Source organism: Cupriavidus sp. CP313, assembly GCF_054072015.1.
Map to the genome: position 1 here is coordinate 56845 of NZ_JBSVZB010000023.1, position 99040 is coordinate 155884.

Consider the following 99040-nt stretch of genomic DNA (forward strand, 5'->3'; position numbering starts at 1 on the left):
CTGCGCTGACGATGCGGTCGAGCATGCGGTCAGTGAACGGCGCGGTGGCCAGCACATAGCCCATCGCCAGGATCACCGCCATCTGCGTGGTGAATGCCAGCAGGTTCCAGAACCCCTTGCCCCAGCTGGCGATCACGGCCGGCGCTGCCTGCCCTTGCACCGTCACCGCCAGCGCCATCGTCAGCAAGGTCAGGCCGATGGCAAATACAAAGGGATCCGGCAGGTACCGGCGCATGAGTTCGGTGAAGAACCCGGCGATCTTGCTCATAGTTTCCTTGTCTCCAGTGTCAGCCAAAGTTACGCCATTAGAACTACAGTTCTATATGCGAACTTCGCAAATATGCGTGGCTATGCTAATGGCCGGTCGACCGGTAGGTCAAGGAAATGGGGAAGCGCGATTACCGTCGTTTCGCGCAACAATTATGGAGTTTGCCGCCTGGCATTTTCAGCGCAGCCGCCCTGCAATGCGGCCGATCGGCAGGATCAATAGCGCATCTGCACATCGTCGACCTTGCCCGTACGCGCGTTGTACAGGCAGGCATAGTGGAAGCCGATCGCCGACGAACTGTCGTCAGGCTCGAACACGCCTTCACCATTGACCGAGGTCTGCGCATTGGGGCGCAGGTAGTACTGCTCGCGGTCGGCCATCAGCATCACGCTGCCGGGCTGCGGGTAGCGGCGCTTGAGGGCTTCCGCCACGGCCGGCTCGCAGGCAGTGGACGCGGCCCTGGATGCGGCTTGTGGATCGACGGTGATGCGGGTAGTGGCCGGGGGCACAGGGCGCGGTGCCATCTGCGGCGGCGTTTCGCAGGCGGCCAGCAGGCACACCAGCGGCAGGCACAGGCAAGAAGCTCGGATCACGCGGACCTCCTCCGAAGAGGGCGCCGGCAACGGCACCCCAAAAAGTGAAGCGGAGCTATCAGGTTACTGCCTCTGGCCGGAAAAGCCAAAGCCGGCGCGCCCCGGCAGCCCGGCAATCCCCGCCGATAGCGAATCTTTGAACGCGGCTAAACTATGGCTCGCGGCAGCGCCCCGGGTTCCGGCCAGGTGCGCGCCGCCAGCACAACCATGATGCCGACACAATGACAACCACAGAGACAAGCGGCAACCGCACTGCCACCCCTGCCCCCCTGCTGCGCACCGCCGCCAGCCTGCTCGTCGTGCGCGATGCGCCGGCCGGCATGGAAGTGCTGCTGGTACGCCGCGTCGAACGCGCCAACGACCGCAGCAGCGGCGCCTACGTTTTCCCCGGCGGCACGCTCGACGCGCAGGACAAGGCCCTGCACGCGCATGCCCACGGCCTGGACGACGCTCTTGCCAGCGAACGCCTGGGCCTGCCGGCCAGCGGCCTGGACTTCTACCTGGCCGCCTTGCGCGAATGCTATGAAGAGGCCGGCCTGCTGTTTGCCTGCGACCGCGACGGGCGCCTGCAGTCGCCGCACCAGCTCGACGCCGCCGGGAAGGCGCTGCTGCGCGAAGCAGTGCAGCGCGGCGGCCCCGGCCTGGCCCACGCTTGCGAGCAACTGGGCCTGCGCCTGGCGGCCGACCGGCTCGCCTATCACAGCTACTGGCTGACGCCGCCCGGCCTGCCCAAGCGTTTCGATACGCGCTTCTTTGTCGCCATCGCCCCCGAAGGCCAGGTGGCCGTGCCCGACGGCACCGAGATCGTGGAGCACCGCTGGATCCGCCCCGGCGAAGCCGCCGATCCCGCCAACGGCCTGCCGCTGCTGCACGTCACGCGCCGCACGCTGAGCTCGATCGCACAGTTTGAGAGCGCCGCGGCCTGCTTCGCCTATTTCTCGCAGCTGCGCGGCATTGCCTGCATCATGCCGCGGCTGGCCACCGGCGCGGCCGGCGTGCGCCCGGTGATGCCCAACGAGCCGTGCTACGCCGAGATCGGCCGCATCGATCCCGACGGCAACACGCACGGCCGTTATGAACTGGCACCGGGCGTGCCGGTACGGCTGTCCGAGCGCGTCTGGCGCGTGACCGCCAACAACGGCAGCGTGATGACGGGCCCGGGCACCAACACCTACCTGGTAGGCGGCGGCGCGCGCAATGAATGGGCCGTGATCGATCCGGGCCCGGACGACGGCGAGCACGTGCGCGCCATCCTTGCTGCCGCGCCCGGTCCGATCCGCTGGATCCTCGCCACGCATACCCACCTGGACCATTCGCCCGCGGCCGCCGTGCTGCAGGCCGCCACCGGCGCCACGGTGCTCGGGCGTGCCGCGCCAGCCGGCCAGTGGCAGGACGCCAGCTTCGAACCACAGCGCGAACTGGACCACGGCGAGCGCCTTGCCATCACTGAGGACTGCACCCTGCGCGTGTGCCACACGCCGGGCCACGCCTCGAACCACCTCTGCTACCTGCTGGAAGAAGAAAAGACACTCTTCACCGGCGACCACGTGATGCAGGGTTCGACCGTCGTCATCGGCCCGCCCGATGGCGATATGCGCGCCTACCTGGACTCGCTCGCAGCGCTGCAGGACGAGGACCTCGACTGGCTGGCGCCGGGGCATGGCTTCCTGATCGCGCGCCCGCAGGACGCCATCCGCATCCTGGTCCGGCACCGGCTGCAGCGCGAGGCCAAGGTCGCTGCCGCGCTGCGCGAACTGGGCCCGGCACCGATCAGCGAGCTGGTCCTGCGCGTCTACGACGATGTGCCGCCGCGCATGCATCCGGTCGCGCAGCGATCGCTGCTGGCGCACCTGCTCAAGCTGCGCGATGACGGCAAGGCGCAGGAAGCGGACGGCATCTGGTCGGAAGCCACGGCGTAGCGCCGGCGCGGGCATCGGGGCCAGTTGAAGTTTTTTGGCGGGGGGCTTGCGCAAACCAGAAATTGCGCTACAATGGCGCCTCTCGTGTGCGGCTGTAGCTCAGTTGGATAGAGTACTTGGCTACGAACCAAGGGGTCGTGGGTTCGAATCCTGCCAGCCGCGCCACCTATGCAGAAAGAAAAAGGGCTTCCGTTTCCGGAAGCCCTTTTTTCATTGCGGCGCTCGCATTTGGCGCCACCCTCCCTGTACCACCCTACCACCGATAGCGCGCCCCGACCGTTCCGCCCGGGTTGCGCCCCGCCCTCACCTTGAACCACAGCTTCATGCCGGTCGACGTATTGCCATGCGCGCCGATGTTGAAGGAGAACAGCCCGCGCAGCAGGTCGGCATCGATCTTGGTGCCGTTGATGTTGATGACCTGCTTGCGGCTGTCCTGCCACCAGTCTGCTTCGACGAAGGGATAGATGCCGGCCAGCCGCGTCGGCTGCGCGCCGTACAGGCGCACGCCGATACCGGCGGCGCTGGCATCGCCGGGCATGGCTTGCATCGGCATGCCGGAGACGGGAGACATGCCGGGCTGGTAGGCCAGCTGCAAGCGCGGCTGGATGGTCAGCCCGCCTGCGCGCGGCACCACGGCATCGACGGCCAGCGCCATGGTGCGCACGTGACTGTCGACAAAACCGCCTGCGGTGGTGATGTCGTCCAGGTGCAGCGACACCCGGCGCGGGCGCTCGGCCATGGCGGCGGTTTCACGGTCCACCGCGGCAAGGCCGGGAGCATCGTCATCGGGCCCGGGGCCCATGGCAAGCGTTAACGCGGATGGGGACGACGGCGACAGCGCGGCATACTCGACGGTGACGGGCTCGGCGGGCGTGGCGGACCAGGCAGGAGAAACGGTATCGGCAACCAGCAGATCAGGCACGTCGGCCATGGCGGGCTGCCCGGGTTGCGCCTGCAGCGGCTGGTCCCAGCCGGAGACGCCATGACTTTCCGGAACGGCGTCATCTGCATGGGCCAGTGCACACATCAGCATGGCCAGGATGACGCTGTACTGCAGGTGATGCAGGACCATGCCGGGGTGCGCGGCACATGCGTGCCACCCGGGGCAAGTCCCCGCCTCCCTCTCTCTCGATGACAAGACCGTAGTCATGGCAACCACCTTCGGACGTTATATGTGCCTGCCCGATGAGCTTGAGCATAGGTCAAATGCCCTGCCAGCGTTAGCCGGGAATGTTCGGCCGCGCGCGCGCCGTGCGGCGCTGTCGGTGAGCAAATTTGGCCGGGCCGCAGCGCCTTTTCGTCAATAATGGCGGCAATGACAAATCTTGCAGACATGGCCCGGCATGCTGCTGCCGGGAGCAAACCTTATGGCCTTGTGGCGACGTGCGCGCCGGCGTGAGTCCGAACCCGGGGGCATGGCGCCGCCGGCCGGACGCAGCCGCAGCCTGAAGCGCAAGCTGGCGATCGCCACCGCGGTCGGCGGGCTCTGTACCCTGGTGCTCGCCGCGCTGGTGATGGCCCGCTCGTATGGCGACTTCACCTCGGCGCGGCAGAACCTGTACGACATCTCGGCGTACCGCGAGCTGCTGGAGGCCGCCAACGTGCTGTCCGCGGAACGCGGACCGGCCAACAGCGTGCTGGGAGAGCCACCCTCGCCCCACACCCCCGCGCGTGAACGCCTGCAAGCCTTCCGCGCCCACAGCGACGCCGCGCTGGCGCGCCTGGCCGCGCCGCCACCGGCACCCTTCGGCCTGCACCACCACCACCTGCCGCCGCTGATGGTCGAGCGCGTGCGCGAACGCCTGGCGCGGGCGCGGGCCGAGATCGACGAACTCGCCGGGCGCCCGCGCCAGGACCGCGACATGGACGAGATCCGCCATGCCATCGAAAGCATGTTTGAGGTCGTGGACGCGCTGCAGCCGGCCATCGCCTGGCAGGTGCGCGAACTCTCCGCCTGCGACGACGGCCTGGCGGCGCCGGCGCTGACCGGCAGGATGCTGGGCGACCTGCGCGAGTATGGCGGGCGCATCGCCTCGCAGATCATGGCGCCCGTGGCGGCGCGCCAGCCGATGCCGGTGCAGAGCCTGGTGGATGCCACGCGCTCGCGCGGCCGGCTGCTGGAGCTATGGCAGCTGGCGGGGCCGGCGTACAACATGTTCGGCGCCGTGCCCGCGCTGGAGCAGGCATACGCCGACGCCGGCCATCAGTTCTTCGGCCAGGGCCTGGCCATGATCGACAGCCTGGTTGCGCAGGGCCGCGTGTCGGGCCATTACTCGATGACGCCGACGGAGCTGACCAACCGCTATGTGCGCACGCTGGAGCCGCTGGAGCGGCTGCGCAGCGTATTCCTGGACGAGGTGGTCGCGCATTTCACCGCAACGCGCGCACAGGCGCTGCGCGAGCTGACGGCCGCGTGCGGCACGTCGGCGCTGATCCTTGCCGTGCTGGGCTACGTGCTGGTGTTCACGCAGCGCTCGGTGTTCCTGCCGCTGCTGCGCGCCGGCGACGAAGTGATCGGCCTGGCCGAGGCGCGCGGCCACCCGCACTACGCTGCGCCAGCGGCGTCCACCAGGCCGGCGGCGGAGATGCGGCGCCTGTTCGATGCCATCGAGATCCTGCGCCGCAAGCTGCGCGAGCGCGCCTCGCTGACCGCGCAACTGGAACACCAGGCGCGTACCGACAGCCTGACCGGGCTGCTGAACCGGCGCGCGCTGGAGTTGGTGGCCGCGCAGTACGCGGCACACGACAGCGCCAGCCTGGTGCTGATCGACGTGGACCGCTTCAAGCAGATCAACGACCGCCATGGCCATGCCGCCGGCGACCAGGTGCTGCGCGACCTCGCTGCGATGATGCGCGCGCTGGTGCCGCCCGAAGGCGTGCTGGCACGCTTCGGCGGCGAGGAGTTCGCGCTGCTGCTGCCGCACGGCAGGCCGGGTGAGGCCGCCGCGCTGGCCGAAGCCCTGCGCGCGGAAGTCGCGTCCCGCCCGGTCTACCTGTCGGGCAGCACCCAGCTGCGCGTCCCTGCCAGCTTCGGCGTGGCCATCGGGCGCGGCGGCGAGCGTCACTGGCAGCGGCTATTCGGCGCGGCCGACGCGGCCATGTACCGCGCCAAGGCCGAAGGGCGCAATTGCGTGCGCGAGGCACAGCGCGAGGAAGGGGTGGCAACCGGCTGAACCAGGCCGGCCCCGGAACCAGCACCGAAACGATGGACGAAAAAAAACCCGCATCGCTGCGGGTTTATTCAAGATAACCGAGGCTGGTGCCTCGGTATCGAATGGCGGTGCCCGGAAAGAACTCGGTCGTTCAGGCCGGGCTGAAATGAAGAAAGGCTCGCTTGCGCGAGCCTTTCCGAATATTGGTGCCCAGAAGAGGACTCGAACCTCCACAGTGTTGCCACCGCTAGGACCTGAACCTAGTGCGTCTACCAATTCCGCCATCTGGGCTTCGTTTCGCTGCATTGCTGCTGCGATGCGAAGAAAGAAATTATGCCGAGCACAACAAGGACTGTCAACACCCTGACGCAAAAAATTTGTGCGCCCTATTGCCCGCCGCCGCGCCGCAGAAAGTCCACCTGCGCCGGCCGGCCAGGCAGGTCCAGCGCGGCCATCGCCGGGGGCATGCTGGCGATGGTCTTGCCGGCACGCAGCACCCGCAGCCGCGTGGCGCGCAGGCGGATCGCCTCCACCGGGTCGCGCGCCTGCAGCAGCACCAGGTCGGCGCGGCAGCCAGGCGCCACGCCGTAGCCGTCCAGCCCCAGGATCTGCGCGGGCGTGGCGGTCACCGCGGCGAAGCAGGCGCGCATGGCCTCCTGCCCGGTCATCTGCGCGACATGCAGCCCCATGTGCGCCACTTCCAGCATGTCGCCGGAGCCCAGGCTGTACCACGGATCCATCACGCAATCGTGGCCGAACGCCACCGGCACGCCGGCAGCCAGCAACTCCGGCACACGCGTCATGCCGCGGCGCCGGGGATAGGTATCGTGCCGCCCCTGCAGCGTGATGTTGATCAGCGGATTGGCGATCGCCGCCACGCCGGCCTCGCGCATCAGCGGGATCAGCTTGGACACGTAGTAGTTGTCCATCGAATGCATCGAGGTCAGGTGCGAGCCCGCCACCCTGCCCTGCAGGCCGAGCCGCACGGACTCGCTGGCCAGCGTCTCGATATGGCGCGACAGCGGGTCGTCGCTCTCGTCGCAATGCATGTCGACGCGCAGGCCGCGGTCCGCCGCCAGCTCGCACAGCAGCCGGACCGATTCGGCGCCCTGCGCCATGGTGCGCTCGAAATGCGGGATGCCGCCGACCACGTCGACGCCCATGTCCAGCGCGCGCTTCAGGTTGCCCAGCGCGCCGGGCGCGCGCAGCACCCCGTCCTGCGGGAACGCCACCAGCTGCAGGTCCAGGTAGGGACGCACGCGCTCGCGCACGTGCAGCAGCGCCTCCACCGCCAGCAGCCGTGGATCGCACACGTCCACATGCGAGCGGATCGCCAGCATCCCGCGCGCCACCGCCCAGTCGCAATAGGCCAGTGCGCGCTCGACCAGCGCTTCCTGCGTCAGCATCGGCTTGAGCTCGCCCCACAGCGCAATGCCTTCGAGCAGCGTGCCCGACTGGTTCACGCGCGGCAGCCCGTACGACAGCGTGGCGTCCATATGGAAGTGCGCATCGACGAACGGCGGCGTCACCAGCTGGCCGGCCGCATCGATCTCCTCGGCGGCGCGCGCGGCCAGTGCCGGCTCAACCGCGGCGATGCGGCCTGCGGCAATGCCGATATCGATGTCGGTGCGCCCGTCGGGCAGGTTGCAGTGCCGCAGGATCAGGTCGAGCATGGGGGTCTCTCAGGCAGGAGGCACGGCGATGTTCTCACGGCACCGGCGCCGGCGCCACGGTGCGCGGCTCCGGTCGTCATGCGCGCCGGTCGGGCGCCGCGGGCTCGGGGTCGAGGCCGCAGCCGCGCAGCAACAGCGCCACCAGGTGCTCGGTGGCCTGCGCATAGTCCTGCTGCTCCAGCTGGCTGACGCCGAGCACCGCGCATACCTGCGACTCGAAATCCGCATAGGTCTGCGTGGCCGCCCAGATCGTGAAGAACAGGTGCTGCGGATCGACCGGCGCCATCTGGCCGCGATCGATCCACTGCTGCACCACCGCGGCCTTGCGCGACACCAGTTCGCGCAGCACCTGCCGCAGGACCTCGCCGATCTCATGCGCGCCGTGCAGCAGTTCGTTGGCAAATACGCGCGATGCATCCGGATGACTGGCCGACAGCCGCATCTTGGCGCGGATGTATTGTTCCAGCGCCACCTGCGGCGGCAGCTCGGCGCGGATGATGTCGGTCTCCGACAGCCACAGCTGCAGCGTATGCGCCAGCACGGCGCGGTACAGCGCCTGCTTGGTGCGGAAGTAGTAATGCAGGTTGGACTTGGGCACGCCGGCGCGCACCGCGATCTCGGCCATGGTGGCGCCGGCAAAGCCCGCGCGCGCAAAGACATGCTCGGCCGCGTGCAGGATCATGGCCTGGTTCTCCTGCCGGATGCGCCCGCCCGGGGCATCGCACGCGGGCAGCGGGCGCCGCGCCGCGGCGCTGGCGTGCGTGTCCATCAGCGCGTGCCGTAGAGGCGGTCGCCAGCGTCGCCCAGCCCGGGCACGATATAGCCGTGCTCGTTGAGCGTGTCGTCGATGGCCGCGGTGACGATGCCGACCTCAGGGTGCGCCGCGCGCAGCGCGCGCAGCCCGGGGCGCGAGGCGATCAGGCACACGTATTTCATGGTGGTGACGCCGGCCTCTTTCAGGCGGTTCAGCGCGGCGATGGCCGAGTTGCCGGTGGCCAGCATCGGGTCCACCACGATCACCATGCGCTCGTGGATGTCTTCCGGCATCTTGAAGTAGTACTCGATCGGCTCCAGTGTCTCGGGGTCGCGGTACAGGCCGATATGCCCGACGCGCGCCGCCGGCAGCAGCTCCAGCATGCCGTCGATAAAGCCGTTGCCCGCGCGCAGGATCGACACCAGGCACAGCTTCTTGCCGGACAGCACCCGCGACTGCATCGGCGCGATCGGCGTGCGGATGGCGATGGTCTCCATGGCCAGGTCGCGCGTGGCTTCGTAGGTCAGCAACTGGCTGATTTCGCGCACCAGCCGGCGAAAGTTGTCGGTGGTGGTCTCCTCGCTGCGCGCCAGGGTGACCTTGTGCTGCACCAGCGGGTGGTTGACGACCAGCACGCCGGGCAGGCCGGCAGCATCGGCATCGAGTGGGTCAACAGCGGGAACAGCGGACATGTCGTTCATGGTGACGCTCCTGATGCCACGTTTCACATGCAATGCCTGCCAGCAACGTCGGCCGCCTGGCGGCCGACGTGCTCAGAACACGGTGCCGTCGCTGATGATGGCGAACGGCGGCGCGCCACCCGGGCGCCGCTTGGCGGCAATGCGGCGCCCCGCCGCCCAGGTGCCGCCTTCCAGCACGCGCGCCAGCGGGAAATTTTCTTCCTGCAAGCCAAGCGCCTGGCGCACGCCGTCGGCCACCAGGTCCAGGCCGGTCACCGTCAGCGCGCGCCATTCGACGATCACGGGCTCATCCACCGCATGCGGCACGGCGGCAAAGCCGGGGTCGCGCGGCACCATCAGCTCGAAGTCGTAGAGCAGGCCGCCGTTGCGGTATTCGGGCAGGCCCGTCAGCGCATCCAGCCCGGTCACGGTCAGGCCGGCGTCTTCCAGCGGCTCCAGCAGCGAATAGGTCAGCCATTGCGTGAGCTTGTGGAACGGCACCAGCCCGCCCGGCGCGGCCGGATGCCGCCAGCAGTCGCCCAGCGACACGCCTTCGACAATGATCCGCCCCGGCCATACCGGCCCCAGGCCGACCAGCAGCGTGCGCAGCAGGAAGCTGGCGTCGAGCTGCCCGTTGACCGCATGTGCCTTCAGGTAGTCGTACAGATTGCCCAGCCGCGCCGGCCGGCCGAACAGCGCCGGGGTCGCCTCCATCACCTCGCCGAGGCGGCGCAGCAGCCCGGCGCGGCCTTCCAGCCCCACCAGCGGGTTGTGCTGCGCGACCTGGAAGGCGTGGGCGATGCTGTCGGCATCGATGCGCTGCAGCCGCTCGGCGTCCGCGCGCAGCGGATCGCCCGGCGCGGCCGAGAAGCCGCCGCGCGCGAACAGGACGAAGCTGGCCACGCCAAGCCCTTCCGAGCGCGTCAGCACCAGGTCGCTGGCCGGATCGCGGTAACGCCAGTCAGGGCCGGCGCCGGCATCCAGCAGTACGCTTGGAATCACCAGGTCGATGCCGATGCGGGCGCGCTCCTCGCGGTGCTCGGGCCCGCTCAGCGCGGCACGCTCGCACAGCACCTGCCAGCGGTCCGCGCGCTGGTCGACGCCGCCGCTTTCAAAATGGCGCCAGCGGCTGTGGTACGGCACCTGCAGGTCCGGATAGCGCTGGCGGATGGTGCTGGCGACATAGTCGGCAATGGCATGCACGCGGTCCGGATGCCAGGTGAAAAGTTCGGACGCGCCGCTGGCCACGTGTTCGGTGACCGCCGCGCAATGCGTGCGCACCGCCTCGGCACACAGCAGCGCCGAAGCGGGGTGCCCTTCCGGCACCGGGCTCAGCCAGCCGGCACCCGGCCGCATCTCGTTACCTGTGCCCTGGCGGTCCATGCCGGGCTTGCCATCCTCGGGAAACATCGTCATTCGTTCAACCCCCTGCCCTTTGCCAGGGCCAGTTCGTTCGCATCCGGCGGCGTGTAGTGCGTAAAGTAGCCGGCGGCCACCTTGGCATCGATCTCGACACGGGCATCGGCGGGGATCAGGGCCTCGGGGATGGCCACCTGCTCGACCACCTCGATGCCCTGCGCCACCAGCGCGCCATGCTTCATGTTGCTCATCGACGCCCAGCGGTCGATGCGGCGGATGCCCAGCCAGTGGAACACATCCGGCATCAGCTCCTGGAAACGCATGTCCTGCACGCCTGCCACGCATTCGGTGCGGGCAAAGTAAGTCTCGGCGCGGTCGCCGCCCACCTGCCGCTTGCGGGCGTTGTAGACCAGGAACTTGGTCACCTCGCCCAGCGCGCGGCCCTCCTTGCGGTTGTAGACCACCAGCCCGACACCGCCCTGCTGCGCCATCTCGATGCACACCTCGATGCCATGTGCCAGATATGGCCGGCAGGTACAGATGTCTGACCCGAACACATCCGATCCGTTGCATTCATCGTGCACGCGGCACGCCACACGGGTCTCGGGCTTGCCCAGCTGGCTGACGTCGCCGAAGAAGTACAGCGTCATGCCGCCGATGGGCGGCAGGAACACCTTCAGGTCCGGCCGCGTCACCAGTTCCGGGAACATGCCGCCGGTCTGCTCGAACAGGCTGCGGCGCAGCACGCTTTCCTTGATGCCGAAACGGGCCGCCAGCCCGGGCAGGTACCAGACCGGGTCGACCGCCGCCTTGGTCACGCGCACGTCGCCATTGGCATGGAGGATGTCGCCATCGGGCTTGAGCCGGCCGGCCGCGATGGCCGAAAGCAGCTCCGGCATGTTGATATGCGCGCGGGTGACGGCAATGGTCGGGCGGATATCCACGCCGGCCGCGATGCGGTCGGCAAACACGGTGGAGACCAGGTGGCCCCAGGGATCCAGCGAAACTATTTTCTCCGGGTCGCCCCACTGCGGATGCGGGCCGATGGCCTCCGCCGGCGCGGTATCGGTCAGGTCGGTGCGATGGTCGCGCTGCAATGCGCCCGCGGCAACCGCCAGGGCCCGGTAGATGGCGTAGGCGCCAGCGTGAGTGCCGATCACATTGCGCTGCGCCGGATTCGCCAGGCTGGCGATGACCGGCCCGCGCTCGGCCGCCGTGGGGGCGCCCCAGTGGATAGGCTCGGCCGGCTTGTCGCGGCGTGCGTGCGAGGTGAGGACGATATGGTCGGACATGGCACCCTCGGTTCCCGATGGAATCCTGACCAAATGGTCAGGTTTACGATTCCATACTAGGCAACCTTCATGCCATCACCCAATGCCCGTTTACGCGAGTGTTGCTGCAATGTGTATGGCACCGAACCCAAGTCCGCGCGGGCGGCATGCACGCATGGCGTGCCGGCGGCGTGACATGGCGGGTGCACACGCACCAACAGGAAGCGGCCCACGGCCATGCTGGTGCGCCGCCGCCCGGGGCAGGCCGCACCACCGCTGCGCGGCAGTGCCTGCAAGCGTTACACGCTCGGCCGGCTGGCCGGGTCGCGGCCGTTGCCCAGCAGCGCACGCAGCGCCGCCAACGGCTGGGCGCTTTCGATGTAGCGATAGAACAGCGCGCCGGCCACATTGCTGAGTGCCCACGCGGCAACCATGCCGAGCGCGTTCAGCACCGGCTGGCCCGGCGCCAGGTTCGACACCAGCGCGTTGACCAGCAGGCAAACCGGAAAGTGAACCAGGAACACCGAATAGGAAATGCGCCCGAAGAAGCCGACCACGCGCGCCCGCGGCCAGCGCTCCAGCCAGCCGCCGCGGCGCGCCACCGCCAGCAGCAGCGCAGTGGCGAGCGCCACCGCGATGCGCAGCCGGAAATCCACCGCCAGCGCCGCCAGCGCCACCGCGCCGATGACCAGCAGCGGCAACACCGGGCGGCCGGGGTTGGAAGCCCAGTAGGCCAGCGCCCCCATGCCATAGGCGCCGAAGAAGTACACGGCCCAGATATCCCACGCGGCATCGCGGTTGAACCAGAACAGCGACGCCACCGCCACCAGTGCCACGATGCCGATGCTGGCCCCGGCACCCGCCGGCGCTTTCCCGCGCGCCACGGCGCGCGCGGCCCACAGCGTGCCTAGCAGCAGCGCAAACAGCTGCAGGTCGATGGCGACGTACCAGACCCCGGCAGAGAGCGCATCGACATCGAGCACGTTATGCAGCAGCGTCACGTGCGCCAGGAACTGCAGCAGGCCGGGCGGCGCGGGGATCGAGTCGTGCACCATCCATTGGCGCGCCAGGGCGGCACCGGCAATGCTGAGCAGCAGCGCCGCCGCAAAGGGCAGCACCAGCTTCTGGTAGCGCCGCCACAGCACCAGCAGCGGATGCTGGCTGATCTCCAGCCGGCCATGCGGCGCCAGGCTGCGCGCGGCGAGGAAACCGCTGACCACCAGGAAGACCTGCACGGCGATTCGCGCGTAGTCGTACAGCCAGTCCACCAGCCCCGGGGCCAGCCGATACGCGGTATCGGACATCGGGCCATAGAAGGCCAGGTGATGGAGCACGATCAACTGGGCGCTGACCGCTTTCAGGGCGTCGATGCACGGCAGGCGCGACGGACGGGGGCTCATTGTTATAGGAATGTTTCAATTGCCACGGAAGGCGCGATTCTACCTGCTTGCACCGACTCTAATATGGCGCATACGCCACTACCTATGGATTCGTTACACACTGCCCCCGCTTGTTGCGAGTTTGCACGCACATGGCTTCATGTCTTAACTAGCAGCGCCTCTAAAGATCTCCCCCGCCAGGTCGCCACTACATTTGACCAGCCTCCCGCGCCGGCCCTTATGCGCCGGTAGCCTAAGCTAGAGGCAGGATTGCCACCTGGGGCCCGCTTATGCAACACCGCACGCTCTTCCCCCGCACCGGTCACGCCTTCCGTTGCGGCTTAGCTGAGTGCTCCCTCATCGCCCTTCTGGCCGCGGCCTTGGCGGGATGCGAGGGAGTCCCGCGGGATACCGCAGCAACACCGCCACCGCCCCGTCAGCCGATTACGTCCAGCGACGACGTGTACCCCGCCCCGACCACGGTGCGCGACACGCGACCTGCGGCGCGCACTCCGTAGGCGGCATTTGCCGGCCGCGCCCCAGCAACCGCGGCCTGATTAGCCGGCCGAGCGCTGCAAGCGCATCGATACCGAAAAGCTGTCTGCGGGATGCACCGTGACCGAGACTTCAAACGTCTCGCCCGCCGCATCCATATAGCGGCGCACGATCTTCAGCGCGGCAGCGCCAGGCTCCAGCCTGAGCGCGTCAGCGACGCGCCGGTCGCCGACGGCAACCGCGCGCACATCCTGGTAGATCTCGGCGATCTGTCGGTCATAGCGTGACTCGATCAGCGCGCTGACCAGCGTGTCGGGCGACTCCCGCACCATGTCGCCGATCTCCGCATAGGCAGGGTCCACGTAGACATCGGTCCACGCCATCGGTGTGCCGTCCTTACCGCCATCCATGCGCAGGCTGGAGATGCGCAGCCAACGCGCACCGGGCGCGCAGCCGATTTCCGCCGCGACGGCGGCAGGCGCGGCGACCTCCTCGACCGACTGCACCACGCGCAGGTGCTCCGCACCGAACTGCACCAGGTCATCCACCGACGCCAGCGACGGCCGGAACACCGGCCGCGGCCTGGCCGATTCCACCCGCGTGCCCACGTTCTTGCGCCGCGACACCAGTCCCAGCTGCTGCAACTCCTGCAGCACCGCACGGATGGTGTAGCGGCTGGCCTGGTACTGCCCGCACAGCTCGAATTCGGTGGGCAGCAGCGATCCGACCGCGTAGCGGCCGGTGGTGATCCCCTCGATAAGTTGCCTGCTGATCTCTGCTGGATTGGATTTGTTCATGACCGCCTGCCGCGTCACAACCATTGGACGCGGGTTAACCCTCATTTGCTAAATATGTTCGAACATATTTAATGCTGAATATGTTCGAACATATTACCGGACTGCCCCTTTCCCCTCAAGGTAGCACCATGACCCTGTTCTCTGCCCCCACCGCCAGCACCGTCGTTGATTCCATCCTGTTCCGCGATGCCTTCGGCACCGCCAAGATGCGCCAGATTTTCTCCGATGTGGCGCTGATCCAGCGCTATATCGACGTCGAGGTCGGGCTCGCCAGGGCCGAGGCCAGGGTCGGCGTGATCCCGGCGGAAGCAGCCGAGGTCATCGCCCGCGAATCGCGCCTGCAGCGCATCGACTTCGACCACATGCGCGAGGAGACCGACATTGTCGGCTATCCGATCCTGCCGCTGGTGCACCAGCTGGTGGCGATGTGCGGCGAGGCCGGGCGCTACGTGCACTGGGGCGCCACCACGCAAGACATCATGGACACCGCGGTCGCGCTGCAGGTGCGCGACGCGCTCGACAGCATCGACGCCGATATTCGCGAACTGCGCGGCATCCTGGCCGACCTGGCAGTGAAGCATCGCGACACCCCGATGGCGGGCCGCACCCACCTGCAGCAGGCGCTGCCGGTCACCTTCGGCTACAAGGTGGCGATCTGGCTGGCCATGTTCGACCGCCACCAGCAGCGCCTGGCAGAACTGCGCCCGCGCGTGGCCGTGGTTGAATTCGCCGGCGCCGCCGGCACGCTGGCGTCGCTGGGCGGACAAGGCGACAACAAGGGCTTCGCCGTGCAGGAGGCACTGGCTGAAGAACTGGGACTGGGCGTTCCCGCCACCACCTGGCACGTGGCGCGCGACGGCTTTGCCGAGGCAGTGAACCTGCTCGCACTGATCACCGGCTCGCTCGGCAAGATCGCGCTCGACATCATGATCATGGCGTCGACCGAGTTCGCCGAGGTCTACGAGCCCTTCGTCAAGGGCCGTGGCGCCAGCAGCACCATGCCGCAGAAGCGCAACCCGATCTCCAGCGAGCTGATGCTGGCGGCCTCCAAGGCGGTGCGCCAGCACGCCGGCCTGATGGTCGACGCGATGGTGCAGGACTTCGAGCGCGCCACCGGCCCCTGGCATGCGGAATGGATCGCCATCCCCGAGAGCTTCATCCTGAGCGCCGGCGCGCTGCACCAGGCCAAGTTCGCGCTCGGCGGCCTGGTCGTCGATGAAGCCCGCATGAAGCACAACCTGGGCATCTCCAACGGCCTGATCGTGGCCGAGGCCGTGATGATGGGCATGGCGCCGCATATCGGCCGCCAGCAGGCGCACGACGTGGTCTACGACGCCTGCCGCACCGTCAACGAACACGGCGGCACGCTGGCCGACGCGCTCGCCGCGCTGCCAGAGGTCACCCAACACTTTGACCGCGCCGCCATCGACCGCATGACCGACCCGGTCAACTACCTCGGCCTCGCGCCGCAGATGGTCGACCGCGCCATCGCCTTGTCCAAGCAATCCGCAGCCTGAAACCGCAGACCAGTCGCCCGGCATGCCGCTGAACAAGGCGCAGGCGATCTGCCATCACAAGTACACCGACACAGGAGACAAACCCCATGAACCCCATCAGCAAGCTGGCCGCGTGCGCGGCACTGGCCATCGCCACGGCGGCGGCCGCTACCCCAGCGTTCGCCCAGGCCTGGCCGACCAAGCCGATCACCTGGATCGTCCCGTTCGCCGCCGGCGGCCCGACCGACGCGCTGGCGCGCACCATTGCCGAGCGCGTCTCGCGCGAGGTCGGCCAGTCGATCATCATCGAGAACTCGCCGGGCGCCGGCGGCACCGTCGGCGCAGCCAAGGCGGCGCGCGCGCCGGCTGACGGCTACACCATGCTGGTGGGGCACATGGGCTACATGGGCGCGGCCCCCGCGCTGTACAAGAAGCTGCCCTACGATCCGGTCAAGGATTTTGCGCCGGTGTTCCGCTTCCCGGATACGCCGATGGTGCTGATGGTGCGCAAGGACCATCCCGCCAAGGACGTGCGCGCGCTGGTCGAGTACGGCAAGAAAAACCCGGGCAAGCTCAATATCAGCAACGCCGGCATGGGCTCCACCTCGCACCTGGTGGCAGCGCTGTTCGCCGCGTCGGCGGGTATGCAGGTGTCGCTGGTGCCGTACAAGGGCGCCGGCCCCGCGCTGATCGACGTGATCGGCGGGCAGGTGGATGGCATGTTCGACCAGACCAATACCGCGCTGCCGCAGATCACCGAGTCCAAGGTGCGGCCGCTGGCGGTGACCTCGGCCACCCGCGTGGCGCAGCTCAAGGATGTGCCCACGCTGGCGGAGTCGGGGCTGCCCGGCTTTGAAGCCAGCACGTGGTATGGCATCTACGCGCCCAAGGGCACGCCGCAGGCCGTGGTCGACAAGATGCAGCAGGCCTACCTGAAGGTGATGAGCGACAAGGCCTTCACCGGCAAGATGACCGCCCAGGCAATCCAGATGCTGCCGCCTGAGCAATACACCGCCGCGGCGCTGGGCAAGCACACCCAGTCCGAGATCACCCGCTGGAAGACCGTGGCGGCCAAGGCCAACATCTCGCTGGACTGAGCACCATGTCCGGATTGCGCGTAGAACACGACGCCTTCGGGCCGGTCGACATCCCCGCCGACCGCTACTGGGGCGCCCAGACGCAGCGCGCACTGGGGATCTTCGAGGTCGGGGAAGAGCGCTTCCCCGCCTGCCTGGTCCACGCCTTCGGCGCGCACAAGATGGCGGCGGCCGGGGCCAACCTGCGCTGCGGCGTGCTGGACGCCACCATCGCCGAGGCGATCATCGCCGCCGCGGCCGAGTTGCGCAGCGGCCAGTTCGACAGCCATTTTCCGCTGACCATCTGGCAGACCGGCTCGGGCACGCAGACCAATATGAACGCCAACGAGGTCATCGCCAACCGCGCCAACGAGCGGCTGGGCCAGGCCCTGGGCACGCGCGCGCCGGTGCACCCGAACGACCACGTCAACGCGTCGCAGTCTTCCAACGACAGTTTCCCGACCGTCATGCACATGACCGCCGCGCTGGAACTGGAAGACCGCCTGCTGCCCGCGCTGGCGCTGCTGCGCGACACCCTGCGCGAGCGCGCCCATGCCTTTGCCGACGTGCTCAAGATCGCGCGCACGCACCTGATGGATGCCGTGCCCATGACCATGGGCCAGGCCTTCGACGGCTTCACCGCCCAGGTCGATCACGCCATCGAGCGCGTGCGCGACGCCCTGCCCCGCATGCTGTTGCTGCCGCAGGGCGGCACCGCGGCCGGCACCGGCCTGAACGCGCCGGCGGGCTTCGCCCAGGCGTTTTGCGCGGAAGCCAGCCAGCTGACGGGCCTCGCCTTCCGCCCCAACCCGTGCAAGGTCGAGGGCATGGCCGCGCACGATGCACTGGTCGAGCTGTCCGGCGTGCTCAACGTGATCGCCGTCTCCTTCACCAAGATCGCCAACGACCTGCGCTGGCTCGGCTCGGGCCCGCGCTGCGGGCTCGGCGAGATGCTGATCCCCGACGACGGCCTGACCTCGTCGATCATGCCCGGCAAGCGCAACCCGACCATCGCCGAGGTGATGGTGCAGGCCGCCATGCAGGTAGCCGGCAATCACGTCACGGTGACGATGGCCGGCGCCTCCGGCAGCTTTGAACTGAACGTGGCCAAGCCGGTGCTGATCTACAACGTGCTGCAGTCGGTGCGCGTGCTGGCCGACAGTGCGCGGGTGTTTGCGCAACGGCTGGTGCAGGGGCTGGTCCCCAACCATGATCAGCTGGCACGCAACCTGGACAGTCCGCTGCTTGCGGTGACCGCGCTCAACCCGGTGCTGGGCTACGACCGTGCGGCGCAGATCACGACGCTTGCCGTTGCGAAGGGAATTTCGCCGCGGGAAGCGGCGATTGCGCTGGGATTGCTGAGCGGCGAGGAGTTTGACCGGCTCGTGAACCCGATGCGTCTGGCGAAGGGGAACCCATAGGCATCAACCGCTGCGGCGATACTCACGGTCGCGAAATTGCTGATCACTTAGCCGTCTGCTTTCGGCCATCAAGCGCGCAGACTGCGCGCCTTGACCTGGTTGTCCTCGAACACGTCGTCCAGGGTGTTGATCGGGTCGCACGGTACGCCGGCGGCCTCCAGGTCGCTGATCCACTGGACGCGGGTGCGCGGGCGTACCACCTCGGCCAGGATCGGCACCAGCACGTCGCGGTTGGCCACGCGCTGCGGGTTGGTGGCGAAGCGCGGGTCGTCGGCCAACTCGGGCTTGCCGCCATCGGTGACGAACTTGCGGAACTGCCCGACGTTGCCCACCGCCACGATGATCCAGCCGTCAGTGGCTTGGCGCCATTGTCGTGTCCGCCCCGTGCCGGGAATGGAACGATTTGAGACTCGAGGCGGAGGTCGTGCCGCGGCTGCTGCCGCAGGGGCCGCTGTTCTAAGGTCTGTTCACATTTTCACGAAGCGTCCAAACGCACTGGCAAGGCCAGATAGCTAACGGCAGGCTTGTCGTATCGAGTGGCAACGCGCCGCGGCCTGACAACTCCTCATCGAGGTGGTTTGCTGCTTTGCAGATCCGCTATTGCCAAACGGAGAGTCAACGACGCATGATCGCCGCGATCGAATCGACGCGGGTTCTGTCACAGGCCAATGCGATGCCGTCTGCAAACACCGGCTGCGCCAGCCGTGTCAGCACATCACCCGGAGGCGCCTCTACCACCAGCCTGGCGCCATTGGCGCGGGCCAGCAGCATGGCTTCATGCCAGCGCACCGGCGTCGCCATGTTCTGCGCGAGATCCTCAGCGATCTTGCGTGGATCGCGCAGTTCGCGCGCCTTGCTCGCACTGAAGTAGCGCAGCGTAGGCGCCGACATCGCCACCCCCTGCATGGCTTCGCCCAGGGAGCGCGCGGCGTCAGCCAGCAGCGGACAGTGCGACGGGACGTGGATGGCGACCGGTCTGGCGGCCTGCGCGCCAGCCGCTAGCGCCAGTGTCGACACTTCCGCCAGCGCCGACAGCTTGCCCGCGATCACAATCTGCGTGGGGGCGTTGAAATTGGCCAGGTACACCGGTTGCTGCGGCGTGCAGACCTGCGCAACCAGCGGTTCGAGCCGGTTCCGGTCCAGGCCGAGGATCGCCGTCATGCCATAGCCATGGGGAAAGGCCTGCGCCATCAACTCCCCGCGCAAGCGCACTAGTCGCAACGCATCGGCAAAGGCCAGCACACCTGCGGTCACCGCCGCCGCATAGGCGCCGATGGAGAGGCCGGCCACCGCGTCGGCGCGGGCGTCATGCGCGGCCAGGCAGCGCGCCATGGCCACGCCTGCCGTCAGCAGGCAAAGCTGGGTCCATACCGTGGACTGCAGGCGTGTCGGCGTATCCATCTCCGCCGCCGGCACCTGCAGCACGTCTTGCGCCTCGGCCAGCACCGCTGCCACCGCGGCATGCGCCGGCAGGTCCTTCAGCATGCCGGGCCGCTGTGTGCCTTGGCCGGGGAAGGTAAGCAGGACATTCATGCCGTGGGTTGCCAGGGATCGTCGCACAGCCGCGGGCCGTGATCCGTCTTCAGCAGCACCTTGCCGCCGCTGCGCAGGCGTTCCAGCAGTGAAAAGCCGCCAAACGGCGTCGCGACCTGTATGTCGAGCCTGGCCGGCGCGGCGCGCTGCAGCTCGGCCAGCAGGTCCAGATGCGGGGCCGGGAGGGGTTGGACGGCCTGCACGACGAGGTCAAGGTCGCTGTCGGCACGCAGCACGCTGTGCAGACAGGCGAGCGAGAAGCCGGCGCTGCCCGTCACGCCCCACCGGATACCGGCGGCGTCGAGCCAGTCGGCTATGCCCTCGAGCGCGAGGATTGCTGGCAAGGTCGCCAGCTCCGGCCGCCGCCGCCATGAACGCTGCGCGGCCAGGTCCATCGGCGTGACGATCTTGCGGATCGCCGCGGGCGTGATCCAGGTGCCGAAGCGTTCCGCGCGCGTACCGCCGCGCAAGCCGACGGGGACTGCGCCAGGCCGGCGGCCGTCGCGCCGCACGACCAGCGGGATCTCGCGCAGCGCTGGCAGGCAGACCCATTCCGGCAAGGCGTCGCGGCCCAGGTCGCTTGCCGGATCGCCCAGCCAGACCAGGTCGTGTGGCGCGGGCGTCGCAGTGTTCAGGCTTGCCATTGCCGCGACAGGCAGTCACGCACCGCAGCCGACGCCTTGCGGTTTGCGCCCGCCAGCCGGCCGGACAGTCCGTGCGTCGGGTCGCGTCGTATCTCCGCCAGCGCGCAGAGGATGGTGTCGCGCGCCAGGTGCACATCGGCCGGCACCGGGGCGCTGGCCGACTCGACGTCGATCAGCCGCCACAGGATGCCCAGCGTGGCGAAGTTTTCGATGTCGTAGGCCATCGGCGGAACCGTCGACGCCAGCGCTTCGAGGTCCTCGACTGTGCGCATGGTGACCCTGGCGGCGGCCTCCTTGCCCATCGCATGCACCAGCACGCCCTCGTCATTGAGCGCGATGATGCGGTTGGCCTGGTAGCCGTGCGCGAGGAAGGCTCCCGACATGGCGCGCCCGACGATCAGCGCCACCACCGGATGGCCGGCCAGGCGCGCCGCGGCATAGGCAGCGACAGCGCCGGCCAGCGCCTGGTGGATGCCGAGCGCTTCTTCGCGCCGGCCGTACGCCTGGCTGGGGGTATCGACGATCGCCACGATGGCGCGCTTGACCGGCAATTCGCGGTCCGCTTCGATCGCTTCGCGCACCGCGCGCGCCAGCGACCAGCCTTCGAGCAGACCGGCCTCGCCATTACGTGCCCGCGGGAAGCGGCTGTCGGCGTCAGGCACCAGCGCGATCCAGCGAACCGCGGTCCCCGCCAGTTCGCCGTCGGCAACAAGCACTGAGTCCGGCAGACCCAGCTGGATCTGCGCCGCGGGCGCCAGTGCCTGCAGCCAGCGTTCACCACGGCTGGATTCGCGCGCGGTAGCGGTTTGGGTTGGTGAGTTCATGCGTCGGTCCCCCGTTGCAACAGCGCCTGCACATCGGCCGGCGTGGGCTGCGCACTGGCGTCGTACGCCTGCAGCGCGGCCAGGTATTGGGCGTATTGTTCACTGCGATGGCTTCCCGCAACCGGGCCGCGCACCAGTTCGGCGACCTGCCTGCGCATTGCACTGCAGTCGTCAGCGACATACGCTTCAGCGAAGCCGGTGGCAACGCGCTGCGTGCCGCCGGTGAAGCTCCAGATAAGGGGCCGGTCACGCGAGTCGTACTCGGCGATGCCCGCCTCCTGCTCGATCACGGCCGGGCCGTTCAGGCCAAGGCGCCCTTCCTGCGTCATCACCAGCGCGGTACACAGGCCCGCGGCAATCGACATGCCGCCGAAGCAGCCCACCTGCCCCGCGATCACGCCGACTACCGGCTGGTAGCGGCGCAGGTCGACGATGGCCGCATGGATCTCGGCAATCGCAGCCAGGCCGAGATTGGCTTCCTGCAGGCGCACGCCGCCGGTTTCCAGCAGCAGCACTGCGCGCGTCGGTTCACCGCGGCGGTTGTCCTCGGCGGCCAGCTCCAGTGCACCGGCAATCTTGGCGCCGCCGACTTCGCCCATGCTGCCGCCCTGGAAGGCGCCTTCGATGGCCAGCACCACCACCGGCATCCCGTCGATGCGCCCCTTGGCGACCACCACGCCGTCATCGCTCTGCGGCACCACACCCTGCGGCGGCAGCCACGGCGACTGCAGGCCGTCGAACGGGCCCGCCAATTCACGGAAGCTGCCCGGGTCCAGCAACGCACGCGCGCGCTCGCGTGCCCCCAGTTCGATAAAGCTGTTGCGCGCCAGCAGTTCCGCCGTGTTCATGCGCCCTCTCCTGGTTGCGGGTCACCCAGCGCCTCGAAGGCCTCCGCCAGGCGCATGCCCACCACGCCCGGCGTGGCGCCGAAATCGTGGATGCGGATCTGCATCGACGCGCGCGGCTCGGCGGCAAAGACGCGCGAGAGCTGCGCATCCCAGACACGGCCATAGCCATTGACCGAGGTGGTGACCTCAACCGTGGTCACGCCGCCACTGCCGGGCTCGACCAGCACCTCGAGGTCGCCCGACCCCACCACGCCCACCAGCACGCGCGCCTTGGCAGGCTGCCCCGCCGGAAATTCAAATCGCAGTTGTTCCATCAAAGTCCCCTGAATTGTTGCCCATCGAGCCCTGCGACAGCCGGTCGAGGAAGATCGTCGCGGCCAGCAAGTCCGCCGCGCCGCCCGGCGAGGCGCGCTGCGCCAGCATGCCGGCGTCCAGGCTGCGCAGGTGCCGCCGTCCCGCCACCGTGCCCACGCCACCGGCGGCGAGCACCGCCTTTGCGCCGGTCTGCATGTAGTCCAGGCCCTTGCGCCCCGACCTCGCCAGCACGCAGGTATCGTCCAGCTCGCTCATCAGCGCCAGCAGCGCATTGAGGCGTGCCGTGGATTCGGTGTCGCCGCGCGCGCGGCTGCGTTGCAGTGCCGGCAGCGCCAACCGCATCACGTGAGGGAAACCTGCCCGTGCCTGCGCCCGCGCACCGCCAACCCCGTACGCCAGGCAGGCGAGTTCGCCCTTGTTGCCGGTGACCGCGGGCCGGTGCCGATCCGCCAGCGTGGCGATGGCGCCGGCCGTGGCGCTGATCGCGGCGGCACTGGCGGGATGCCCGGCGGCGCCGACCTGTCCCGCGGCGCCGACCAGCAAGCCGATGCACCAGATCGCGCCGCGATGCGTATTGACACCGCCGGTGGCGGCCAGCATCACCGCCTCGGCCTCGCGACCGAGCGCGCCCAGTTGCTCGCGCAGCCCATACCCGACGCGCGGCGCCTGCAGGCCGGCATCGGCCATCGCCGCGAACGACGGGCCCAGCGACTGCGCCGAGCGCAGCATCAGCGGCAATGTCAGGTCGGCATGTGCGCCGCTGCCACGGCTGTCGACCAGGCCAGGCTTGGGCGACAGGCGTGCTTCTTCCACGATCGCGCTGACCGCAAGGCCAGCGAGTGCCTGGGCGCGGGGAGCGGCCGCCGGCTGGTGCCGGTGCTGCGCCGGCGTGTGCAGGATCCTTGCTGCTGCGCTCGCCATTACCAGCTCCGGAAGCGGGCCGGCGGCGCGTACAGCCCACCGGACCAGTCCACCAGTTCGGCCATGCTCTTGGCCGCCAGCAGGCTGCGCGTGGCCTGGCTGCGCTGCACACCCAGGTCTTCAGGCAGCGCGATCAGGCCGTCGCTTCGCATCCGGCGCGTGGTGGCAGGATCATGCTTCATGCCGATCGGCGTGACACCGGCCACCGCGGCAATCATCCGGCGCCGCTCTTCCAGCGATTGCGCCTTGTACAGGTAGGCGATGCCTTCCTCGGTCAGCACGTGCGTGACGTCGTCGCCGTAGATCATCACCGGCGCCAGCGGCATGCCGCTTTCGCGCGCGACGTCGACCGCGTCCATCGACTCCACGAAGGTGGGCTTGCCGCCCGCCTGGAAGGTCTCGACCATCTGCACCACCAGCTTGCGCCCGCGCGCGAGCGGGTCGTCGGTCTCGATCAGGTCCAGCCACGCCGGCGTCGGATGGCGGCGCCCGCCCGGGTTGTGGCCCATGTTGGGTGCGCCGCCAAAGCCGGAAAGCCGCCCGCGCGTCACCGTGGACGAATGGCCGTCGCCGTCGATCTGCAGGGTCGATCCGATGAACAAGTCCACCGCGTACTGGCCGGCAAGCTGGCAGAACGCGCGGTTCGAACGCATCGAACCATCCGCACCGGTAAAGAAGACATCCGGCCGCGCGGCGACATAGCCCTCCATGCCCAGTTCGCTGCCAAAGCTGTGCACGCTCTCGACCCAGCCGGTCTCGATGGCGGGGATCAGCGTCGGATGCGGGTTGAGGGTCCAATACTTGCAGATCTTGCCCTTCAGACCCAGCGACTCGCCGTAGGTGGGCAGGATCAGCTCGATCGCCGCGGTGTTGAAGCCGATGCCATGGTTGAGCGACTGCACCTGGTGGCGCTCGTAGATGCCGCGGATCGCCATCATTGCCATCAGCACGTGGACCGGCTTGATCAGGCGGGGGTCGCGGGTAAAGAGTGGCTCGCAGAAGAATGGCTTGTCGGCCTGCACCACGTAGTCGATCCAGGAGCCGGGCACGTCGACACGCGGCAGGCCGGTGGGGTCGTCGACGATCTCGTTGACTTGCGCAATGACCAGGCCGTCGCGGAAGGCCGCCGCCTCCACCAGTGCCGGCGTGTCCTCGGTGCTGGGGCCGGTGTAGAGGTTGCCCTCGCGGTCGGCCTTGTAGCCGGCGATCAGCACGACGTTGGGGACCAGGTCCACATACAGCCGCGCATAAAGCTCGATATAGGTGTGGATCGCGCCCACTTCGAGCTGGCCGTCCTCCAGGAACTGCGAGATGCGGATGCTCTGCGCGCCGGCGTACGAGAAATCCAGCTTGCGCGCGATGCCGCGCTCGAACAGGTCCAGGTGTTCCACCCGGCTGACGCTCGGGATGATCATGTGGAGTGCATTCACACGAGCCGGATCGACCTGTGCCAGCGAGCGCGACAGAAAGTCGGCCTGCTTCTGGTTGTTGCCCTCCAGCACCACGCGGTCGCCCGGAAGCAGCACTGCCTCCAGGAAGGGCACGATATCGCTGGTCGGCACCAGCTTGCCCTGGGCAATGGCGGCGGCGTTCTGCTTGCGGCGCGCCTTGGCTTCCCTGCGGGTGTTCCATTGGCGGCCTGTGCTGGTGGTGGTCATCGCATCTCCGGGCTGACGTCTGTCTGATGTGCCCACCTTAAACAGGCGGCGCTCACCGAACAATCACGTTGGGCGGAGAACCATTACGCTGGCCGGAAGCAAGGCCTGAAGCGCGGCCGAACGCAGCCTCGGCGTCCTATTGCTCCGCGTCGCGCATGGCCATGCGGCACACCGCGGCCAGCGCCAGCAGGTTGGGATCGCGCTCGCGGCGGCGCAGGAAGCTCAGGCCGATGGTCTGCTTGATGTCGTATTCGCCGGCCAGTGGCACGAACGCCACGTTGCGCGAATACACCCCTTTCACCCGCCCTGGCAAAAGCGTGTAGCCGATGCCACCGCCCACCAGGTTCATCAATGAAAAGATATCGCCGACTTTCATCACCACGTTTGGCGTGAATTGGGCAATACGGAAGGCCTCGACAAAGCCGTGATAGGTGACAAAGCCCTCGCTCAGCGCCACGAACGGCTCGTCGCGGCAGGCTCGCAGGTCGACCGCCGGCATCGAGGCGTAGGGCGAGTCGGCAGGCGCCGCAAAGAAGATATCGTCCTCGAACAGCGGGATCGACTCGATCTCCGGATCGGGCTCGGGCACGGCCATCAACGTGGCATCGATCGAGCCCTGCTTGAGTTTGTGCAGAAGGTCCGCATTGGAGCCCAGCACCAGTTCAGTCTGCATTTCCGGGCGCCGCAGCTTCAACCCGATCACGATCTTGGGCACGGTCTGGACCGTCAGCGAGTAGAGCGAGCCGATCTTGAGCTGGTCGGCCGAATAGCCGGCGGCCTCGCGCGTGGCGCGGATGCCGTCGGCCATGGCCTTGAGCACTTCCCTTGCCGTATCCGCCAGCACATAGGCGGCGTCAGTCGGGATCAGGTTGCGGCCCTCATGCCGGAACAGCGCACAACTCGTACCCTCCTCCAGCGAATGCAGGGCACGGTGCACGCTGACCGTGCTGGTGTCGAGGATCTCGGCCGCCTTCGCCAGGTTGCCGGATTCCATGAACGCCAGCAGGGCTTCGAGTTTGCGGAAGGTGATCTCTTCGCCAATGCGGATTCTCATGGTTCTGGGAGCTGGAGTGATGTCCAATTCCTATCTTAGCTTCGTGGCGGCGGCTTCGCTCGGCTATCTGGCTTGGCCGAGTTGCTCCAGGATCGTCGGGTTCTCAAGCGTCGAGGTGTCCTGCGTGATCTCTTCCCCCTTGGCCAGCGACCGCAGCAGGCGCCGCATGATCTTGCCCGAGCGCGTCTTGGGCAGGTTGTCGCCAAAGCGGATGTCCCTGGGCTTGGCAATCGGGCCGATCTCCTTGCCGACCCAGTTGCGCAATTCCGTCGCGATCCTGACGGCCTCTTCGCCAGTCGGACGCGAACGCTTCAGCACGACGAAGGCGCAGATGGCCTCGCCGGTCATGTCGTCGGGGCGGCCCACCACGGCGGCTTCGGCCACCAGCGGGTTGGACACCAGCGCCGACTCGATCTCCATCGTGCCCATGCGGTGGCCAGACACGTTCAGCACGTCGTCGATGCGGCCCATGATGGTGAAGTAGCCGGTGTCCTTGTCGCGGATCGAGCCGTCGCCGGCCAGGTAGAGCTTGCCGCCGAGCTCATCGGGGAAGTAGCTCTTCCTGAAGCGCTCCGGATCGCCCCAGATGGTGCGGATCATGGCCGGCCACGGGCGCTTGACCACCAGGATGCCGCCGTTGCCGTTGGGCACGTCATGGCCGGTCTCGTCGACGATGGCCGCCATGATGCCCGGCAGCGGCAGCGTGCACGAACCCGGCACCAGCGGCGTCGCGCCCGGCAGCGGCGTGATCATGTGGCCGCCGGTCTCGGTCTGCCAGAAGGTGTCGACGATCGGGCAGCGCTCGTTGCCGATGTTCTTGTAGTACCACATCCACGCTTCCGGATTGATCGGCTCGCCCACGGTGCCGAGCAGGCGCAGGCTGGACAGGTCGTACTGCTTCGGGTGGATCTTCTCGTCGGCCTCGGCGGCCTTGATCAGCGAGCGGATCGCGGTCGGCGCGGTGTAGAAGATGCTGACCTTGTGGCGCGCGATCATGTCCCAGAAGCGGCCGGCGTGCGGGTAGGTCGGCACGCCTTCGAACACCACCTGGGTGGCGCCGGCGGCCAGCGGACCGTAGGCGATATAGGTGTGGCCAGTGACCCAGCCGATATCGGCAGTACACCAGAACAGGTCATCGGGCTTGATGTCGAAGCTCCACTTCATCGTCATCAGCGCCCACAGCAGGTAGCCGCCGGTGCTGTGCTGCACGCCCTTGGGCTTGCCGGTGGAGCCGGAGGTGTAGAGCACGAACAGCGGATGCTCGGCGCTCACCGGCTCGGCCTCGCAGGTATCCGGCCGGCCGGCGCAGACATCGTCCATCCAGCGGTCGCGGCCTTCGGTCCAGGCAACCTTGCCGCCGGTGCGGCGGTAGACGATCACGCTCTTGACGGCCTCGCAGCCGCCCAGCGCCAGCGCATCGTCGGCAATCGCCTTCAGCGGCAGGGCCTTGCCGCCGCGCATCTGCTCGTCGGCAGTAATCAGCGCCACCGCGCCCACGTCCACCAGCCGCTCCTGCAGCGACTTGGCCGAGAAGCCGCCGAACACGACCGAGTGCGTGGCGCCCAGGCGTGCGCAGGCCTGCATTGCGACCACGCCCTCGACCGACATCGGCATATAGATCACCACGCGGTCGCCCTTCCTGATGCCCAACGCCTTCAGGCCGTTGGCAAGGCGGCACACCTTGCCGTGCAGCTCGCGGTAGGTGACGCGCGTCACGGTGCCATCGTCGGCCTCGAACACGATCGCGACCTTGTCGGCATTGCCGTTCTGCAGGTTGCGGTCCAGACAGTTGTACGACGCGTTGAGCTCGCCGTCCTCGAACCACTTGTAGAACGGCGCGTTGCTCTCGTCCAGCACCTTGGTGAAGGGCTTGTTCCAGTGCAGCAGCTCGCGCGCATGGCGGGCCCAGAAGCCTGCGTAGTCGCGCTCGGCTTCGTCGCACAGGGCGCGGTAGGCCTCCATGCTGGGGATGGCGGCCGGCCTGGCCGGGGATGGCACATGCACAATGGCCTGCGGCGCCTGCATGGTGGATTCGAGCAATTTCATAGTTTCGAGTCTGGTGTAGGCGATGGAAGGAACTCAGAGCACAACAAAGATAAACCACAGCACGACCGGCGCAATCACGGTCACCAGCGCGCCATAGACCATCAGCTTGCGGAAGAAGGCCTGTCGGTCCACGCCCTGTGCGTTGGCCAGTACCAGCGCACCGTTGGTCGAAAACGGGCTCACATCCACGATCGTCGAAGACACCGCCATCGCCGCGATAAAGCCGATCGCGCTGACGTCGGAGCCTTGCTGCAGGAACGGCACGGCTAGCGGAATCAGCGAGCCGAGCACCGCGGTCGACGACGCAAACGCCGACACCACCGCGCCCACGAAGCACAGCAGCAGCGCCGCCATCAGCGGCGAGGTCAGGTGGGCCACGCTGTGGCCGACGAAATCGATCGTGCCCATCTTGTCCATCACGCCCACGTAGGTGCTGACGCCGACGATCAGCATGATCTCGGGCCACGATACCTGGCTCAGCGCGCGCTTCTGCAGCTCCGGCGCCATCAGCGTGAGCAGAAGCGCGATGGTCAGCGAAACGAAGCCGATATCGAGCTTGAAGTAAAGCGTCAGGACGGCCAGAGCCGCCAGGCCGGCCACGGTCAGGTACTGGTAGAGTCCGGCCGGCGTCTCGGCGGTGCTGGCGCCATTGCCCTCGAGCATCGATCCGCGGTCGCGTGCCATCGTCTTCCGCTCTTCCATGCCGGCCTCGGCCTCGGCATCGCCATAGATCTGCGCGCCCTGTGCCGGCACGGTGTGTGCGCCGAAGGGATGGCCCATGGCCAGCACACCGTCAGCGGCCGCCTGCGGCGCTGCCACCGCTGGCGCCGATTGCCGCATCAGGCGCAGGCCGCCGAATGCGACGAACAGTCCCGCGGCCACGGCAAGGTTGACACCCAGGCTGGCAAAGGCCGTCGCCATCTCGTTCAGCGGCAGGCCTGCCTTCTGCACGATCTTGTTGGTGATGCCGCCATAGATGCTGATCGGCGAGAAGCCGCCGCCCTGCGCACCGTGGATCACCATCAGGCCCATCAGCAGCGGGTTGATGCCGTAGCGCGCGGCGAACCCCAGCGCGATCGGCGCTATGATTGCGACCGCTGCCGGGCTGACCGCGCCGACCGAGGTCAGCACCGCCGCGATCATGAACATGATCCACGGGATAGCCGCGATCCGGCCGCCCACGGCGCGTACCGCAAGCCTCACCAGCCAGTCGATGGTGCCATTGTTCTGCGCCACTGCGAACAGGTATGTGATGCCGACCAGCGTCAGGAACAGGTCGGCGGGGAATCCGGCCAGGATTGACTTGGCCGGCATGGCGGCAACCAGCGTGCCGACCAGGAATGCGCCGACAAAGGCCAGCGCGCCCATGTTGATGGGCAGGACCGTGGCGATGACGAACATCAGCCCCAGGACAGAGATGGAAATCAGGTGTTGCGACATAGCGGCTCCGTCGCGGAAGGCGCGCCGGGGCGCCCATCGCTTGGTAGGAATGACGTGGGATTGGTTTTCGGCTGGAACTGCCGAAGGTGATGCGCCGCTACGGCAAGGTGTGGAAGGGGTAGGCCGTCACATGCGTCTCCTTGGTGGATATGGCCTCGCTTGAATACTTCAAGTCGGCGCCATTTTTGAGTCTTGCTTTTGAGCCAAGAATAAGGTGGCGGACAATGAGCATCAATTAAGGTGCGGGGGCAATCCTTACGGAGACCGGAATAGCATTGGGAGGGCGAGACTGATCGCAAGAGACGAGTGGCGAGACGGTCGCACGACCTTTGTGCCCGGCAACCAGGCTTGACGCGGGTCTATTTGACGCCCCTCCTTTATGCCACGCATGGGTCCTGCACCACCGTTCCGGCCGAGCGCGGCCAGTGCCAGACCATCGACCTGACCGACAAGATCGCGCAGATCGATTTTCGCGCGGGCCTTCGGGCGACGGTTCCATCCTGCTGCGTGCCAATCCGATGGCGGTGGTGCCGAAGGGCGTCGGGCACAAGCCCTGTGCAAACGCAGAGGTGAAGCTGCTGCTGGTCGAGCCGCGAGGTGTGGTGAACACGGGCGACGACGCCGCGAATTTGCTCGATGACGCTTGCAAACTCATTCGCGCGGGCCTCTTCAATCTGGGCTTCCGACGCCTGCTTCTGCACAATCAGTTGCTGATCAAACGTAAAATCAAGGATGGCTCACGTTACCCGCCGGCGATCAACGCGACATGAAGGACGGAGTTTTGTCAGACTGGTGGTGAATAGTGGGCCTCCCGTGAGTCGAACACGGCACCAACGGATTATGAGTCCGCTGCTCTAACCAGGCATGAGCTAGAGGCCCAATTGGAAGGGGGTAAAGCCGTCAGCAAAAAGTTCGTCGGCCTCAGCTTTTCTCAGCAGTACCCCCATCTTGCATCATTCGGCTGGTTGGCGACATCGCGTTACCAGCCGAGGCAAGGATCACGCCGACGCTTCAGGCGACGCTACAGCCGGAACCACTTTCTTCGCCGAAGCCTGTTTCTTCGTCACAGATTTCACTGCGACCGCCTTCGGGCCTGCTTTCGCGGCGACCTTGCCCTTAGTACCGGGGGCGGCCTTTTTCGCGACTGCTTTCGTTACGGCAGCTTTATTGCCCGTGGCCTTCTTGGCGCCTGCAGCCTTGGCCTTCTTCGCCAAGAGTTTGTCCTTTGCGGCTTGCTTTTCAAAGCGGGCCGCGGCCTTTGCGGCTTCCACGGCCTGGGCAACCTCGCGCTTAGCCGCTTCAATTGCCTTCTTCGTGTCGGCGCGCAGCTTCAGCAAGCGCTTCTTCGCTGCCTGTGCCTCGCGGGCAAGCACGCTGGCCTTTTTCGTTGGCACGGCCACCTTCTTTGCGGCAGGTTTGCCCTTGGCAGTTGCACTTACCCGTGTCGTTTTAGTTGCTGCGACCATGTTTGGTTATTCATAGTTGTGAGTGAAGCGCGGAGTATAACCGCACGAGTGGCATTACATAATAGAGATCAGTTTCTTCTTTATGTTGCGTCCAAGCGCGATCAGTCGGCGGCCGAGATGCTGCCCCCTCTTCCGCAGCGCTTTCTCATTGGTATGTGGTACGTTCGCCAACTCAATCAGAGAAGCTCAGAGTGCTACGATTCCTCGCCGCTTCCCTCCTCATTGCACTGGCCACCCCAACCTATGTGACAAAATGCCGGAACGGCAAGAGCATCCTGTATACGCAAGATCGATGCTGCCCATCGGGGTACACCGACATCACGACGGCAGCGGGCGGAACATTCGATCATCGGGAAAAGCGCCCAAGTCATGCAACAGGAGAATGAATTCCTTCAGCGCCGCGCCGCCGAGAGCAGCCAATATCAGGTGCAGGTCGCCCATGCTCAGGTCGCAGAAGCACAGATGCGGGCAAGCAACGCAGCGCCATGTTCATCGCTGGCGAGCCAGGCGCGATCACTCGAATCCGCCATGCGACAACCGAACGGCCCGCAATGGCTCGACAACTTGCAGCAGCAACCTCGCAGCGTCCGCGATCTCCAATGCCGAAACAGATCCTAATCGTGTAGGACTGAAGCCGTGGCGACGCGAGGAAATGTCACAAATATTCCGTCGGGCAGAACAGATGTCCGGAAGGAAACGAAACGGGGGGCGCGCGATAAATGGCGCCGTTATCGCGCCTTATCGCCGAGTCCCGGAAATGCCGGCCTCACGTTTATCCCGGCCCCCGCGCGCTGCGGCTAACTGTTGCTTGCCAGAGATGGCGGAAGCGCACCGGCGGTAGCCGGCTGTGGAATCCACCGGTCGATGCAACACACAAAAGGCCGTGTGAGCGGGAGTGTTGCAAATGAAACAAAGACGGCGGATCTACTACACGGAAAGCCAGAAGGCGTTGATGTAGGAGCGCTGGCGAAAAGGTGAAACGCTTCATCAGATTGCCCGGCTGTTCGATCGGAACCACTCGTCGGTACAGGGGATTCTTGCGGAAACAGGCGGAATACAGCCAACACAACGACACCGCTCCAGGCTGGCGTTGACGCTTGCCGAGCCAGCACGTTGTGCGCACCGGCCTTGGTATCACCGATCAGCGCGCGCCAGCTGTCCACCAGCGACAGCAGGTGCCGCTTGACCTCGCTGAACTCGTCGCGGCCGCGCACCACCCTGTGCAGGCCGAGGTCGCCGGCATTGATGCGCTCGACGATTCCGGCCACCTCGCGCACGTCCTTGCGCATGCCGCGGCTGAAACCGATGAACAGGTAGAACGCGATCGCCGCCGTGACCAGTCCCACACCTGCGAGCAGCGCAAACTGCCGCTTCTGCGCAGCGATGCGCTGTGTCAGCATTGCGCCGGCGATGCCGGAGAATTCCTTGTTGGTCGCCAGCACGCCGTTGATCGCCGCGGTCGCCTCATCGAAATACGCCTTGGCCTCGATGTCGATGCCGCTCGATCCTAGCATCCGCACCTTCAGCGTGCGGTGGAAGTTGTCCATCGCGGCCAGGTTAGCCAGCGCCGCATCTACCTGCGACTGGTAGGCAGGCGCGCTGTGGCGTACGCGTGCAATGTCGCGCCGCACCGCTTCCAGCCCGTCGCGGATCTGCTCGGCCAGCGCGCCAAGGTCGGCCTGCTGCGCCGCGTCGGCATAGCCGCCCTGCGCAATGATGCCGGCGCCACGGCCGCGAGCCAGCGCGCTCTGCTCGGCCAGCCTGGGCATTGGGCCTACCAACAGGCTGATCAGGTAGTACGAGGCGGCTTCGCCGTCCAGCGCCAGTTCGGAGCGGTCGGCCACGTCGCCGATGTAAAGCTGCGTCTGCCGGACCAGCGCGCTGTGCCGCTCGAACAGCGGCCCGGCTGGGGAGTTCAGGCGCAGCTCGCGGATCTGTTGCCAGGCCGTCTCCAGCTTGCGCGCTCCGGCATCGAGGTCGAAGGCGGGGTTTTCCACGGTGGTCTGGATCAACTGCGCCAGGTTGGCGGCAGCCTTGTTGTCCGCGCCATCGAAGGTCGGGCGGAACCTCGCATTGCCCGCCAGCACCGCATTGACGGCGCCGCGACGCACCTGGGTCTCGCGCATGAAGTCGAGCGCGTGCCCGACGATGGCAAGGCCGCGCATTTCACTATCGGAGACACGGATCGAATGCGCGGAAGCGCTCAGCACGACATACATCGCGCCACATAGCGGCACCAGGAACAGCACCGCGATCAGCGTGAGCTTCTAGTTGATTTTCAGGCGCGCCGCCATCAGGCGCTCGGCGGGGCGAAAACGGAGGTCGTGGGGTCGATGACCGGGGCTTGGATTCCCCTCCTATCGACCGTGTTCCCGAGGGCTAAAGGGTGTTCGGCAAAGTCTTTGATGACGCTCAAACGGGGTGCACAAAATGCCCTCGGTTAGGGCGAGATGCACGGATCTGGAGCGAGAAGCCGGCGCATTTCCGCCCCCTGCGCGCTTCAGTCCGCGCGCGGATGTGCGAGGAAAAACCGCAGCATTTCCGCACTGGCGTCGGGCCCCTTCGGATCGGTGTAGGTGCCGCGGCGGCTGCCGCCCGACCACGCATGTCCGGCACCGTGGATCACCCAGTACTCGGCATCGATGGCGGCAGCCGTCGTCATCCTGTGCCGCGTGTAGTCGTGGCCCGAGCGCACGGTCTCGCGTTGCTTGTCCGTGCGCGCCTCGCCTTGCTTGAAAGGTGCCACCAGCCGGCTGCCATTGGACGGGTGCACGGTCTTGTCGGCATCGCCGTGGAACACGATCATCGGTCGGCTCGGCGCCATCAGCGGCGCGCTTCCGGCCCTTGATCTGCCGATGCCCTTGCCGCCCCGCATCGCGCCCAGCGCGGACGGCAGGTCGTGCGCGCAGCCCGCGGGCAAGCCCGAATGGATACCCGCCGCCGCGAACAGTCCGGGATAGCGCTGGATCAGCACTGCCGCCATCGCGCCGCCGGCGGAGAGGCCGGCCACGTAGACGCGCCGGGTTTCGATGCCGTGGCTGGCGATGACCTCGCGCGTCATGCCGGCGATCAGCGAGGGCTCGCCCCGCTCGGCTTGCTGGTCACCCGGCCGGAACCAGTTCCAGCACTTCGATGCGTTGGCGTCGGCGGGCTGGATCGGATACAGCACGACAAAGCCCAGCCTGTCGGCGAGCTCGTTCATGCGGGTGCCGGCGGCAAAGTCGTCGGCGTCCTGCGTGCATCCATGCAGCATCACGACCAGTGGCATCGGCTCGCTGTGCCTGCCGGCCGGTATGTAGAGCTTGTACGAGCGGGTGCCCACGTGGTTTGCGAAGGTCCGTTGGCTGAAGTGTCCGGCCTGCGCGGTATCACGGGCGGGCGGGGATTGTGGAGCAGGCGCGCGCGCCGCTGCGCTGTCCGGGCCCGCGGCATCGGTGCCGCGGGCATGCACCGCGGCGGCATCGGCGGGTTCACCGGCGACACCGCCGGTCCGGGCCGCAGCCGTGTCGTGCGTCAGCAGGCGTTCAACCACCTGTGCAGGCATCGGCGCCGCCGTAGCGGCTCTCACTTCCATGGACGAGTGCTGGCGCAGCGCCCGCTGGATGGCCGCGGTGGCCTCCATCGGACCTGCGGTCTGCAGCAACTGCATGGCCTCATACATCGAGGCGAGGAACGCGTCATTCATTTTCATGCTCGTTTCCAGGCAACCCTGGCGACCCAGGGGGCGGCGAAATTGCCGCGAACTACCGTATGCGCCCGGCCAGCGCAGCCTTGACTGCGGCCGGCGCGTGAAAGGCGCCCAGCACCACGATGGATTCGATGGTCGCCAGCGCAAGCTCCGGACTGACATCCGACGCAATGCTGGCCAGGCCCAGCACATGGATATCGAGTCTTTCATTGGCCGCGCGCGCAGCTTCCAGGTCCTTCTTCGTGAAGTGCTGCAGCCCGAGTACCAACGCCCGACGGCTTACCGTTTCCTGGATGACCACCGCATGCGCGGCAAGCTGGTTCCGGATGGCGGTCCGGATCAGGTCTGAGCGGTTCGAGTAAAAGCCCTCTTCGACCATCAGGTCGATCTGCCCGAGGTCTACCGGTCCGAGGTTGATGGTGATTTTTTCCGTATCACCCGCCTTCGGTTTGTTCGTCAGTTGTGCGGCATCGGTTTTGTGAGGGGTCATTTCGTCGTTAAGCGTTGGGCAAGCGATGGAAGGAGCGCCAAATCATCCATGGACCATCTTACAGCCATCCATATACCATCCATATGGATGGTCAATTAATAGGTGAAGGACGGAGCAGGCGCAAGGCGAAAGTCAGGATGTGTCCCAGAGTCATCATGCGGTGCGGTCCGAAGGGCACAAGCCGGTTGCTATCCGGCAACGCCGGACGGCGTGGCGTCGGATCGCATCATCTGAGGGAGAGGGGCGGATGACGAAGGGGCACCGTATCGCGGCGCAACCACGCATGCCCCGTCAGAGCTGCGATCCGATCAGCGTAGCCATCCGGTCGCGCAGCGTTTCGGTCCATGGGCGATTGGCCCTCTGTGCGTACGTGACCGGGCGGGACAGCGTCATGTCACCCTTACTGCGACAGAGCCGGCGGCGCTTCGACCGGCTGCTTCATTTGCCCCGGGGCCGTGCCTCAAGTCAAAGATTGAGGCGCTGGAAGTACCCGGTCAGTTCAAGGTAACCCCGTCCGACCGCCTTGCCTCCCCGCAACGCGGTAACCGCGCCCTCCCAGTAAACTGCGCCGGTGCTTGCGCGGCTGTCGACTTCCTGATCATCCATCAGCGGTGCCAGTTCGAGCGTGAGATCGCCTGCCTTCAACCGCATGGCAACCGGATAGCTGGTGCCGCTATGAGGCGAGCGCCAACGGCGCACCGGCATGAAGTTGACCTTTTCGGGAGCCAGTACCTGCACGTGACCATCGCCGCCGCGCAGCGTGCCGCCTCCCCAGAACTTGCGCCCCGCCTTGTCCCGAATCTGGAAGGCCATCAACGCGCCGCCGTCATCCAGGTTGAGGCCGAGCCAGTCCCAGCCGACGGCCTTGTCGGCCAGCAAGGTCGACGACCATTCGTGATCCAGCCAGGCGGTGCCGTGCACGGTTTCCTGCTGGCTGCCCCGCTTCAAGGTGCCGCTTACCTTGAGCCCCGGCTGGCTGTAGTAATAGCTCGCCTGGGCCGCCAGAGGGCCCTTGCGGCTGTAACCCCGTTCGCCCTGTAGCAGCAACTGCTGGGTTGGCTCCATCGTCAGATCGAGCGTGAAATCCCGCGCGGGAATTCTGGCTCGGTAGCGCCCCGTCATTTCTCGGCGCAGCGACCAGTTGTCGATGTACACATCGGTATCGGCAGTATCGGCAAACGCCAGGCCAAAGCCGCTGCGCACTGCGCGCTGGTCGTGTTGGAGCTTGCCGGCTACAGGATCGCTCAGTGCGACATTGGCGAACAGCAGTTGCAGCGGCGCGAAGCGGCTTGGGTTGGCCTGGTCGAACTGCGGGCGCGAGCGGAAGAACGTAACCTGGAAGCCGAGCGGCGCTCCTGCCTGCGTCTGCAGCCAGCCGGTGGCATACCACCATTCGGTGCGATAGTCGGGGTGCGCGCCGTGGTCGCGCGGGAAGGCCAGGGGTCGGCCTGCGTCGACTGGCGGATAAGCGGGCGCTGCGCCCAGCACCGCGCCCGCCGCGCCGGAGCCCGGCAACAACAGCAGGAATGAGCGCCTCTTCACCAATCCTCCTGCACCGCGCGCACGACGCTTCGCGACATCGCCTGCCGCCCGCTCGCCAGCGCAGCCAGCGAGGCCGCTGCCACCACCGCGCTCGCCACCTGGGCGAGGAATGCCCAAGGCATATGCAAACTCATGGTCCAGTGGAACGACTGCGGGTTGACAACGTGAACCAGGATCACGGCGATGACCCATCCCAGCGCAAGACCGGCTACCATGCCAAGCAGAGCGAGTAACGCGCCCTCCAGCGCCAGCATCGCGCCGATCTGCCAACGCATGAAGCCGAGATGCCGCAGCATGCCGAATTCGCGCGCGCGCGCCAGGGCCTGCGCGCTGAAACTGGCGCCGATGCCGAACAGGCCGATCACGACCGCTATGCCCTCCAGCAGGTAGGTCACTGCGAAGCTCCGGTCGAAGATTCTCAAGGTGATGGTGCGAATCTCGTCAGGCTCGGCGAAGGTAATGTGTTCACCGCCGTCGACGCGCTGGCGCAGCCTCTCCTTGACCTGCGCCGGGCCGGTGCCCTGCTCCAGCCACAGGGCGACGTCAGTGACACGCCGCTCATCCGTGAGCCGCCGATAATCGTCCTGGCTGATCACCACCGTCCCATACTGGCGTGCGTAATCGCGCCACACGCCGCCCACCAGGAAGGCGACGGGCCGGCCCTGCAGCGGCAGCGTGATACGTTGCCCCGGGCGGAAGCCATAGAGGTCGACCATTGCCTCGCTGACCCATACCGCCGGCGGATCTCCCGGCTGCGCCGCGACGGGCGCAGCCGTCAGCGGCAACCGTGCGCCCGGATTGCGCGGATCGATCGGCCTGGCAATGACCGTTACGGGGGGACGCTCGGGATCAAGCAGGATCTGGCTCGAACGCAGAAACTCGGCACGCGCAACGCCACGGACGCTGGCAATGGCCGCCTGGTCGTCAAGCGAGAAATACGCGCTATCGCCGCTTGACGAAGCACGCAAATAGAGGTCGGCCGGCAGGACATTGTGCAGCCAATCGTCCACCGAGATGCGGAAACTTGACACCATGATCGCCATCGCGGCCATCAGGCTGAAGCTGGCGACAATGCCGGCCAGGGCGATGGCCGCGCGGCCCGGTGCGCCGGCGAGTTGGGTCAGGGCAAGCTGCGGCACAGCCTGTCGCGAAGAGGGCAGCAAGCCGAACACAAGATGCGCCAGCCGTGGCATCAGCAGGATGGCGCCCACCAACAGCAGGGCGATCGCCGCATAACCGAAGACCGGCAGATCCGCCACCGGCCGCAGTGGCGTCAGCCCAAGCCCGGCTGCCATCGCAGCGAGCCCGGTCCACGGCGAGCGTAGCCGCTTGAGCGGTGTCTCCTCATCGCCCGCCTTGAGCGCCTGCGCCGGCCGCGCGCGGGCGGCCTCCCATGCCGGTGCGAGACTGCCGAGCACCGCCGCCGACAGGCCGAGCGCGAAGAAGATCAGCGCTGCCGGCGCGTCGAAGCGGACCTTGGGCTTTACACCTTCAAAGTAGCCACCGCCCAGATCGCCGCCCGCATACCCGAGCACCGTGGCGGCGAGGACGAAGCCAAGCGCCAGGCCGAGCATCGCGCCGAGCGCGCCTTGAGCCGCGCCTTCGGCCAGCAGCAGCCGCAGCAGACCACCGCGTGTCACCCCCAGGGCGCGCAACAGTGCAAGCTGCGAGCGCCGCCGCAGCACCGAAACAGCCTGCATCGTGAACACCAGGAAGGCGCCTGTGAACAACGCCACCAGCGCAAGCACGTTCAGGTTCACCCGATAGGCGCGCGACAGGTTGGAAGTTCGGCGCACGTTGTCCTGCGGCGAACCCGCCACCACCCCTGGCGGCAGCAGCGCGGCCAGCGCTTGCGCAAAGTTGTCGGTGTCCACTCCCGGCCTGAGCTTGACGTCGATCCGCTGCAGCAGGCCAAGCCGGTCGAGGCGCCACTGCGCCGCACCGATATCCATCACGCCCAGGCGCAGGCCCTCGCCCGCCGCCGGCAGCGTACCGGCAATACGCAGCGTAAGCGCGGTGAGCCCGACTTGCACGGTGAGCGGGTCCCCGGGCTTGAGATCGAGCCAGCTCAGCGCCGCCGGCGAAAGGAACACGGCGTCGGGATCGAGAACGTCTAGCTTGCCCGCGCGCTCCTCGGCAGGCCGCCCGATCAGATTGGGTGTCACAGGCGCCGCCCGGAACACATCGATGCCAAACAGCGTCAGCGCACCGGTGCGCCCCGGCACCCGCGCATTGACTTCCACCACAGGGCTGGCCGCCGCCACCTCCGGCAGGCCCGCGATGCGCGGATAAAGCGATTCGTCGAAGCCCATGCGCGGCCCGCGGATCTCCAGATCGGCATTCCCCATCAAGGAGCGCACCGCCTGGGAAAATTCCGCCAACGCAGCGTGGTTGACCAGATGCACGCCATAGCCCATTGCCACACCGATGGCCACGGCAAGGATGCCGATGATGGCGCGTACGGGATGGGCGCGCAATTCGCCCAGGAGTAGCGCAAGGCCGAGTGAGCGCGGCGTTCGCATGGCTTAGGCGGCCGCGCTCATCGGCGGCTGGGGCCCCAGCGGCGTCAATCCGCCTGGCGTCAATTGCAAGACGCGATCCGCCGTCGCCGCAGCCAGAGCCGAGTGCGTGACGATAATCGCGGCCGTGCCGTTGGCGTTGACCAGTTCGCGCAGCAGGCTCAGCACCCGCGCAGCCGTCTCGTGATCAAGGTTGCCGGTCGGCTCATCTGCCAGCAGCAGCATCGGCCGGTGTACCAGGGCACGCGCAATCGCCACCCGCTGCAACTCCCCGCCGGAAAGCTCGCGCGGCAGACTGTCCTCGCGCCCCTCAAGCCCAACCGCGGCGAGCATCTCGGCAACGCGCGCCGACGCCTTTTCCCGCTCGACGCCGTTCAACAGCAGAGGCAGCGCCACGTTCTGCGCGGCGCTCAAATTCGGCAGAACATGGAAGGCCTGGAACACGAACCCCAGCTTTCGCCGCCTCAGCAAGGTTGCGGCATCGTCGTTCAGCTTGCCCAGATCCTGTCCGTCGAACTGGATGCGGCCACTGTCGGGCCGATCCAGGCCGGCGATCAGGTGGAGCAGCGTTGACTTGCCCACGCCAGATTCACCCATGACGGCGACATATTCGCCGGCGTTCAGCGCAAGACTGACTCCGCGGAGAACCGTGCGCGGTCGGGCGCCGTTATATGTCTTGGAGACGTCTGTAAGGGTCAGCACAATGTCGTCAACCTCGCGTGGCGCGCCTCTCCGTCAAACCTGTGACGGGAGAGCGGGCACAAGCCATTCTGCCACCGTTGAAGTGCACGGACTTGTCGAAGAAGGCCGCTAGAAGTCGGACGATTCCCACTGGGAACGGTGCAGCCACTTTGCCATTTCCTGGCGCTGGTTCGCGTCGCAGCCGATCGGGGGGATTTCGACTGACGCAGTGGTAGGCCCGTTCAATTGCCAGTGCGGCGCAAACCCTGCCGCCATTGATATGGCGAGAAGCAAGCCTGGCGCTTTCATACCTGGCTTCGCCCCCTTCTCTATATAGATAGCCAGTCCGTGCGTGTTGCCCTCCGCCCGCCAACCCCTATTGGCGGGCTTCACGCCCCCTGAGCCCCAGGCGGTCTTGCGCTGGCCTGGCCGGTGGGCTGGGGAGGGCTCATGTAGGAGTAATGACGGGCTACGCCGTCTCGGCCTCCCGCTCGCGGGCGGTGCTGGCGATGACGGTGCAAGTCTGGTCAATGGGGCGAGGGACCGGCTTCGCCGCGGCCTCAGCCGGCTCGGCCTGCTCCAAGGATGTGGCCGTCACCGGGCTGGTTGTTTTTGGAGACGGACGCAGCCACGCCATCAACGCCGCCCAGCGCTCGTTGAGGCGAGAGCGAAGCGATAAGGTCGTCGGGGTATGCCGTTGCTGGGCCGCTTCCTCTCGCGGGCGATCCAGATCACGAATCCGGTAGCACATTGGATACCTCCTTTCGGAAGGCGGAGACGAACGCTCGTCCCCACAAGCATCGCTGCATTCCGGCGGGGGCGATCACTTCCAGTATGGAATGTGCACGCGCTGAGCGCCACCCGAACTGGCTGTTTCACCTACCGGGGCACCCGGAGCAGCCATGCCACAGAGCGCGGTGCTACGGGATACTGGCCGCTCCTGCCTGCTGGCCACTGCCCTCGCCTACCTGGCGCGGGCCTCCCAGCAGCTGGCCTGCGAGCGCCGCTTCGGCTTCGGCCCACTCGGCCCGGCACTGCGCCGCGGCGCGCCTGGCACGCAACTCCTCCAGCGCGGCGCGCAGCGCGGTCAATTCCGCCTCCAGTCGGGGGGCATCGCTTCCGTCCGCAACTGCGCCTTGGCAATCCAGTGCGCGCCCTTGCGCCAGCCTCTCTGCACATTTAGGGGTGATCGTACCTTTCGTGCAAAAGCTGGCGGTGATCAACTGGAGAGCCGCTTGGGAAAACGAGTTCACGCGCGTCTCGCGCGCGGGTCGGCTTTGGCGTGTTCGATCGCCGTAAGTGTTTCTGAGTCCAGCACTGCCTGGGCGTCGGACGAAATGGCAAACAGTTTGCCGTCGATGTCATGGACGTGTAACTGCTCATGCGTGACAGCATCCGTCACCAGCGCGCGGCCGGTCAGGCGCAGGGCGGCTTGGAGATGTGATTGTCCCGAGACGATCCGGTAAAAACGTCCTTCTGATTGTCTCACCACCGCGTCAGTGGGGATCTCGCTGAGCTCGGTAGTGCCGAATCCGGGAAGCGACATTTCCTCGATGCGATTCTTGATGCAGGCGACCATCACGGCCGCGCCGGGGCGCTCGGATGCCGCAAGCCGTTCATATTGACCGAGGAGGATGTTGGCCTTCTCGATTGAGGGCGTCGTATAGATAAAGGACTGGATGGCGGTCGGCGGGCGAGTCAACCGGGTCGCCATGATTGCGAATGCCCAGTCCCTTTTGAAATTGCAGTGTGGGCAAACCCAGCCGTATTTGGTGGCAATCAGGATGCCAGGGGCGCCACCGTCGACTCCGTGGCGATGATCGGCGCTGTTCCTGCAGATGAATGCGCGCAGAACCGGGCCGCCGAGGCCGACCTGGTTCTCGTTGAGCTTCTGGATCTGATCGTCGGTGAACGGTGCGCGAATGTAACTCATGGCATTTGAGACGTGTAGCTTCCGCGTGGCGTGGCTATCGCCGCGCAGCCGGCACCCGGGGCGCTCGGGAGTCTGTCCGGCGGCTAACAGAAACGCTGGGCGCCAAAACACGCTGCGGCCTCCTTCCAGTTTATGCCCGGGAGAAGGTCTATGTTTCTTTGGCCGGGCCCGAACCCATTGTGTGCTGCTCGACCTCAATCCATTCCCAGGAATGGCCGGAATTGCGGTCTCGCGAACTGGCGCCGGGTGAGATCCAGGCTGGAAATACACCCGCTGCGCCTATGGATGGCTCAGGGAATGAACCCGGCAGCTTCATCAACCGTGCTTCAGGTCACCGCCGGAACCACAACATCGAGAGCCCGCACGCCACCCCCAGCAGCAGGACCGCTGCTGCCGAGAACAATGCACTGATCTCGGTTTCCTTGCGCTCGAGCGCGAAGCGGGCGCTGAGCTGGCGATACACCTGGCTCAGGTCCGCAGCCGAGCCTGCCTGGAAGTACTCGCCGTCCGTAATCGCCGCTATCGCCCGCAAAGCGGGTTCATCGAGCTGCATGTAGTAAGACAGGCTCGACTCTGCCGCGGCTCCGCCCTGCGGCGTACCGAAGCCCACCGTATAGACGCGCACGCCGCGCTGGGCGGCCATGCGCGCGGCGTCCAGCGGGTCCGGGCCGGTGGTGCGGCGGCCATCGCTGAGCAGGATCACCGCACCGTGCCGATACGAGCCGGGCTGCGCCGCCGGCCGTTCCTGTTCACGCTTGCGGACGGCGTCCGCCGCGGCGGCCTCTGTCAGCGATCTGCCGCCGGGCCCGGGTGCGAGCGACTCGCCGCTGAAAAGGATCGCTTCCAGGTCGATGCCATCGTCGGGGAACAACACTGCCAGCGCCTGGATCAGCCCGCTGCCGGTCGCCGTGCCGTGCTGCAGCTGGAAGCGATCGATTGCGTCGAGCATGTCCTGCCGGTTGTCGGTGGGGGGCAGCACCACGGTCGCCGTGGCGGCAAAAGAGACCATGCCCAGGCGCACGCTGGCCGGCAGCCCGACGATGAGATCCCGGGCAGCCTGCTTGGATGCGCCGATCCGGGTGGGTGCAACGTCGGTCGCCGCCATGCTGCGGGACGTGTCCATGGCCAGTACCAGGGTGATGGTGTCGGACGGCAGCGTGATCGTCGCAGTAGGACGGGCGCAAGCCAGCAGGGCCACGCCCAGCGCGAGCAGGAAGAGCAGCGGCGGGATGTGACGCCGCAGTCGCTGGCCGGGACCCAGGGCGGCGCGCGGCAGCGCAAGGCTGGCATACAACAGCGCGATTTTCTTGCGCCGCGCAATCAGGTACAGGTAAGCGGCTGCCAGCAGGGGCAGCGCGAGCAGCAGCCAGAGCATTTGCGGCCAGAGAAACTGCATGCACCTGCTCCTTGGCGCGTGGGTAAGACGATGGTACTGTATTTTTCACGGCGGGACGGGACCTCGGGGGCGGCAATGAAACGGGTAACGATCTACGGATGGGTCTCGGCAGCGGTGGCGCTGGTTCTCGCGGCCGTCGTGGGCTCTGCCTGGCTGTTGCAGCCGACGCCGCGCGTCCTCAAGCAAGCCGACATCGACTCGGCCGTGCTGCACACGCTGGAAACCAAGCGTCTGCCTTCGCGCACAGCCAGGGCGGCAGAGGCGGTTCGCGAGTCGGTGGTGGAAGTTCGCAGCTATGCGCCAGCGGAAAAGGCGGCGGACAAGCCGACGAAAGCGGCATCCGCCCCCCACGCCAAGCGTGATCCCCCTGCCGCACGCCCCAAAGCACTTCCCGAATCGCCCCCGCCATCCCCGCCGCCCTCGCGCGATGAACTCGCAAAAGGCGACCCACCGGGCGGCAAGGGCGAGTCCGGCGGCAAGCGCACAGCCCGCCACATCGGTTCGGGCGTGGTCGTGACCGAAAGCGGCATCATTCTCACCAGCTACCACGTCGTCGCCGACGCCCTGCGCCTGGAGGTCAGGTTCCACGACGGCCACACGGCCGAGGCCTCGGTGGTGCAGGCGTTCCCGGAGAAAGACCTCGCCGTGATCCGGCCCAGTTCCATCCCCGACGACCTGCCGCCGGCGACGCTCGGTTCCAGCCGGAACCTCGCGCCCGGCACCGAAGTCGTCGCGGTCGGCTTTCCGTTCGGCATCGGCCCGTCGGTGTCTGCCGGCGTGGTGTCGGGGCTCGACCGCAGGTTCGTTTTGCCAGACGGCAAGCGGGACCTGGACAAGCTCATCCAGTTCGACGCCGCGGCCAATCCGGGCAACTCGGGCGGGCCGCTGGTGAATCTGGATGGCGAGGTGGTAGGGATCGTCACCGCCATCCTCAACCCCAACCAGAGCGGCACTTTCCTCGGCATCGGCTTTGCTGTCACGATCGAAAGTGCCGGCGTTGCCATCGGATCCTCTCCTTTCTAGACGCGGGAGCCTTTGATGAACGACCAAGCCAGGGGCGCTGGGGACAGCGCCGACTTGATGGAACGCCTGCTGTATGAGGTGAAGCGCGTGGTGGTGGGGCAGGACCACTTCCTCGAACGGGTGCTGGTGGCGATCCTTGCGGGTGGCCACCTGCTGGTGGAAGGCGTGCCGGGCCTGGCCAAGACGCTGACCGTCAAGACGCTGGCCAGGACCATGAGCGGCTCGTTCAAGCGCATCCAGTTCACGCCTGACCTGCTGCCGGCCGACCTGATCGGCACGCGCATGTATAACCAGGGCACGGGCGAGTTCTCCACCGTGCGGGGCCCGGTCTTTGCCAACCTGCTGCTGGCCGACGAGATCAACCGCGCGCCGGCCAAGGTGCAGAGCGCCTTGCTGGAAGTCATGCAGGAAAAGCAGGTCACCATCGCCGGCGAGTCCCATCTGGTGCCCACGCCCTTCCTCGTCATGGCCACGCAGAACCCGATAGAAACGGAAGGCACCTACCCCTTGCCTGAGGCGCAGGTCGACCGTTTCATGATGAAGGTCCTGGTGGGCTATCCCAGCGAAGAGGAGGAGGCCGTCATCGTCAACCGTGTCACCGGCCCCCGCATCAGCGTGAGCCCCATCGCCACGCCCGAGCGCCTGGCAAGCCTGCAGGAGGAATGCGGCAGGATCTATGTGGATCCGAGCCTGGTCCAGTATGCAGTGCGCGTGGTGGCTGCCACCCGCAAGCCGGGAAGCTACGGGCTGGAAGGCCTGGATCGATACATAGCGTTCGGTGCCAGCCCCCGCGCCACCATCGGCCTGATCGAAGGCGCGCGCGCCCTGGCGTTCCTGCGCGGCCGGCACTATGCGCTGCCCGAAGACGTGGTCGACCTTGTGCCGGATGTCTTGCGCCACCGCCTGGTGCTCTCGTACGAGGCCATGTCCGACGGCGTGACTGCCGACCAGCTCGTCACCCGCATCCTGCAGGCGCTGCCGGTCCCGGAGCGCCCATTGGAATCCCATGTTCGGGCGCCTGCGCGATAGGCGCCGGAGCGGCCCGGAAGCCGCACCCGGTAGCGCACCCGCCGGCACGGCGCTGGCCAGCGTCGACGCAAGGCAGACCGAGGCCTTGCTGCGCCGCCTGGAATGGACCGTGGTGCGCCGCCTCGATGGCCTGCTGCAGGGCGACTACCGCACGCTGTTCCGCGGCTTTGGGCTGGATCTTGCCGACCTGCGCGAATACCGCCCCGGCGACGACGTGCGGCACATTGACTGGAACGTGACGGCGCGGCTGCAGACGCCGCACGTGCGTGAGTACCAGGAAGACCGGGAGGTCTCCGTCTGGTTCCTGCTGGACCTGAGCGGATCGGTCGGTTTCGGTTCCGGCAGCGTGAGCAAGCGCGACCTGCTGAGCGACTTCACCACCGTCATGGCGCTGCTGCTGACGCGCTATGGCAACCGGGTCGGCGCCCTGCTCTACGGCGGGGCCACAGACGCGGGCGCGTCGGTGGTGCCGGCGCGCTCGGGGCGCCGGCATCTGCTGCACCTGCTCGACCGCATGCATGCCACACCCGCCGCGTTGCCGGGCGACACCCGCTTGCGCGACCTGCTGGAGCGCGCACGGGCGGTCGCGAAACAACGATCGGTGCTGTTCGTGGTCTCCGACTTCATCAGCGCCCCGGGCTGGCAGGCATCGCTCGGAATGCTGGCCCGGCGCCATGAGGTCGTCGCCGTGCGGCTGGTCGACCCGCTGGAGATGGCCTTGCCCGACCTGGGCCTGGTCGTGCTGCAGGATGCCGAAACCGCGGAGCAGATGTTCGTCGACACGCACGACCCGGCCTTCCGCAAACGCTTCGCCGCCGCCGCCCAGGCGCGCGAGGCCGAGTTGCGCCTGGCCTTCACCCAGGCTGGCGTGGCGTGCCTGACGCTGTCGACCTACGCCCGCCTGGACTTGGCCCTGCTGCACTTCACCCGCCGGCGCCGCCACCGTCAAGGGGCCGCTGCGGTAGCAAAGCAGGAGAACGGGCCAAAGGGGGCAGCATGACCGATGCCATAAGCCGCCTACCCGTCTTCAGCTTCCTGTGGCCAGGCATGCTGTGGTTGCTCGCGCTCATCCTCGTGCTGTCCGCTGGCTACGTATGGCTCGATGGGCGCCGGCGCCACGCGACGGTGCACTATCCCACCCTCAAAACCGTCGGCGTTGCCATCAAGAGCGGCGCGACCTGGCGCCGCCACGTGTCGCCCATGCTGCTCCTGCTGGCCCTGGCCGCGCTGACCTTCGCCATCGCCCGACCCCAGGCGGTGATGCTGCTGCCCTCGCGCATCGAGACCGTGGTCCTGGTCATCGATCTGTCCGGCAGCATGCGCGCGCAAGATATCCAGCCCAGCCGCATCCGCGCCGCCCAGCAAGCGGCCAAGGTTCTGCTCGACGCACTGCCTGCGGGCGTCAGGGTGGGAGTAGTCGCGATGGCCGGCACCGCCGCCGTGGCACAGGCGCCCAGCCGCAGCAAGGATGCCGCGGCCACGGCGATCGACCGCCTCAAGCCGCAAGGCGGCACCGCGCTGGGCAATGGCCTGCTCATCGCGCTGACGACGCTGCTGCCGCAGACGGCTGGTGACGCCGAGCGCCTCATGAACGGCGACACCACGCCGCCGCAAAAGCCGGACGCATCCCGCAGCGGCGAAGCTGTGACGCCCGGCTCTTATCCCTCCGGGGCGATCGTCCTGTTTTCCGACGGTGAAAGCAACACCGGCCCGGCCGCGACGCAGGCGGCGCAGCTTGCCGCCGCGCACGGCGTGCGCGTTTATACCGTCGGGGTTGGCACGACCGAGGGTGTGGTGCTCTCGGTCGATGGCTGGTCGGCGCGCGTCAGGCTGGATGAGAAGGTATTGAAGGAAGTCGCCAATGCGACAGGCGCAGAGTATTTCCCGCTTGAGGATGCCGCGCAACTGAAGAGGGTGTACCGGGCGCTCAATATGCGGCTGGCGTTTGACAAGCGCGAACAGGTTGAAATTACTGCGTTCTTCGCCGCGCTGGGGGCGTTGCTGGCCACGTGTGCGGGGCTGCTGTCGTTGTGGTGGTTCGGGCGCGTGATGTAGGCAGGGACTGGCTCTGGCAGAGGAAACCCAGGTGTCCCTTTGCCGCAGCTGTGCCCTACACTCAAAACCACACAGCAACCGACCCCAGCCCTTCAACCTGGGCGCTGGCCCGCGTTCCCGCCGAGGCATCAGCCAGGCCGCCACAGGCCACCCGCTTCAGTTGACCGACGATGAAGACGACCTCTGGGCAGTCCAGGCGCGACGCGCAAATGTCCTGCTGGGATCGCCTCCATTCTCGGCGCCCATCGTTTCCGTGACCGGACGGATGGCTCGGATGACAACTATCAGTCCAACCGCGTTTGTCGACTTCAAGCGTTGGATGGCATCGACCGCGGATCGCGATCCGCTCAAGGTTTCCCGCGACAGACTACAGGCATCGATCGTCGAAGAACTCGCCAATCGCTTCCAGCTCGGTGTTTAGCGAAGCGGCCCGTCTGCTCGATGGGCCCTCGCCACGAACTCGGAAATTCAGGACTCCAGACACCGCGCACGCGGCAGCACCTCGTCAGCATTCACAGCGTCTTCGGCAATATGCCGATTTTGCATGCGGCTGTGCATCGCCTCACACCGCATCATCATCGTAGCTGCGGGTTCCTGGTCAGCGCCGGCAAAGCCATCATCTGCGGCGATCTGCAGATAGACTTGCCGCGAGACAACGGCGATGATCACAATGATGGCGCCGACGCCGAACGCTCGAACGGCAATAAAGAGGTACTGCGCCATGGCGAAATTACTGTATAAGCAGGAGGTGATTGGCAGTGAGCCTACACGAGGCTGTCTCGCCACGGTGTCACGCTTTTGCAGGATTGACACAATCCGTTTCGCCGCGGCGGCGAGGTCGTGCGTTACGTGACACCGCATGGCGGTGCTGAAAAGATGTCCCGGAAATCGATCGAAGCCTTACCGAGCGGCCACTACTGGGCCGTGCCCCACGCGCCCTTCCCGCTGGACGGCGGCAACGGCCATGATGAGGTGTTTCCCGGCGCCCATTGCATCAGCGACGGCAAGTGGGTCACCTTCTACAAGGACGGCGAAGAAGTCTGGGCGTGCAATGCACTGTATGCAGCCGCCCATTTCGATTTTGTCCCCATTCCCGCCAACCGCTCGGCGACAGTTGACTGAGGGGCGGCCGGCCCCACACCAGCCCTGGGTCACCTGTCCCTGCCCACAACGAAATCCCAATAGCTTTTTCGGAGATCGGGCGTTATGTTCAATACAACGCGTCACCCGAAGCCGATCGTTTCTCCAACCGAGAAACCCACCACCATCGGCCGCCGCTCACAACGGCCCGGGAAGTGCCTTCAGGCCGACCCAGATCACGCCGATGACGACATTGACCGGCACACTAAGCACGCTGGGCACATAGAAGAGCGCTGACAAACCAGGCGCGCACAGCATCAGTTCGACCACGGCACCCAAGGCATAGAAGAACAGTCCGCACCAGAGCCAGCGCCGCATATAGGTCAGCAGCCAGTGCGCGTGTGCCTGGTTGAAACGCCAGGCGACGGAGCGTTCGACGGGACCGCCCCGGCTCGCGTCCCTGAACAGCCAGCCGAAGAAGAAGTAACGGTACATCAGGGTGCGAAAGGCAAGCTCTTGCATGATGACTGCTCCATCTGCGTCAGCCTGTAGATCGCCTGGCCCACCTCCGAACGGTGCAGGTCCCTGCTGTGCGAGAAGCCTCACCCAGGGCGCTGCACCGGCAGGCACTACACCGGCTCGACCAGTACCAGCGTATCAAGAAATCGCAGCGTCCGAAGTCAATGGCCCCTGCCCGCCCGCAACACCACATCGCACGCACGCCCCGCGGTCCGGCTTTCCCGCTAGATCGCCGACTTCCTTACGGCACCGGTGGCAAAGAACTGCTGCAGGTTCTCGAACACCAGTTCCGCCATCGCCTGGCGACGCTGACAGTCGTGGGCACCCGGCTCATCTCGCTGCGCATGGGATGGCAGCTGCCGCGCTAGCGGTCCATACCGCTAGCACGGCTTTCAGCAGCGCATGCCGGTCAATGCCCTTCCTCGATATTGAGGATTTTCCCCAAGCCCAGAAAATAGTTCGCAAAGGCAAGCACGCTAGCCGTCACGGCAATATAGACGACTGACAGTGCGGCCAGCGTCGGATCGGCAAATTCCCGGACATAGTTGTACATGGAAACGGGCAGTGTCTGCGTGTCTTGCGTTGTGACGAAAAGCGATGCGGTGAATTCACTGAACGACATGATCGCCGCAAACAACCAGCCGCCAAACAGCCCCGGCGCGAGCAGCGGAATCGTAATCGTGAAAAGCACCTTCAGCGGCGACGCACCGAGGCTTGCTGCCGCCTGTTCCAGCCTTGCGTCCAGGTTTTCCATGGAAACATAGACGCTCTTCAGCACGAACGGCAGCACCAGCATCACGTGACACAGGATGACGACGCCATATGAGCGGTGTATGGAGGCCTGTGACACCAGGATGAGCAGGCCCAGCCCCAGCGTGAAGTGCGGCACCACGAGCGGAGAATGCAGGATGGCCAGCAGCGTCTGCTTGCCGGGGAATTCCAGCCGTTTGACGGCAATCGACAGGCAGGTCCCGATCACCAGCGCAATGAACGAGGACCATCCGGTGATGACGAGGCTGGCGCGGAATCCATCCCGAAAATCCGGATAACTGAAGACGCGTGCAAACCATGTCAGCGAATAGGATTCAGGTGGGAAAGTGATGATCGCCTTTTCGTTGAAGGCGGCGATCGTCACCACCACGACCGGCAGCAGCACGAATGCAAGCAGGATGGCGACGAGCAGCGGGCCCGCGACACGCAGCGGCAAAGGCAAAGCGCTTTTGATTCTCATTTTAGTGTCCTCCAACGGCTTTCAGTCGCTTGGTGAACAGCCCCAGGGAAAAGAGCGCTGCGGCCGTCAGCAGCAAGCCCATGACACTCAGGCTGGCCGCCAGCGGGAAGTTCATGGAAGCGAAGCCAAGCTGGTACACCAGCGTCGAAACCGTCGGCACGCGGCCTCCGCCAATCATCTGAGGTGTCGCAAAGGCGCTGAAGGTCCAGGCGAACGCAGTTGTGATGCCAGCCAGAATACCCGGCATCGAAAGCGGAAGCGTGACCGTGAGGAAGGTCCTGACCGGGCCGGCACCCAGGCTCTGGGCGGCTTTTTCGTAGTCCCGGTCGATATGCGAAATTGCCGTGGCAAGCATCAGGACCACGACGGGAATCGTCACGTGCACCAGCGCGACCAGCACGCCCAGGTGTGTGAACATGAGTTCCAGTGGCCAGTCGATCAGGCCGAGCTTTCGCAGCGCGCCATTGATGAAGCCATTGCTGCCCAGGACGGCGATCCAGGAGTAGGTCCGGACGATTTCCCCCAGAAACAGGGGCGTGATGGATACGACGAGGATAAAGGACTTGAGCGCCCGGCTCCTGACGCGCACCAGGGCATAGGCCAGCGGGTACGCAACAAGCAGCGAAAACACGGTCGTCTCCACGCTCAGCCACAAGGTGTTGGAGAACGCGTCGAGATAAATCGACTTGGTCAAGTCGCTGAAGTTGGCGAACGTGAATCCGCCGACATCCAGGGAGCCGGGCACATACGCCCGGAAGCTGAACTGCAGGACCGCAATCAACGATACCGCGATGCACAGCGCGACAAGTACTGCTGGGGAGACCAACCAGGCTCGTGGATCGGGGCGCATTCTTAAACCTTATTCCAGATGCTCAATCGGCGAGGGAGGATCGGCGCGGTGCATGGCCGCGGCGACCCTCCCTCCATACTCTTACTATCGGGTTCAGTTCATGACGTTTTCAGTGAACCACTTCCGCCATTCCGCAGTCTTCTCGGCGCGCAGCTTGTGGTCCACGAGGATGGCCTTTTCCCACTGCTCCTTCGTCGTGAACACGCCGGGCAGCTTGGCGTCTTCAGGCGAAACCTTGGCGTCGTCGATGACGGGGCTCGCCTTCTTCAAGGCCACGATCTTCGACTGGACGTCCGGGGACAAGGCGATGTTCATGAACTTGTAAGCCAGATCGGTCTTGGTGGAGCCCTTCGTGATGGCCATGGTATCGATGCCGAGCACAGCGCCTTCCTTCGGCGTGGCCAACTTGACGGGCACACCCTGGCTAATCATGTGATAGGCGTTGATCGACAGGATGACCTGCACGGGCGTTTCGCCGGTGGCGATCAACTGCTGCGCATTGGCGTCATTCGTATAGAACGCCTTGAAGTTGGGCTTGAGCGCCTTGAGCTTGTCCTGGCCCTTTTCCCAGCTTTGCGCATCGCCACCCGACAGCATGGCCGATACCGCGACCACATGGCTCGGATCGAAGTCAGGCACGCCAATCTTGCCTTTCAGGGCCGGGCTCCACAGGTCGTTCCAGCTCTCGAACTTGACGCTGGGCGGCACCAGGTCGGCGCGATAACCGATGGTATAGACATAGGCCCAGCTGCCGATGTGATACGGGCTGATCTTGGCGCGATCGACCAGATGCTTGTAATTCGGAATCTTGCTCGTATCCAGCTTTTCAAAGAGATTGCCGTTGGCGTAGAGCCAGCCGACGTGGGAAGTCGTGAAGGTAACGTCGCTCTCGGGCTTGGAGGCAAGCTTCGCCTTGTTCAGGCGGTCGATGGTGCCGCCCGTGATGTACTTGACCGGCACGCCGGTTTGCCGCGTGAATTCCTTGCCGATGCTTTCATCGATGAGGTCGCGGAAACTGCCGCCCCAGGTGCTCACCACCAAGGCTTCCTGGGCCCATGCCGCCGTACTGCCAAGCGTGGCGGACAGCGCGCAAAGTGCCAAAAGCTTGCGAATCGTCATTTACTAACCCCCAATCGAAAAGATAAACATCTGATAGAACTGGAAATACGCTGGAACGTGCCACCGAGAAATGCAATCACAAGCAGCGACGCGTTGCTGACGCAACGACGTTGACGCAATGACTTCGAATTACGGAGCCTATGATGTGAAAGTCGTACCAGGCGGCCAAGTCGGCTTTTTCGTAGGGGTGCCTCACATTTCCCAATGGGGTTGTGGATTGTTCCGCCGTCTGGAACAGGTTAGCGGCCGTGTGAGGTTCGGTGGTATTCGGAAATTCCTAAACGGCCGGCAGGAAAATACAAATTGCGCGGCCAGCGGCTGCGCATGACCATGCAGTCGGGTGCATCGCCCCCAACCTCCCGCCACCTGCTGAATCGATCTGAATCGACCATGAAGCATACCCGCATCCGCACCTTCAACACCAAAGTCACCTACCCTGAACAGAATCTGGACAACGACCTTTGCCAAGCCGTTGTCGCGCGAGGCAGTACCGTTTTTCTGCGAGGGCAGATCGGCCAGAACCTCGATACCTCGGAGAGCGTGTGCATCGGGGACGTCGCCGGACAGGCGGAGCAGGCCATGGCCAACATCGCGATGCTGCTCAAGGAAGCCGGCGGCGAGCTCGAGGACATCTGCAAGATCACGATCTACATCATCGACCCGCGCTACCGCGAGGCGGTCTATCGCGTCGTGGGCCGCTGGCTGAAGGGTGTCTTCCCGGTCTCGACCGGCATCGTCGTATCGGCTCTGGCCCGCCCCGAGTGGCTGGTAGAGATCGACGCCACCGCTGTCATCCCCGACTGAGCTGCCATGACCTTTTCCATCATTGCACGGTGCCCCGCCACCGGCCAGTTCGGCGCCGCCGTGGCGTCCTCGTCACCGGCGGTTGCCTCGCGCTGCATCCGCGGCCGCAAAGGGGTCGGCGCAGCCGCGAGCCAGAATATTACCGACCCGGATCTGGGGCCCCTCGCCCTGGATCTGATGGCCAGCGGCCTGACGCCGGAACGTGCCCTCGCAGAGCTGCAGAAGCGCCCCCATATCGAGTATCGCCAGCTCATGGCCATCGACGCGCACAACCCGCCAGTGGTTTTCACGGGTGCCAAGGCGCTGGGCACCCTGGCAAGCGTGGTCGGCACCCATGCCGCATGCGCGGGCAACATGCTGGCGACGCGTGACGTGCCCCAGGCCATGCTGTCGGCCTTCGAGCAAACCGAAGGCGCGCTCGCGGAACGGCTGATGCAGGCCATGCTCGCCGGCCAGGCCGCCGGCGGCGAGGAAGGTCCGGTGCACTCGGCAGGCCTGTTGGTGTACGACGCGCAAAACTGGCCTGTCGTGGATCTGCGCCTGGACTGGGTAGAAAGCGATCCGGTCGAGGCCCTCTATGCCGCCTGGCAGATTTACGCGCCGCAGCTGAAGGACTATGTCAAGCGGGCGCTCGATCCCCGTGCGGCGCCCAGCTTCGGCGTTCCCGGAAACCTGTGACCTGGCCGACGCATCGAATGACAGCGGGCAGCGCAGGTCAGGCGGCCGGCACTCGAAAAGGCAAACCTTCTCCAGTACACTGGACCGTTCCCCTTTTCCCGATCTCGACATGCTCAATCGCATTTCCCTGCGCCAGATGGAGTATTTCGTCGCAACGGCGAAGCATGGCAGCATCGCCGCTGCGTCGACGCAAATCCATATCTCCTCTCCCTCGATCTCCGCAGCGATCGCCCATATCGAGGCCGAACTGGGCGTGCAGCTGTTCGTGCGCCATTCTTCCAAGGGCATTGGCCTGACCACCATCGGCAAGCTGGTCCTGCATCACTGCGAAGATATGCTCGGACGGTCGTCCCGACTCTATGAAATCGCCTCCGATTCGAGCGACGTCATTCAGGGCACCTTGCGGGTGGGAAGCTTCCAGTCGCTCACGGCCATGATTGCGCCCGAGGTCATCTTCGGCTTTTCGCGCGCCTTCAATAAAATCGAGCTGCAGATGGTCGAAGGCGATCAGGAAGTCTTGATGAACAAGCTCCATGCGCTCGAGATCGACGTGGCGATCACCTACGACCTGCATCTTGAGGACGACATCCAGTTCGAGAGCCTGGCGACGATGCCGCCCTATGTCCTGGTGAGCGAGGTCCATCCGCTGGCGCAGCAGAAAGTCGTCTCCTTCGAAGAGCTGGCGCCCGAACCCTACGTCCTGCTCGATATGCCGATGAGCCGGGACTATTTCACCTCCCTGTTTGAAAAGGCTGGCGTGACGCCGAACATCGCGGCGCGTTCGCAGTCCACGGAAGCAGTCCGGTCCATGGTCGCCAACGGAATTGGCTACGCGCTCTTCAATGTGCGCCCCAAATCCAATCAGTCGCTCGACGGAAAACGCATGGTACGGGTCCGCCTTGCCGGTACCCATCGGCCCATGCTGCTCGGCCTGGCGACTTACAAGCCGATGAAACAGTCAAGATTGACGAAAATCTTCATGGAACGCTGTCGCGCTTATATCTCCGACCAATACATCCCCGGAATGAGCGCTCCAAGTTTCTTCGATCCCCATTTAGCAGCGCCCTGAAACGGCGCCCTGAAGCGCCAACTTCCTCGGTCATGCCATATTCGGCAATGCCCCATCAAAATGGGCCAGAGATGGAAAATCAAACCTCCTCCGCAAGCGTCTCGCTCCTGGAGACGCTCATTTCTTTCGCATCGGTTTCCCTGACGCCAAACATCGCGCTCATCCACAAAGTCCAGGACATCCTGGCGGAAGCCGGCATCGAATCGATGCTCGCGCCCGACCCGCAAGACCCCAGCCGATCCAATCTGTTTGCGACGGTCGGTCCGGCGGGCGTTCCGGGCGTCCTGCTCTCCGGCCATACCGATGTGGTGCCGGTGGAAGGCCAGCCCTGGACTTCGCCCCCTTTTGAGGCAACGCACCGGGATAGCCGCATCTACGGACGCGGCACAGCCGACATGAAAGGCTTCGTGGCCTGCGCCGTCACCGCCATGGTGGCAGCCGCTCGGCAGCCGCTCCAGCGCCCCTTGCAGCTAGCGCTGTCCTTCGATGAGGAAATCGGCTGCGTGGGCGTGCGCCACCTGCTGCGCCGCCTGGAGAACAGCCTCCCCGCACCCTACCTGTGCATTGTCGGCGAGCCGACCCTGATGCGGATCGGCACCGGTCACAAGGGCAAGGCTGCCTACCGGGCAGTCTGCTGCGGCCAGGCCGGCCACTCAGGCCTGGCGCCCAGGTTCTTCAACGCCATCCACATGGCCAGCGACCTCGTCGCATCCCTGCGGGACGTGCAGCGTGAACTGGCGGAAAGCGGCCCGCGCGAGGAGGGCTACGGCGTGCCCTACAGCACGGTCCACGCCGGCGTCATCCACGGCGGCCGCGCCTTGAACATCGTGCCCAGCGAATGCGAAGTCAGCTTCGAGATTCGCAACGTCTCGGAAGATAAACCCGAGGCGATCCTGAAGCGCGTCCTGGAACGCCTGGCCGAGCGCGTCAAAAATGAGGCGCTGGATCCTGCGGCGCCCTTACCAGACATCCAGATGACGAACAGCTATCCCAGCCTGAACACCCGCGAGGATTCGCCCGCTGTCGGTCTGCTCGCCTCGCTGCTCCCCCCGGGCACCCCATGCGCCAAGGTGGACTATGGCAGCGAGGGTGGATTGTTCCAGCAGAGCTGGAACGAAACGCCAGTGCTGATCTGCGGGCCTGGTAGCATTGAAGTCGCACACAAGGCGGACGAGTATGTGGAGCTGGCGCAGATCGAAGCCTGCGACCGCATGCTGGCCGGCCTCGTCGAATTTCTTTGTGAATGAGTCCTGGCGTCCGGGCCAAGCTTCGGCCCGGACGCCAGAATCTTTTTGAAAGCGTCTCTTACTTCGTCAGCAGGATGCTGCGGTCGACCGACTGGATATCCGTCTTGCCGCAAAACGCCATGGAGAGATCGAGCTCGTTCTGAATGATGTTCAAGGCCGTGGTCACGCCTTGCTCGCCGAGGGCGCCCAGGCCATACATCATGGCGCGACCGATATACGTGCCACGCGCCCCGAGCGCGATGGCCTTGAGCACATCCTGGCCCGAGCGGATGCCGCCATCCATATGGACTTCCACCCGATCCCCGACGGCTTCCACGATGCGCGGCAATGTGGAGATCGATGACGCAGCGCCGTCCAGCTGGCGCCCGCCATGGTTCGACACGATGATGGCATCGGCGCCGCTTGCCACCGCCAGCCGCGCATCCTCGGGGTCCTGGATGCCCTTGACGATCAGCTTCCCATCCCACCGCTTCTTGATCCATTCGATATCCTGCCAGGACAGACGCGGATCGAACTGCTCCTGAGTCCACTCCACCAGCGACCCGATATTGTCGACGCCCTTGGCATGCCCGACGATATTGCCGAACTGACGGTGTTTGGTACCCAGCATGCCCATGCACCAGCGCGGCTTGCTCGCCATGTTCACAAGGTTGCGCAGGGTCGGCTTGGGCGGCGTGGACAGACCGTTTTTCTTGTCCTTGTGCCGCTGGCCGAAGACCTGCAGGTCCATCGTGACCACGAGCGCCGAACAATTGGCATTCCTGGCACGGTCGATCAGGCTTTCGACAAACGTCCGGTCGCGCAGCACATACAGCTGGAACCAGAACGGATGGCGCCCGGTCGCTTCCGCCACCGCCTCGATCGAGCAGATGCTCATGGTGGACAAGGTGAATGGGATGCCGTGCTGCTTCGCCGCGCGCGCGGCCAGAATTTCTCCATCGGCGTGCTGCATGCCGGTCAACCCGGTGGGCGCGATCGCCACCGGCATGCTGACCGGCTGGCCCACCATGGTGCTGGCGGTGCTGCGCTCGGTAATGTCGACCGCCACGCGCTGGCGGAATTCGATACGCTGAAAATCCGCCTCGTTGGCACGGTAGGTATATTCGGTCCACGAACCGCCGTCGACATAGTCATAGAACATGCGCGGCACGCGCTTTCTCGCCAGGCTGCGCAGGTCTTCAATGCACGTCATCTCGGCCATGGGAACTCCCTTGAAAAAAACAAAAAGCTGCCGGATCACCCGATCCGGCAGCTCGTCCGTGCAACCTCGTTACCAATGACAGGTCACCGTGCAGCCTCAAGAACAGGCTCAAGACCGCTCATACGTCATGTAGCCGTTCTGGAGCACGATATGGTCAGCGATGTATTTCGCATCGTGCCAGACGCCATAGATGAAGGAAGACGCCCGGTTGACCAGATTTGGCAGGCCCAGGAAATAGATACCGCCTTCTGCGGAGATGCCGCGCTTGTGGAACGGATCGCCCTTCTCATCGAAGGCATTCTTCACGTTCAGCCAGTTGAAATCAAACTTGAAACCGGTCGCCCAGAGAATCGTGGTGATGCCGGCTTCAGCCAGGTCGAGGCTGAGGATCGGGTTCTTGAGGCACTCCGGGTCCGACAGCAGCTCCCAGGCGTCAGGTTCCGGCGGAAACGGCAGGCCATTCTCTTCAATATAGGCATCCGCTTCGCGCAGCACGTCGAAGTAGGCGCGGTCGCCTTCGGCGATGTTCTCGGGCAGGCCTGGCTCGAACGTCATGACGCCATCCTTGTAGGATTGGGTCAGGCCGACCAGGTTGATGCCCGCGTGCGCCAGGCGCCGGAAATCGACGGTCTTGCCGCCTTCATAGCCGCTCACGGCGAAAGCGACGTGCGCCTTCTTGGGCCGGATCCTCACTTCATCCCACAGGCCGAGGGCGCCCAGCCACCAGCAGTAGTCACGGCCACGGTACGCGCGCGGCGGGCGGTAATGCTCGCCGACCGAGAGATAAACCGTCTTGCCGGCCTGGCGCAGCTCTTCGGCGATCTGCGAGCCGGAAGCGCCCGCGCCCACCACGAGCACCGCGCCTTCCGCCAATTGGCCCGGATTCTTGTAGGTCGAGGAATGCAGCTGCTGGATTCTTTCGCTCTCAGGCACGATCTTCGGATAGGCCGGCGTCTGGAACGGGCCGGTTGCGGCAACGACGTTGTCTGCCTCGATGATGCCATCGGAAGTCGTCACCCTGAAGCCGGGACGCCCTTGATGCCGTTCCACCTGCTTGACTTCCACGCCGGTACGGACCGGCGCCTTCAGCATGGCGGCGTAGCTCTCGAAATACTGGGCCATGCGCTCTTTCGGCGGAAAGGTCTCCGGCGAAATGCCCTCGAATTTCATCCCGGGAAAACGGTCATGCCAGGCCGGTCCATTCGCGACCAGAGAATCCCAACGTTCCGAGCGCCAGCGCTCTGCGATTCGGCTGCGTTCCAGCACGACATGCTGCACACCCATGTGCGCGAGATGCTCACTCATCGCGATGCCCGCCTGGCCAGCACCGACCACCACGGTGTTGATTTTTTCCACTGACATTTGAATTTCCTAAGAATAATCGCCCCGGTCAGTCGCCCCGGCACGGAAGCTTCGACAGCAAGGCGTACTGGCGCCCTGGAGACATCGCTCATCGACGGTGGCCAGTTTGATGAAGCCCACATCGTTTGAAAATCACGTTTTTCAAACTCAGGACTTAGGAAAAAGTAAAGCGCCGGCCGAAGGGTGCCGCTCCGCCCCCCGCACCCGCGCACCACAAGGCGTTCCGGGCCATCGCATCCGCGCCGCCTGCGCCTGAAAACAGGCATTTCGTTTTTTCCGAGGGACCGCATCAGTTTCGGCAAAGTCCCGATTCTGGCTGTTTGACTTATCCTGCTTGCCAGTACCAGCTCGGCCTCGATGTCATTGGGCCCAAGCCTGGAGCACGGCATACTCCTCAATCTCCGTACAACCATGAACGTAGCCAACTCCGAGCCTGCCGCACAGCAACACCACGCACAGCCCGATACCGCAGTCAGCCTGGAACGGGTGGTCAAGAAGTATCACGACCACACCGTGCTGCACGAGCTCTCGCTGAAGATACGACGCGGGGAATTCCTCACCCTGCTGGGCCCGTCCGGCTGCGGCAAGACGACGCTCCTCAACCTCATCGCCGGCTTTGCGGAAGCCGACACCGGCGAGATTTTCATCGATGGTCAGCCGGTGACCTGCGAGCCGCCGCACAAGCGGCAGATCGGCATCGTCTTCCAGAACTACGCGCTCTTTCCCCACATGACCGTCGAGCGCAATATCGGCTATGGCCTGCGCATGCGGGGCGTGGGCAAGGATGAAATCGCACAGCGCGTGAAGCAGGTGATGGACCTGGTGAAGCTCGACGGCCTCGGGCACCGCAAGCCCCGCGAACTCTCGGGGGGCCAGCAGCAGCGCGTGGCGCTGGCGCGGGCGCTGGTGATCCAGCCCAAGGTACTGCTGCTGGACGAGCCTTTCTCGGCCCTGGACAAGAACCTGCGCGGCTCCATGCAGGTCGAGATCCGGGAAATCCAGCGCCGCCTGGGCCTGACCACAGTATTCGTCACCCACGACCAGGGCGAGGCGCTGGCCATGTCCGACCGGATCGCGGTGATGTCGAACGGCATCATTCGGCAGATCGCGTCGCCGGCCGATCTGTATCAGAACCCGCAAGACCCGTTCGTGGCGTCCTTCCTGGGCGACGTGAACATTCTGCCGGCGCATTATCACGGCCAGACGGCAACGGATGTGCAACTGCGCCTGGGCTCGGGGCTCATCAGCTTCCCGCATGCCCGCCTGGCCGACGCATCGCATGACGGGGAAAGACTGGACGTGTACGTGCGCCCGGAGCACATCAAGCTAGAGAATCTGCATTCCGAATCGGTGTTGAGCGGCACGGTGATCAATCACGTCTACCAGGGCGATCACATCAATACGTTCATCGACGTGGACATTCCGATGACGGCCCGTCAGGTGGTCACGGTGCGCAGTGCGGGCCTGAGCGCCATGCAGCAATGGCCCATCGGCTCGGTCGCGGGACTTGCGCTGCCCGATGAGGGCGTCAGCATTTTCAGTCCGCAGAAGCGGACGTAAGAACAGATGCAAGATCGCAACGCGAAGGCATAACACAACGCGTCAGACAACGCCGCCTGAGAGAACACACCGATGACCAGTCTCCCCCGCTCCATGCAAGCCATCATCGCCCGTGAACCCGGCGACGCCAGTGTGTTAACGCTGGCCGAGCGCCCCATGCCCGAGCCCGGTGCTGGCGAAGTCCTGCTGCGCGTGCTCGCCGCCGGCGTCAACCGGCCCGACATCATGCAGCGTCAAGGTATCGCAAAGCCCGCGCCCGGCATCACCGACGTGCTCGGCCTGGAAGTCTGCGGCGAAGTGGTCGCCTGCGGTCCCGGTGTGGACAGCCAGCTGATGGGTCAGCGGCTGATGAGCCTGGTGCCCGGCGGCGGCTATGCGCCGTGGTGTACGGCGCCGGTCGATCAGTCCTTCATCGTGCCCGGCACTCTTTCCGATGCCGAGGCAGCCGCCTTGCCCGAGGGGCTGTTCACCGTGTGGCACAACCTGTTCGAGCTGGGCCGCCTGGCCATGGGCGAAACCGTCCTGATCCACGGTGCAGCCGGCGGCATCGGCACGCTCACGATCCGCATGGCGCATGCCGCCGGCGCAACCGTCATCGTCACGGACAACGACGAAAGCCGTTTTCCAGAACTGCGCGCCATGGGCGCCGATGCGACGATCTGCTGGCCCACCACCGATTTCACCAAGGCCTGCCTGGAGTACACCGAGGGGCGCGGGGTCGACGTGGTAATCGATATCGTCGGCGGCGACTATGTCCGTCGCAATCTTGCCGCCATGGCCTTCGGCGGCCGCCATGTCAGCCTGTCCTTCATGCAGGGTTCGGCGGTCAATGTCGAACTGCTGACGCTGATGCAGCGCCAGGTGAGCCTGCACTCGTCCACCATGCGCCCCCAGAGCCATTACGAAAAGACCCGGATGGCCCAGAGCATTGCCCGCCATGTCATCCCGCTGCTGAAAAACGGACGGGTCAAGCCGCGCATCCACGCCACCTTCCCGCTCGCGGAGGCGGTCGCGTCCCACCAGATGCTGGAAAGCGGCAAGGTCTTCGGCAAACTGGTCCTGATCCCCAATAAAGCATGCTGAAACTTCTTTTCGCTCCGACCTCGCCATTTGTGCGCAAGGTCATGGTCTGCGCACACCTGACGGGGCAGGCCGAATACATCGAGCTGCTGGACAGCGCCGCCCATCCGGTGCGGCGCGACCCGCGCATCGCGGCCCACAACCCGCTCGCCAAAGTCCCGACGCTGATCCTGGAAAATGGCCAGGCCATCTATGACAGCCGGGTGATTTGCGAGTACCTGGCCAGCCGGGCAGACGCCGCGGACATCTTTCCCGCCTCCGGCCCCGCGCGGTGGATGGCCCTGACCCGCCAGGCGCTCGGCGATGGCCTGCTCGACGCCGCGCTGCTCGCGCGCTACGAACGGACGGCGCGCCCCGAGGAGGTCCAGTGGCCCACGTGGCGCGAAGCGCTGCTGACGAAAGTCAGCGCCTGCCTCGAGTCAATCGACGCCATCGCACCGGACCTGGTGGAAGAACAGCCCACCATCGGTGAAATTACCATCGGCTGCGCGCTGGGGTATCTGGACTTCCGGTTTCCCGAATTCGATTGGCGCGCCCAATACGGCAACGCGGCACGCTGGAATGAGGCTTTCCAAAGCCTGCCCGCCATGCAGGCCACTCGCCCCCACGAAGGTTGAGATACAGAGGTTAGAACATGAGCGAAAAGATCACCATCTGGTTCCTGAACGGACCCAACGCCAATCTTTATGGCCTGGACGCCAACAAGACGTACGGCAGCGACAGCTTTCCGGTGCTGCATTCACGATGCGAGCAAAAGGCCGCGTCCCTGAATGCCGACCTGCGCTTTTTGCAGTCGAACTACGAGGGACAGCTGGTCGACTGGATCCAGGAAGCGCGCGGCGTGGCGGACGGCATCATCATCAATGCGGCCGGCCTGACCTACTCGTCGATTCCGATCCTCGATGCCTTGCTGTCTTTCCCCGGCAAGATCATCGAAACCCATATGAGCAACATCTGGAAGCGCGAGCCGTTCCGCCACCACTCCTACATCTCCAAGGTGGCGGATGGCGTGATCGCCGGGCTGGGCGGCGACGGCTACGAATTTGCCATCGAGGCCGTCACGCGGCTGGTGCAGAAAGGCAGAGCAGCGGTCTGATTTCCCATGCGCACGCGGAACGGGAGCAAGATGTACTCTCGCTGCCGTCCTTGCCATTTTTCTCAATGCAGTTGCCAAGATGCCAATTTCTGAAGATACCCCCTCGGGCGCGCTGGCCTTCTACAGCGCATTCGACGATTTCGACACGTGGAAGCGCGCGCTCCAGGCCCAGCTCCCGAATCTGAAGGTCATTCACTCCAGCGAAATCACCCGGCCGGCCGACATTCACTACGCGCTCGCCTGGAAACCGCCGGAGAATTTTTTTGCCGGGATGACGAACCTGCGCCTGATCGTCAATCTGGGGGCGGGGGTTGATTCACTGGTTCAGCGGCAGGATCTTCCCCAAGGCATTCCGATCACACGACTCACGGACCCGCAGATGGCGCGCATGATGGCGGGGTACGTGCTGTTCTCTGTGCTGCGGCACGCCCGGGACATCCCGTACTTCGAGCAGGCGCAGCGGCGGGGTGAGTGGGCCTACCGTCATCCCCGTTCTCCGGAAGACACCCGCGTGGCGGTTCTGGGGCTCGGTCAGCTGGGCGCGAAAGCGGCCCACGAACTGCAGCGCCAGGGGCTCAAGGTGATCGGCTGGTCGCGCAGCCCGGCGCAGATCGAAGGCGTGGAATGCTTTGCCGGACCGGAAACGCTCGACACCGTGCTCGGACAGGCGGACATTGTCGTCGTGATGCTGCCGCTCACGCCGCAGACGGCGGGCATCCTGGATCGGGCGCGACTCGAGCGGCTGCCGCGAGGCGCGGCCTTCATCAACGTTGCGCGGGGCGCACTGGTCGATCAGGCGGCGCTTACGGACCTGCTCCAAAGCGGCCACATCGGCGGGGCAACCCTGGACGTTTTCGAGCGCGAACCTTTGCCTGCCGGGGATCCGCTGTGGAGCATGCCCAATGTGCTGATCACACCCCACCTGGCTTCGGTGGCGATTCCGTCATCAGCGGCAAGACAGATTGCGGAAAATGTTATTCGTGTTTCCGCCGGCGAGTCGCCGGACAACATCATCGATCCAGCACGCGGCTATTGAGGTATGGACTACGTCCGGCGCAATGCGCCAGACGCGTGGAACGGGCGAGAGACGCGACCAAAATGAAGCGAAGCGGTTCTGGCTGGGGACCACCCCAGGAAGCGTACGCCGGCAGGCCTTCCGCGGGCACGATCAAACCTTGCCGACAGGGCGTTCAGTTCCGGGCTGCTTGTGCTGGAGATTGTGCTGATGTTGAACACGCGCAACTTGATACGCTCACCAAGACGGGCAATGCCGCGCTCGATGGCGGCAGGCGAAAGCTGCAGTTTCGGGACGACAGGCGGCGGGGCGGCTGGACGACGGGCCAACCTGGGAAGTATCGGCCACCTTCGACAACGTCGACGGAAAGCCGACTGTCATAGAGATGCGGCACAAGTAATTCGCGGGGTGACGTGCAACCGCTGCGGAGAACGGTAGTGCACCGCTCCCCCGCTCAGTGCGGCAGACTGAGGTAATACCGCCCAAGCTCCGTCAGTGCCCCATCGGCGGCCAGCAGGCTGGTGAAATGGACGTCATGGCTCCACCGGCCCGTGAACCACGCGTATCGGAATACGTCAGCGCGCTGCTCGCACGTCGCCACCATCTCCTGCATCTGCCGCTTCTGCTTGTCCAGCGTGTCGATCTGCGCGCCGTCGTTGCCTGCGTGCCAGTTGGCAAACTCCGTTACCCAGAACGGCTTGCCGTACTTGGCCAGGCGGTCAAGCTGGCCGCCGAGGCCATAGTCGTACCAGTGGAAGGCGAGGTAGTCGATGCGTGGGTCGCGGCCGCCATTGGCGGCCCGATACGCAGCGTAGAACGCGTCCAGCCACGCTACCGGGTCTTCAGAGCCTGGCATCGTTCCCCATGTGATCGCGGGGCCGACAAGCTTCACGCCGGTGCGGGCGGCGATGCTCTCGTAGCGGGGCCATGCGGCGGCGGCGGCGGCCGGCGAGAGGTTGGCCTGGTCGAGCAGGTTCGGCTCATTCATCAGCAGCAGGTACCGGATACCCGGACGGGCAAGCAGGTAAGCCTCGACGGCGACGGCGTCGAAGTTGTCGTTCCAGAGCATGGGGATATGGTCCATGCCATAGGCGGACTTGGCGTCGGCAGGCGCCGCGGCGTTCGGTTGCGCGGCCCAGTTGTACCACCACGAGACGCCGGGCGCCAAAGCGGCAAAGTCGGCCGCGCTGGCGAGATCGTAGGCGATGCCTCGCTTGGCGCTCTTGCCGGTGACCGGTGTCGACGCAGGGGGCGTGGTGGGCGCCATGACCGGCGGCGTGCCTCCATTGCCGTCGTTGCCATTCTTCGTGGTGTTGTCTTCCCCGCCACCGCCGCACGCGGCGAGTGCAAAGGCCATCATCACTGCCAGCAGGCAGTGGCCAATACGTTTGCGCACGCTCATTTGGAATTCAGGAATGGGATCGGTCTGCGAGACCGGCCGTCACGCTTGTGCAAGCCTGCCCGCTCCGGAGAGCGGGCAGGCACCCGGGATTACAGCGACTGCAGGAACGCCGCGATGGCGTTGCGGTCGGCCTTGGGAAGCGCTTCAAAGCGCGTCCGGCTGTCCGTGGCCTCGCCACCGTGCCAGAGGATCGCTTCCACCAGGTTGCGCGCGCGGCCGTCGTGGAGCAGGCGCACGTTCTGGTCGCCACCCTGGACGAAACGCAGCGAGCCGACGCCCCACAGCGGAGCGGTACGCCATTGGCTCGGATAGGCGCGCCCCTCGCTCAGGGAGTCGGCCAGGCCCGGGCCCATGTCGTGCAGCAGCAGGTCGCTGTACGGATGGATGGTCTGTTCGCGCAGTTCGGCAAATGGGTGCGTGTTGCCGGTTTTCATGGTCGGGGTGTGGCAGGCCACGCACCGGACTTGCGCGAACAGCTCGCTGCCGCGCGCGATCTGCGCGGGATTCACGTCATGCTCCGGCGACACCCGCACGCCATCCGGGAAGCCGCTGCGCAGGCTGCGCTGGGCCGGCACGCCGATTAGCGACAGGTAGTGCGACAGGCGCTGCAGCTCGGTTTCATTGACCGCGCTGGGCACGGTCGAGCCGCGGCAATCCGGTGCGCCACGCTGGCAACCCCGGTCCGGGAAGACCGGAGAGGTCACGCCCATGTCCTTCATCAGCGCGTCCGCGACCTGTTGCCGGATGCTGCCCTTCGACGCCTTCCAGCCGAAGCGGCCAAGGTGGGTCTTGCCGGTCTCCGGATCGACGATCCAGTTCGGGATGCCCTTGATGCCGTCGCCATTGGCATCGTTCGGATCGGCCAGCGCCAGGATGGTGGGCTCGGCAACGGCCTCGAGCAGGCCCATGCCGATCACCTGCGGCGCCTGGCGTGTCGAGAAGCGCGCCGGCACCGGTCCCTTGAATGCATAGACCGGCTTGACCAGCTCGACCTTCTCGCCATCGGGCAAGGTGCGCACCCTGGTCTCGTACGACTGCACGGTCACGTCATAGGCAGGCGCAGCGGGATCCTGCGCGTTCTGCTGCACGTTGTGGCCGTAGACCGGATCGGCCTTGCCGTCGGCCGTGGCGGTCAGGAACGAGAGCGTGTCGAGCTTGGCGCCGATGCCCGCGACCGCGCTGCGGCCGTTGTTGGTATGGCACTCGATACAGCGCGGCTGGTTGTAGCGCGGGCCGAGCTGGCCGATGTGCGCGGTGAATTTCGGGTTGTCGACATCGTGTTCCGAGTGCGTGCCATCCAGGAACGAGGTGTGGAACAGGCGCCGGCCTTCAACAAAGCGCTGGGTGTTGGCGATGCCGATGTTGTTCGCCATCTGCTGGAACACCCGCATCGGTTCTTCCGAATAGTTGTACGAGATGCTCGCCTGGCCGCCCAGCAGCGTCTCGTCAGGCAGGACCTCGGAGTCCAGGTTCGGGACGATGCCGTACCACGGCCGCATGCCCACGCCCACGACGTAGAGCTGCTCGAACGAGTAGTAGCGGCTGCCGCCGCCATCGACCACCGGATCGCGCTTGAGCCTGGGTGCCGGCGCCAGCTCGACCCTGTCGCCGATCTTCAGTGGGCTGTGCGGGTCGGTACGCCAGTTGGAATCGACCACCATCATGCAATCCTCGCGCGGCTGCCCCTCGCGGCAGATCGGCAGGCCGCCTTCCTTCGGGTTGTTGAACCCGAAGTTCAGCGCCCAGCCGTAGTCGCGCACGTTGGGATCGAGGACATTGCGGAACAGGCTGAAGGTGGTGCCGTCGAAGATGCCCTGGTTCACGCGCAGGTAAATCTCGATGCGCTGGCGCCCGGCCGGCACATGGTCGCGGATCTCGAGGCCGAAGGTACGGTTCTGGAAGTAGAAGGTAGGGAAGGTCAGGTAGCGGCCCGGCCCCGCATCGGGGGCGTCCCACGGCTCGCCGCGTTCGCGCGCGTGCCGCTCGGTCGGGCGCGAGCCCATCAGGGTGACCAGCGTGCCGTCAGGTTCGCGGTACTGGATCTGCTCCATCAGCGGCGTATCGGCCGCGAACAAGGGCGTATAGCCAAGCGGCTCCTGCACGGCAGGGGGTGGCGGTGCCGAAGCACTGTCGCCGCCACCGCCACCGCAGGCGGTGGCCAGCAGGATTGCCGCCAGCATCGAGACCGACGCGCGCACGGCGCGGGATGCCGCGCTGCCCGGCGCGCGGCATTGAGCAAGGAACTTCATGATTGACCCCTCTTTTTCTTTTGTGAAACGCATGATCGATGTACGACTCTTATGCGGGCGCGCGAGCGTCGAGCGCCGCGGCCGTCGAGGATGATGATTGACATCTAAATGGATGTCAATCATCATCCTCGCGCGCGACGCAATCGTGCGAGATCAATGAGGCATGCGCATGACACGCGCCGGGGATCTTAGTGAGAGAGGCGCCGACGGAATGCTGAAGCGCAACCGCGGCCTTTCGGGGACTGGTTCAGTCGTCCGTGGCGGACGTCGAATCGAACTGCGCGAGCAGGAAATCCTGTACCGTGGCCAGTATCTTTCCCGACAGCGTCGGGTCATCCACCGCCCGCGCCAGGCCAAGCGCGCCAATCATGGCGCTCAGGGCGACGATCGCTCCGGCATCGTGGCCAGCATCGTCAGCCGCGTCCAGCAGCCCGCCGATCGTTCCCAGGCTCTTGCGCACCTGCTCGGTATATAGCGCGCGCGCGCCCTCGTGGGCGCGGCCCATGTCGTTGACCACCGCCGCAACGGCGCAGCCGGTGCCCGGAGAGTCGCGGTGCCTCTTGCTCAGGTACGCCGACACCATCGCCTGGAAGGTGGCTCGCCTGGCCGAGCGTGCCTGGGTGCTTGCGAAAGCAGAGACAAGGGCTTCGGCGACCAACTCGTCGCGGGATTCGAAATGCTTGTAAAAGCCCCCGTGCGTCAGGCCAACCTCCTTCATAAGGTTGGCGATGCTCAGCCCTTCCAGGCCAAGCTCGCACAAGCGTTGCGCGGCAACCTCCACGATGCGCTCATGCGTCTGCTGCTTCTGCGATTGCGAATGCCCCATTCCTCTTGCGTCATTTGATGGTTAGCGGCCGAGGTGGCCGGTGCCGGCTGATGATAGCACCCGTTCACCCCTGAATTTCTGCCAGTTTTCGCGGGATGGGCGCAGCTCGCACGGGGTCAGGCCTGCATGCGATGCAACGCGCACAGCTTGTTGCCATCCGGATCGCGCATGTAGGTGAGATACAACGCCCCCGGCCGGGGTGTCGGCCGACCGGCAGGCAAAGCCGACGGTGCCACCGTTGGCATGGGTGGCCGGCCTCCCTCAGTAGCACATGACCGCCGCGCTGGAGCTGGAAGACCGCCTGCTGCCCGCGCTGGCGCTGCTGCGCGACACCCTGCGCGAGCGCGCCCATGCCTTTGCCGACGTGCTCAAGATCGCGCGCACGCACCTGATGGATGCCGTGCCCATGACCATGGGCCAGGCCTTCGACGGCTTCACCGCCCAGGTCGATCACGCCATCGAGCGCGTGCGTGACGCCCTGCCCCGCATGCTGTTGCTGCCGCAGGGCGGCACCGCGGCCGGCACCGGCCTGTTGCGGTGACCGCGCTCAACCCGGTGCTGGGCTACGACCGTGCGGCGCAGATCACGACGCTTGCCGTTGCACAGGGAATTTCGCCGCGGGAAGCAGCGATTGCGCTGGGATTGCTGAGCGGTGAGGAACTTGACCGGCTGATGAACCCGATGCGTCTGGCGAAGGGGAACCCATAGGCGTCAACCGCTGCGGCGATACTCACGGTCGCGAAATTGCTGATCACTTAGTCGTCTGCTTTCGGCCAGGAGCCGTCATTCACCGCTATGCTCGCTGGCCCCGCAGCCGGAACGCCGGGTGCGCCAGGGGCTCCTTGCTTTGTGGCCGGTGTGCGCCGTAAAGCGCAAGCGGCTCTTCACGCGTGCGGCCAAAAAGAGACAGCCCTGCACGTCCGGTCGGCTATCATGCGAATCCTCTCCGAAGTAGCTCCCTATGATTTCCGTCCGTAATGTCACGCTGCGTCGCGGCGTCAATGTCGTACTCGACCGCGCGTCCGTCACCTTCAACCCCGGCGAAAAGATTGGTCTTGTCGGCCGCAATGGCGCCGGCAAGTCGTCCTTCTTCGGCCTTCTCAACGGGACGCTGCACGAAGACAGTGGCGAGTTCTCGATTCCCGCTGCCTGGAAGATGGGCCAGGTCGCGCAGGAGATGCCGGAGACCGAGCAGAGCGCGACCGACTTCGTAGTCGAGGGTGACACCGTGCTGTTGGCCGCGCAGGTCGAAGTAGCCGCCGCCGAGGCCAGCGACGACGGCATGCGCATGGCGCACGCCTACATGGCCCTGCACGACGCCGGTGCACACGATGCCCCCGCACGTGCTCAAGCGCTGATCCTGGGCCTTGGCTTCAGTGCTGCGCAGCTCAGCCAGCCGGTCAACAGCTTCTCCGGCGGCTGGCGCATGCGACTGCAACTGGCGCGCGCGCTCATGTGCCCATCCGACCTGCTGCTGCTCGACGAGCCGACCAATCACCTCGACCTCGACGCGCTGGTCTGGCTGGAAGCCTGGCTCAAGCGCTATCAAGGAACCCTGGTAGTGATCAGCCACGACCGCGAATTCCTCGACGCGGTGACGCAGGTGACGATGCACGTCGACAACGCCAAGCTCGTGCGTTATGGCGGCAACTACAGCAAGTTCGAAGACATGCGCGCTGAGCAGCTCGTATTGCAGCAGGCCGCGATGGCCAAGCAGGCGGACAAGATCGCCCACCTGCAGAAATTCATCGACCGTTTCAAGGCCAAGGCCTCGAAGGCGAAGCAGGCGCAGAGCCGGGTCAAGGCGCTCGAACGCATGGAGAAGATCGCACCGGTGCTTGCCGACGCAGAGTTCAACTTCGAGTTCAAGGAGCCGCTCAACGTCCCGAATCCGCTGTTGTCGATGCTGGACGCGAGCTTCGGCTACCCGGCACCGACCGGCGCACTGCCGGGCACGCCGCCCACGGTCATCGTGCGGGGCATCAACCGTTCCGTGCTGGCCGGGCAGCGCATCGGCATTCTCGGTGCCAACGGCCAAGGCAAGTCCACGCTGGTGAAGACGGTGGCGCACGCGCTGGCGCCGATTGCCGGCGAAATCAGCGAAGGCAAAGGGCTGAATATCGGCTACTTCGCACAGCAGGAACTCGACGTGCTGCGCCCGCTCGACACGCCGATGGAACACATGATCCGCCTTGCCAAGGACACGCCGGCGCACATGCGCGCCCCCGGCCAGAGTGGCACCGAACAATCGCTTCGCACCTTCCTCGGCACCTTCAACTTCAGTGGCGACATGGTCCATCAGGCGGTTAGCACGATGAGCGGCGGCGAAAAGGCGCGGCTCGTGTTGTGCATGATCGTGTGGCAGCGCCCCAACCTGCTGCTGCTCGACGAGCCTACCAACCACCTCGACCTGGCCACACGCGAAGCGCTAGGCATGGCGCTCAACGAATTCGAAGGCACAGTGATGCTGGTCAGTCACGACCGGGCCCTGCTGCGCGCCGTATGTGACGAGTTCTGGCTGGTCACCAAGGGCGGCGTCGAGCCCTTCGACGGGGATCTGGACGATTACCAGCAGTTCCTGCGCGACGAAGCCCGTCGCATGCGCGAGCAGCCTGCCGCAGAGGAGAAGGTCATCGCCTGAAATGCTGGGACAATGGGCAGGCGTGACCTTCACAGGATTCAGCGTGAAGGTCGCCATTGAGCGCCTCGAGACTGATTCGAACTCCGGCGTCGAGATCGATCAAGAGGGTTCGCTGTCCGAATCCAATAAAGAACTTCTGCGGGGCGCGGTGCGGGAATCGCCCGTTGCCAAGACCTTGTTCAAGCAGGTACGAAAGAATAGCCAGTCCAGTCCGGGAGTTTCACGCATGAAGACTTCCCCGCGAGATGAGTGCACGTGGCATCGGTGGCGGCCTCGAGCATCGTGTCGAAGGACACAGCCCCGCGCAGAATGATGCGCTGGTCAAACACAAGGAGAGGCGCGCTGCGCGCAGCGTAGGCCAGTGCCGCTTCCTGGTCCGCCCGTAATGCCGCCTCGGCACAAGCCATCATCTGATCGTTTGCGACGACACTCCGCTTGACCCCCACGCTTTTCCCGATGCGCATCAGGACATCCGCCTCATCGATGGAAAGCCCTTCGAGCCAATAGGCGCGCATCACGGCCCGGTGAAATTCTGTTGCGCGACAGCCTGACCATCACCTTTGACAACAAGCAACTAGTGTGGCGCTTCAGCCTCGTGGCGCTGAACCGCTCGCGTGCGGTGTCGCCGGCGGGCTTGGCCGAGGAGATGACCGCCGCGGAGGGCGTGGTCCGCTTCAGCATCATCCCCGTGCGCAATTGAGCGGGCCTTCGTGCCCCTTGTCCGAGTTTGACCCGGTTGTTTCCACATTACGCAGCACTTCTCGGTCAGCGCATTGACCGGAAAGCGGCACGCACCTCGGCGCTGAAGAGCTCCGCGTTGCCCGCAGGGCAACGATCTCGTGCAAAGATTGCTGTTCCTCGAACGAATTTTCCAGCCAACAATCCCCCTCACAACCGATTCTCGTATCTACGCGAGAAGGTCTAAGAAAGTGGAGGACGACATGCAAGACCGAGGACTACCCCCCGTCAAACGCTGGATGGCGCTTAGTGCCGCCATCCTGGGAATTACGCTGACCAGCGCGCCGGCGTCCGCCGCCGACGCGTTTCCCACCAAGCCGATATCGATGCTGGTCGCATTCCCGCCGGGGGGCCCCGCTGATGTTCTGGCGCGGGCCATGCAGCCGGCGATGGCCAAGGCGCTCGGCCAGCCCGTGGTCATCGAGAATCTGCCCGGCGCCGGCGGCGCGCTGGCAGTGCAGCGGCTGCTGAGCCGTCCGGCCGATGGCTACACGCTGATCATGGGCTCGCCCAACGAGGCCATCCTGACGCCGCTGGCGCTCGCCAGCGCCAAGTACAAGTCGGAGGAGCTGGCCCTGCTGGCGCCGGTCTCGAACCACCCGCTCGTCGTGATGACGCGCAGCGACCTGCCGTACAACTCGCTCGAACAGATCATCGCGGCCAGCAAGTCGGCAGGCAGCAAGAGCCTGACCTTCGGCAATCCGGGCTACGGGACCATGTACCACATCGTCGCCGAATACATGGCTCAGCTGACCGGCGCCAAGATGCTGCAGGTGCCGTACAAGGGCGCCACGCCGATGCTGGCAGACCTGACCGGTCGCCAGATCGACATGACGATACTGCCAAACCTCGGTGCCTCCACGCAGCTGCTCGAAACGCACAAGATCAAGGCGGTCGCAGTGCTGGACACGCAGCGCATGCGAACGCTGCCCGATGTGCCTGCCATCTCCGAAACCAGCGTCGCGCGCAAGTCCGAGTTCGTTTATTCGATCTGGCTGGGCGTCATGAGCAGGGCCGGCATCCCGGCGGAGCGTGCCCGCGTATTGATGGACGCCTCGCAGCAAGCGCTGCGGTCGCCCGAACTGATCAAGGCGCTTGAGCTCTCCGGCGTGCAGCCGATGAAGCCGCAGACGCTCGAGGCCTCCGCGAAGTTCTATGTCGACGAGACCGAGAAGTTCAGGAAGATGGCCGCCTCGATCAAGCTGACGCCGCAATAATTCCACCCGTCACGGCCGTTCCCATGGCGGCGCCGGCGCTGGCGTCGCTGGCCCCGCCTCGTTCCAGCATCCCGTTCCAAGGAGGTCTTCCTTGAATATCCTAGTTGCCGGTTTCCAGCACGAAACCAATACGTTCGCCCCAACCATGGCCACCTACGAGAGCTTCGTCCGTGGCGAGGACTTTCCCGCCATGGTGCGCGGCGAGGCGATCTACGACCTGCTGGACGTGAACCTGCCGATCAGCGGCTTCATCCACCACGTTCGCGAGCACGGTCACACCGTCACGCCGGTGATCTGGGCGGCTGCCGGTGCCTCGGCCCACGTCACGACCGATGCCTACGAGCGCATCGCCGGCGAGATCGTGGAGGCGGTAAGGACGGCCTCGTACGACACGATCTATCTCGACCTGCATGGCGCCATGGTGGCCCAGCACCTCGACGACGGCGAGGGCGAGTTGCTGGCGCGCATCCGTGCCGTGGCCGGCCCGGACATGAAGATCGTGGTCTCGCTGGATCTGCATGCCAACGTCACCGAACGGATGCTCGCGCTGGCGGATGGGGTGGTGGCGTATCGCACCTATCCGCACGTGGACATGGCCGCCACCGGCAAACGAGCAGCCGAGATGCTGCTGGAGTTGTGCAGGCGGGAGACGCGCGCGCACCTGGTGGCACGACGCGTGCCGTTCCTGATACCAGTCAACAGCATGTCCACGATGATGCAGCCCGCTCAAGGCATCTACGGCCTGCTCGAAGAACTGGAGCGGCAAGGCGTGCTGTCGCTGTCGTTCACACCGGGCTTTCCCGCGGCCGACTTCGCCGAGTGCGGTCCCGTGGTTTGGGGGTACGGCTTCGACAAGGCCCGCGTCGAGCGGGCCGTCGACGCACTGTTCGCGCGCATCTGCGAACCCGAGAGCCAGTGGGCCGTGCAGTTCGAGGAGCCGGATGCAGCGGTGCAGCGTGCCATGCGGATCGCGCAAAAGGCCACGCGGCCAGTGATCCTCGCGGACACGCAGGACAACCCGGGCGTCGGCGGCGATGGCAACACCATGGGCATGCTGCGTGCGCTTCTCAAGGCCGGCGCGCAGGACGCCGCGATCGGGATCATCTGCGATCCCGCCGCGGCCGCGGCCGCGCACCAGGCTGGTGTTGGCGCGAGGATCGATATTGCGCTTGGCGGCTGCCCACAGGTGAGCGAGGATGCCCCGCTGCGGGCGACCTTCGAGGTGGAGGCGCTGTCCGAAGGCAAGTTCGTCTACGGCGGACCGATGATGCACGGCAAGGCTGCCAACATGGGACCCATGGCGCGACTGCGGCTCGACGGCGTGCTCGTTGCCGTTAGCTCGACCAAGGCACAACTGCTCGACCGCAACATGTACCGCGCGGTCGGCATCGATCCGGCGGGGATGAAGATTCTCGTGAACAAGAGCTCGGTGCATTTCCGCGCCGACTTCGCCGCGATCGCGGAAGACATTTTCGTGGTGCGTGCGCCCGGTCCGTTCATCGCCGATCCGGCGGACCTGCCATGGCAGCATCTCAAGCCCGGCATGCGCCTGAAACCGAACGGTCCGGCGTTCGCGCCGGCGCCGCGAATCTACGACAAGCTTACGCAGCTCGGCATCGAACTGCCCAAGGCTTCGGGCCCGGCGGCGGCCTATGTGCCGAGCGTGCGGTCCGGCAAGCTGATCCACGTGTCCGGCCATCTCTCTCGCGTCGATGGCCAGGTTCGGATGGGCCGCTTTGGCGACGACCTGCGCACCGCCGACGGTGTCGCGGCGGCCCGCCTGGTTGCCATCGACTTGCTCGCGACGCTGCACGCCGCCACCGGCGACCTCGATTCGATCGTGCGGATCGTCAAGCTCACCAGCCTCGTCCATTCGACAGCGGACTTCACCGAGCAGCACCTCGTGACCAATGGCGCCAGCGAACTGCTCGCCGAGGTGTTTGGCACGCGCGGCCAGCACGCGCGCAGCGCGTTCGGCGTGCCGCAGTTGCCGCTCGGCGCCTGCCTGGAAATCGAACTGATCGTCGAGGTCGCCTGATTCCATGCGCGGCCTGAAAGGCGCCAGCAACGCATGTTCACCGGCACGACTGCCAGGTCGCCGGAAGCAAACTCGGGAGTGGCCGAATCCGGGGGCGCCTCACAGCAACAGCGTTTTAGCGCCCATATCGAGGAATCGCTTGATAAGAACGTGATCGTTCCACATCGGTCGAACGATGGCCGATGTCGGGCGATCCGGCTCGGCAGCCACCGCCTGGAGCGAAGCATCGCGGGGGCAAGGCCGAGGGAAACTCCATCACCGAAGATATTGGTTCCAGCCGGGTCACGGCCAACTTGGCGGACACGCTCATCGACGATACCGTGCGGATTGGCGACCAGACCTGTGTCAACATGGTCAGTGCGTGCTCGACCAGTTGCTCGCGGACGGGAGAGACCTCTTGATGCGGCCTGCCTGCTCAGACCGGCAGAGCCTGCGCAACTAGGGTAATGAGCGAACCGCTTACCAGGCAAAGCCCAACCCATCCGGTCAGGATCAGGGCACTGTCACGCAAACTCATGATGAACTCCAGGAAGCGGGCGAAGCGCAGCATCTGCGGCTCCCCCCGTTTTTTGTCAGCGGGCGCCGGCAACCAGGCCGGCCGGTACTCAGGCCCGGGCGCCGTCGGTGTACGGGTCGAAGCTGCGGGCCGGTTCAGCCGAGACACCGCTGCGGTCCAGGCCAGCCACCGTGCGGGCACCGTCGGTGTAGGGGTCGAACTTGCCGACGCGCGCGCCATCGGTGTACGGGTCGAAGCTGCGCGCCGGTGCAGCCGAGACACCGCTGCGGTCCAGGCCGGCCACGGTGCGGGCACCATCGGTGTACGGGTCAGTCTTGCCAACGCGGGCGCCTTCGCTGAAGGGGTCGAACTTGCCGATGCGGGCACCGTCGGTGAAGGCATCGGCCTTGCCCGCGCGAAATTCGTAGCCGTACTTGTCGGCGGGCACCGTGCCGGCCTGGGCGGCACCGCCCACGAAGGCGGCGGCAAGGGTGGCGGCGGTGATCAGGGTCTTGGCGAACTTGGTCATGATGAGCTCCTAATTTGGCGATGTTTCGGGATCGCTTGGATCGGTATCATTGGCTGCTGGCAAGTCGCTCTTGGTGCCGCTATCTACTGGTAGATAGATAACCGGGCCCAAAAAAAAGACCGCCTCCGGTATTGCAATGGCCCCGCTGCCTGTCGGCTTCCTGCTTCGTTTGCCGGTAGAGCAGCGGATCCACATGTCAGATACTATCTACTACTAGATAGATAGTCAAGGGAATTCTTTCCTATCGGCCCGATAGCTCCCCGGTCGGGATTCACGGCAACTCCGGCGCAAATTGCTCACCCTTCAAAAGGTTCACCGTCTTGACGGTATAGGGCAAGTTCAGTTCCTCGAGCGCGACGCTGATCTTGCGTCCGTTTGGCGTATTCCAGGTGTGCAGCAGGATACTCATGAGATGCAATCCTTTAGATCGGGAGCGCCGACTGGCACGCTCCGCGCCGCTGTTAATCAGATAGCCAGATTAGTGGGATTCCGGCTTCGAGCACCCAACGCTCGCCCCTGGCTAATTCGCGGTACCTGAGCGGGCAGGCGCATGCGATGCAACCGGCATCTCCGCGCTGATCCGGTGCACGGCAATGCCCTCTATCGCATCCAGTGGCTCGCGCCAAGGGGCACGCTCGAGCGCGCATCGCGTGTCCTTGTACCCCGCCATCCAGCGGCGCTCGATCCCGCAAGTGGAGAAGTCGATATCGCGGTTAATGTCGTTGCCGTCGAGTTGCGGCGCGTCAAGCTCGACCACCTGCATGGTCGTCCCGCACCCCCAGCCGAGCAATTCCTGCACGGCGGCCTGCTCGCGTTCGCTGTCTGGAATGTGCTTGCCCAGCTCGCGGATGACATGCCGCAGGCGGTGGATTTGACGCTGCCGCTCCAGATGGCTTTCCGCCCGGCTGGAGTATTGGATATCCCGCAGCCGGCTCATCACCTGCCAGATGGAGCCGGGCTCCGGGCCGCTGGCAGGCCAGAGCTGCACGGCGAAGATTAGCGAACTGCGGCGCGGGCGGTCATCGAGAACCGCTTCGAGGGGGGTGTTCGAATAAATGCCGCCGTCCCAGTACGGCTCGCCCTCGACCTGCACGGAGGGGAAGCCCGGCGGAAATGCCGCCGAGGCCATCACGTGATCGACGTTCAGCGGCGCGTCACGGTTCGTGAAATAACGCATGCGGCCGCTGCGTACACTGACCGTTCCAACCGTCAGCCGTGTCTGCCTGTCGTTCATATAGTCGAAGTCGACCAGCCTGGACAAGGTCGCGCGCAGCGGCAAGGTGGAGTAGAACGCCGCCCTGGCGAGGCCTACGTTGGCACGCATGCCAAGCCACCAGGCGTCGGGAGCGGGCGTGAAAAAAGACGGAATACCGCGGGTTGTGACCGCCAGCACCCGCATCCAGTCCTCGAATTCCCGGAAGCTGCCGCCCCCCGCGCCTGCACCACGATAGGCAACGTCGTCCCAGAACTGCTTGAGCCGGGACAGGCGCCGCCCTGGCGGATTGCCGGCGATGATGGCCCCGTTGATCGCCCCGATTGAGGTACCGATCACCCACTCTGGCTCGAGACCGGCCTCGTGCAGGGCCTGATAGACGCCCACCTGGTAGGCGCCAAGCGCGCCGCCTCCTTGCAGTACCAGAACGACCTGCCCCGGTAGCTCCCCGGACGGGGCTTCAGCTTGCGCTGGCCGACTGCCTGGTGCTCTTGCCTTCTCGCCCATTGTTCCCTCCCTGCTTATAGGGACGCCAACTGTTCGCCAGTATCGCGCTACTTGTCATGTCCGGCAATCGCCGCTTTGACCGGACGTAGCGCGAACGCGGTCCCACCGCGTGACAAGGAACAGTGAGCGCAGCCTGGCAGCACGGGAATGCTGCTGGCCAGGCGGCCGGCATGTCTGGCGGGAATCATTCAGCCAGCGGCTCGCGGCTGAATGCTTCGAACTCGCGGGCGAGGCTCTGCGCCGCCTGCCTGACCAGCGCGGCGCCTTTTTCCGGCGTCGCCAGTCCCGGGTCTGAGCCGATGCGGCCGTCGGGATAGCGCGCGCGGAAGTCCAGCGCTTCGCGGATCGGGCCTGAGGGGGCGATCTTCGGCGCATAGTCCGCATATTTCACGGCATCGGGAAAGGCCCACTGGGTGATCGCGATCTCGGACGGCGTGGCGTGCGAGCCATGGCCCGTCGGGAACTGGTCGCGCGCCAGCTCGCCGACGCCCTCCAGGTCCCACCAGTTGCAGAGCTTCAGTGCGAATCCCGCGCGGCGCCTGCCGAAGCTGGCCTCGGCATAGAGCTCGGAGAACGCGGCATCAATCGACGCCACATTGCCGCCGTGGCCGTTCAGGAACAGGATCCTCTCGAATCCGTGCACCGCCAGCGAACGAACCCAGTCCCCGATCGCCGCGATAAAGGTCGACGGACGCAGCGAGATGGTGCCCGGAAAGCCGAGGTGATGCTGGGCCATGCCGATATTGAACGTCGGCGCCACCAGGATGTCTGCACCCTTCTCCGCTTCATGCGCAATGATCTCCGGACACAGCCAGTCGGTACCCAGCAGCCCGGTCGGACCATGCTGCTCGTTCGAGCCGATCGGGACCACGATGGTGCGGTTGCGCGCCAGGTATTGCTCGACCTCCCCCCAGGTTGAAAGATGTAATCGCATAGGTACTCCTGTCTTGGTCCGTGCGCCGGACGTGATGGATGGCGTTGTGTCCCGCGGCGCGGGATCACCGTTTCGCGGGAAGCTTGTTGGCGAGGATGATCATGGCGGCCAGCAGCGGCAGGCAGGCCATCAGCAGCACGCCGAGATGGAGGTTGCCGGTTGCCGTCTTGGCCCAGCCGATGATCGCGGGGCCCCAGAAGCCGCCCGACAGCCCGATGGTATTGATCAGCGCGATCCCGCCGGCCGCCGCCGGGCCCTTGATGTATTCGGCAGGCATGGCCCAGAACACCGTGTAGGCCATCCAGAGCCCCATGGTGGCGAGGGTGAGCAGCACCAGCGACACGATCAGGTTGCCATCCGCCAGGATCGATGCGGCCAGCAGCGCGCCGGCAGCCAGCGCCGGTATCGCGCTGTGATAGCGCCGTTCGCCCGAGCGATCGGACTTGCGGCCCATGTAGTACATGCCAAATGCGGCAGCGACATAGGGCACCGCCGAATACCAGCCCAGCTGCACCGTATCGTCCACGCCCTGCGCCTTGATCATGGTCGGCAGCCAGAAGCTGATGGCGTAGATGGTCGCAATGATGCAGAAGTACGCGAGGGCGAGCACATAGACCCTCACATCCTTCGCCACGGCCATGAAGGAATGCTTGTGCGCGGCAGCGGATCCGAGTTCGGCTTCAAGCAGCCGCCGCTCCTGCTCGCTGAGCCACGCAGCTTGCGCCGGGCGATCCGGCACCAGCCGCAGCGCGAGCATGCCGAGCACGATGCACGGCAGGCCCTCGACGAGAAACATCCACTGCCATCCGGCAAGGCCGGCATTGCCGGCGAGCGCGGTCATCAGCCACGCCGAGACGGGGCCACCGACAATGCCGCCGATCGGGCCCGCCAGAAAGACGATGGCAATGGCGCGCGCCATGCGCTGCGGGCCATACCAGCACGACAAGTAGTAGATCATGCCAGGCGCGAAACCAGCCTCGAAGATGCCGAGCAGGAAGCGCATGGCATAGAACATCGGCACATTTTGCACAAACATCATGCAGGCGGACGTGATGCCCCACAGCACAAGGATGCGGCTGAACGTCTTGCGTGCCCCCACCCGCGGCAGCAGCAGGTTACTCGGCAGCTCGAACAGCACATAGCCCAGGAAGAAGATGCCGGCACCGACGCCATATGCTGCATCGGAAAAGCCCAGGTCGCTTTGCATCTGCAGCTTGGCAAAGCCGATGTTGACCCGGTCCAGGTAGGCGAACAGGTAACAGACCAGCAGGAAGGGCAGCAAGCGCCAGTTGATCTTGCTGTAGAGCGCGGAGGCGTCGTCGACGGTGCTCGAGGTTGGGATAGCTAGCATATGCCTGTCTCCGGGTGGTTACGTACCGATGGCCTTTTTATGGTGCTGATATTGGCAGCGGCAGGGATGCCGGCAAAGAGCAACTAAGTCCACGGTCCGTTCCCTTTTGGGCAACACCGCTGCCGGGGGCAACGCGAACGCCCATCCCGCGGTCTTGCTGGGCACCGCGCTGCACGTGCCGGGCAAGGGAAACCGGGTTCAGGTATCGTTATCGCTCGGCCAACAACGCGTTGAGCAGGCGGTTCGACATGCGAGAGATCAATCAGCAGCGGCTGCGGTATTTCCGTGAAGTGCTGGCGCACGGGACCATCCGCGGGGCTGCCGACAGCCTCAACACTTCGCCGTCGGTAATCACCCGGCAGATCCGGTTGCTCGAGGAAGAGCTCGGCGCGACGCTGTTCGAGCGCGAACCGCGGGGTCTGAAGCCGACCGCGGCGGCCACGCACTTGCTCGAATTCTGGCGGGGCTATCGTTCGCACCAGGAGAAGCTCGAGGACCAGTTGCACTCGCTGAAGGGACTGCAGCAAGGCGAGGTCCGGCTGGTGCTGAGCGAGGGCTACGTGGACCTCCTGGTCAACGAAGTCCTGGCGCAATTCTGCGCGCGCTACCCCAGGCTGGATATCCGCATGGACATCCTGGCAGTGGATGGCGTGCTCGAGGAAGTCGCGGAAAGCCGTGCGCATATCGGCCTGGCCTACAACCCGCCACCGCATCCGCGCATCGAGTACCGTGCGAGCGCCCCGCAGCCGGTGGTGCTGCTGGTCCGCCCCGGCCACCCGCTGGCCCTGCGCGGCGGCGCGGCCAGCATCCAGGACCTGCTGGCCTATCCGCTCGCGATGATGCCGGCATCGTTCGGTGTCGGGCATGCATTAAGCATGGTCGAGTTCGCCGAGAACATCTCGATCCGCGCAACGCTGGTCAGCAACTCGCTGACGGCGCTGAAGCAGTTCGTTGCCTACGACCATTACATGACGCTGATCGGTGAGTTCGCTGCCTATCGCGAGATCGCGGCGGGAACGCTTGCCGTAGTTCCGATCGATCACCCCTTGTTCCTGGGCACCCAGGCCAGGCTGCTAGTGAAGGCCGGCAGGCCGTTGCCGGCGGCCGCTCTCGAACTGCTGGACCACATCACCCTGCACATGTCGATGTTCGCGCGCCACGACGCCGGCGGGGATGGCCGGTAGCCCTGCCATCCAAACCGCCGCCGCAAGATCATTGGGGCTCGCCGCATTTCACTTGTTCCGCCGCATTCACAGTGCGTGGCGGCTTGCCGGCCCCCGGGGATCGATTCGCGCTGCCTCAGTAGTCGGCCAGGCGTTTGCCGTCGAAGCACGGTTCCAGTTGGCCGGAGCACCCCCAGACGGGCCTGCCATTTTTACTGGTCATCGTATCGGAACTACGCCCCGTCACTGGGCCAAGGTGCATCAGAACCGGTGACGAACGCCCATCACCGCACCCACCTGGTCCTTACCAGGCTGTACGTTGAAGACGGCCGACGTGCCGCTGCCGCTGTTGAAGCCGTTGACGCCCAGTGCCGAGGTATCCTTGTTGAGCGCATAGGAAACTGACGCGTAGAGGTCAGTGCGCTTGCTGAGCATATAGTCACCGGTCAGCACGAACTGCCACGGGTCGGACCCGGTCTGCCGGAAGTCCTGATAATAAGCCGTGCCGGTCAGGGAGAACGCCTGCGTCAGCTTGTAGGCCAAGCCCAGCCAGTAGAGGTTCGAGCCGGCATTGGCAGCCTGTGCCCCCGGCAGCATGGCACCATCATAGGCCTTCGCCAAGCGGTAGCCCGCATAAGCCTTAGCATCACCCACCGCATATGTGCCAGCCACGGAAACGCGCCGCAGGACAGGCGCCTGGTTAGACGGCGTGCCGACGTGCGCATCATCATAGGCCACGCCCAGCGCGAAGGGGCCGAAGGCATAGTTGACGAACGCGCCGAAATTGCGGCCGAATACGTTGCTGCCGGCCACTTCGCTACCATTAGCCTGGAAGGAATAGAAGGCCTGTCCAGTCAGGCTTCCGAACTTGCCGACATACTTGATGGCATTGTCCGCGCGCGCGCCAAACTCCGGCGCAATCGAGAGGATGCCGTAGCGGTCGGCAATCGCATTGGGATCATAGATATTGCCGAATTCGCGCATGGCCGTCTGCTGCCGCCCGAATAGCAGTGAGCCATATTGGCTATCCAGCCCCACGTAGGCGCCGCGGCCGAACAGACGCCCGCTCTGGCCCGAATTACCGGTATCGATGTCAAAGCCGCTTTCCAGATGAAAGACCGCCTTCAGCCCGCTGCCCAGATCCTCCACACCCCGCAGACCCCAACGCGAGCCAGACTGATTCCCGGAAACCAGCCGCGTGACACCGTTACCGTCGCGCCCCGCATTATTGTTGAATTCGATACCAGCGTCGGCAATACCGAACAGCGTCACGGTGGAGTCGGCGTACACCGCATTGGCTGCGCCCGATATGGCAACTACCGCAAGAATTTTCTTCATCTGGCCTCCAATCAGTCTCATTTTCATCGTGAACGCCGCGCATGGAGAATATGGAGCAGAATTGCCAAGCAGTGTCCAGATAGCCCGCAACCGGCAGCCAATGCTTGCATGCTCGATTCACGCCGCCCATCGGCTCGGAACGAGCGTACACATCGACATGCGCAATCCGCGCCACATGCAATATGAAGGTGAATTGTATTTGCTTTGTATCCGAAACGAGCGGCTATTGAATGCTACTTTGTGCGAACGCCAACTAAATACACTGTGATACTTGTCTGCCCCGCGTATCCGGCACTGCACACTTGTCCAGGTGCATTACCCGACCAGCAGCCGCCCCGTCACCAGCAGGTAAAGCGTGCCCCAGCACACTGATTGGCAGGCTCGGTACCACGCTGCGCGGGAGCTGTTCGTGGTTCCGGTAAAGCTATCTTGCCCTCTGAGGCAAACGATGTAGCGCCAGCTATTCTTCGCGTTCCGCTGCGACAACGGCGAGCCGTTGCGCGTGACGTTCGCCCTGGACTGCTGTGACCGGGAAGCCATGAGCTGGGCTGCCACCTACCGGCGGCCATAGTGGCGAAGTGCTAGCTGCCGTCGAGCATCGCTTTGGCGAAGCCTGTGCGGTGACGTCGCAGACGCCACCGCACAGCCTGTGGGCCGTCAGACCAGCGTCAGGGTGACGTCAATATTGCCGCGGGTGGCATTCGAATAAGGGCAGACCTGGTGGGCTTGCTCGATCAGATTTTCGGCAGCCGCGCGTTCATAGCCCGGGATCGAGATCTTCAGTTCGACCTGGATGCCGAAGCCCTGGGGAATCTGGCCAATGCCGACCGCGCCTTCGATCGAGGTGTCCGCCGGCAAGGTAATCTTCTGTTGCCCGGCTACGTGCCGCATGGCACCGATAAAGCAAGCGGAGTAGCCCGCCGCAAACAATTGCTCGGGGTTCACGCCGTTGCCGACACCGCCCATTTCCTTGGGCAGCACGAGTTTGACATCGAGCAGGCCATCCGATGAGACCGCACGGCCATCGCGGCCTCCGGTTGCGGTCGCATAGGCGGTATGGAAGGCTTTCTCCAGTTTCACGATGTTCCCCTCAGTTGTCGACACAGATACTCAGGCGAGAAGCTCCAGCAGCTTGCGCGCCGCGGCCTCGGAGGACGCCGGATTCTGGCCGGTAATCAGGAGGCCATCCGTCAAGCGGGCAATCTCAGATGCCCGCTTGACGCTGTCTCAGCCCAGTTCGTATTTTTCGCGTACCAGCCCCCCTATCCCCATGCGATCGAGCACGGCCAGCGGGCACAGGAAGGTGACACGGACCGTCCCCGGAAGCCGGCTGATATCGATCGATCCCGTGATCGTGGCGCGATTAAGCACCTCATCGTAGGGAAGCCCGGTCGCATCAGCGGCACGTTGCAGGCCATTCTTGGTGGCGGCATTGAGATCCACGCCGCTGCCAATGAAAGTAACGGGTCCGGACTCTTCAATCTCGGACTGGCCCCAACACTCACCAAGCTCGCGGATCTTCTGCCGCTCCAGTTTTGTCAGCGGGCGTGCGAGCGGCGGCAGGTCCTCCACGTTCTGCAGCAGGATCGGCCCTTCAAGCGTCAGCCGCTTGATGACCTGCGCCGTCAGCTCCGTTTCCCCGGATACATCGGTGGCATGGCCCGCAATCTCGCCGTTACCCTGCTGCGCGTGCATATCCCCCAGGTACACCCCGGCGCCAGGCACCTTGACCGGGCAGATGACGATCGCGCCTTCGCGCACCGAGTTTGTGTCCATGTGGCCATCGGTCTTGGCAGCTTGCAGTGCCTGCGCGGTCATCGCGAATCGATGGGGCGCCCCCACCAGGTACTGCCCGAAGTCCGCACAGTTGTGCGAATCCGGCATGTCCAGTGCCGGCATGGTGCCGATATTGCCGAGGAACGGCCGCATGCGCGTGGCCACGCCGGGCATATCGGCGCGCGCCAGGGACAGGATGGAATGCTGGGCCGCCAACTCGGGCAGCGCCGACATCTCCGGTGCCTTGCCCGCCAGCCGGTTCGCAACCGCCTGGTTGACCGTCAGGCTAAGCTGGTTCTCGTGGTCCAGCACGATGACGTAGCCATGGCTGAAGCGGAAAGCGCTGACCTCGGCGCCGCAATGATCGCACCGGATCGCGTCGTCGCCGATGCCCTCGACATGGCTGGCGGGATGCTCGGTCCCGCATTCAGCACAGAACTTTGCGACAAACGGGTCGCCGTGATAGCGGCCTTCGACAAACTTCATCACACCCGATGATGTCGCGAACGAGGTCACCCGCATCCGGCGGATCTTCAGTGCAACCGCATCCCCGACTTCCGCTCCGGCAATGGCCACCGGCTGCGTGACCTCATGGCCGCCCTGGAACGACGGGGTAATCATCGGCCCCCAGCAGCCCGGCGGCGTACCGGCGACCAGCGTGCCGCCATCCGCCAGCGGTCCCAGCATCGGCTGGCTGGGTCCGATCACCCCCTGTGTATAGGTCTGGACGCCGATCCAGTCCACGGCTTCAGGGTGGGTATCAGGTTGAGAAGATTTGAGGGTCATGCTGTCTCCTGGAAAAAAGCAGTGCATTAGATCGGGCGCGCCGCCATTTGCCGCAGCAAACCAACCTGGTCAAGGCACCGGCAACGGCATCGGGAGGCTTCATGCGGCAGGCGGTGGCAGGCGCCGGCAATCTGGTAGTGGACGCGCGTCCCGGTGGACCGGGCATCCGCGGCAGTGCCGATGGTTGCCTGCACCTGCCGACACCAATCAGTCACGAATGGGTCACGACAGGTAGCCGGAGTTGCCAGCGGCCTCGGCCGCGCGCACGAAATGGGGCGCGGTCAGGATGCCGGCTCGGCAAAGCGGCGGGCGCCTTCGTAGTACGTATCCACCTTCCGCGCCGCGTCGGTATACGGATCGAAGGCACGTGCGCCTTCGCTGTATGGGTCACGTGCCTCTTGCAACGACCGAGCGCCATCGGTGTGTGGATCCCGCGCGGCAGGATGGGACATTGCGGCAGCCTGCGTGCCTGCGGCGGCGGCAGTCAGAGCGATGGCGAACACCAGGGGCCTGGCGATGTGGACACGCATGATCGAATTCCTTGAGCGCTACGTTGGACAAGAGGCAGTCGCGATGCAGCGCTGCCTGTCTACGGAACGTATTAAAGGGGATCGATGTATCTCGAGCGCAGCCCGCGATGGCCGCATTTGTCAGACTATGTATCGTTGCCCCGACCTGATACAAGCGCGTACAAAATGAGGGAGATACCCGTCAATGTGCCGCCGGCAATTGGTCGTTCCAGTTTTATGGCAAAGGTCGGTGTTCCCGCCGCTCTGTCGTCAGCCTCGAGGTGCCAGCGGACTACGCACTCTCCAATCGCACCGACATCCACGCTAAGGCGACGCAATCAGCCCGACTTCGATAGGAATAATCTCAGACTTAAATGTCATTGCACTCGAGAACAACGCCCTGCATCACTCCCTGACCTTTGCGAGTAGATCAGGCAGCGAAGCGGGTCCCCATGACGTTCCCGTGAAACCCAAATGTTCCGTTGAAGAATTTGCAAACTTGTCTTCGGCCTCCTAGGCTATAGAGCCATGAGGCCGACCAACGTCGCCCAGGGATGCGCGTGCTGTTCCTCGCTGTAGCGGGCATGTAGCAAGCCAGTTCAGCGTCATGCGTTGCAGGGAGAACCATGATGGCGACAACGGACGTGGCGCTGCCCGTCGGGACGATACTTGCCTATGCCGGACAGGTAACCGACAACAACGACCTGTTGCAGGTAGGATGGTCCCTCTGCAATGGCGAGGCACTTCAGGTTTCGCAGTACCCAGACTTATTCCAGGCGATAGGCACTGCAAACGGGGGAGATGGCATCTCGACCCTCAACCTGCCGGACTTGCGCGGCCGCTTCCCGCGCGGGCTCGATACGAGCGGGAATGTCGACAGGTACGCGGCCAGCCGCATCGCCCCGGCTGCCGGAGGGTCAAGTGGCGCGGTCGTCGGAACTGTCGAACCCTTCTACACGGCCAATGCGAGCGATGGCTTCCAGGCATCGGTCCCCAACGTGCCAACGACGTCGCATAACGCCTACGGGACCGACAACGCGACGATGCTGCTGGACGGTGGGGAGCAGACCTTCGCCTCACAAAATGGAGGCGATGGGGAAACCCGGCCTGTCAACGCCTACGTCAATTTCATCATCAAGATCGCCAGTGGCGCCGAGGCTCTGGTTGGGTCCGTAGTGCCCTACGCGGGCGACCTCCCGCGCTGCCCTACCCTCCAGAGCCTGTACCTCCTGTGCAACGGGGCGCTGGAGGATTGCGCGTCCTACGTCGAGCTATACAAGGCCATCGGGACAGCATGCGGCAGTACCGGCGCGTCGAACTTCAATCTGCCGAATTATTGCGGGCTCTTCCTGCGTGGCGTAGACGACGGGGCATCGCGCGACCCGCAGGCCGCCAGCCGCATGCCGATGGCGCCCGGTGGCGTGGGCGGCGATCAGGCAGGTTCGTGCCAGAGCTGGACGACCGGCCTGCCCGTCAACCCCTTCACGATCACCTTCAAGCTGGGCAACGAGCCGTTCGTGAGCGACCATTGCCTCGGCTTCGAAAATTCGGCGTGGAATCCCGGCAGCGTCAACGCTGACGTCACTGCCTCCGGTGGCGACGCGGAAACCCGGCCAGTCAATGTCTATGTCGACTTCTATGCCCTGCAGCAGACCCCGCCGGCGGGTACGGACGCCATTCCCGTGGGAGGCGTCATCGCTTTCGCGGGCCCCGGCGACGGGCCGAATTGCCCCGATGCCACGCAATGGATGCTTTGCAACGGGGCATCGCTCGCATCAGTCGACTATCCCGAACTCTACGCGGCCATCGCCAGCGACAACGGCGGTGACACGCAGACATTCAATGTCCCCGACTACCAGGGCTATTTCCTGCGCGGCCGCGACGGCACCGCACAGTTCGACCCTGATGTGGAGACCCGGACGGCTGCCGCGCCCGGCGGCCAGACCGGCAACCATGTCGGATCGCAGCAGGGCTTCGCCACGGGTAAGCCGCAGCAGCCCATCCAGGCCCCCGTCGCGCACCTTCCGCAGACGAACGCTCACACGGCCAAGGCGCTCGCGCACCACGAGGTCGCGAACTGGGGTCAGATCCTGACAGTGAAGGTCAGTGGCGGCGATCTCGAAACCTGCCCGGTGAACATCGCCGTCAACTTCTACATCAAGTGCGCCGCCTCGGCCTCCTGACCATCGCGACGTCACCGTTCACCCATTCCCCCTCCAATCATCCGGGCATCGGAACATCCGGGAGGCAGCACATCATGATTCGTACGTCTGATCTCTACTGCGCAACCTTCGACTACCCGATCAGCGCAGACGGAGCCACAATCGGTATCGCCCGCATGCGCTATGAGGTTCGCTACATCCAGGACATGCGCAACCTGGCGAGCGTGCGGACGTACCGCATCGAATGCACGCAGCGCGTGATCATCCCGAACTCGGGCGGATACAGCACCACGCCCGGAGCAGTGACCTCATTCGACAGCTACCCCGCCCTGCTGATGAGTTCAACGACGTTGACAGTCTCGACGGATGCCCAGGCGCGGCTCGTCAACTATGCGCCGAAGACGATGAACACGGCGATCATGACGTCGGTTAGCAACTCCACCGGCAGTTCGAACTCGTACTCCGCGCAGCGGACCTCGGGCTCGTCCGTGTCGCAGACGAATACCTATGGCGGGTCGGTGTCGATGGGCGTCTCCGGCGAGGATCCTACCGGCTCGGTTTCCGCCGATTACAGCCACTCGTCGACCACGGAGACGAGTTCCTCGCTCAGCCACGGCACGGACGTCGGCACGAACGCAGGGCGCGACCTCGGCGACCAGATCACGGTCAAGGACTGGGGCGCGTACGCCAATCTCGACAGCGGCGGGGTCACGCCGACGTGGGTCTGGGGCCAAGAGTATCCGTGGGACGTTATCCAGTACCGCAACTGTGACAGCAACAACGTTGTCGCCCTGCCGGACTTCGTCGTCGATCGGCTCTATGAAGATCCCGGCTCCACCAGTTCCCTCGTGTTCCCCCCAAGCCAGCTATCGCTGTTCGGGATCGACTTCACAATGAAGGCGCATTGGATGATCGACCTGCCCGCTGCCTTGACCGATCAGGTGGTGAACTTCGCGCACACACTGGGCTACATGGAGGGGTCGCACGGCAACTACATCCCGCAGACGGGCGCTGCCGTGCAGCAGGCGACGCTGGAACAGCGGGCGATCGAACCGTTCGGCCCGGCTTCGTCGTTCGACCTGACCCTGCTGGGCCTGGACCCTATCGTCGACGGCAGCGCGAAGAATGGCGCGGTGATCGGTTTCATCGCGCAGAAGTTCATCGTTGCGCCCAGCGGCGGGGCCGCCTTCAAGATCATCTCGGAGGCGAACAATCTCCAGGTTACGGGGTCGGGCTTTGACGACGTGATGTCGACTTCGTTTTCGGAGAATGGCCAGGCGACGCTGACCTTCAACTTCAAGGTCGTCGACACCATCCATGAATACGCGCTCTATTTCAAGCACTGGAACACCTCCGCCGTCGGATGCGCGATGTCGATCACCGTCAACGACAACGATCCGCTGGTGCGTCATGTCGACACGCAGGAGGGCGAAGGCGGCGACAACAACATGCTCGCCATCACGCTGCGCAACCGTGACTACTCGTCGATCGACTATCACGACTACCTGCAGCTCGGCATGAACACGATCGTCGTGACAATCACCCCGGACACGGCCAATGCCGGTGCCGGCTATTACCTCCGTGCGCTGGCCATCGGCGCGGCATGACCACGCAACACCGCAGTGCCGGGCCCTACGAATCCGCTGACTCACGACGCCCTCAACGAGAGGCTGCGGGCGGTCGGCAGCGCCATCGCAAAACGGACGCAAGAGCCGCCGAACGTCTTTTCGGTCGTCAATCCCACGGGCCACAGCGACGCCCGCCTCGACAAGGTCGTCGACCGGATCCTCCTCCACGGAGACTTCGACGATTTCGAGACGAAATACCGGAGGGTCTTCGACAAGCAGGATGAACTCGTCTCCACCTCGTCGGTGCGCGAGCTGCTAGCCGGGGTGATCGAGGAGCACAAGAAGAATCCGCTGTCGAGCGGCCGCATGAAGCAGGTCCGCGACATCTTCAGGCAGATTTCGCGGGTTCGCATCGCCACCATTCACTCCGGCTTAGCGACGAAGAAGCGACGCATGCAACACCCCACAAGCCGTCCCAAGGCGCATTTCGCCGATCCGTACGACACGATGAGCGAACATGCCGCACTAGATATCGAGCGCAAGAGCGAAGTCACCACGGCGATGGAGAACGCGCTGAAAGATCCGAAGGTGGACGCCTACACCGTTGCACTGGCAGGACTCCAACGGGGAATGGCCTACACCCTCAATGACTTTACCGCACCGATTACGGCACAAGACGTGCGCCCCTATGCATTGCGCGGCGGCGCGCCCATGTCGGTTCTCCACGCGCAGGCCAATGCCCGGGAGTCGATCAAGGACACTTTCGCCGATATCGGGGGCGACCAGGAGCCGGGTACTCAGACTTACGCGGACAATTGGGCGCAGCGCCCGGGAAAGAAGTTGCGATCGGTCAGTCCGCCGCGGAAGTAGCATTGGCTGTGCCGCGCGGCGGTTTCGGTGTGGGTTGCCGCCACACTTTCTTGGATCTTGGGGCCGCTTTCGGCCAGTTTCCGCCACTCATGATGTATTTCACGGACGGCCGCATGGGGCGGGAAGCGGACTCTTGGGCGGAGGCGGTGCGTCGGATCATGGTCGACGCTGGCTTCTGGATTCCAAGGAAGCTGTGCCCGGCCAAGATCCACCAGCCGCGCAATCGCCGGGCATCGGTGGCACATGGCTCGAGTCTCTATCAAATTCAGGGTGGGCCCGCCGCGTGAGCACCGAACACACCCTGCCCTTGACGAGGTAGTCACGCTAGGTGCGCACTGGTCTGAAGCCCGCGCGAAGCTCTTCGGCAAAGAGTGTCGGCTGCTCCCAGGCCGCAAAGTGACCACCCTTGTCGACCTTGTTGAAATAGACGAGATTGGGATACGCCCGCCCCGTCCAACTCCGCGGCGCCTGATATTGCTCGCCGGGGAACACGCTCACGGCCACCGGGATCTTGACGCCTTTGGCGTTAAAGAAGCCGCCCTTATATTCCCAGTAGAGACGAGACGCAGACACTCCAGTATTCGTCAGCCAGTACAGCGTAATGTTGTCGAGGATCTCGTCGCGCGTCAGTTCGCTGTTCGCGCTGCTGGTCCGCTGCAGAGCCGAGGCCACTGCCGCAGCCGGCTGGCCATCGGCATCGTTGTGGTCGAGGAGCCACGCGGCGAGGCCGACAGGTGAATCGGCAATGCCGTAGAGCGTTTGCGGACGCGATCCCATCAACCGGGCGTAGTTCACTTGCTTGAACGTCAGGGCGAGCTGCTCGAAGGCGCGTTTCTCCTCCGCTGACAGGCCGGCCGGCGCCGGGGCGCCGATCTGGAGCGCCTTGTCGACGTCGGCAGGAACCGTCGCGGGCATATTGGTGTGGATGCCGAGCAGTCCCTGAGGAGCCTGCAATCCCATTTGATCGACGACAAATGCACCCCAGTCGCCGCCCTGGGCGACGTAGCGAGTGTAGCCGAGGCGCTTCATCAACACTGCCCACGCCTTGGCCATGCGCTCGGGACCCCAGCCGGTGCTCGTCGGCTTGCCTGAAAACCCATAGCCGGGCATTGACGGAATCACCACGTGGAAAGCGTCCGATGCGCTCGCGCCATGGGCTGTGGGATTGGTCAACGGATCGATGATCTTCAGTTGCTCAATGATCGAGCCGGGCCATCCGTGGTTGACGATCAGCGGCAAGGCGTTTTCATGCTTCGAACGAACGTGAATGAAGTGAATGTTCAGCCCATCGATTTCAGTCATGAATTGCGGCAGCGCGTTCAGCTTCGCCTCGACCTTGCGCCAGTTGTATTCAGTCGCCCAATAGCGCGAGAGTGCCTGAATCGTCGCGAGTTGCACGCCTTGGGATTCATCCGAGACCGTTTCCCGCTCAGGCCAATTTGTTTCCCTGATGCGCCGACGCAATTCGACAAGCTTCGATTCCGGAAAATTCACATGAAACGGATGCACGGCAACCCCGTCACTGCCCGGACGTGGGGCACCTGTAGTCAGGGCATTTGCATGCTGTGAAAGATTGAAAAGTCCGAGCGATCCCGCAGTAATGCTTGCCGCCGCAGCTGCGGAAAAGCGACGGCGATTGAAGTTGGGCTCATCTTGCATAACAAATTCCTCGGCAAATGAATGGATTGAGGCGTCGTGATCGTCAGTGGCGTTATCCCACTGAGTACACAGCTTGTAAGTGGATTGGCTCGCCGTTTATCGGTTGATGCGATATCCGGAATGGGTCCGCCCTCGCTTCGTGGAGGACTTGCGGCAGGGGCTGTTGGATGCCCCGCGGCCTGAGCCGTTCGAGCGAGCCTTCGTCGCTGTCGCCCACGTCAGGCAGGAATGCGATACAGGGCGCAGAGCTTGTTGCCATCCGGATCGCGCACGTAGGCGAGATACAGCGGGCCCGCTTCGGTGATGCGTACACCAGGCGCATCCTCTACGGATTTGCCGCCGTTGGCGACCGCGACGGCATGCAGGGCATTTACCTGGTCCGTCGACTGGCAGGTGAAGCCAATGGTGCCGCCATTGGCGGGGGTGGCCGGCTGGCCATCGAGCGGCCGGGTCACGATCAACAAGCCATTGTCGGAGAGATAGACATAGTCGCCGATTGCTCGGAGCAGGCCTTTGCCATAGCCGAGCGTGCCCAGAACGGCATCGTAGAATTTCTTGGCTCTTTCCAGGTCGTTAGTGCCGACCACTACATGACTGAACATTACTGGGTCCTTCCTTGGGAAACAGGTTTGGCGCGGCCGGTTCGACGGTCAGAGCCGGCAAAGCGACCGCACGACATGCCACGATTTCATGGGCTGATCTCGTGAAGCACGTCTTCATCGGATATGTCTGCCTACCTCTCAGTGGGACTCCACATGTGCACCGTCGGTGTACGGATCGCGAGGGTCCTGCACGGAACGGGCGCCGTCGGTGTACGGGCCACCCGCGCCGGCATGGGACAGTCCGGCTGCCTGTGCCCCGGCAGCGGCGGTAACCAGGGCGATAGTGAGTACAAAGCGCTTGGCGATGTTGCTAGTCATGATCGATTTCCTTGAAGTCATTGAGTAAGAAGTCGCTTCTCGCAGTGGCGCCCCCTGCTTAAGACGGTCAGTGCGTGACGTCTCACGCATCGGTACGTCTTAGTGTAGCTATGAAAATCATAGTGTAAAGAAAAACAAGGCTTTGCGGTGATCTGCTCACAAACGGTAGTTGGCCGAAGCGGCGTCGCGGCTGCGAAAAGCAACGACAGACGACGACCGATGAAACTGCGGGAGATCAGTGGGTGGCGCCGACGATGGAAAAGGCAGAGACGGTATTCAGTGGCGGCGCGCTCGCTGTCGCCAAAGGAGCGTGCAAGGCGAAGAGGATTCGATACGGCTGCCCGGCAATAGCACGAGCGACACCACACCGGTAGTGCGGCGGACGACCCGCAGTGCGCGCATGCGCTGCGCGTGTTGGAGAGGCGGGTCGGGAAGCGTGAAGGTGGCGCGATCAGTCGAAGAGCGCCTCGGCCGAATGGCGACCTGGCAACCTCCTGACCGAGTGGAAAGCGTGCCAAGTCTCGGATATCAGAAATGAGCCGGGAACAGGCCGATTCGCTTCTGGACTTCCGTTCCCGCCAGACTGAGGCATGCTCTCAGTGGACAGGGGACATGGGTGTCTCGTGCCGCCGTTCGTGATTTCTCGTCATTTCCGCTTGAAGGAAGCACGTCGCGCTGCGCGTTCCGTCGCGAAATCGTTACCCATTGAAGCGTCCAGATCCTTGCGCTCCACCGGTTTCCCGCAGTGCGGGCAGATGCTGGCAAGCCCGACGTCGTGACCGCATTCGCGATGCACGAAATGCATCGCCAGTTCCTCGTCCTTCTTCTTGGCCCACGTTTCGCCCCAGGCGCGCAGCGCGTAGATCACCGGATAGAACGCCCACCCCTTGTCCGTCAGGCGGTATTCGTAGCGCAACGGCTTTTCGCTATACGGCTGGCGTTCGACCATGCCGTCCGCTTCAAGCGCCTTCAGCCGCGCGGTCATCATCTGTGGCGTAGCTTCGGTCTGGATCTGTATTTCCTCGAACCGCGTTGCGCCCATGTACAACTCCCGCAGTACAAGGATCGTCCAGCGGTCGCCCACCACATCCACCGAGCGCGCCACTGGGCACACCGTATCCGCCTTCTCATCCGTAGCAGACGCCACGATATCTCTCCAAGAGTAACTATCAATTTCATAGTAGCACCCTCCGAGCGTTGGCGCTTGTCGCGCCAGCTCGCGTGCAGGCCTTGTATTTCTTTACACTATGATTTTCATAGTTATACTGACCCGTACCGATGCGCGAGACGTCACGCATTCCGAACAAGGCAGTCCGGCGCCACTGCGACACGCGACCCCGGCCGCACATGTTTTCTGAATGGAGTACTGAAATGGCTAATCCTGTGTATCGCACGGAGCGAACCGGCCTACTGCTGGTGGACCCGTACAACGATTTCCTTTCCGATGGCGGCAAGCTGTTCCCGATGCTCAGGGACGTTGCCGACGACGTTCACCTGCTCGACAACCTGCGCGCATCGGTGGCGAGCGCACGCGAATCCGGCATCCAGGTCTTCTACGTTCCGCACCGCCGCTGGCAGCCCGGCGACTATGACAACTGGGACCATCCGAATCCGACGCAGCGTTTGATCCAGCAGCGCCATACCTTCGCCAAGGGTACGTGGGGCGGCGAATGGCATCCCGATTTCGTGCCGCAGGACGGCGACATCATCGTTCAGGAGCACTGGGGGCAAAGCGGCTTTGCCAATACCAATCTCGACTTCCAGCTCAAGCAGCAAGGTATTACCCACGTCATCGTCGTGGGCCTGCTGGCGAATACCTGCATTGAATCGACCGCGCGCTTCGCCATGGAGCTTGGCTATCACGTCACGCTCGTGCGCGATGCTACTGCTGCCTTCCTCAAGGAGATGATGCACGCCGCGCACCATCTGAACGGGCCGACGTTTGCCCATGAAATCCTGACAACGGCCGAGCTGGTTGCCGCCCTGACGGTCTCGTCGCAGGGGGACGCAGCATGAAGCTCACCGGCAATCTTCTGATCGGCGCGCAGGAAGTGGGCGCCAAGGCGGGCAGCATCCAAGCGCTGAATCCCGCGACCAACCTTGCGATCGCACCGGACTTCGCATTCGGCGGCATCGATGAAGTCGAGCGCGCGGCGCAACTGGCCGACGACGCATTTGACAGCTACAACGACACCAGCCTGGATGTGCGCGCCGCGTTCCTGGAACGCATTGCGGACGGACTCGACGCCATCGCACCGGCGCTGGCCCAACGCGCCGCGCTGGAAACCGGCTTGCCCGCCGCGCAGCTCGAAGGGGAAGCCGCAAAGGCCGCCACCCAGTTCCGGCAGTTCGCCACGGTCGTGCGTCAGGGACGCTTCCGACAGGCAACGATCGATCCCGCCCAGCCCGAGCGTCAACCTCGGCCACGCATGGATCACCGCATGCAGAAGATCGGCCTCGGTCCGATCGCGATCTTCGGGGCAAGCAATTTTCCGATCTCGTACTCAGTCGCGGGCGGCGACACGGCATCCGCGCTGGCAGCCGGCTGTCCCGTCATCCTGAAGGCTCACAACGCACATCCCGGCGCATCGGAAATCATGGGCCGCGTCATCCAGCAGGCCGTAAAGGACTCGGGCCTGCATGAAGGCGTGTTTTCCCTGGTGCGCGGCGATGGCAACGCGATCGGCGAAGCGCTGGTGGATCATCCGCTGGTTAAGGGCGTGACCTTCACAGGTTCCGAGGCGGGCGGTATGGCGCTATTCCGGCGCGCGCAGCAGCGTCCCGACCCAATCCCGGTCTTCACCGAGATGACCAGTGTCAATCCCACCTTTGTGCTGCCCATTGCGCTGTTCTCGCGTGGCCACGAGATTGGCGACGGCTTTGCGGAACGGATGCTGGTGAACGTGGGACAGGCCTGCCTGAAGCCCGCGATCCTGCTCGCCATCGATGGCCTTGGCTACCGCGAACTCAAGCAGGCAATGATCGCCCGCGTCAGCGCCATGCAAGCCCGCACCATGCTCACACCGGGCATCAATCTGGCATATCGCAAGAACGTGGAGCGACAGCAAGCCGCAGGCGCGGAAAAGATCGCGGCAGGTGCCACGCCAACTGGCGAGTGGGACGGCCAATCGTTCCTGTTTGAGGTTGACGGCGCACGCATGCTCGAAGAGCCAGCATTGCTCGATGAAGTCTTCGGCCCGACGGCACTGCTGGTACGCGTGACCGATGCCGAGCAACTGGTCGCGATCGCCAGGCGTTTCCGCGGCCAGCTTTCGGCGACGATGCATATTGAACGTCCCGATCATGCGCTGGCTGCACGGCTCTTGCCTGTCCTGCAACGCCGTACTGGCCGCATCGTCATCAATGCATTCGCGCATCCGCAGGAAGTGTCCTACGCATCGATTCACGGCGGCCCGTTTCCGGCCTCCTCCGATAGCCGTTTCACGTCGGTTGGAATGAGCGCGATCGAACGCTTCCTCCGTCCCGTGTGCTACCAGGGTTTCCCGGACGAACTGTTGCCCGAGGCACTACAGCACGACAACCCGCTCGGCCTCTGGCGGCTGACGGATGGCGAACTGTCGAACGCTTGATTCCGGCAGGAACCCGTGCGCGCCATCGCTGCGCGGGTGGAAATCCATCGTACGCAGAAAACTATTCTCACGCAGGAGATATCCATGCAATTCCTTGTTCTGGTTTCCTTCACCACCCCCACCCCAAGGATGCACCCACACAGGAAGAGCGCGAAGCCGAGTCGGAGGCCATCCGGCAGCTCTACCGCGATGGCATCGTCAGGCAGATCTGGCTGCGCGGCGATGGTGGCGCGTGCATCATCGCGGAAGGCGATGCCCCACAAACTCTGGGTGCCGTCTTCTCCACCCTGCCCCTGGTGAAATCCGGCTTCCTCCAGCCCCCGAGGGTCATTGCACTGAAGGCATATTCGGGGTTCGGGCCCAGGGCTGCGTCATGATGTTGGTGACACCTATGGCCTGTCGAACGGCCGTGACGGGTCGGGAAGCCACGGCCAACTCGCAACTTTGGTGCTCCTGTGAAATCAGGGACGCGCCGCTTGCCAACGTGCCAACGCTGTGCGCAGCAGAGAAGCGGACGCGGCCAACAGCACGAGGTCCTTCAGCAGGAACTGACCGATCGGCGCGGAGATCGCCGGGAACCCACCAGCAGTCGGCTCGGCCACGCCGGGGGTGGTGAGAAAGAACGTCAGCGTGATGGCGTACGTCGCGCATGACATGGCGGCACCAAGTACCGACGCCCCACGATGGAATGCACCGACGGCCAGCGTCGCCGCGGTGGACAGTTCCAGCAAGCCAATGACACCGCTGGCTCCACGCACACCGAATGCGTCGATGAGCCAACCCATGAAGGGGCTATTCTCAATGAACGGCGCAATACCCTGCGCTTCGTAGGCGGTGAACTTCATCCCGCCGAACCAGAGAAAGACAATGACCAGGGACCAGCGCAGCAGCGCTTCGTGGTTGTGGATGGCTTCGTTGGTCCGCGTTGTGGCAACGGAGGTGATGGGTTGCATGTTTACTCCTCAACAGATTTGGTGTGTGGCGGAGGAGCACGCCCTGGTGGCGCAGACCTCCTTTCCTGTCATTGCGACGATGCGCATGCGCGCATTCCGGCGCGGCCGGTTCCAGCCCTGCCAGAACCGGCGATTTCGAAAAATTTCTCGTTCCAGGGACGTATCAGGCGCATCCCTTACCGATATGAAGTCGCCCCATGGACTTCGGGACTATCCCCACGCGGGTAGGTGCGTTTGAGCGGCGTTCAGTCGCGGAACAGGTGCGTGGCATGCGTGACGGCACCGCCCGCCCGGATTGCCGCCGCCACAAGTGCGGCTTCCGCAAGTTGCTTATCGGTGGCGCCGGCATCGTGGGCGGCCTTGGTATGCAGGGCGATGCAATATGGGCACTGCGTGGTCAGCGCGACGGCCACCGCAATAATCTGCTTCTGCTGCACCGAAAGCGCGCCGTCAGCGAAAGCTGCATGGTCAAATTTAAGAAAGCTTTTCATCGCTTCAGGAGCGTTTTCGTCCAGCTTCTTCAAACGGGCAAGATCCTTCATATCGAACATCGAAAACTCCATCAAGGTTGGGATTGGAGTACGTATGATAGGAAGGGCAAGGTTCCAGGTGGTCTTAGTTTGGTTTCAATTCGTCCAATGATGGCATCCCCCCCTTCTGCACATCGTGTGCTCGAACATTTCCTTGCCACACTCGACATTGGTGTCACGCACATCACACGGTGCGACATTCGCGATGGCTGGAGCGTGCGTTTCGAAGCGTGTGAAACGGCCAGCCTCCACTACTGCCTGGACGGTCGCGGGACGCTCGACGCAGGCGATGGCCACCGCATCGCGTTACAGCCGCACAGTTTCGTCTTGATGCCGCCGGGCGTTTCCTACCGGCTGGAGTGCGAGCTCGAGTCGCCGGCCGTTTCGGTGAATCGGGCAAGGCTTGGCCCGTGGTCCGCGCACGAAACGGCGCCGACAGTGAAGGTGGGCGAGGCAGCATTGGGGGTTGAGATGGCATGTGGGGAGTTGCGCTTCGCGACGAGTAGCGCCGATCCCTTCAGGATGCTGCGGCGTCCAATCGTTACACGATTCGACGGGCCTGCGGGGCTGAAAGACCAGTTCGTCATGCTGTTGGCGGAATCCGCACAGCCCGGATTGGGCTCGAGGGTTTTGATCGAGGCATTGCTCAAGCAATGCCTGGTCATGCTGCTGCGGCGCCAGGTGGAGGACAATGACGCGGAGCTGTCGTGGACGGCGGCCGTTGCAGATCCCCGCCTGCTTCTCGCATTGGAGAAACTCTTTGAACATCCCGAAGCGCCGCTGTCGGTGCAACGCTTGGCCGATCTGGCCGGCATGAGCCGTTCAGCGTTCGCTTCGCACTTCGAACGAGCGTTCGGCCAGACGCCTATGGCCATGTTGCGAGCGGTTCGGCTGCACAAGGCCGCGGAGCTGCTGGCGACCACAACCCTGCAAATTTCCCAGGTGGCGCACGCCGTTGGTTTCTCCAGCCGCAGCAATTTCTCACAGGCGTTCCACAAACAGCATGCTGTGGACCCAAGCGGATTTCGGCAGCGGATGACATCTCGTCAGCGTGTGGGTGGCGACTGATTTCAACTGCTGATTCAACCGGTCGATGCAGCAGTGCCCCAATTCAGTCCCGCCAGAAACTAGAGTCTGCGGTTAATCACTGGGGCCTAGCGGGGCGGTAGTACCGCCGACGTCCGTCACTATGTCCCGATGTGCAGCGGCAAACTGTGCAGGCGTGAGCCAGCCCAGGGCTACTGCGCTGTCGTTGCTCGTTGTACTCATCGCGCCATATATAGCTTCCAGGAGGCTCATCTGATCGAAACGTTCCGCACTACAACGATCGCCTCTCGCAGAGCTTCGCTGATCGATCTGGCCGCAATCACGCCATTCACGGCCTTGCCTTTGGAAAGGTTCAGCGTCACCCGTCCCGTCTCAAAGTTAATGGGCCATCGATCCCGTACGAATCAATTGCCGGGCATCGGTGCCGGCAAATGCGGTAGTCAGCTACCGGCCAGTGACGGTCGTTGGCCTGCTGGTCCATCCGGACGCTCGAGCGTCGCTTCAACAATAAACAACGGACATTCGCGAGTCGACAGCACTTGTCGGTTCGTCGGCCATACCCGCCCTTCACGACTTTCCAACCGCGGGACTCCACGATGATCATCTCGGCTTCCTTCCCCGGATATTCGGGCAACGCTTCCTTGACCAGGGGCGTGACACTCGCCTCCGGCGCGGCGGC

The 99040-nt window shown here is 64.9% G+C and carries 91 protein-coding genes, 3 tRNA genes and 9 pseudogenes (1 of these 103 cut by a window edge); 40 read left to right on the forward strand and 63 right to left on the reverse strand.

What is annotated here, in order from left to right:
* Together ACW4E8_RS27140 and ACW4E8_RS27145 are read right to left on the reverse strand one after the other, a co-directional pair.
* A protein-coding gene (locus ACW4E8_RS27140) for a short-chain fatty acid transporter (RefSeq protein ID WP_456807335.1) crosses the window boundary here: on the reverse strand, nucleotides 1-268 show its start. 1073 nt of this gene lie to the left of the window's left edge; 268 of the gene's 1341 nt are visible here — the first part of the coding sequence; its start codon is at nucleotides 266-268; its stop codon lies off the left edge, out of view.
* Between the two features lie 215 nt (nucleotides 269-483).
* On the reverse strand, nucleotides 484-861 hold the full coding sequence (locus ACW4E8_RS27145; RefSeq protein WP_035815245.1) for a hypothetical protein: 378 nt from the start codon (nucleotides 859-861) through the stop codon (nucleotides 484-486).
* A gap of 221 nt (nucleotides 862-1082) precedes the next feature.
* Here ACW4E8_RS27145 and ACW4E8_RS27150 point away from each other — a divergent pair, with 221 nt between their 5' ends.
* Nucleotides 1083-2780 (forward strand): MBL fold metallo-hydrolase, encoded by a 1698-nt coding sequence (locus ACW4E8_RS27150; protein WP_456807336.1) that lies wholly within the window; start codon nucleotides 1083-1085, stop codon nucleotides 2778-2780.
* Nucleotides 2781-2868: 88 nt separating this feature from the next.
* Nucleotides 2869-2945, forward strand: a tRNA-Arg gene (locus ACW4E8_RS27155).
* An 88-nt stretch (nucleotides 2946-3033) separates the two neighbouring features.
* Here ACW4E8_RS27155 and ACW4E8_RS27160 read toward each other — a convergent pair.
* Nucleotides 3034-3930: a hydrolase gene (locus tag ACW4E8_RS27160; RefSeq protein WP_456807337.1), complete on the reverse strand. Its 897-nt coding sequence runs from the start codon at nucleotides 3928-3930 to the stop codon at nucleotides 3034-3036.
* A gap of 217 nt (nucleotides 3931-4147) precedes the next feature.
* Between ACW4E8_RS27160 and ACW4E8_RS27165 the strand changes: the two genes are divergently transcribed.
* On the forward strand, nucleotides 4148-5953 hold the full coding sequence (locus ACW4E8_RS27165) for a GGDEF domain-containing protein (protein ID WP_456807338.1): 1806 nt from the start codon (nucleotides 4148-4150) through the stop codon (nucleotides 5951-5953).
* 183 nt (nucleotides 5954-6136) lie between these two features.
* Here the strand turns inward: ACW4E8_RS27165 and ACW4E8_RS27170 are convergent.
* From ACW4E8_RS27170 to ACW4E8_RS27205, 8 genes are all read right to left on the reverse strand, one after another.
* Nucleotides 6137-6223: transfer RNA gene (locus ACW4E8_RS27170), tRNA-Leu, on the reverse strand.
* Between the two features lie 95 nt (nucleotides 6224-6318).
* Nucleotides 6319-7605, reverse strand: a complete 1287-nt coding sequence (locus ACW4E8_RS27175; protein ID WP_456807339.1) for an amidohydrolase family protein — start codon at nucleotides 7603-7605, stop codon at nucleotides 6319-6321.
* A gap of 76 nt (nucleotides 7606-7681) precedes the next feature.
* On the reverse strand, nucleotides 7682-8374 hold the full coding sequence (locus ACW4E8_RS27180; protein WP_456807340.1) for a TetR family transcriptional regulator C-terminal domain-containing protein: 693 nt from the start codon (nucleotides 8372-8374) through the stop codon (nucleotides 7682-7684).
* Nucleotides 8374-9060 (reverse strand): uracil phosphoribosyltransferase, encoded by a 687-nt coding sequence (gene upp, locus ACW4E8_RS27185; RefSeq protein ID WP_456807341.1) that lies wholly within the window; start codon nucleotides 9058-9060, stop codon nucleotides 8374-8376. Before upp ends, ACW4E8_RS27180 begins: the two co-directional genes overlap by 1 nt.
* Nucleotides 9061-9132: 72 nt before the next feature.
* Nucleotides 9133-10455 carry a URC4/urg3 family protein gene (locus ACW4E8_RS27190; RefSeq protein ID WP_456807342.1) on the reverse strand — a complete coding sequence of 441 codons (1323 nt, stop codon included), beginning with the start codon at nucleotides 10453-10455 and terminating at the stop codon, nucleotides 9133-9135.
* Nucleotides 10452-11690 carry a GTP cyclohydrolase II gene (locus ACW4E8_RS27195; protein ID WP_456807343.1) on the reverse strand — a complete coding sequence of 413 codons (1239 nt, stop codon included), beginning with the start codon at nucleotides 11688-11690 and terminating at the stop codon, nucleotides 10452-10454. The genes ACW4E8_RS27190 and ACW4E8_RS27195 overlap by 4 nt, the downstream gene beginning before the upstream one ends.
* Before the next feature lie 278 nt (nucleotides 11691-11968).
* On the reverse strand, nucleotides 11969-13069 hold the full coding sequence (locus ACW4E8_RS27200) for an acyltransferase family protein (protein WP_456807344.1): 1101 nt from the start codon (nucleotides 13067-13069) through the stop codon (nucleotides 11969-11971).
* A gap of 536 nt (nucleotides 13070-13605) precedes the next feature.
* Complete coding sequence (locus ACW4E8_RS27205; RefSeq protein WP_456807345.1) at nucleotides 13606-14340, reverse strand: GntR family transcriptional regulator; 735 nt, start codon at nucleotides 14338-14340, stop codon at nucleotides 13606-13608.
* A 128-nt stretch (nucleotides 14341-14468) separates the two neighbouring features.
* Here ACW4E8_RS27205 and ACW4E8_RS27210 point away from each other — a divergent pair, with 128 nt between their 5' ends.
* The 3 genes from ACW4E8_RS27210 to ACW4E8_RS27220 all read left to right on the forward strand — a co-directional run bounded on the left by ACW4E8_RS27210 (nucleotide 14469) and on the right by ACW4E8_RS27220 (nucleotide 18333).
* A complete protein-coding gene (locus ACW4E8_RS27210; RefSeq protein WP_456807346.1) occupies nucleotides 14469-15857 on the forward strand; it encodes a class-II fumarase/aspartase family protein in 1389 nt (462 codons plus the stop codon).
* Nucleotides 15858-15943: 86 nt separating this feature from the next.
* Complete coding sequence (locus ACW4E8_RS27215; RefSeq protein WP_456807347.1) at nucleotides 15944-16933, forward strand: tripartite tricarboxylate transporter substrate binding protein BugD; 990 nt, start codon at nucleotides 15944-15946, stop codon at nucleotides 16931-16933.
* Between the two features lie 5 nt (nucleotides 16934-16938).
* A complete protein-coding gene (locus tag ACW4E8_RS27220; RefSeq protein WP_456807348.1) occupies nucleotides 16939-18333 on the forward strand; it encodes a class II fumarate hydratase in 1395 nt (464 codons plus the stop codon).
* Between the two features lie 74 nt (nucleotides 18334-18407).
* On the opposite strand, the pseudogene ACW4E8_RS27225 reads toward ACW4E8_RS27220, so the two are convergent.
* The 11 genes and pseudogenes from ACW4E8_RS27225 to ACW4E8_RS27275 form a co-directional block, all read right to left on the reverse strand.
* Nucleotides 18408-18767 (reverse strand): annotated as a pseudogene (locus ACW4E8_RS27225) (CoA transferase); the annotation flags it as partial.
* A 181-nt stretch (nucleotides 18768-18948) separates the two neighbouring features.
* The gene (gene mdcH / locus ACW4E8_RS27230; protein WP_456807349.1) at nucleotides 18949-19866 is read right to left on the reverse strand and encodes a malonate decarboxylase subunit epsilon; all 918 of its coding nucleotides are present in this window, start codon (nucleotides 19864-19866) and stop codon (nucleotides 18949-18951) included.
* Nucleotides 19863-20510 (reverse strand): malonate decarboxylase holo-ACP synthase, encoded by a 648-nt coding sequence (locus tag ACW4E8_RS27235; protein WP_456807350.1) that lies wholly within the window; start codon nucleotides 20508-20510, stop codon nucleotides 19863-19865. The genes mdcH and ACW4E8_RS27235 overlap by 4 nt, the downstream gene beginning before the upstream one ends.
* Complete coding sequence (gene mdcE, locus ACW4E8_RS27240; RefSeq protein ID WP_456807351.1) at nucleotides 20498-21334, reverse strand: biotin-independent malonate decarboxylase subunit gamma; 837 nt, start codon at nucleotides 21332-21334, stop codon at nucleotides 20498-20500. The genes ACW4E8_RS27235 and mdcE overlap by 13 nt, the downstream gene beginning before the upstream one ends.
* The gene (locus tag ACW4E8_RS27245; protein WP_456807352.1) at nucleotides 21331-22182 is read right to left on the reverse strand and encodes a biotin-independent malonate decarboxylase subunit beta; all 852 of its coding nucleotides are present in this window, start codon (nucleotides 22180-22182) and stop codon (nucleotides 21331-21333) included. Before ACW4E8_RS27245 ends, mdcE begins: the two co-directional genes overlap by 4 nt.
* Nucleotides 22179-22496: a malonate decarboxylase subunit delta gene (locus ACW4E8_RS27250; RefSeq protein ID WP_456807353.1), complete on the reverse strand. Its 318-nt coding sequence runs from the start codon at nucleotides 22494-22496 to the stop codon at nucleotides 22179-22181. The genes ACW4E8_RS27245 and ACW4E8_RS27250 overlap by 4 nt, the downstream gene beginning before the upstream one ends.
* Complete coding sequence (locus ACW4E8_RS27255) at nucleotides 22477-23418, reverse strand: triphosphoribosyl-dephospho-CoA synthase (RefSeq protein ID WP_456807354.1); 942 nt, start codon at nucleotides 23416-23418, stop codon at nucleotides 22477-22479. Before ACW4E8_RS27255 ends, ACW4E8_RS27250 begins: the two co-directional genes overlap by 20 nt.
* Nucleotides 23418-25076 (reverse strand): malonate decarboxylase subunit alpha, encoded by a 1659-nt coding sequence (gene mdcA / locus ACW4E8_RS27260; RefSeq protein WP_456807355.1) that lies wholly within the window; start codon nucleotides 25074-25076, stop codon nucleotides 23418-23420. Before mdcA ends, ACW4E8_RS27255 begins: the two co-directional genes overlap by 1 nt.
* A gap of 136 nt (nucleotides 25077-25212) precedes the next feature.
* Complete coding sequence (locus ACW4E8_RS27265) at nucleotides 25213-26130, reverse strand: LysR family transcriptional regulator (protein WP_018314869.1); 918 nt, start codon at nucleotides 26128-26130, stop codon at nucleotides 25213-25215.
* Between the two features lie 63 nt (nucleotides 26131-26193).
* Entirely contained in the window at nucleotides 26194-28176 is a 1983-nt protein-coding gene (gene acs / locus ACW4E8_RS27270) for an acetate--CoA ligase (protein WP_456807356.1), read from the reverse strand.
* Between the two features lie 33 nt (nucleotides 28177-28209).
* Entirely contained in the window at nucleotides 28210-29616 is a 1407-nt protein-coding gene (locus ACW4E8_RS27275; protein WP_456807357.1) for an SLC13 family permease, read from the reverse strand.
* A gap of 425 nt (nucleotides 29617-30041) precedes the next feature.
* Here ACW4E8_RS27275 and ACW4E8_RS27280 point away from each other — a divergent pair, with 425 nt between their 5' ends.
* Complete coding sequence (locus ACW4E8_RS27280) at nucleotides 30042-30386, forward strand: hypothetical protein (RefSeq protein WP_456807358.1); 345 nt, start codon at nucleotides 30042-30044, stop codon at nucleotides 30384-30386.
* Between the two features lie 33 nt (nucleotides 30387-30419).
* Here ACW4E8_RS27280 and ACW4E8_RS27285 read toward each other — a convergent pair.
* The 3 genes from ACW4E8_RS27285 to ACW4E8_RS27295 all read right to left on the reverse strand — a co-directional run bounded on the left by ACW4E8_RS27285 (nucleotide 30420) and on the right by ACW4E8_RS27295 (nucleotide 31523).
* A tRNA-Ile gene (locus ACW4E8_RS27285) sits at nucleotides 30420-30495 on the reverse strand.
* 119 nt (nucleotides 30496-30614) lie between these two features.
* A complete protein-coding gene (locus ACW4E8_RS27290; protein ID WP_456807359.1) occupies nucleotides 30615-31082 on the reverse strand; it encodes a fumarate hydratase in 468 nt (155 codons plus the stop codon).
* A 318-nt stretch (nucleotides 31083-31400) separates the two neighbouring features.
* Nucleotides 31401-31523 carry a hypothetical protein gene (locus ACW4E8_RS27295; RefSeq protein ID WP_456807360.1) on the reverse strand — a complete coding sequence of 41 codons (123 nt, stop codon included), beginning with the start codon at nucleotides 31521-31523 and terminating at the stop codon, nucleotides 31401-31403.
* A gap of 463 nt (nucleotides 31524-31986) precedes the next feature.
* On the opposite strand from ACW4E8_RS27295, the pseudogene ACW4E8_RS27300 reads away from it, so the two are divergent.
* From ACW4E8_RS27300 to ACW4E8_RS27310, 3 genes and pseudogenes are all read left to right on the forward strand, one after another.
* Nucleotides 31987-32187: pseudogene (locus ACW4E8_RS27300) on the forward strand (IS30 family transposase); the annotation flags it as partial.
* A 70-nt stretch (nucleotides 32188-32257) separates the two neighbouring features.
* The gene (locus tag ACW4E8_RS27305) at nucleotides 32258-32593 is read left to right on the forward strand and encodes a hypothetical protein (RefSeq protein ID WP_456807361.1); all 336 of its coding nucleotides are present in this window, start codon (nucleotides 32258-32260) and stop codon (nucleotides 32591-32593) included.
* Nucleotides 32594-32614: 21 nt separating this feature from the next.
* The gene (locus ACW4E8_RS27310; protein WP_456807362.1) at nucleotides 32615-33313 is read left to right on the forward strand and encodes a hypothetical protein; all 699 of its coding nucleotides are present in this window, start codon (nucleotides 32615-32617) and stop codon (nucleotides 33311-33313) included.
* 269 nt (nucleotides 33314-33582) lie between these two features.
* Here ACW4E8_RS27310 and ACW4E8_RS27315 read toward each other — a convergent pair whose 3' ends face one another.
* The 8 genes from ACW4E8_RS27315 to ACW4E8_RS27350 all read right to left on the reverse strand — a co-directional run bounded on the left by ACW4E8_RS27315 (nucleotide 33583) and on the right by ACW4E8_RS27350 (nucleotide 43331).
* Nucleotides 33583-34773, reverse strand: a complete 1191-nt coding sequence (locus ACW4E8_RS27315; RefSeq protein WP_456807363.1) for an extracellular catalytic domain type 1 short-chain-length polyhydroxyalkanoate depolymerase — start codon at nucleotides 34771-34773, stop codon at nucleotides 33583-33585.
* Between the two features lie 52 nt (nucleotides 34774-34825).
* Nucleotides 34826-35260 (reverse strand): CopG family transcriptional regulator, encoded by a 435-nt coding sequence (locus ACW4E8_RS27320; RefSeq protein ID WP_456807364.1) that lies wholly within the window; start codon nucleotides 35258-35260, stop codon nucleotides 34826-34828.
* A gap of 465 nt (nucleotides 35261-35725) precedes the next feature.
* On the reverse strand, nucleotides 35726-36802 hold the full coding sequence (locus tag ACW4E8_RS27325; protein ID WP_456807365.1) for a lipocalin-like domain-containing protein: 1077 nt from the start codon (nucleotides 36800-36802) through the stop codon (nucleotides 35726-35728).
* Entirely contained in the window at nucleotides 36799-39324 is a 2526-nt protein-coding gene (locus ACW4E8_RS27330; RefSeq protein ID WP_456807366.1) for an FtsX-like permease family protein, read from the reverse strand. The genes ACW4E8_RS27325 and ACW4E8_RS27330 overlap by 4 nt, the downstream gene beginning before the upstream one ends.
* 3 nt (nucleotides 39325-39327) lie before the next feature.
* Nucleotides 39328-40023, reverse strand: a complete 696-nt coding sequence (locus ACW4E8_RS27335; RefSeq protein ID WP_456807367.1) for an ABC transporter ATP-binding protein — start codon at nucleotides 40021-40023, stop codon at nucleotides 39328-39330.
* An 899-nt stretch (nucleotides 40024-40922) separates the two neighbouring features.
* On the reverse strand, nucleotides 40923-41255 hold the full coding sequence (locus ACW4E8_RS27340) for a hypothetical protein (protein WP_456807368.1): 333 nt from the start codon (nucleotides 41253-41255) through the stop codon (nucleotides 40923-40925).
* Nucleotides 41252-41935 carry a hypothetical protein gene (locus tag ACW4E8_RS27345; RefSeq protein ID WP_456807369.1) on the reverse strand — a complete coding sequence of 228 codons (684 nt, stop codon included), beginning with the start codon at nucleotides 41933-41935 and terminating at the stop codon, nucleotides 41252-41254. The genes ACW4E8_RS27340 and ACW4E8_RS27345 overlap by 4 nt, the downstream gene beginning before the upstream one ends.
* 331 nt (nucleotides 41936-42266) lie before the next feature.
* Nucleotides 42267-43331, reverse strand: coding sequence for a VWA domain-containing protein (locus tag ACW4E8_RS27350; protein ID WP_456807370.1), 1065 nt, complete (start codon nucleotides 43329-43331; stop codon nucleotides 42267-42269).
* A 75-nt stretch (nucleotides 43332-43406) separates the two neighbouring features.
* On the opposite strand from ACW4E8_RS27350, the gene ACW4E8_RS27355 reads away from it, so the two are divergent.
* From ACW4E8_RS27355 to ACW4E8_RS27375, 5 genes are read left to right on the forward strand one after another with little or no spacing between them, the layout of a single operon-like run.
* Nucleotides 43407-44354, forward strand: coding sequence for a S1C family serine protease (locus tag ACW4E8_RS27355; RefSeq protein WP_456807371.1), 948 nt, complete (start codon nucleotides 43407-43409; stop codon nucleotides 44352-44354).
* A gap of 15 nt (nucleotides 44355-44369) precedes the next feature.
* Complete coding sequence (locus ACW4E8_RS27360) at nucleotides 44370-45383, forward strand: AAA family ATPase (protein ID WP_456807372.1); 1014 nt, start codon at nucleotides 44370-44372, stop codon at nucleotides 45381-45383.
* On the forward strand, nucleotides 45361-46383 hold the full coding sequence (locus ACW4E8_RS27365) for a DUF58 domain-containing protein (protein WP_456807373.1): 1023 nt from the start codon (nucleotides 45361-45363) through the stop codon (nucleotides 46381-46383). The genes ACW4E8_RS27360 and ACW4E8_RS27365 overlap by 23 nt, the downstream gene beginning before the upstream one ends.
* Entirely contained in the window at nucleotides 46380-47438 is a 1059-nt protein-coding gene (locus ACW4E8_RS27370; RefSeq protein WP_456807374.1) for a VWA domain-containing protein, read from the forward strand. The genes ACW4E8_RS27365 and ACW4E8_RS27370 overlap by 4 nt, the downstream gene beginning before the upstream one ends.
* A gap of 31 nt (nucleotides 47439-47469) precedes the next feature.
* On the forward strand, nucleotides 47470-47859 hold the full coding sequence (locus ACW4E8_RS27375) for a GSU2403 family nucleotidyltransferase fold protein (RefSeq protein WP_456807375.1): 390 nt from the start codon (nucleotides 47470-47472) through the stop codon (nucleotides 47857-47859).
* Nucleotides 47860-47906: 47 nt separating this feature from the next.
* On the opposite strand, the gene ACW4E8_RS27380 is transcribed toward ACW4E8_RS27375, so the two are convergent.
* Nucleotides 47907-48161, reverse strand: coding sequence for a hypothetical protein (locus tag ACW4E8_RS27380; protein ID WP_456807376.1), 255 nt, complete (start codon nucleotides 48159-48161; stop codon nucleotides 47907-47909).
* 153 nt (nucleotides 48162-48314) lie between these two features.
* Between ACW4E8_RS27380 and ACW4E8_RS27385 the strand changes: the two genes are divergently transcribed.
* Nucleotides 48315-48560: a hypothetical protein gene (locus ACW4E8_RS27385; protein WP_456807377.1), complete on the forward strand. Its 246-nt coding sequence runs from the start codon at nucleotides 48315-48317 to the stop codon at nucleotides 48558-48560.
* A gap of 156 nt (nucleotides 48561-48716) precedes the next feature.
* Here the strand turns inward: ACW4E8_RS27385 and ACW4E8_RS27390 are convergent, their stop codons facing one another.
* From ACW4E8_RS27390 to ACW4E8_RS27405, 4 genes are all read right to left on the reverse strand, one after another.
* Nucleotides 48717-49040, reverse strand: a complete 324-nt coding sequence (locus ACW4E8_RS27390) for a hypothetical protein (protein WP_456807378.1) — start codon at nucleotides 49038-49040, stop codon at nucleotides 48717-48719.
* Between the two features lie 406 nt (nucleotides 49041-49446).
* The gene (locus ACW4E8_RS27395) at nucleotides 49447-50268 is read right to left on the reverse strand and encodes an ABC transporter permease (protein WP_456807379.1); all 822 of its coding nucleotides are present in this window, start codon (nucleotides 50266-50268) and stop codon (nucleotides 49447-49449) included.
* Between the two features lies 1 nt (nucleotide 50269).
* Complete coding sequence (locus ACW4E8_RS27400; protein ID WP_456807380.1) at nucleotides 50270-51118, reverse strand: ABC transporter permease; 849 nt, start codon at nucleotides 51116-51118, stop codon at nucleotides 50270-50272.
* Between the two features lie 93 nt (nucleotides 51119-51211).
* Nucleotides 51212-52237: an ABC transporter substrate-binding protein gene (locus ACW4E8_RS27405; RefSeq protein WP_456807381.1), complete on the reverse strand. Its 1026-nt coding sequence runs from the start codon at nucleotides 52235-52237 to the stop codon at nucleotides 51212-51214.
* A gap of 390 nt (nucleotides 52238-52627) precedes the next feature.
* Between ACW4E8_RS27405 and ACW4E8_RS27410 the strand changes: the two genes are divergently transcribed.
* The 4 genes from ACW4E8_RS27410 to argE all read left to right on the forward strand — a co-directional run bounded on the left by ACW4E8_RS27410 (nucleotide 52628) and on the right by argE (nucleotide 56035).
* Entirely contained in the window at nucleotides 52628-53041 is a 414-nt protein-coding gene (locus ACW4E8_RS27410; RefSeq protein ID WP_017227239.1) for a RidA family protein, read from the forward strand.
* Between the two features lie 6 nt (nucleotides 53042-53047).
* Nucleotides 53048-53719 (forward strand): DUF1028 domain-containing protein, encoded by a 672-nt coding sequence (locus ACW4E8_RS27415; RefSeq protein WP_456807382.1) that lies wholly within the window; start codon nucleotides 53048-53050, stop codon nucleotides 53717-53719.
* 109 nt (nucleotides 53720-53828) lie between these two features.
* The gene (locus tag ACW4E8_RS27420) at nucleotides 53829-54788 is read left to right on the forward strand and encodes a LysR family transcriptional regulator (RefSeq protein ID WP_456807383.1); all 960 of its coding nucleotides are present in this window, start codon (nucleotides 53829-53831) and stop codon (nucleotides 54786-54788) included.
* A 71-nt stretch (nucleotides 54789-54859) separates the two neighbouring features.
* Nucleotides 54860-56035 carry an acetylornithine deacetylase gene (gene argE, locus ACW4E8_RS27425; RefSeq protein WP_456807384.1) on the forward strand — a complete coding sequence of 392 codons (1176 nt, stop codon included), beginning with the start codon at nucleotides 54860-54862 and terminating at the stop codon, nucleotides 56033-56035.
* A gap of 58 nt (nucleotides 56036-56093) precedes the next feature.
* On the opposite strand, the gene ACW4E8_RS27430 is transcribed toward argE, so the two are convergent.
* Together ACW4E8_RS27430 and ACW4E8_RS27435 are read right to left on the reverse strand one after the other, a co-directional pair.
* Nucleotides 56094-57236, reverse strand: a complete 1143-nt coding sequence (locus ACW4E8_RS27430; protein ID WP_456807385.1) for an alpha-hydroxy acid oxidase — start codon at nucleotides 57234-57236, stop codon at nucleotides 56094-56096.
* Nucleotides 57237-57344: 108 nt separating this feature from the next.
* Entirely contained in the window at nucleotides 57345-58598 is a 1254-nt protein-coding gene (locus ACW4E8_RS27435) for a flavin-containing monooxygenase (protein ID WP_456807386.1), read from the reverse strand.
* 411 nt (nucleotides 58599-59009) lie between these two features.
* Here ACW4E8_RS27435 and ACW4E8_RS27440 point away from each other — a divergent pair, with 411 nt between their 5' ends.
* The 5 genes from ACW4E8_RS27440 to ACW4E8_RS27460 all read left to right on the forward strand — a co-directional run bounded on the left by ACW4E8_RS27440 (nucleotide 59010) and on the right by ACW4E8_RS27460 (nucleotide 63370).
* Nucleotides 59010-60158 (forward strand): ABC transporter ATP-binding protein, encoded by a 1149-nt coding sequence (locus tag ACW4E8_RS27440; RefSeq protein WP_456807387.1) that lies wholly within the window; start codon nucleotides 59010-59012, stop codon nucleotides 60156-60158.
* A gap of 93 nt (nucleotides 60159-60251) precedes the next feature.
* A complete protein-coding gene (locus ACW4E8_RS27445; RefSeq protein ID WP_456807388.1) occupies nucleotides 60252-61241 on the forward strand; it encodes an NAD(P)H-quinone oxidoreductase in 990 nt (329 codons plus the stop codon).
* On the forward strand, nucleotides 61235-61855 hold the full coding sequence (locus ACW4E8_RS27450) for a glutathione S-transferase (protein WP_456807389.1): 621 nt from the start codon (nucleotides 61235-61237) through the stop codon (nucleotides 61853-61855). The genes ACW4E8_RS27445 and ACW4E8_RS27450 overlap by 7 nt, the downstream gene beginning before the upstream one ends.
* A gap of 17 nt (nucleotides 61856-61872) precedes the next feature.
* Entirely contained in the window at nucleotides 61873-62334 is a 462-nt protein-coding gene (locus ACW4E8_RS27455; RefSeq protein ID WP_456807390.1) for a type II 3-dehydroquinate dehydratase, read from the forward strand.
* A 79-nt stretch (nucleotides 62335-62413) separates the two neighbouring features.
* Nucleotides 62414-63370: a 2-hydroxyacid dehydrogenase gene (locus tag ACW4E8_RS27460; protein WP_456807391.1), complete on the forward strand. Its 957-nt coding sequence runs from the start codon at nucleotides 62414-62416 to the stop codon at nucleotides 63368-63370.
* A 433-nt stretch (nucleotides 63371-63803) separates the two neighbouring features.
* On the opposite strand, the gene ACW4E8_RS27465 is transcribed toward ACW4E8_RS27460, so the two are convergent.
* The 4 genes and pseudogenes from ACW4E8_RS27465 to ACW4E8_RS27480 form a co-directional block, all read right to left on the reverse strand.
* Nucleotides 63804-64751, reverse strand: coding sequence for a glycosyl hydrolase (locus tag ACW4E8_RS27465; RefSeq protein WP_456807392.1), 948 nt, complete (start codon nucleotides 64749-64751; stop codon nucleotides 63804-63806).
* Nucleotides 64752-64840: 89 nt separating this feature from the next.
* A complete protein-coding gene (locus tag ACW4E8_RS27470; RefSeq protein WP_456807393.1) occupies nucleotides 64841-67000 on the reverse strand; it encodes a di-heme oxidoreductase family protein in 2160 nt (719 codons plus the stop codon).
* A 247-nt stretch (nucleotides 67001-67247) separates the two neighbouring features.
* Nucleotides 67248-67826, reverse strand: a complete 579-nt coding sequence (locus tag ACW4E8_RS27475) for a TetR/AcrR family transcriptional regulator (RefSeq protein WP_456807394.1) — start codon at nucleotides 67824-67826, stop codon at nucleotides 67248-67250.
* A gap of 116 nt (nucleotides 67827-67942) precedes the next feature.
* Nucleotides 67943-68087 (reverse strand): annotated as a pseudogene (locus ACW4E8_RS27480) (VOC family protein); the annotation flags it as partial.
* Nucleotides 68088-68094: 7 nt separating this feature from the next.
* Here ACW4E8_RS27480 and ACW4E8_RS27485 point away from each other — a divergent pair.
* From ACW4E8_RS27485 to ACW4E8_RS27495, 3 genes and pseudogenes are all read left to right on the forward strand, one after another.
* Nucleotides 68095-68358 (forward strand): annotated as a pseudogene (locus ACW4E8_RS27485) (lyase family protein); the annotation flags it as partial.
* Between the two features lie 5 nt (nucleotides 68359-68363).
* Nucleotides 68364-68534: a hypothetical protein gene (locus ACW4E8_RS27490; protein WP_456807395.1), complete on the forward strand. Its 171-nt coding sequence runs from the start codon at nucleotides 68364-68366 to the stop codon at nucleotides 68532-68534.
* Nucleotides 68535-68787: 253 nt separating this feature from the next.
* Nucleotides 68788-70467, forward strand: coding sequence for an ABC-F family ATP-binding cassette domain-containing protein (locus tag ACW4E8_RS27495; RefSeq protein WP_456807396.1), 1680 nt, complete (start codon nucleotides 68788-68790; stop codon nucleotides 70465-70467).
* Between the two features lie 179 nt (nucleotides 70468-70646).
* Here ACW4E8_RS27495 and ACW4E8_RS27500 read toward each other — a convergent pair whose 3' ends face one another.
* The gene (locus tag ACW4E8_RS27500; RefSeq protein WP_456807423.1) at nucleotides 70647-70982 is read right to left on the reverse strand and encodes a hypothetical protein; all 336 of its coding nucleotides are present in this window, start codon (nucleotides 70980-70982) and stop codon (nucleotides 70647-70649) included.
* A gap of 20 nt (nucleotides 70983-71002) precedes the next feature.
* Between ACW4E8_RS27500 and ACW4E8_RS27505 the strand changes: the two genes are divergently transcribed.
* The 4 genes and pseudogenes from ACW4E8_RS27505 to ACW4E8_RS27520 form a co-directional block, all read left to right on the forward strand.
* A complete protein-coding gene (locus ACW4E8_RS27505; RefSeq protein WP_456807397.1) occupies nucleotides 71003-71167 on the forward strand; it encodes a hypothetical protein in 165 nt (54 codons plus the stop codon).
* A gap of 241 nt (nucleotides 71168-71408) precedes the next feature.
* A complete protein-coding gene (locus tag ACW4E8_RS27510; protein WP_456807398.1) occupies nucleotides 71409-72422 on the forward strand; it encodes a tripartite tricarboxylate transporter substrate binding protein in 1014 nt (337 codons plus the stop codon).
* Between the two features lie 91 nt (nucleotides 72423-72513).
* A complete protein-coding gene (locus ACW4E8_RS27515) occupies nucleotides 72514-74460 on the forward strand; it encodes an Atu1372/SO_1960 family protein (protein ID WP_456807399.1) in 1947 nt (648 codons plus the stop codon).
* Nucleotides 74461-74696: 236 nt separating this feature from the next.
* Nucleotides 74697-74816: pseudogene (locus ACW4E8_RS27520) on the forward strand (cysteine synthase A); the annotation flags it as partial.
* 59 nt (nucleotides 74817-74875) lie between these two features.
* Here the strand turns inward: ACW4E8_RS27520 and ACW4E8_RS27525 are convergent.
* From ACW4E8_RS27525 to ACW4E8_RS27550, 6 genes and pseudogenes are all read right to left on the reverse strand, one after another.
* Nucleotides 74876-75010: a hypothetical protein gene (locus ACW4E8_RS27525; RefSeq protein WP_456807400.1), complete on the reverse strand. Its 135-nt coding sequence runs from the start codon at nucleotides 75008-75010 to the stop codon at nucleotides 74876-74878.
* A 55-nt stretch (nucleotides 75011-75065) separates the two neighbouring features.
* Nucleotides 75066-75485 (reverse strand): copper resistance protein CopQ, encoded by a 420-nt coding sequence (locus ACW4E8_RS27530; RefSeq protein WP_456807401.1) that lies wholly within the window; start codon nucleotides 75483-75485, stop codon nucleotides 75066-75068.
* A gap of 280 nt (nucleotides 75486-75765) precedes the next feature.
* Nucleotides 75766-75894 (reverse strand): annotated as a pseudogene (locus tag ACW4E8_RS27535) (glutathione S-transferase); the annotation flags it as partial.
* 111 nt (nucleotides 75895-76005) lie between these two features.
* Nucleotides 76006-77205, reverse strand: a complete 1200-nt coding sequence (locus ACW4E8_RS27540) for a patatin-like phospholipase family protein (protein ID WP_456807402.1) — start codon at nucleotides 77203-77205, stop codon at nucleotides 76006-76008.
* Nucleotides 77206-77389: 184 nt separating this feature from the next.
* On the reverse strand, nucleotides 77390-78139 hold the full coding sequence (locus ACW4E8_RS27545; RefSeq protein WP_456807403.1) for a creatininase family protein: 750 nt from the start codon (nucleotides 78137-78139) through the stop codon (nucleotides 77390-77392).
* Nucleotides 78140-78203: 64 nt separating this feature from the next.
* On the reverse strand, nucleotides 78204-79490 hold the full coding sequence (locus ACW4E8_RS27550; protein WP_456807404.1) for an MFS transporter: 1287 nt from the start codon (nucleotides 79488-79490) through the stop codon (nucleotides 78204-78206).
* A 248-nt stretch (nucleotides 79491-79738) separates the two neighbouring features.
* Between ACW4E8_RS27550 and ACW4E8_RS27555 the strand changes: the two genes are divergently transcribed.
* On the forward strand, nucleotides 79739-80674 hold the full coding sequence (locus ACW4E8_RS27555; protein WP_456807405.1) for a LysR family transcriptional regulator: 936 nt from the start codon (nucleotides 79739-79741) through the stop codon (nucleotides 80672-80674).
* A gap of 240 nt (nucleotides 80675-80914) precedes the next feature.
* Here the strand turns inward: ACW4E8_RS27555 and ACW4E8_RS27560 are convergent, their stop codons facing one another.
* Nucleotides 80915-81991, reverse strand: coding sequence for a porin (locus tag ACW4E8_RS27560; RefSeq protein ID WP_456807406.1), 1077 nt, complete (start codon nucleotides 81989-81991; stop codon nucleotides 80915-80917).
* Nucleotides 81992-82457: 466 nt separating this feature from the next.
* On the opposite strand from ACW4E8_RS27560, the pseudogene ACW4E8_RS27565 reads away from it, so the two are divergent.
* Nucleotides 82458-82623, forward strand: a pseudogene (locus ACW4E8_RS27565) (IS3 family transposase); the annotation flags it as partial.
* A gap of 25 nt (nucleotides 82624-82648) precedes the next feature.
* On the opposite strand, the gene ACW4E8_RS27570 reads toward ACW4E8_RS27565, so the two are convergent.
* The 4 genes and pseudogenes from ACW4E8_RS27570 to ACW4E8_RS27585 form a co-directional block, all read right to left on the reverse strand.
* A complete protein-coding gene (locus tag ACW4E8_RS27570) occupies nucleotides 82649-83071 on the reverse strand; it encodes an organic hydroperoxide resistance protein (protein ID WP_456807407.1) in 423 nt (140 codons plus the stop codon).
* A 30-nt stretch (nucleotides 83072-83101) separates the two neighbouring features.
* Nucleotides 83102-83185: pseudogene (locus ACW4E8_RS27575) on the reverse strand (type 1 glutamine amidotransferase domain-containing protein); the annotation flags it as partial.
* A 33-nt stretch (nucleotides 83186-83218) separates the two neighbouring features.
* Nucleotides 83219-84553: an acetamidase/formamidase family protein gene (locus ACW4E8_RS27580; protein ID WP_456807408.1), complete on the reverse strand. Its 1335-nt coding sequence runs from the start codon at nucleotides 84551-84553 to the stop codon at nucleotides 83219-83221.
* A 281-nt stretch (nucleotides 84554-84834) separates the two neighbouring features.
* Entirely contained in the window at nucleotides 84835-85083 is a 249-nt protein-coding gene (locus ACW4E8_RS27585; RefSeq protein WP_456807409.1) for a hydroxyquinol 1,2-dioxygenase, read from the reverse strand.
* A gap of 605 nt (nucleotides 85084-85688) precedes the next feature.
* Between ACW4E8_RS27585 and ACW4E8_RS27590 the strand changes: the two genes are divergently transcribed.
* From ACW4E8_RS27590 to ACW4E8_RS27600, 3 genes are all read left to right on the forward strand, one after another.
* Nucleotides 85689-87245, forward strand: coding sequence for a phage tail protein (locus ACW4E8_RS27590; protein ID WP_456807410.1), 1557 nt, complete (start codon nucleotides 85689-85691; stop codon nucleotides 87243-87245).
* A 74-nt stretch (nucleotides 87246-87319) separates the two neighbouring features.
* Nucleotides 87320-88831, forward strand: coding sequence for a hypothetical protein (locus ACW4E8_RS27595; protein WP_456807411.1), 1512 nt, complete (start codon nucleotides 87320-87322; stop codon nucleotides 88829-88831).
* A gap of 15 nt (nucleotides 88832-88846) precedes the next feature.
* The gene (locus tag ACW4E8_RS27600; RefSeq protein ID WP_456807412.1) at nucleotides 88847-89662 is read left to right on the forward strand and encodes a hypothetical protein; all 816 of its coding nucleotides are present in this window, start codon (nucleotides 88847-88849) and stop codon (nucleotides 89660-89662) included.
* A 324-nt stretch (nucleotides 89663-89986) separates the two neighbouring features.
* On the opposite strand, the gene ACW4E8_RS27605 is transcribed toward ACW4E8_RS27600, so the two are convergent.
* The 4 genes from ACW4E8_RS27605 to ACW4E8_RS27620 all read right to left on the reverse strand — a co-directional run bounded on the left by ACW4E8_RS27605 (nucleotide 89987) and on the right by ACW4E8_RS27620 (nucleotide 93388).
* Nucleotides 89987-91321: an epoxide hydrolase family protein gene (locus ACW4E8_RS27605; protein ID WP_456807413.1), complete on the reverse strand. Its 1335-nt coding sequence runs from the start codon at nucleotides 91319-91321 to the stop codon at nucleotides 89987-89989.
* 218 nt (nucleotides 91322-91539) lie between these two features.
* The gene (locus ACW4E8_RS27610) at nucleotides 91540-91923 is read right to left on the reverse strand and encodes a VOC family protein (protein ID WP_456807414.1); all 384 of its coding nucleotides are present in this window, start codon (nucleotides 91921-91923) and stop codon (nucleotides 91540-91542) included.
* A 138-nt stretch (nucleotides 91924-92061) separates the two neighbouring features.
* A complete protein-coding gene (locus tag ACW4E8_RS27615; RefSeq protein ID WP_456807415.1) occupies nucleotides 92062-92241 on the reverse strand; it encodes a hypothetical protein in 180 nt (59 codons plus the stop codon).
* Nucleotides 92242-92887: 646 nt separating this feature from the next.
* Nucleotides 92888-93388 carry a winged helix-turn-helix transcriptional regulator gene (locus ACW4E8_RS27620; RefSeq protein WP_456807416.1) on the reverse strand — a complete coding sequence of 167 codons (501 nt, stop codon included), beginning with the start codon at nucleotides 93386-93388 and terminating at the stop codon, nucleotides 92888-92890.
* A 224-nt stretch (nucleotides 93389-93612) separates the two neighbouring features.
* Between ACW4E8_RS27620 and ACW4E8_RS27625 the strand changes: the two genes are divergently transcribed.
* Nucleotides 93613-94257, forward strand: a complete 645-nt coding sequence (locus ACW4E8_RS27625; RefSeq protein ID WP_456807417.1) for an isochorismatase family cysteine hydrolase — start codon at nucleotides 93613-93615, stop codon at nucleotides 94255-94257.
* The gene (locus ACW4E8_RS27630) at nucleotides 94254-95831 is read left to right on the forward strand and encodes an aldehyde dehydrogenase (NADP(+)) (protein ID WP_456807418.1); all 1578 of its coding nucleotides are present in this window, start codon (nucleotides 94254-94256) and stop codon (nucleotides 95829-95831) included. The genes ACW4E8_RS27625 and ACW4E8_RS27630 overlap by 4 nt, the downstream gene beginning before the upstream one ends.
* A 461-nt stretch (nucleotides 95832-96292) precedes the next feature.
* On the opposite strand, the gene ACW4E8_RS27635 is transcribed toward ACW4E8_RS27630, so the two are convergent.
* Nucleotides 96293-96784 carry a YkgB family protein gene (locus ACW4E8_RS27635; protein WP_456807419.1) on the reverse strand — a complete coding sequence of 164 codons (492 nt, stop codon included), beginning with the start codon at nucleotides 96782-96784 and terminating at the stop codon, nucleotides 96293-96295.
* A gap of 245 nt (nucleotides 96785-97029) precedes the next feature.
* On the reverse strand, nucleotides 97030-97335 hold the full coding sequence (locus ACW4E8_RS27640) for a carboxymuconolactone decarboxylase family protein (RefSeq protein WP_456807420.1): 306 nt from the start codon (nucleotides 97333-97335) through the stop codon (nucleotides 97030-97032).
* Between the two features lie 117 nt (nucleotides 97336-97452).
* Here ACW4E8_RS27640 and ACW4E8_RS27645 point away from each other — a divergent pair, with 117 nt between their 5' ends.
* Nucleotides 97453-98382 (forward strand): helix-turn-helix domain-containing protein, encoded by a 930-nt coding sequence (locus ACW4E8_RS27645; RefSeq protein WP_456807421.1) that lies wholly within the window; start codon nucleotides 97453-97455, stop codon nucleotides 98380-98382.
* 337 nt (nucleotides 98383-98719) lie between these two features.
* On the opposite strand, the pseudogene ACW4E8_RS27650 reads toward ACW4E8_RS27645, so the two are convergent.
* Nucleotides 98720-99040 (reverse strand): annotated as a pseudogene (locus ACW4E8_RS27650) (hypothetical protein); the annotation flags it as partial.

Excerpts from the sequence above, each read along its gene's own strand:
- ACW4E8_RS27150 (WP_456807336.1), top strand. The coding sequence starts at position 1,083 with ATGACAACCACAGAGACAAGCGGCAACCGCACTGCCACCCCTGCCCCC.
- ACW4E8_RS27160 (WP_456807337.1), bottom strand. The coding sequence starts at position 3,930 with ATGACTACGGTCTTGTCATCGAGAGAGAGGGAGGCGGGGACTTGCCCC.
- ACW4E8_RS27165 (WP_456807338.1), top strand. The coding sequence starts at position 4,148 with ATGGCCTTGTGGCGACGTGCGCGCCGGCGTGAGTCCGAACCCGGGGGC.
- ACW4E8_RS27175 (WP_456807339.1), bottom strand. The coding sequence starts at position 7,605 with ATGCTCGACCTGATCCTGCGGCACTGCAACCTGCCCGACGGGCGCACC.
- ACW4E8_RS27180 (WP_456807340.1), bottom strand. The coding sequence starts at position 8,374 with ATGGACACGCACGCCAGCGCCGCGGCGCGGCGCCCGCTGCCCGCGTGC.
- upp (WP_456807341.1), bottom strand. The coding sequence starts at position 9,060 with ATGAACGACATGTCCGCTGTTCCCGCTGTTGACCCACTCGATGCCGAT.
- ACW4E8_RS27190 (WP_456807342.1), bottom strand. The coding sequence starts at position 10,455 with ATGACGATGTTTCCCGAGGATGGCAAGCCCGGCATGGACCGCCAGGGC.
- ACW4E8_RS27195 (WP_456807343.1), bottom strand. The coding sequence starts at position 11,690 with ATGTCCGACCATATCGTCCTCACCTCGCACGCACGCCGCGACAAGCCG.
- ACW4E8_RS27200 (WP_456807344.1), bottom strand. The coding sequence starts at position 13,069 with ATGAGCCCCCGTCCGTCGCGCCTGCCGTGCATCGACGCCCTGAAAGCG.
- ACW4E8_RS27205 (WP_456807345.1), bottom strand. The coding sequence starts at position 14,340 with ATGAACAAATCCAATCCAGCAGAGATCAGCAGGCAACTTATCGAGGGG.
- ACW4E8_RS27210 (WP_456807346.1), top strand. The coding sequence starts at position 14,469 with ATGACCCTGTTCTCTGCCCCCACCGCCAGCACCGTCGTTGATTCCATC.
- ACW4E8_RS27215 (WP_456807347.1), top strand. The coding sequence starts at position 15,944 with ATGAACCCCATCAGCAAGCTGGCCGCGTGCGCGGCACTGGCCATCGCC.
- ACW4E8_RS27220 (WP_456807348.1), top strand. The coding sequence starts at position 16,939 with ATGTCCGGATTGCGCGTAGAACACGACGCCTTCGGGCCGGTCGACATC.
- mdcH (WP_456807349.1), bottom strand. The coding sequence starts at position 19,866 with ATGAATGTCCTGCTTACCTTCCCCGGCCAAGGCACACAGCGGCCCGGC.
- ACW4E8_RS27235 (WP_456807350.1), bottom strand. The coding sequence starts at position 20,510 with ATGGCAAGCCTGAACACTGCGACGCCCGCGCCACACGACCTGGTCTGG.
- mdcE (WP_456807351.1), bottom strand. The coding sequence starts at position 21,334 with ATGAACTCACCAACCCAAACCGCTACCGCGCGCGAATCCAGCCGTGGT.
- ACW4E8_RS27245 (WP_456807352.1), bottom strand. The coding sequence starts at position 22,182 with ATGAACACGGCGGAACTGCTGGCGCGCAACAGCTTTATCGAACTGGGG.
- ACW4E8_RS27250 (WP_456807353.1), bottom strand. The coding sequence starts at position 22,496 with ATGGAACAACTGCGATTTGAATTTCCGGCGGGGCAGCCTGCCAAGGCG.
- ACW4E8_RS27255 (WP_456807354.1), bottom strand. The coding sequence starts at position 23,418 with ATGGCGAGCGCAGCAGCAAGGATCCTGCACACGCCGGCGCAGCACCGG.
- mdcA (WP_456807355.1), bottom strand. The coding sequence starts at position 25,076 with ATGACCACCACCAGCACAGGCCGCCAATGGAACACCCGCAGGGAAGCC.
- ACW4E8_RS27265 (WP_018314869.1), bottom strand. The coding sequence starts at position 26,130 with ATGAGAATCCGCATTGGCGAAGAGATCACCTTCCGCAAACTCGAAGCC.
- acs (WP_456807356.1), bottom strand. The coding sequence starts at position 28,176 with ATGAAATTGCTCGAATCCACCATGCAGGCGCCGCAGGCCATTGTGCAT.
- ACW4E8_RS27275 (WP_456807357.1), bottom strand. The coding sequence starts at position 29,616 with ATGTCGCAACACCTGATTTCCATCTCTGTCCTGGGGCTGATGTTCGTC.
- ACW4E8_RS27290 (WP_456807359.1), bottom strand. The coding sequence starts at position 31,082 with ATGGTCGCAGCAACTAAAACGACACGGGTAAGTGCAACTGCCAAGGGC.
- ACW4E8_RS27295 (WP_456807360.1), bottom strand. The coding sequence starts at position 31,523 with ATGGGCGACCTGCACCTGATATTGGCTGCTCTCGGCGGCGCGGCGCTG.
- ACW4E8_RS27315 (WP_456807363.1), bottom strand. The coding sequence starts at position 34,773 with ATGAAAATGAATGACGCGTTCCTCGCCTCGATGTATGAGGCCATGCAG.
- ACW4E8_RS27320 (WP_456807364.1), bottom strand. The coding sequence starts at position 35,260 with ATGACCCCTCACAAAACCGATGCCGCACAACTGACGAACAAACCGAAG.
- ACW4E8_RS27330 (WP_456807366.1), bottom strand. The coding sequence starts at position 39,324 with ATGCGAACGCCGCGCTCACTCGGCCTTGCGCTACTCCTGGGCGAATTG.
- ACW4E8_RS27345 (WP_456807369.1), bottom strand. The coding sequence starts at position 41,935 with ATGAGTTACATTCGCGCACCGTTCACCGACGATCAGATCCAGAAGCTC.
- ACW4E8_RS27350 (WP_456807370.1), bottom strand. The coding sequence starts at position 43,331 with ATGCAGTTTCTCTGGCCGCAAATGCTCTGGCTGCTGCTCGCGCTGCCC.
- ACW4E8_RS27355 (WP_456807371.1), top strand. The coding sequence starts at position 43,407 with ATGAAACGGGTAACGATCTACGGATGGGTCTCGGCAGCGGTGGCGCTG.
- ACW4E8_RS27360 (WP_456807372.1), top strand. The coding sequence starts at position 44,370 with ATGAACGACCAAGCCAGGGGCGCTGGGGACAGCGCCGACTTGATGGAA.
- ACW4E8_RS27365 (WP_456807373.1), top strand. The coding sequence starts at position 45,361 with ATGTTCGGGCGCCTGCGCGATAGGCGCCGGAGCGGCCCGGAAGCCGCA.
- ACW4E8_RS27370 (WP_456807374.1), top strand. The coding sequence starts at position 46,380 with ATGACCGATGCCATAAGCCGCCTACCCGTCTTCAGCTTCCTGTGGCCA.
- ACW4E8_RS27380 (WP_456807376.1), bottom strand. The coding sequence starts at position 48,161 with ATGGCGCAGTACCTCTTTATTGCCGTTCGAGCGTTCGGCGTCGGCGCC.
- ACW4E8_RS27385 (WP_456807377.1), top strand. The coding sequence starts at position 48,315 with ATGTCCCGGAAATCGATCGAAGCCTTACCGAGCGGCCACTACTGGGCC.
- ACW4E8_RS27390 (WP_456807378.1), bottom strand. The coding sequence starts at position 49,040 with ATGCAAGAGCTTGCCTTTCGCACCCTGATGTACCGTTACTTCTTCTTC.
- ACW4E8_RS27395 (WP_456807379.1), bottom strand. The coding sequence starts at position 50,268 with ATGAGAATCAAAAGCGCTTTGCCTTTGCCGCTGCGTGTCGCGGGCCCG.
- ACW4E8_RS27400 (WP_456807380.1), bottom strand. The coding sequence starts at position 51,118 with ATGCGCCCCGATCCACGAGCCTGGTTGGTCTCCCCAGCAGTACTTGTC.
- ACW4E8_RS27405 (WP_456807381.1), bottom strand. The coding sequence starts at position 52,237 with ATGACGATTCGCAAGCTTTTGGCACTTTGCGCGCTGTCCGCCACGCTT.
- ACW4E8_RS27410 (WP_017227239.1), top strand. The coding sequence starts at position 52,628 with ATGAAGCATACCCGCATCCGCACCTTCAACACCAAAGTCACCTACCCT.
- ACW4E8_RS27415 (WP_456807382.1), top strand. The coding sequence starts at position 53,048 with ATGACCTTTTCCATCATTGCACGGTGCCCCGCCACCGGCCAGTTCGGC.
- ACW4E8_RS27420 (WP_456807383.1), top strand. The coding sequence starts at position 53,829 with ATGCTCAATCGCATTTCCCTGCGCCAGATGGAGTATTTCGTCGCAACG.
- argE (WP_456807384.1), top strand. The coding sequence starts at position 54,860 with ATGGAAAATCAAACCTCCTCCGCAAGCGTCTCGCTCCTGGAGACGCTC.
- ACW4E8_RS27430 (WP_456807385.1), bottom strand. The coding sequence starts at position 57,236 with ATGGCCGAGATGACGTGCATTGAAGACCTGCGCAGCCTGGCGAGAAAG.
- ACW4E8_RS27435 (WP_456807386.1), bottom strand. The coding sequence starts at position 58,598 with ATGTCAGTGGAAAAAATCAACACCGTGGTGGTCGGTGCTGGCCAGGCG.
- ACW4E8_RS27440 (WP_456807387.1), top strand. The coding sequence starts at position 59,010 with ATGAACGTAGCCAACTCCGAGCCTGCCGCACAGCAACACCACGCACAG.
- ACW4E8_RS27445 (WP_456807388.1), top strand. The coding sequence starts at position 60,252 with ATGCAAGCCATCATCGCCCGTGAACCCGGCGACGCCAGTGTGTTAACG.
- ACW4E8_RS27450 (WP_456807389.1), top strand. The coding sequence starts at position 61,235 with ATGCTGAAACTTCTTTTCGCTCCGACCTCGCCATTTGTGCGCAAGGTC.
- ACW4E8_RS27455 (WP_456807390.1), top strand. The coding sequence starts at position 61,873 with ATGAGCGAAAAGATCACCATCTGGTTCCTGAACGGACCCAACGCCAAT.
- ACW4E8_RS27460 (WP_456807391.1), top strand. The coding sequence starts at position 62,414 with ATGCCAATTTCTGAAGATACCCCCTCGGGCGCGCTGGCCTTCTACAGC.
- ACW4E8_RS27465 (WP_456807392.1), bottom strand. The coding sequence starts at position 64,751 with ATGAGCGTGCGCAAACGTATTGGCCACTGCCTGCTGGCAGTGATGATG.
- ACW4E8_RS27470 (WP_456807393.1), bottom strand. The coding sequence starts at position 67,000 with ATGAAGTTCCTTGCTCAATGCCGCGCGCCGGGCAGCGCGGCATCCCGC.
- ACW4E8_RS27475 (WP_456807394.1), bottom strand. The coding sequence starts at position 67,826 with ATGGGGCATTCGCAATCGCAGAAGCAGCAGACGCATGAGCGCATCGTG.
- ACW4E8_RS27495 (WP_456807396.1), top strand. The coding sequence starts at position 68,788 with ATGATTTCCGTCCGTAATGTCACGCTGCGTCGCGGCGTCAATGTCGTA.
- ACW4E8_RS27500 (WP_456807423.1), bottom strand. The coding sequence starts at position 70,982 with ATGCGCGCCTATTGGCTCGAAGGGCTTTCCATCGATGAGGCGGATGTC.
- ACW4E8_RS27510 (WP_456807398.1), top strand. The coding sequence starts at position 71,409 with ATGCAAGACCGAGGACTACCCCCCGTCAAACGCTGGATGGCGCTTAGT.
- ACW4E8_RS27525 (WP_456807400.1), bottom strand. The coding sequence starts at position 75,010 with ATGCTGCGCTTCGCCCGCTTCCTGGAGTTCATCATGAGTTTGCGTGAC.
- ACW4E8_RS27530 (WP_456807401.1), bottom strand. The coding sequence starts at position 75,485 with ATGACCAAGTTCGCCAAGACCCTGATCACCGCCGCCACCCTTGCCGCC.
- ACW4E8_RS27540 (WP_456807402.1), bottom strand. The coding sequence starts at position 77,205 with ATGGGCGAGAAGGCAAGAGCACCAGGCAGTCGGCCAGCGCAAGCTGAA.
- ACW4E8_RS27545 (WP_456807403.1), bottom strand. The coding sequence starts at position 78,139 with ATGCGATTACATCTTTCAACCTGGGGGGAGGTCGAGCAATACCTGGCG.
- ACW4E8_RS27550 (WP_456807404.1), bottom strand. The coding sequence starts at position 79,490 with ATGCTAGCTATCCCAACCTCGAGCACCGTCGACGACGCCTCCGCGCTC.
- ACW4E8_RS27555 (WP_456807405.1), top strand. The coding sequence starts at position 79,739 with ATGCGAGAGATCAATCAGCAGCGGCTGCGGTATTTCCGTGAAGTGCTG.
- ACW4E8_RS27560 (WP_456807406.1), bottom strand. The coding sequence starts at position 81,991 with ATGAAGAAAATTCTTGCGGTAGTTGCCATATCGGGCGCAGCCAATGCG.
- ACW4E8_RS27580 (WP_456807408.1), bottom strand. The coding sequence starts at position 84,553 with ATGACCCTCAAATCTTCTCAACCTGATACCCACCCTGAAGCCGTGGAC.
- ACW4E8_RS27585 (WP_456807409.1), bottom strand. The coding sequence starts at position 85,083 with ATGCGTGTCCACATCGCCAGGCCCCTGGTGTTCGCCATCGCTCTGACT.
- ACW4E8_RS27590 (WP_456807410.1), top strand. The coding sequence starts at position 85,689 with ATGATGGCGACAACGGACGTGGCGCTGCCCGTCGGGACGATACTTGCC.
- ACW4E8_RS27595 (WP_456807411.1), top strand. The coding sequence starts at position 87,320 with ATGATTCGTACGTCTGATCTCTACTGCGCAACCTTCGACTACCCGATC.
- ACW4E8_RS27605 (WP_456807413.1), bottom strand. The coding sequence starts at position 91,321 with ATGCAAGATGAGCCCAACTTCAATCGCCGTCGCTTTTCCGCAGCTGCG.
- ACW4E8_RS27610 (WP_456807414.1), bottom strand. The coding sequence starts at position 91,923 with ATGTTCAGTCATGTAGTGGTCGGCACTAACGACCTGGAAAGAGCCAAG.
- ACW4E8_RS27615 (WP_456807415.1), bottom strand. The coding sequence starts at position 92,241 with ATGACTAGCAACATCGCCAAGCGCTTTGTACTCACTATCGCCCTGGTT.
- ACW4E8_RS27625 (WP_456807417.1), top strand. The coding sequence starts at position 93,613 with ATGGCTAATCCTGTGTATCGCACGGAGCGAACCGGCCTACTGCTGGTG.
- ACW4E8_RS27630 (WP_456807418.1), top strand. The coding sequence starts at position 94,254 with ATGAAGCTCACCGGCAATCTTCTGATCGGCGCGCAGGAAGTGGGCGCC.
- ACW4E8_RS27635 (WP_456807419.1), bottom strand. The coding sequence starts at position 96,784 with ATGCAACCCATCACCTCCGTTGCCACAACGCGGACCAACGAAGCCATC.
- ACW4E8_RS27640 (WP_456807420.1), bottom strand. The coding sequence starts at position 97,335 with ATGTTCGATATGAAGGATCTTGCCCGTTTGAAGAAGCTGGACGAAAAC.